Raw genomic sequence first — 115,343 nt, 5'->3', positions numbered from 1 at the left:
TGGTCGGCGGTGGTATCCACCATGCTGACGATTTCTTCCAGCGCCGTGCCGGACAGGGTGACAAAGGTCGTGGCTTCTTCAATGGACCTTGTGGAAGCATCCACAGAATTGACGCTCTGCCCGGCGCTGCTCTGGATGGCGGCAATGGCCCTGGCGACCTCGGTGGTAGAGGACATGGTTTTTTCGGCCAGCTTGCGCACCTCGTCAGCCACCACGGCAAAGCCGCGCCCTGCGTCACCCGCCCGTGCGGCCTCAATGGCGGCATTGAGGGCCAGCAGGTTGGTCTGGTCTGCGATGTCGGATATGACGCCCATGATCTGGCTGATGTCGGCCGCGTTTCTGTTCAGGGTGTTCATGTCGTTTTTAAGCTGCAAGGACTGGCTTTGCACCGTCTGGATGCAGTTGACGGATTTTCTTACGATTTCCGCGCCTTCCTGCGCTTTTTCCCGTGTACCCATGGCCATATTGGCCGCCTGCTCGGCATTGCGTGCCACCTCAAGCACGGTGGAATTCATTTCTTCCATAGCGCTGGCGGTTTCGCCCACGCGCATGGCCTGCCGTTCCGCACCCTGATCCGACAGGGCTATGATGTGCGCCAGTTCGTGGGATGCTGCGGACAGCTTCGTGCCCACTTCTTCCACCTCGCGGGCCACCTCCATCACCTGTCGCTGGGCCTGCAGCATCTGGGTCTGGTCTGTCATGAGCGCCAGTACGGCGTCGGAACCGTAGGGCAGGGCCGTATAGAACATGTCGATGGCCGTGCCGTCGGAAGGATGTGACACGGTGCTTGTGGTTTCCTTGCGGCTGCTGGCAAAGCACTGGTCCGCAGCGCAGCCTCCGGCGCAGGCATCGGCCCTGAAATGGCCTGAGCAGGCCGTTCCGGTCATGCTGTCGGGTGTTTTGCCGCCAAACATCGCGGCTTCATTCAGGAACCGTATCTTTCTCTGCGCATCGCGGATCATGATGGGAGAAGGTATCTTGTCGATAACTGCCAGCATGCTGCCCGCCAGGCCATTGATGGATTCGACGATTTTTTTAAAGTCGCCCCTGAATTCCGTTTCGTTGATGCTGCTGCGCAGATAGCCGTCGGCCACGCTGCCAACGGTAGCCGTTACCTGGGTTCGCATGTTCTTGCAGGTATCTGTTATGCGGGAAAGGCCGGTGTGCAGCTGCAAAAGCTCGGCGGAAAATCTTTTTGCCGACGGCAGGCAGTCAAGGTCACCGTTGGATATGGACGTGGTGCACTGCACCATCTGATGAAGAGGTTTGCGTATGCTCTGCACAATCCACAGGGCCAGCAGAAGCAGAACCGCGGTAATGGCCGCCCCGGCGAGCAGTACCTGCTTGAGGGCCGCGTTCATGTCCGCACTGACTTCACTTTCATTCATAAGGGCGATCATGCGCCAGCCCTGAAAGCCCTTGTACACGACAATACGTTTTTCAACACCGTCCAGCGCAAGCGTGCCTGTTCCCCCGGCGGCAAGCAGGTCCTGCAGGGCGGGCACCCCGCACTCGCTGATATTGCGGTTGACCCAGGCCTTGTACTGGGGGGCGGCCAGAACCATGCCGCTGTCTTCGAGCAGTATGATGGAACCTGTCTGGCCGATTTTTATGCCTTCCACCATTACGACAAGGGCGGAAAGGGTGATGTCGATATCAATGACGCCCAGGGGCCTGCCGTCCGCGCCGGAAACCTTTGCCGTAACGGCGCAGGCAGCGACGCCCTGCGCCGTTGTATAGGCCGAACTGATGTTGGTGGCGCGGGAGCTTTCCATCTGCTGGCGGTACCATTTTTTTGTTCTCGGGTCATGCCCTGCGGGCCAGGATGCCAGCGGATATTCGAGAAAACCGCCGTTTTCAGCGCCAAAGGTAACACTACTGTAGTTGGCGTGGCTGTCTTTGACGAGCTGGAATATTTCGTCCACCGTCCGGGCCTGCGGTGTCATGGCCGGCCTGGCAACCTGCTGCGGTTCGCTGTTGTCTGTGAAAAGAGGAAGGTGGCCGAAAGCTTCGCGTATGGCTGGCGTGGAAGCCAGCATGGTTGCGCTTTCCTGGGCCTGCTTGAAGAAGAGAGCGATATAGTTATTGGTGCTTGAGAGCGCGTGCTCCATATACGCTTGTGTGCTGCGCTCATTCATGGTGTCCATTTTCCCGGTGACAATCAGCAGGGTGCTGCCGATGCCCAGAATAATGGCAGCAAAAAAGGTCAGCAAAAATTTTGCACGAATAGTCATGGCAACGTCCTGTCGTTGTGCGTGGCTCGGGGCGTTCGCAAGAAGCCTCAGAGCTGTGCAGCGTTTTCCATACCGAAAGAGCCTGACAACAGAGGCCAGGCTGACTGGAAAGCCGTTGAACGCCAAACTGGACCGGGCAGGGTGTGTGCGCGTTACTTACAAGTAAGAATCGGAATGCCGAATGTGAACTTTAGAGCAATGTGCATGAAAATATACCGCAACTCAAGGGTTTATGCCTGTCCTGAAGCAGAATTACAGGGTTCAGACATGCTGTGTATACAGTAAAGTACATTCAATGGGCTGATTTTGTTTGTTAATAGAAAAGCAGAAGAAAAACGGGCGATGATCGGCGGTGGTGCAGGTATGTTGCGGGCGTGATGCGTTTTTGTTGCCGGGCGCCTGCTGTTCCGGCCAGATATTCCGGCCAGGCATATCGGCAACCTTGGCCGGGCCAGTCGGTTGCCCGCGGGCAAAGACAGAACAGGCAGCAGGATGTAAATAATCCCCACGCCGGTCTGCTCCTGCCTGTTTGCAGGGGCGGTCCGGCGCGGGGATATGGCAAGGTCATGCCGCAACGGCGCTGCGGGCGCGGCAGGCAGCCGCCCCCGGGCCTGCGGCTCCATTGGGGTCAGGCGAAGCTGTAGCCTGCCTCCAGCGCTTTTTCGTTGACGGGAATAAGCTTGGCATAATGGGCGCTGATCACGCGGCGTAGCGCGTCCTGCACCACGGCAGGCGGCAGCGCGCCCGTGGCCTTGAGCCACGCGCCCAGCGCCACCATATTGGCCAGCTTGACGTTGCCCAGTTCATGGGCCATGTCGTTGGCCGGAATATATACCGTGCGCAGCGTGGTATCCACAAGCTCCCTGTTTACCAGGGATGCGTTGACCACCTGCACACCGTCCCTGTGCAGGCGCGGCTGGAATTTTGCCAGCGAAGGCTCGTTGAGGATGATGGTGGACAGCGGCTCGCGCACCAACGGGGAACCGATGGCGTGCTCATCCAGCACTACCGTGCAGTTGGCCGTGCCGCCGCGCATTTCCGCCCCGTATACGGGGATAAAGCTCACCTCAAGCCCGTGCTCCATCCCGGCCTGGGCCAGCAGGTTGCCTATGAGCATGACTCCCTGGCCGCCGAACCCGGCGATAATGACATCCTGATACTTACTCACGGCCGGCCTCCTGGCTGTCCTGCCCCGCGTTTTCCGCTGTTGCGTCGGCACTGGACACATCCTTGTACACGCCAAGGGGAAAGACGGGAATCATAGCTTCGGCGATGCGCCTGTTGGCGGCGATGGGGTCCAGATGCCAGTTGGTGGGGCAGCCGGAGAGCAACTCCACAAAACCGAAGCCAAGCCCCTGCAATTGCGCGTCAAAGGCCTTGCGCACGGCTTTTTTGGCGGCGCGCACATGCTTGACGGAATCAAGGGCGCAGCGGGCGGCATAGGCCACGCCGTCCAGTTGGGCCATTATTTCTGCCATGCGTATGGGGCCGCCTTCGTTGCCGACACTACGTCCCTGGCGGCTGGTGGTGGTTTTTTGCCCCACAAGCGTGGTGGGGGCCATTTGCCCACCTGTCATGCCGTATACGGTATTGTTGATGAAGATGGTGGTGATCTTTTCACCCCGGTTGGCGGCGTGCAGGGATTCGGCCATGCCGATGGCCGCCATGTCGCCGTCACCCTGGTAGGTAAAGACCACAGATTCTGGCCGCGCGCGGCGCACCCCGGTGGCCACGGCGCAGGCGCGGCCGTGGGGGGCTTCAAGGCCGTCCACGTTAAAATAGTCATAGGTAAAGGTGGCGCAACCCACCGCGGCCACCAGGATGGTGCGGTCCGCCACCCCAAGCTCGTGCAGCACTTCGCTCACCAGCCTGTGGGCAATACCGTGATGGCAGCCGGGGCAATAGTGGGTGTGGCGTTCGTTGAGCACGGGATTTACATCAAAAACAAGCCGTTCACCTTCCCGGGGAGTTGTGCAGCCCGGCCGCAGGATTTCTGTTTGCTGTGCTGACATGGCTATTTCTCCTTGAGGGCCTGCAACATGGGTTCACGCAGGGCGTCGGCCCCGATGAACAGGCCGGGCATGATGCCGTGCCAGAGCACGGAGGACGCGCTTATGCCTGGCTGGGCAAAAAGCGCCAGTCGCACGTCTTCCACCATCTGGCCCGTGTTCTGCTCCATAACGAGAAAGCGTCTGCCCGGTGCAAGCGCCCGCAGGGCTTCTTCCGGAAAGGGAAAAAGCGTAATGGGGCGGAACAGGCCGATCTTGTGGCCTTCAGCACGCAGACGGCGTATGGCGCTGCGGGCGATACGCCCGATGGAGCCGAAAGCCACCACCACAAGCTCGGCATCGTCCACATCCACGCATTCCCATGCACATTCGGCCTTCATGTCGTCATATTTTTTCATGAGCAGGCGATTGCGTTCGGCAAGTGCGCCCTCGGCAAGATAGACAGACTTGAGCAGCCGGGGCTGCGCGCCGGTGCCGCGCTTGCCGTAGCCTTCAAGCCGCCAGTCTTTTGTCATGGCGGCAAGGGCTTCAGGCGAAACGGCGTCGGCCGGAGGTATGCGCCGCACAGGCTCCTTTATCTGGCCTACGATGGCGTCGCCGAGAACCATGACCGGGTTGGCGTACCTGAAGGCCAGGGCAAAGGCACGGAACATGAAGTCATAGCATTCCTGGGCAGTGGCCGGGGCCAGTACCAGGTTGCGGTGGTCGCCGTGGCCGCCGCCCTTGACGGCCTGGAAGTAGTCGCCCTGCGAGGGGCCGATGTCGCCAAGGCCCGGCCCGCCGCGCTGCATGTTGACCATAACCCCGGGTATATGGCTGCCCGCCATGTAGGAGATGCCCTCCTGCATGAGGGAGATGCCGCAGCTGGAGGAAGACGTGAGCGCCGGAATGCCGCAGGCCGCAGCGCCCAGCAGCATGTTGACCGCGGCGACCTCGCTTTCCGCCTGTACAAACTGCCCACCGTGTTCGGGCAGCAGCGAGGAAAGCACTTCGGGAATTTCGTTCTGCGGTGTGATGGGGTAGCCGAAATAGCAGCGGCAGCCTGCATCAACAGCGCCGAAGGCCACGGCCTCATTGCCCTTGATGAGTATACGTTCAGAGGAATTCTGGCTCATGCCTCGCCCCCTTTCTTTACAGCGCTTTTGAAGACACGGATGGCCACATCCGGGCACATGACGGCACAGGAAGCGCATCCCGTGCACTGCCCGTCCATCTCCATGACCTCATACCCCTGGCGGTTAAACCGGCCCGATGGCCGCAGAATATGTACAGGACAGGCTTCCACACACAGGCGGCAGCCCTTGCAGCGTTCTTCCAGAAACACGATTCGTGACATGTGTACTCCTTGGGAGCCTTGCCCGCCTGGGGGAGGGAAACAGGCCCCTTGCGAGCGGCCTGTTCCGCGGGACCCTGCCTTCAGGACCCCTTCCGTGCCCCGGCATGCCTTGCAGGACCATCCCGCAAGGGTGTGCCGGCCGTGAGCCGCCCGCAGGTTGCGCATGCCCGGAAGCGGCGTGCGGAGTACGGACGGCGCGGGCAGGGGCGTCAGCGGATCAGCATGGCATCCCCGTATGAAAAGAATCTGTAGTTGTTGGCAATGGCCTCGGCATAGGCGTCGAGCACACGCTTGCGCCCGGCAAAGGCCGAGACCAGCATGAGCAGGGAGGATTCCGGCAGGTGAAAATTGGTCACAAGCCCGTCCGCCACGCGGAAGGGCCTGCCGGGATACAGGAAAATATCCGTCCAGCCGGTATAGGGCTGCACGCGGCCGCAAAGCTCCGCCACACCTTCAAGGGTTCGCAGGCTTGTGGTACCCACGGCAATGACCGGCCTTTTTTCTTCCCTGGCCCTGGCGATTGCCAGGGCCGTGGCTTCGGGCACTTCTATATATTCGCGGTGCATGCGGTGGCTGCGTATGTCGCTGCTGCGCACAGGGCTGAACGTGCCGTAGCCCACGTACAGCGTTACTTCCGCCCATTCAAAGCCTTTTGCCGCCAGACGCTCGCGCAGGGGCGGCGTAAAGTGCAGCCCGGCCGTGGGCGCGGCCACAGAACCGGTCTTGTCCTGGCGGGAATAGACGGTCTGGTAGCGGCTCAGGTCGTCTTCAGCATCGGGGCGCTTGATGTAGGGCGGCAGGGGTATATGGCCCGTGGCCGCAAAGGCCGCCGCAAGGTCGCCCGTCCAGCTCAGGCGCACGCGCCGCTGCCCGAAGGGGCCGGATTCCAGCACGGTTACGCCTATGCCCGCGCCAAAGCCGAAACTTTCGCCTTCGCGGATGCTGCCGCCGGAGCGTACAAGGCCCTCGGCCTCGGCATACAGGCCGCCGTTTTTATCGGCTCTGGCCCGTTCGATCACAAGAGGCAGGGGAGTGAGCAGTAAAAATTCCACCTTGCCGCCTGTGGAGCGTGTACCAAGAAGACGCGCCTGCAATACTCGGGAATTGTTGGCAATCAGCAACGCTCCCTCGGGCAGGCAGTCCGGCAGGTCACAAAAATTTTCATGGCGCAGGGTCAGCTCGCCGTTGCGCGGCATGACCAGAAGCCGCGAGCCGCCCCGTTCTTCAGGTGGAAACTGGGCGACCTGCTCCTGCGGCAGGTCGAAACGATAGCTTTGCAGTAAGAAATCAGCTTCCTCAATGTGCATGGCGTACAGGTCCCGGTTATGATGTTCCCGCCCCTTACGTGCCTGCCGCTCTTGTCAGGGCAGGGCGTTGAGGCTAGGGTGACGTGATTGCTCCCCTTGCTATGCCGAGCGGGAGGGAAGGAGTATAGCCATGCGGCGGCCTCTTGTCATCCTTGTGTTACTGGCAGTTCTCGCAACAATTCAGGGTTGCGCCTCCATTGGGCTGGAAAATCCTTTTTCCAATGACCCTCTGACCGGCGGAACCGATGCATCCACAAGCCAGCTGCTCGGCGTACCTGTGCCTGCGGGCATGCAGCGGTATGCCTCTCACGGTTTTCAGGACTTCGGCCCCGGCGGCGGGCGGCAGGGGCTTGAGGTGCTGCGCGGCCAGGTCAATACGGCCTTTGCGGCCCAGATCATGTATTCCGGCCTGCAGTCCCAGGGCTGGCAGCTCCGTCTGGCCCTGCGCAAGGGCGCGCGGGCGGTCTATGTATATGACCGTGGAGCGGCCATGGCTGTGCTGACCTTTGAAAGCCAGGCTGTACTGACCATCATGAATATCTGGACAGGCGACCGCCTGCCTGATGGCGCGCCCCTGCCCATGCAGGATGCGGCTGATGCGGCCCCTGCGCCCCCTGCCGGTGATTCCGGCGGGTTCGGCGATTCCGGCGGCATGAATACCGCTCCCCAGGGGGGGCATGGCGGGGGCAGCTATGGAGCCGGGGGCGGCCTGCAGGAGCGTAACCTATGAGTGACCAGAAACGCGGATTTAAAACGCCCTTTGACCACAGCACGCGCTTTGCGCAAAAGCGCCTGCATCTTGGCGTGTGCGGTTCCGTGGCCTGCTACCGGGCTGCGGATCTTTTGCGGGCATGGCGCGGCATGGGTATGCATGTTTCGGCCACGCTCACGCCCGGCGCGCGCCGTTTTGTGACGCCCATGCTCTTTGAGTCGCTGGGCGCGGCCCCTGTTTATGAAGATATGTTCAGCCAGGGGCAGGAAATTTTCGCCCACCTTGAGCCGGGCCAGCACGCTCATGCCATGGTGGTGGCCCCGGCCTCGGCCGATGCGCTTTTTCGCCTGGCCCACGGGGCTGCCGGCGACATGCTGGCCGCCCAGGAGCTTGCCTTTGACGGCCCCCTTGTCATTGCCCCGGCCATGAATCCGCGCATGTGGGCTCATGCGGCCACCAGAGCCAATGTGGCACTTTTGCGCGAGCGCGGGGCGCATATTGTGGCCCCGGCCTGCGGTGGTACGGCCTGCGGCGATGAAGGCGAGGGCAGGCTGGCTCCCCTGCATGATATTTTTCTGGCGGCGCTCAAGGCGCTCAGTCCGCAGGATATGGCGGGCAGGCGGGTGATGGTCACCCTTGGTCCTACCCGTGAAGGATGGGACGGCGTGCGCTTCTGGTCCAATCCTTCCAGCGGGCTTATGGGGGCGGCCCTGGCCGTCTGCGCATGGCTGCGCGGCGCGGAGGTGACGGCGGTGTGCGGGCCGGGGGTGCGCGCGCGCATGCCCCAGGGCATTGCCCGGCGTGATGTGGTCAGCGCACGGGATATGTTTGCTGTGGCCGCGGCCCTGTGGCCGCAGATGGACGTGGGCATGTTCACCGCTGCTGTGGCGGATTTTTCACCCAGGCCCCTGGGCGGGCGCAAATTTAAAAAAGCCGAAGCCCCGCAGGGCTTCAGCCTGGATTTTTTGCCAAATCCAGATATTTTACAAAGTCTTGCGGAGCAGCGCGCCCCGGGTCAGAAAATTCTGGCCTTTGCCGCTGAAACCGCGCCGGATATGAATGCCCTGCTGCCCTTGGCTCACGCCAAGATCACGCGAAAAAAGGCCGATCTTCTGGCAGCCAACAGGGTGAACAGCGCAGACAGCGGCTTTGCCTCGCCCACCAACAGCATGGTTGTGGTGGATGCCAACGGCCGTGAAGAAATCTGGCCCACCCAGAGCAAGGCCGATGTGGCCTGGGAGTTGTGTTCGTGGCTTTTGCGCATGTAAATCCGCTCACTGCCTTGTGGCAGCGCCGCGGGCTTTCCTGCCTGCTCATGCACGAAGGCTTTGACGCCTTTGCGCCGCGCAGTGTCGAAAGTGCGGCGATACCGCCTGTGCGCAGCAGGGAAGAGCAGCCTCGTTACGGCAGTGCGGCCCGTCAGCCAGTTCATGCCCGGCAGGGTATGCAGGGCGGGGCAAAAGCCCCCGGTAGTGTGGATGGGCAAACCGGCCCGGGCAGGCAGGGCGGACATGAAGGTCAGGGCAGTTCCTTCCGGCAAGCCACCGCGCCTTCCCGTGGGCAGGCCGCGCCGCCGTCACCGGTGCAGGAGCAGGGCAGCGGCCATCGCTCCGCGCCCGTCCCGGCAGAAGGCGGCCAGAGCGCACAACCTTCCGGCAGCCGCCTGTGGAAACCCCTGGCTCCCGACCTCTGGCCCACGCCCTGGCGCAGGCAGCTTGAAAAGGCGCGCCCCGGCCTTGTGCTGTGGACCTACTGGAACCTCGGGCTTGACCTGTGCAATGCTCAGGCCGAGGGACAGATGGAGCGCCGGGGCTTTTTGCAGAAACTGCTTCAGGATCTGGCCCACCCGGCCGGTACGCATACGTTCTGGCCCGCCAGCCTGCCGGATGAAGGCGGTACGGAACCTGCCGCACCGCCAGCCGTGCCCCCTGCCCGTGAGGATGGCCTTGTGCCCCATGCCGACGCCTTCTGGTCCGGAGCTTCGCGCCTGGGCGCGCGGGGCGTTGTGGTTATGGGTTCTGCGGCGGTAAAGGCCCTTGGTCTGCCCTCGGGGCTGCGCCCCCTGCAACAGGCGCGCTACAGGGGGCATATGGTGTGGGTGCTGTGGGACGTGGATTACATGCAGCGCGAGGACCAGCGTTATGCCTCCATGCTGGCCTTTCTGCGACAGGCATTGCGGCAGGTGACACGCTAAGCCGTGTACCATTGAAAAAAGGCTCCAGATGCAGGAACGTTGCCGTTTGAAATGCTTTTATCGCCTTCATTGAGGGCGTCTGCCTGTGCGGTGGACGGCAGCGGTCGGTCTTTTCAGGGTGTACCCTTCGGAATCCTCTCTGCATTCCCCCGGCCCCTTCTTCAGGTACCCGGTTGCCTGGCAATTACGGGAGCTGCGCGGCTGCTGTGGGAACCTGTCCGCTCTGCCGGCAGTTTTTCTCCGCGCTGCGCAATGACATCAATGGGCAAACTTTGACTGGTTGGGGTGCTTGGTGATGGACAGTAGGAATTTGTTGCCAGCACGTTGTTTCGTAAGGGCTTCGGGCATGAAGCAGGGGCTGTTTCAAGCGTTGTCTGCTCAGGCCCCGCTGGTGCAGGGGGCCTGATCTGTCGCCGGGCCGGGGCGACGTTTTGGGGTCTGTGGTGTGGGGTGTGAGCGGCTTTTCGGAGGTTTCGTGTTCATCGCCATCGGTTTGATGTTCCTGGGCATGCTGGCCGGTTTTCTGCTGCGCGGCAGGCGGCTGGCCTCGGTGCTTTCACGCTGTGTGACACCCGCCATTGTGTTGCTGCTTTTTGCCCTGGGCATTTCTGTGGGCGGCAACAGCACCCTGATGGGCGCGCTGCCGGAATTGGGCAGCGCAGCAATGCTGCTGACCCTGTGCGGCGTGGGCGGGTCCCTTGTATGTGTTCTGTGTATACGCCGTTTTTTCCGGCAACCTCCGGAACCCGACGCGCTGAAAAGATTTTGCGCAAGCGACGGCACGGAAAAATCCTGTACCGCGCATTTCAGCGCCCCTGCCTCTTCTGCCGGTACCGGGCAGGATGACTCGCGCGCATGAACGGCAGCCTGCTGATCCTGTTCTTTTTCGGCGCCGGAGTCTTGCTGGCCCGACTGGGCCTTGTTCCCGACTATTTCATTGAGCATGACATGACGCTCTATGTGCTGTGGGCGCTCATGTTGCTGGTAGGCGTATCAATGGGGGCGGACAGGCGGTTCGGCGAAATGCTGCGCACACTGCGCCCCCGTGTGCTGCTGCTGCCCCTTGCCACCACAGTGGGAACATTCGCAGGCACAGCCCTTGCCAGCTTTTTTCTGGTGTACAGCGCGGCGGAATGTATGGCTGTGGGGGCGGGTTTTGCCTATTACTCGCTTTCGTCCATCTTCATCACCCAGTACAAGGGACCGGAACTGGGAACCATCGCCCTTATCAGCAATATCGCCCGTGAACTGATCACTCTGCTTTTTACGCCGCTGCTGGTGCGCTTGATGGGGCCGACGGCAGCCATAAGTTGCGGCGGAGCCTCCACGCTGGACACCACACTGCCCGTCATTACCCGCTATGCGGGCAATCAGTGGATATTCATATCCATCGTGCATGCGCTGGTGCTGGATTTCAGCGTGCCTTTCTGGGTGACATTTTTTTGCAGCATCTAGAGTATGTTACACTTGAAATGCTTTACAAGGATTTGTCTCCAAACCCTTGTCCCAAATGACTGCAGGGCGGCCTTGCCGGCTGTTAAGCAATCATTTGAGCGTTAATTGCTTCTGGGGAGTGCCGGTTCCGTGCCGCAGGCCGTGCAAAAAACGGTTTGGGTGCGCCGCCTTGCCAGAACCGTAAAAAACTATAACTATATACACGGAGCCGGAATACAGCCCCTGGAGGATATGTCATGGCCCGTATGCGCTCAGCCAAACAAAAATTGAAGGAATGTATCAACAGCCCCCAATGGCGCGACCATCTGGATGAGATCGCCCAGGGCGGCCTTGAAAACGTCGGTCCGCTTTTTTCTTTTCTGCTGCTCGGCCCGCAGACCATGCACCGTGCCGCCGTGGCTCTGGGGCAGGTAACGGCCCGGCTGGCCGAAAAGCAGCCCGAAGCCGCAAAAAACATCATTCGCCGCCTCATGTGGCATCTGAATGAAGAATCCGGCAATATCGGATGGGGCATCCCCGATGCCTTTGGCGAAATTCTCGCCGCCAGCCCCTCGCTTGCCAAGGATTTTCACCGTATTCTCATTTCCTACATCATTGATCTCGGCTACGACGACAACTTTTGCGATCACGACATCCTGCGGCGCTCCTGCTACTGGAGCATAGGACGTCTGGCACTGGCGCGGCCCGAGCTGTGCCTTGGCGCGCGCAAATGGCTGCTCAAGGGGCTGGAGGATCAGGACATCATCTGCCGGGGCATGGCGGCCTGGGCCTTGAGCCAGCTGCCCCCGGACCTGATGGATGCCCCGGCCCTGCGGCGCCTTGCCGATGCCGGGCATGATGAGATGTGTGAGCTTTTTGACGGCAACGACGTGTACGAAAAAAGCGTCAGCCAGATAGCCGGAGAAGCGCTGGACAGGCTTTCTGCCTGAGCCTGGCGCCAGCAGGTGGCTGGGGTCGCACCGGCAGTCCGGGGCGCTCCCCTGCTTTTTTGGGGCTGCAGGATATGCCCGGGGCGGACGTGCCGGAACCGCGCGGCAGAGACGCCGCACTGACGGTCCGCGGGCAGGTTGCCGACACAAAATCAGAGGCGCGAGCGCAGTTTGCCTGCGCGACGCCATACCGGAACAGACGGCATATGCCCGTTGAGAGCGCCTGTTCTCAACGGGCATATGCTTTTTTACGTTCAGCTTTCACTTTTTCTGCATATGACGCCCTGCTCTTCAAGCTGGCGCATGACAGAAGCACAGCGGAAAATATCCGCGCCCACGGTTTCCGCTTCTTCCAGCAGGCTCATGCTGCCGTCGGCATAGGCCAGCAGGTCCATCATGAGGTCTACCTGCTCGGTACAGGAATACCGGGTGCTCAGTGTGGGGTAAAGCCCGCGCCTACCCAGTTGCGGCTCGCACAGCACCCGGCACTGGTATGTGACATCTTCTTCCAGTGTTTCAAGTATCTTGCGCATGATTTCAAAGCCGCCCTGAAGGCCTTTTTCCGTTACCAGAGAGCAGTCGTCCAGTGAGGTATGGTACTCGGGAAAGGCGTGATATTTTGTGCGCATGACGCTGCACAGGGGCAGGTCAATGCCGGGTGAGCAGTACTGGCGCTCATCGCTGCCTCTGTCATGAAAGGTGTAGCGCACAAAATCCGGGGCAAAGTGCCGCAATACGTGCAGTGCCGCCCTGTCGGCCAGGGTGTTTCCCTTGCGGCTGGGTACATAGGAATAGGCGCGGTCGTCGCCCAGGCAGGTAAGGTTGAAGCCTGCCGCCACACGTTGGCGCAGCATCTGGTGATTTTTGCTCAGGTAGGTGATCGCCCCGATGGTTTCAGGCACAAAAACAATGCGGTAGGTATAGCGTCGTGGCGCACTTTGCAGCCAGCGAGCCAGGGCGGTAGCCACCACCGGGCCTGAAAGCTCGTTATTTGCCATGGATGGATGGCAGACATAGGTGGACAGAAATATTTCTTTTTCGCTTTGCCCCGGCAACACAAACTCTCCATAGGAAAGATGCCCCGGTTCCAGAGAAGCCCGTATGACCGCATGATATGTGCCGGGCTTGAGCTTCTGGCGTATGCTGTGCTTGAGGCAGAAGCCCCAGCGCCTGGCGTAGTAGGACGTTACGTAGGGTATGGCTTCCGGCAGGTCAGGCCGGGAATGGAGGTGCTCCTGCAGATCGTCCAGCGACAGGTGGATGTCTACAGGTTCGGAATAACCGACCACGTGCAGGTTGCAGTGGGCAAAGTCTGCAATGACTTCGCCATCCGGACCGGTCAACCGTGCCTCGGTGATGTTCCATTCGTCCGGTACGGTCCAGTCGAAAACCGGTGTGCCGGAAGGCACTTCATGCAGTTGCAGGGCGGGCAGCTCTTCCTTGAGTATGGAAAGGGTCTGCCGGACGCCATTGCCCGTAATGCTGCGGCATATGGGAAAAAGCCGCTGTAGGAAACTGTGAAGATTTGGCATGGGAAAGCCCCTGTGTGCCTCTTGCCCGCCCGGACCGGGCGGACGTGAAAGATACGGAAAGAAGAACAGCCTTTACGGCCGGCACATATTGGCATGGCGCTAACGGCATCTTCCCTCCTGCACAGGTGGCGGCTCATTTGCCGCCCTGGCGCGGCGTTGGCCCCCGTCCGGAACCTTTCTCCCGCGCTTTTCCCCATAGTTGTCTCCCCAAGGGCATGCCCTGCCACAGCAGGCATTACGGCCCGCTCCGGCAGATCATGACCCGGAGATCCGGCGGACGGGAACAGGTGTTCCCGCACTCGCGTATCCTCCCGTCATACAGGACTATACGGGGCATACGGAAGCAAAAAGGGCGCCTCTTGTCCAGCACTGTTTGCAGCCGTACCCTGCCCCGGGCAAAATTTTTTTATAACAATCTTTTTATATTGATATTTTTTATTTTTCAGAGGCTGAAGCCTGTTGGCGGCGCGAGACCGCAGGCGTGAACAAAAAAGCGGCGGGAATACCCCGCCGCCGGAAAGCTCGTGAAAGAGCAGATTTTTACATTTTTGTTGCAGTCAGCCCGGCCATGTCCGGGAGGTGCAGGGCGTGTATACGCCGGGCGCATTTGCCTTTGGGAGTGGCCTCCGGCAAGAGCGGCAGTCTGCGTCAGCAGCGCGCGTCAGCTTTTGGCGGTGGCGTTTTGCTGCTCCCAGGCTACGGTAATGAGTTCGTACAGCTTTTTGGAGAGCGCCTTGAGGTCCGGCTTGGTGTACTGGGCGTCCGCCCCCACCAGCGCGCATTTTCTGGCAAGGCTGTCATTGATCATGGATGAAAAGATGGCTACCGGCAGCTTTTTGAGCACCGGGTCTTCCTTGATACGTTTGCACAGGGCAAGGCCATCCATGGCGGGCATTTCGATGTCGGTGATAATGCCCTGCAAGAAGTCCGAAACGGGTCTGTTTTCGGCTTCGCAGCGGTTGCGTACGCTTTGCAGGTAGTCCCAGGCTTCCTGCCCGTTGACGCGCTGTTCCACTTTGAAGCGGCCCTCTTTGTTGAGCAGGTCGAGCAACAGGCTGCGTATGCTGCTGGAGTCGTCCACATGCAGTATCTTGTACGTCTTGCCGTCGGGCGCGGCCATATCCGAAGCGTCAAAGCGCAGGGCCATGGCCGGGTGCAGCTCCGCCACAATGGCTTCCAGGTCCAGCAGAAAAATCACGCGCTCTTCCAGCCGTACCACACCGGTTACGGAACTGCGGCTCATGTTCTGCAAAAACTGGCCGGGAGCCTCCACATCTGTCCAGCTCAGCCGGTAGATGCGGTTAACGCCGGAAACCAGAAAGCCTGTGCACACCCCGTTGAATTCCGTTACGATAACCTTGGCGTCTTCATTGGTGATGGGGGCATTACCCAGAAAACAGGCCATGTCGATAAGCGGAACAATGCGGCCGTTGCGGTGCAGAAATGCTCCCAGCAGGGCTTTGTGGCGCATTTCAGGCATAGCTGTGACCGGCTGGCGCCGGCCTATTTCAACCACCTTGGCCACGTTAAGCCCGTAATGTGCCTCGTAGCCGTCCTGATTGACATAGAACTCAACTATTTCAAGCTCATTGGTGCCGGTTTCAAGCAATATGTTGGTCTGCGCCATGAAAGATACTCCATTGGGCGGGCGGGCCGCCGTGAGATGCCGCATGCCGGGGCCTGGGCCGAAACTTTCTCCGCTCTGCACTGCTTATCGGCCGGGATAAAAAAAGTATTTAGGGCAAAGCGGTATTCCTGCTGCTTATGCAGAAGGAATGCCCTGACAGTAGAATGCTGCAGCTTTTTCAGAAAATAAAAACACCATGTTGCGGTACGCGCCAGGTATGGCACAGTGCAAAAAACTGCTGCCGTATACCGTGTAAAAACAGGCAGGCATCCGTGCTCCTGCTGTGCAGCCCCCCTGCCTCGCAGGAAAATGCCGACCGCACTGCGGTCCGGTTTCGGGGCGGCTTTTCAGCCGTAAAGCCCCGCAAGCGGTCTGCGGGGCCTGGCAGTGCGGCTCAGGCCTGGGCCATGTCGGTAAACAGTCTGGTGGACATGTACCGCTCGCCCGTATCGCAGGCGAAAGTAACGATGTTTTTGCCCGCCATTTCCTGGCGTGCCGCCACCTGCAGGGCGGCGCGCACATTGGCTCCGGTGGATATGCCCGCCACAATGCCCTGGCGCATGAGCAGGCGAGCCGTATCCAGGGCTTCTTCGCCGTCGGCCAGCAGGATCTCGTCCAGCAGGGAACGGTCGAGGATGGCGGGAATAAAGCCCGCGCCAATGCCCTGAATGAGGTGCGGCGATGCCGCGCCTCCCGAGATTACCGGAGAGGCCGCGGGTTCAACGGCAATGACCCTGAAGCCGGGTATGCGTTCTTTAAGAAAGCGCCCTACGCCCGTGATGGATGAGCCGGAACCGACGCCGGCCACCAGAACGTCCATTTTGCCCACGCTGTCGCTGTAAATTTCCGGCCCGGTGGTCTTGTAATGGGCCTGCACCGCCTCGGGATTGGTGAACTGTCCGGGGATGAATCCCCCCTGTTCTTCAGCGATGCGGCGAGCTTCTTCCACTGCTCCGGTCATGCCCCTGGCAGCGGGGGTAAGCACCAGTTCCGCACCAAGGCCCCTGAGCAGGTTGCGTCTTTCAAGGCTCATGGATTCGGGCATGGCGAGCACGCAGCGCAGGCCGCGCACGGCTGAAACCAGGGCGATGCCGATGCCCATGTTGCCGCTGGTGGCTTCAACCACCAGGCCGCCCGGCTCAAGTTCGCCCCACTGAAGGGCGTTTTCAATGAGGTGAAATGCCACACGGTCTTTGATGGAGCCGCCGGGGTTGCGGTTTTCAAGTTTGAGCCAGACCGTACCGGGCATGTCTTTTGAAAGGTCAAGACGCAGCATGGGCGTATTGCCGATGGCCTGAAGAATGTTGGTGAGCATGGCGCGAACACCTCGTAATGTGGTGGAGAAATTCCCGAAAGTCCTGAGGGCGGCAGGGGAAGCTTTACAATGACCGCATTTTGCTTAACAGTTAGAAGAAGAGAATAGAGGAAAGCGCGTCAGTTGGCAAATTGACTGCCGGAAGCACGGTGGAAAATCTGCAACGGCGCACCGGATTGCCGCCGCACTGACGGCCCAGCATAACGACGGAGGACCCCAATGAAACTTCTGAAAGCGGCTTCGCTTATCTGCGCTCTGGTCTTTTGCCTTTCCGCCGGTACGGCCCAGGCCAAGGCCGACAGCGTGGCCCTGTATACCGAAGCGGTCATGACCGGAGACATCCCGGCCCTTGAGACCCTGCTGGCTCCCAATTACTGGAATATTGCCGCCAATGGGCATATCGAGGACAAGGAACACTTTATCCAGTCCATAAAAAACAAGGAACTGGTGGTCGACCGACTGACCATCCTCAATGCGCGTACTGCTCTCATCGGCGGCGCACAGCTTGTGACGGGCAACGGTTATTTCAAGGGCACGTCCGTGCCTCCCCAGCCCGAGGGGCTTATGCGCTTTACCCTGGTGCTGGTGAAAAATCAGGGCCGCGAGCAGGTGGTGCTGTTCCAGGCGACCCCCGTGGTTCCCAGCACGGACTGCAAGGACGGCAACTGCAAGATCCAGTAGGCTGCGGAACCGCTGCTTTTTGAATCAACGCCCCGGCCCCGGCCTGCCGTGCTGACGCGGCAGGCCGGGGCCGGGGCAACAAGATAACCATCCGGCTTTTCCTGCAACAGGCAGGAAAAGCCGGATGGTTTTTGTGATCACTAGAGCAATTACCGCTTCAAATGATTGCTGAACGGTCGGCAAAGCCGCCCTACGATCATTTGGCTGCAAGGATCTGGAAACAAATCCTTGTAGAGCATTGTAGAGCATTTCAGGTGTGAAATGCTCCAGAAGGGTTATGGCCGTGCGGCCTTGTGGCAAAGTTCGTAAAACCCTTCGGCCAGGGTGGGATGGGCGTGAATGGTGTGCGCCACATCGTCAACCTTGGCTCCCATGCGGATTGCCAGCCCGGCCTCGGCGACAAGGTCCGTGGCGTGCGGCCCGCAGAGGTGCGCGCCAAGAATGGTATTGTTTTCAGCATGGGCCACAAGCTTGAATACCCCGGCGATTTCTCCCATTGCGTGGGCCTTGCCGAGTTCCCTTACCTGCAAAAGCGTGCAGCGGACAGGCAGACCGGCGGCCAGGGCCTGTTCTTCAGAAAGACCCACGCAGCCGATTTCAGGCGTGGTGAAAATGGCCGAAGGCACAACGCTGTAGTCGCAGGGGGCGGGAGAATCAAGGTGGGCCACCACATGCTCGGCTTCGGCAGAGGCCATGTGGGCCAGCATGATTTTTTCCGGGCCGAGAACGTCGCCAATGGCAAACACACCGGGAACAGAGGTTTGCAGGCAGTCGTCCACCTCAATCCAGCCGCGCGGCGTCACGGCAATGCCCGCTTCGGCAAGGCCGAGGCCTTCAGTGTTGGGCACCCGGCCCACGGTGACAAAAACCGACTCCACATCCAGCATGGCCGCTTCAGCCGGGGCATCGCCCCTGGGCCGCGAGGGGCTTACGGCAAGTTTTGCCACGCCCTGTTCCACAGTGGCGGCACTGACAGTTTTGCCAAGCTCCACACGTATGCCCGCCTTTTTCATCTCGCGCAGCAGCAGCTTGCTCATTTCGGCATCCACCGAAGGGATGGGCAGCAGGCGGTCCTGTCCTTCAATGACAGTGACCTGTGCGCCGAAGGAGCGGAAAATGCAGGCCATTTCGCAACCGATAACGCCGCCGCCCACAATGGCGATGCTGGCAGGCACATGCTCCAGGGCAAGAGCGTCGTCGCTGTTGAGGATGTGTTTGTGATCGGCAGGCAGGGAGGGCAGGTCGAGCGGGCGTGAGCCGGTAGCGATGATGACGTTGTCGCTTTCTACAAGCACAGTGCCTTCCTGCGTGCTTACGGCCACTTCCCTGGCGCTGACAACCCTGCCGCGCCCGCGCACGATGGTGATCTTGAGGCTGGCGCAGGTTTTTTCAAGGCCGGTGGTCAGAAGACCGATGACGTTTTTTTTGCGCGCCAGCAGGTCGGGCATGGATATGGAGGCATCAGCATTGCCGGTGATGGCGTAGTTGCCCATATGGCGTATTTTTTCAAGGGCATCGGCAGAGCTTTTGAAGGTCTTGGTGGGGATGCAGCCCGTGTGCAGGCATGTGCCGCCCACGGCCGCGCTTTCCACAAGGGTGACGCTGTGCCCGGCGCGGGCCGCCGCAAAGGCCGCCATGTGGCCGCCGGGGCCGCTCCCGATGATGGTCAGTTTTTTCATATCGTTACCTCGTGCTGGCTTGCGCAGGTTTTATGATCCAGGGCTTTTTGCCCGGGGAGTGCATCACGATGGGGCGTTGTTTTCAGTGGCATACCATAAGGACGTGTGCCTGTCGTCAGGTGCCGTATTCCCTTGTTCGTGGCGCAAAATGACCTGTTTGTAAACAGCCTCAGGCCTGTGACTTCAGGTGGGTCCGGTATTCTTCGGCGGAAAGCAGCGGCACGGCATTGTCGCCTTCCCTGCGCAGGCGCAGGATCCAGCCCTGGCCGTAACAGTCGCTGTTGACGAGGTCCGGCTTGTTTTCAAGGTCGGTGTTGACCGCTTCTACCACGCCGGAAACAGGCGAGAACAGCGCGCTGACGGATTTCATTGATTCCACGGAGCCGAATTCTTTTCCCGCCTCAACGGCGCTGCCCACGGCGGGCATGTCCACGTAGACCACTTCTTCAAGCTGGGCCTGGGCAAAGTCTGAAATGCCCACGGTAAGGCCCTGAGCGTCTTCGCGCAGCCAGATATGCTCATCAGTATAGGAACGGTCTTCGGGCAGTGTGTAGCTGGACATGGGTTCTCCTCATTATCGGGTGTGAAAAGCCGCCGCGCCTCCCGTAGTGTGGGGCGCGGCGGCGGTCCTGACAGGGCGGGGTGTGTCAACCTGGCATGCGTTGCGGCGGCAGGGGCGTGATCTGCCTGCCTGACGGGAACTTGCGTGGTCGTGGCATAGCCGTCCTTTCAGGGTAGTGGTGCTTGCACTGCGGGCTATTGCGGGGCAGCCTCTCCATCCTGCAGGGGATAGTTGTAACGCTGTCCGTTGAGTACGAAGCTGTAGTTTATCTTGCTGCTGGCCTTGAGCATGTTGGCTACAGAGCAGTATTTTACAGCGCCAAGCTCAAAGGCGCGCACGAACCTCTCAAGACTGATTCCGGTGCCTTCAACAGTGTATTCCACATTGATCTCGGTAAAGATCTGCGGGATTTCTTCACGGCGCACGGCATCGGCCGTGATGGTGAAGCTCGTGTATTCCAGGCGCATCTTGTTCATGGCATGGCCCACTTCAATGCCGGTGCAGCCAGCCAGGGAAATGAGCAGCATTTCCATGGGGCGCACACCCTGATTGCTGCCCCCGTAGATGGCCGAGGCATCCATAACCAGGCTGTGGCCGTCGGAGTCCCTGCCTTCAAAAACCATGTTTCCTTTCCATTCCACGTTAATCTTTGCCATGGTGCAAAATCCTTATATCATAGATGGTTGTTGGCGTTCAGTGCTGAAGATAAGGGCCACCCAGGCACAGAGCACAACGAGGAAGGCTGTCATACCCCAAAGGCCTGTCTGGTAGAACCACGTACCGGCCGCCATAAGGGCGATAGCCAGCACGAGAGCAAGGCCAATGGAGGCATTGCGCAGCGCCCTGAGCCCGCCAGCGGGGCTTATGAAATACCAGCCCTTTTCGGCCAGCGAGACCACGGTCATGCCGATGATGTTGGCGGCCATGGCCACCCATACAGGATGAATCTTGAGGTAAAAGCTGCCCACTGCCCAGCCGCCGAGCCAGTTCCAGATGAGGCCCGCGCCGCAGCCCGCGATGAGGGCCGTCAGTGAGCCGCGCGGTGTGGCCACGCTCCAGAACAGGGCTGCCACCATGGGGGCAAAGGTCGCGCCGTTACGGGCGGTCCAGGCAAAGATGTTCCACCAGGCGGCCTGTTCGGAGCGCAGGTAGCCAAAAAGAATCATAAGGCAGGTGAGGGCCAGCAGCGAAAGGCGGGTAAGCTTGACAAGTTTGGCATCGCTGGCGTCAGGCCAGATGGCCGAGCCCACGTCGCGGCCAAGGCTGGTCGCGCCGGAGAACTGGCAGGGGGCGCCCCAGCCAAGAGCGCAGGCCCAGATGCCCAGGGTGAACAGGCCTACCATAGGGGCAGGCAGGGTTTCCATCAGGTAGATGGGCACGGCCACAAGGCCGCGCGCGTTACCGGGGGTGACAATGGCCGCCGCAGCGCCCACAAGCACGCCCATGGCGATGAAGATGACGTTGAAGCCGCCGGCGATCAGCAAGCCCTTGCGGCCTTCGTCAGCAGTCTTGCACGAAAGGGCCATCTGAAAGGCGGCCTGGGCCAGAAGCACGTTGATCAGAAATGTGCCGAACCACGCCAGAATGGTCTGCAGGCCCACGCTGGTGAGGCTGCCGTACTTGGCGTCTGTGGTCAGCAGGGTGGTTACGGCGTCAAAACCGGGATTGATGGCGATGGCGTAGATGGCCACCGCAAACATGATCATGAAAACAAAGAAGTTGGCGGTCTGCGTCATGGCTACGGACCACATGCCGCCCGCACTCAGGAAGACATACATGAGCGCCGCAGTGATCACCACGGCAAGCAGCATGTCCATACCGGTGATGGCGTTGATGCACGAGGCGAAAGCCAGGGCCGTGGCCACGGACCACATCGGAAAGGTAATGGCCGTGATGCCGCCGGCAATGCCCTTGGCAGCCCTGCCGTACTTGTCGCCGATAAGGCCGGATACAGTAACCATCATGCGCTTGCGGAAGGGACCGATAAGCACCAGCGCAATGATAAGCACGTGGGTCAGTTCCGCCACGCCGTACCACAGGGCGGAAATACCCGTGAGGTAGGACAGCTCAAGAATGGCGATATAGGTGGAGCCAGAAAACAGGCCGGTAATGCAGAAGGCGACGGTCCAGCGGCTGAACTTGCGCCCCCCCACAAAGAAATCTTCACCAGCCTGGGCCTTTTTTTTGGCGATCTGGCTCATGACAATGAGCAGAAGCGTATAGGCCAGGGCCAGGCCGAACATCCAAATGGCCGAAGAAGTCATAGATTACTCCTCATGCTTCCTTAAATTTCGCGCCGCCACAGGCGGGCGCGCCCCCAATACGTTGACAGAACGGCCGTTTTTTTCCAGGTGTCCGTACGGCCTGACGGTGTGCCGACATGTCGGCCTGCCGACCTGGCATCCTCTCTCGATCCCAGTTCCTCCGCCGCCGGCGGCAGGGGAACGTAGTGCTTTGCATATTCGGGTGTGTCGAAGGACACAGCCCCTATAGCAAACATTGTTCCAAAAAGTTTTTATAATAAAAATATATAGATATGAACATTATGAAGGGGCAGGCAAGGGGGAGGACCTGAAAAGGCCGTGCTTGTGCTCTTATGTAACATTCTGTAATATCAGGAGATCATGTTTTTAAGGGCAATGGCGCTGCCGAGTGGGTGTGGTTCGTTATCGAACCATGTGGTTCATTTGTGAACCACATGCTCTTTTTCACAACCTGCGGGCGTTCAGAAGCAGATATGGCACAGAAGGGGGGTATACGGACGGGAGTTTGCCTTTCAGAGTGGTTTAATTTTGAACCACCAGGTCATGTTCCCGCATCTTGCGCAAGAGGGTTGCGTGCGAGATGCCCAGCGCCCGGGCTGCGGCCCGTATGCTCACCGTGTTGCGCAGGGCGTTTTCAACACATTGTTTTTCAAAATGGCGCATCTGCTCCCGCATGGGGGCGTTGACGGGCGGCGCTACGGAACCATTGGGCCGAACGATGCTTTCCCACACCGGGGCGCGGTTGCCTGACGACAGGCTGGCGATGGTCAGCCGTTCCATAAAGTTGGCAAGTTCGCGCACGTTGCCGGGCCAGGAATAGGCTTGCAGCATTTCTTCTTCCGCCGGGCTGAGGCTGCAGGCGCAGGAATATTTTTTGCTGAAGCAGGAAAGAAAATGCTGGGCCAGGGGCAGGATATCCTCGCATCGTTCGCGCAGGGGCGGCACGGCCAGGGGGATGACGTTGAGGCGGTAATAAAGGTCCTCGCGAAAGGTGTTTTCGCGCACCATTTTGAGCAGGTCCCTGTTGGTCATGGCAATGATGCGCACATCCAGCCTGACGGGCTTGCGCCCGCCAATGCGGTAAATGACGCCCTCCTGAAGGGCGCGCAGCAGTTTGACCTGCAGGGTAAGATCCATTTCGCCCACTTCGTCCAGCATGAGCGTGCCTTCGTGGGCCACCTCCAGCATGCCCGCACGGGTGGCATTGGCCCCGGTGAAGCTGCCTTTTTCGTAGCCGAACAGCTCCGCTTCCTGCAGGTGCTGGGGGATGGTGCCGCAGTTTATCTGCACCAGCGGGCCGTTGCGCCGCTTGCTGTGGTTGTGGATGTGCATGGCCACAACCTCTTTGCCCGCCCCTGTTTCGCCGGTGATGAGCACGGTGGAGTCCACGCTTCCAAGGCGGGCGGCCTCATCCAGCAAGCGCAGCATGGCAGGGTTGTGGGCGATGGTTCTGGTTCCTTTGAGGCTGGCTTCCTGAAAGGCCGCCAGCTTGCGGCGGCTGTTTTCGGCTTCTTCCTGAAGGCGGGTAACTTCCGTCATATCCTGGGCAGACAATACGCAGCGGAAGAGGCGCTGGTCTGCGTCAAAGATGGGTGTGGTTGAAAAAATCACCTGCTTGCCGTTGCAGTCCTCCAGCAGGGTGCTGGCGCTTTTGCGTGAGTGCAGGGTTTTTTTGAGCAGTTCGGCTACAGCCTTCATGGCCGGGCTGGCCGGCTGGTTGATGGTGTCGCAATCCGGCAGGAGAAAGCGAATTTTATCGTTGGTATACAGGGCGTTGCCGTTGGTGTCGAAAATGATGATGCCGTCCGTGGCGCAGTTGATGACCGCGCTCAGCTCCCGGTTATGGCAGTCGGCGCTGCAGAATGCCTTGTAAATTTTATGGATGAGTTCTTTTTTGGTCAGCACGCCCACGAGCCTGTCGTCGTGGTCGAGCACCAGCATTCTGTCGATGGGCATACTGCAGGCCATGCCGAACGTGGCGTCGTTGCGTATGCTCACAAGGTCCACATCCATAACTTCACTGATGGGTGTTTCAAAAGATTTGCCCGAGCGTATGGCCTGCACAAGGCGGAATATGGTCAGAATGCCGCGCACTTTTTTGTTTTCGTCCAGAATGGGTACGCAATTGACCCCGTGGCGCTCGTAAACGGGCAGTGCGTCCTTGAGCAGGTGCCCGGGCGTCAGGGTTTCGGGATTGTCGTGCATGACTTGTTCAACAAGCATACTTTCTTCGGGCAGTGCGGGCATGGAATGTCTCGGGGTTTTGATGACCGGCGCGGTTTCTTCAACGACGCTGTGCCGGCATTGCCGGGCGTGTGGAACAGTTGGGCCGGATTTGATGCGGAGTCTGTTTTTACGCAGTATCCGGCAGTGGGCAGGCTGTCTGCCGCAGGGAGCGATTCCGGCCCTGCATGTCCGGCAAAGGAATCGCAACGGCGTACCGCGGCTATGAAAGGCGGCAGCCGGCAGTATCTAGTTAGGTACTGCCGGGCTGTTGGCAATAGCCTGCCCGGGGCAGCCCCGTATTTTTTTACGGCAGAGAGCAGGCGCGGAAAAACCTTGTCGGCCGCGCCTGCCCAAGGCAGACGCGACCGACAGGAAACGCGACACTGCGCGGCAGAGCTTTTTTGTTGCGCGGCGCTGCATGGCAACGGCCGGGCGGAGCAGAAAAGCTGAACCGGCTCTACAGGCCTTTTTCGGCCATGAGGCAGGCAAGGTCGCACACGCGGCAGGAGTAGCCCCACTCGTTGTCGTACCATGCCACCAGCTTGACCATCTTGCCGTCCTGCACCGTAGTATAGGAAGCCTCAAGAATGGACGAGGCCGGATTGCCCTTGAAGTCCATTGAAACCAGTGCTTTGTCATTATATTCAAGAATGCCCTTGAGATAGGTTTCAGAGGCTTCCTTGAGTTTGCCCAGCAGGGTTTCCGTGTCGGTTTCCTTTTCCAGAATGCCGGTAAAGTCCACCACGGATACCGTGGGCGTGGGCACACGCAGCGAATAACCGCTGAATTTGCCCTTCAGTTCGGGAATGACCTTGGCAACGGCCTGGGCGGCTCCCGTGGACGTGGGAATGATATTGCAGGCGGCGGCGCGGGCGCGGCGCGGGTCCTTGTGGGCCATGTCCAGGATGCGCTGGTCGTTGGTGTAGGAGTGGATGGTGGTCATGTTGCCGATCTGGATGCCGAATTCCTTTTGCAGCACCAGGGCCACGGGGGCCAGGCAGTTGGTGGTGCAGGAGGCGTTGGACACGATATGGTGTTTGGCAGGATCGTATTCCTGATGGTTCACGCCCATGACGATGGTGATGTCTTCTTCCTTGGAGGGGGCGGTGATGATGACTTTTTTCGCGCCGTTTTCAATATGCACCGAGCACTGCGAAGCCTTGCGGAAAATACCCGTGCTTTCCACAACGATGTCCACGCCGTACTGGCCCCAGGCAAGCTGTTTGGGGTCACGTTCGGCAAAGCAGTGTATCTTCCAGTCGCCCACGGTCACTTCCGCGCCGTCTATTTTGGCGTCCAGGTGCGCGCGCCCGTAAACCGAGTCGTATTCCAGCAGGTGAAAGTTGGTTTCGGCGTCAAAAAGGTCGTTGATGGCTACCACTTCCACACGGTCGCGGTAGTGCTGGTGCAGGGCGCGGAAAACCTGCCTGCCGATGCGGCCGAAGCCGTTGATGCCTATTCTGATCTTGCTCATATGCGCAATCCTCATGCTGTTGAGGGAAATGTCGTATGCTGCCGTGCGCCTTTCCAGCCGGAGCAGGTCTGCTGACGGCCAATGGGGCGGTTCTTGAGGCGCAGGGCGTAGCCCCTATGGACCGGGCAGAGGAACCGCGCGGCCGCGCGGAATAGCCCGTTTATGCCCGTGTACTAGTCTTCGTATACCGAGTAGGCGTGCTTGCTCATCAGTTCGTAATTGTTGCGCAGCGCCTCATGCAGGCGGGCGTTTTCAATGGCAAGCGCAGAAATGGCGGCCACGGCTTCCATAAAGGTCTGTTCGTCGGGCGTAAATTCGCGTTCTTCGGCGGAATACACGCGAATGAGGCCGATGGCCTTGCCGTCCACCATGAGGGGAGCCGAAAGAACGGAAACCAGTCCTTCGGTCTTGGCTGATTCAGGATACTGAAAGCGGCCGTCGGCGGCGGCATCCTTGAGGTGGATGGTTTTGCCGGCCAGGACTTCACCGTCCATGCCGCTGCGTTTTACTTCTACCGGGCCTTTGCGCAGGTAGGTGGCTGAAAGGCCGTGGGCGGCGCTGGGCAGCAGAAAGCGGCCCGTGGTGTCCAGCAGGCGGATGGTGCTGGCCTTGCAGCCCATGGTGGACGCGGTCTGTTCCGTGATTTTGTGCAGGACGTCCTTGGGTTCAAGGCTGGAGTTGATGACCAGCGCCACATCTCTGAGTGCGCGGAAATAATCTTGTGCCATGTGTGCCTCCTTGAAGAAAGCGGTGCAAAAGAATCCGGCTGAGGCGGCATGACTGCCACAGCCCTGTAACCGTATCGGTGTTGAAATATTCTCGATTCAGAGTATGCGCTATTTTTCTCATTGGGGCAATGCGCCCCGGCGGCATGCGAACAGGCCTTTCCCGCGCCGCAGCAGAAAGTACTGGCTACGCTTTTACCTTGCCGCAGCCCTGCATGCTTACCTGCCCCTCAATGATGCCGCCTTCTTCGGTCAGAAGCACAGGGGTCTGCACCTGGCCTTCCAGAACGCCGGAGCCGTAGACCACTACACGACGGCGGGCCGTAACCTCGCCGGTAAAGCGGCCGGAAAGCAGCAGTTCACCCACGTCGAGGCTGCCGGTGACCAGGGCGTCTTTGCCCACATTGAGTGTGCCTTCGCTGACAATTTCACCGCTGAACTTGCCTTCAATGCGCACAGTGCCCTTGAAATGCAGTTTTCCTTCGTAAACCGTATCGGAACCGAGATAGGCTATTTCGTCCTTGGCCACAGCGAACTCCCCGTTGGATTGACAATTATCCCTTGAACATGAAGCGCCGCATGGACACGTTGAGCACAATGCCCAGCAGCGTGAAATTAACTACGGTGGCGCTGCCGCCATAGCTGATGAAGGGCAGTGGAATGCCCACCACCGGCATGATGCCTATGACCATACCCATATTGATGAGTATCTGCCAGAAAAAGTAAAAAAATACCCCTACTACCAGCATGCTGCCAAAACGGTCTTTGGCCTGCGCGGCGGTGGAAAAAATGGACAGCAAAAACAGGCAGAACAGGGTTACCAGGGCCACGCAGCCCACAAAACCCCATTCTTCCCCGAAAACTGCCACGGCAAAGTCGGAATGCCGCTCGGGCAGAAAGCGCAGCTGGCTTTGCGTACCCTCCTTGAAGCCTTTGCCCCAGAGTTCGCCCGAGCCGATGGCAATGCGCGACTGGATGATGTGGTAGCCCGTGCCGCGCGGGTCTGTGGTGGGGTCAAGAAAGGTCAGGATGCGCTGGCGCTGGTAGTCGTGCATGCCCACAAGCCACATGAAGGCTCCGAAGCAGGGCACGGCAAGCAGGCAGGTTTTGAGCACATAGCCCTTGAGACCGTGAAACAGGATCATGCCTGCCAGAATAAGCAGGATCAGCATGGTTGTGCCGAGGTCGGGCTGGACGACGATGAGCGCGCAGGGCAGCAGGCAGATAAAGGCTATGGAGATAAAATCTTTCCAGCCCAGCGGGCGGCCGTCGCGCGCAAGCAGGCGCGCGGCCAGCACCAGCACGGAAAGTTTGGCCAGCTCAGAAGGCTGCACACTCATGAAACCCAGCGAAAGCCAGCGTTTGGCCCCGTAAACGGTCTTGCCCGCAATGGGAACAAGCAGCAGAAGCAGCATGGTCAGAAAAAAGAACGGCCATGCCAGGTTGCGCAATTGCCGGTAGTCAAAGGTCATTGCAAGCAACATGCAGGCCAGGCCGCACAGGCCCCAGATAATCTGCCGCTGGTAAAAACTGTTGAAAGCCAGACCGGTTTCCACCCGCGTGCCGCTGGCCGAATACAGGTTGCCCACACCCACAAGATAGAGCAGCAGCATGCAGGCCAGCAGGCCCCAGTTGATATAGCTGAACAGACTTTTGTCCATACGGTCTTACCTGGTCAAAAAAACGTACACTTGCGTGGTCTATGGCTGTTGGATCGCCGTACTTCCTGCGTTTTGCGCCGCCGGATGCGCCGCCACGGCGCTGGAAGCTCTGCCTTTTCCGGGCGTACGATCCGGGGAGCTGCCAGAAAAATGGCCCGGAAACGCACGTACAATAGGGCGCGGCCGCTGTTGAAAACATGTTCCGCGGGCGCTTTTCTGCGTCCAGCCAAGGCATCGGTGTGCCTGCCGTTTCTCTTGTGCCCGCGCGCGGGAACGTTCAGCGATGCAAAGATGGTACGTGCCCAGTTACGGTGTTTTCGCACTGTCCGTGCGGGGCAGTCCGGCCGCAACGGTTATGCCGTACAATGCCTAGTCTGTCCGTTCGCCGGGGCTGGCCGGCGCTGGCACAGGCGCGGGCGCCGTAGGCGATCCGGGGTCAGGGCCAAAGAGGTGCTCGTATACCTTTTTGGCTACCGGGCCTGCAACGCTGGAGCCGCCGCCGCCGTGCTCCACCATAACTACCACCACGTAAGCCTTGCCGTCCTTGACGCCCCAGGTCGTTATCCAGGCGTGGTCGCGCTGGGCGTATTCCATTTCATGTGTGCGCAGGCGGCGGTCTCCGGCGGCCATCTTGAGCTTGACCACCTGGGCCGTGCCGGTTTTGCCGCCCATGTCGGCGTCCTTGCGGTTCACGACCCTTGCGGTGCCGCCTGTGGCCGTCTTGCGCATGGCCTCAACCACAAAATTGAGGGTTGCTGCCTTGGCGGGAATATTGCCCTTGATCTCACGCTGGGCATCGTCCAGCAACTGCGGCTTGAGCAGGTTGCCGCCGTTGAGCAGGGCCGACACAAAAACAGCCATCTGCACAGGGGTGACAAGAGTGTAGCCCTGGCCGATGGATACGTTGTACGTTTCACCGCGCACCCAGGGCCGTCCGAAGCGGCGCTTTTTCCATTCCTTGGAAGGCACGAGACCGGATTTTTCGTGCGGCAGGTCAATGCCGGTGGGGCGTCCGAAGCCGCTAGCCTTGGCAAATTCCTCTATCTTGTCAATGCCCATGCGTTCGCCCATCTGGTAAAAATACACGTCGCATGAATTGACCAGCGCGCTCTGCATGTCTTGCGAGCCGTGCCCGCCGCGCTTCCAGCAGCGGAATATCTGGTTGCCCAGCTTGACCTGCCCCGGACAGAACACGCTTTCGCGCGGGTTGACGCCGCGTTCGAGCAGCATGGCCGCTATGACCAGCTTCCAGACGGAACCGGGCGGGTACACGCTTTGAATGACGCGGTTTTGCAGGGGAAAGCGGCTGTTGGTGCGCAGGGCGTCCCAGTCGCGCTGTGAAATGCCCGCCGCGAACAGGTTGTTGTCGTAGGCCGGGGAGGTGACCAACGCACGCAGCTTGCCGGTATCCGGTTCCATCACCACCACACAGCCCGCTTCACCACCCAGGGCGTTCCAGGCGGCCTCCTGGAGGTCCCTGTCCAGTGAAAGGCGTATTTCCTTGCCGCCGCGCGGCTCTTCGCGCAAAAATTTGCCCAGTACGCGGGAATGGGCGTCCACTTCCACGTCGTACAGGCCCTTGCGCCCGCGCAGCTGTTTTTCCAGTTCCAGCTCCAGTCCCTGCTTGCCCACAAGGTCGCCCATGGCCAGGGCACTGTCTGCGGCCATCTCCTGCTCGTTGGCTTCGGCCACATAGCCGAGCACGTGCGCGAACAGGTCTTTTTCGGGATAGCTGCGCTTGGTGCGCACAACGATTTCCAGGCCGGGCCAGGCGTGGATTTCGGACTCGATGCGGGCCACAAGATCAAAGTCAATGTCAGTGATCATGAGCAGGGGTTCAAATGATTTGACCTTGAACCTGTCCTGCCGGAATTTTTCCCATATCTGGGGCAGGGGAATGCCCGACCATGCGCTGATCTGGGCCAGGGTGGCCGGTATGTCGGGGCAGTCTTCGCGTACGAGGGAAAGGCCGTAGGCCGTGCGGTTGTCGGCCAGCACCTTGCCCTGATCGTCCATGATGCGCCCGCGCGGGGCGAAGATGCGCTCGATGCGCAGGCGGTTGTTCTGCGCCTGCTGGGCAAATTCCGCGCCGCGGTGCATCTGCAGGTACCAGAAGCGCACCACGAGCACGAAGAACAGCAGGCCTACCAGAATCTGAAGCAGGATGATCCCGCCCCGAGGAGGCTGGTAGCGCTCGCCCTCTACCTGGATTTTGAGCCAGGAGCGTATGCCTTTGCGGGCGTTTTTATCTTTCGCGCCCAGCAGACTGTTCTTTTTAATTTTCCGCAGCATGGGCCTTTCCGTGTCGGGTAGCCACCAGAAGTTTCCAGGCAAAAGGAATAAATATGGCCTGGATAAGACTTTTGTCCAGTGTGTCCTGAAAGTTGAAGGGCAGGTCCTGCAGGGGAGCCATGAGCCAGGCCACGCCAAAGTAGGCCGCGCCCAGACAGGCCGAAAGCAGAAAGATGAACAGGAAATTTTCTGCCTCAAACAGCCAGCGCCCCATGCGGAACAGCACAATAACGGCTATATACCATACGATGACGCCGCCGAAGACCCTGGTTCCCATTCCTTCTTGCAGCAGAATGAAGAGGGGCAGCAGCCAGAGCATGTTTTTGTAGTCGCGTTCCTGCAAAAGTATGATGAGCCCCACGGTCATGACATCCAGCCCCGGTACGAAGGCCTGAATGCCCACAGCCGCGGCCAGAAAGCACAGCCACCAGATGACGTCGCGCAGGGTGCTCATGGGGCGGGGCGTCCGGGCGTGGGCGGCCCGTGAACTTCTTTGGGCGGCGCGCCCAGGTCCGGGGGTGGGGCCACTCCGGTGGGTTCAAGCAGCAGCACTTCTTCAAGATGGTGCAGATCCACCAGAGGTTCGGCCTTGATAGCCATGAACTGGGTATAGTCCGACGGCGCCACGCTGAGCACCCGGGCAACAGGTATACCCTTGGGATATTTGCCGTCCAGGCCAGAAGTAATGAGGATTTCGCCCTCGTTTACCCTGGTTGCGCGCTGTACGAAATTGACTTCAAGGGGCTGCCCGGTTCCCTGTCCGGCCAGGATGCCGGGGGCGCGGCTTTCTTGCGAAAATACGGCAATGCGGCTGCCGGGATCTGTGAGCAGCAGGGCGATGGCGCTGTGGGCGCTGGCCTTGAGTACGCGGCCCACAAGGCCAAGGTGGGTCACAAGGGGGGTACCGGGCCTGCCGCCTGTGCTGTAGCCCCGGCTGATGGTCACACTGTCGAGAACGGCATTGGGGCCCATGCGGCCGGAAAGCACACGCGCCCCCAGGGGCCGCCAGCTCTGGTCCACCGGAAGCTGTATGAGGGCGCGCAGACGCTTGAGCTCGGCCATGTCTTCGCCGTTGGCCAGCAGCCGGGCTTCCATTTCATCAACGCGCTGCCGGAGTATTTCGTTTTCTTCGCGCACGGCCACAAGGTCGAAGTAGCGGTCCCACATGTCCTGGGCCGAGTCCTGGACGGCGCGCAGGGGTTTGAGCACGGCTCCGGCCAGCTCCAGCCCCACTTCAGCGGCCAGGTTGTCCAGCGCGCGCGTGCGCTGGTTCCATGAGTACATGGCCAGAAAGAGGATGAGCAGTATGCCCGCAAGAATAATAATGCGCCGCAGGGTCACAAGCAGAAACTCCAGTAGGGCCGCCTCAAACGGAGCCGGTCGCAGCCCGGCAGGGGGATGCGTGCCGCTGGCGGCGTGGACCGGGGAAAATACGTTTTTGCCCGGTGGTCATCACGCCCGTTGCGAAAGCCGGGCATGACAGGTCAATGGCCTCAGCACAGCTATATTTTATCAACAGCCGGCGGCTGCGCGCGCAGGCCTCAGCCACGGGGGGCTAAGCACCACCTGCCGGCGCGCTGAACCGGCGAAGCGAGCGTTGTACATTCTGAGAATGCTGTTCTCAAAACCAGCGTTCCCTCGCAGGTAAAACGCAAGCAACGCCGCGCCGGAGTTGTGTTTTCCAGCGCGGCGCCGTTGCTAAGTCCGGTACTGTCGAATTGAGATACGCGCACGTGCCGCACAGATCAGTCGATACACACTTCTTTGAGAATATGCAGGTTGTCCATGGCCTTGCCGGTACCCACAACCACGGTGGACAGGGGATCATCCACCACCGTGATGGGCAGTGATGTTTCCTCGCGCAAGAGCTGGTCCAGCCCCTTGAGCAGCGCGCCGCCGCCTGTAAGTACAATGCCCCGGTCCACAATGTCCGCCGCCAGTTCGGGCGGGGTCTGCTCCAGGGCGATGCGCACGGCCTGCACAATGCTGTCCACCTGTTCGGAAATGGCCTTGCGCACTTCCTCGGAGGTGATGATGATATTCTGGGGAATGCCCGTCACAAGGTCGCGGCCCTTGACTTCTATCTGCTGTTCGGGGTCAAGCGGGTAGGCCGAGGCGATCTTGATCTTGATTTCTTCCGCCGAAGATTCGCCGATGAGCATGTTGTACTTGCGTTTGACGTGGGTCATGATGGCTTCGTCCATCTTGTCGCCGCCTACTCGCACCGAGCGGGAGTACACGATGCCCGAAAGTGAAATGACCGCCACTTCGGTGGTTCCGCCGCCGATGTCCACCACCATGTTGGAGGTAGGCTCCTGGATGGGCAGGTCCGCGCCGATGGCTGCGGCCATGGGTTCTTCGATCAGGTACACCTCACGCGCCCCGGCGGACTGGGCCGATTCTTTCACGGCGCGCTTTTCCACCTGGGTGATGCCCGTGGGCACGCAGATCATGATGCGCGGGCGCACCAGACGGCGTGAATTGTGTACCTTGGCGATAAAGTGGCGCAGCATGGCCTCGGTCACCTCAAAGTCGGCGATGACGCCGTCTTTCATGGGACGTATGGCCCAGATATTGCCGGGCGTTCTACCGAGCATGCGCTTGGCGTCCTGCCCCACGGCCAAAACCACGTTGTTGCCGCGCGGGTCCTTTTTAACGGCCACCACCGAAGGCTCGCGCAGTACAATACCGTGTCCCTTGACGTAGACGCAGGTATTGGCCGTACCGAGGTCGATGGCCAGGTCGTTGGAAAACATGCCTAATGCGAAATCCAGAATCTTGGACATTACTCTAACTTGCCTCACTGTGCTGGTCTGCGTATCTTCGCTGCGAATGGATTTATCACGTCAAGTTCAAGGGCAACGCCCCGCGCCGATGTGCGGAGAAGGCGGGGGGCGGCAAAAAATCGGTAACGTCAGGCTGAAAACTGTTCTGCTAAATCGGGCGTGAAGTCAAGATGGCTGGGGCGAGGTTCAAAATCTTTGTCCCGCCGGTTCTTGCCTTTTTCTGCCTTTAGGGCTTGTAAACATGCTGCGTTGGCATACTCTGGCCGTGTATTTTCGTCGTAAATACGGTACACGGGTGCAAAAAATTCCACTTGACGCGGGGGCGTCCTGCCCCAACCGGGACGGTTCGCTTTCACACCGGGGCTGCACGTTCTGCAATGCCTCCGGTTCAGGCTCCGGCTTGGGCGTACGCGGCTTTTCGCTTGAGGAACAGTGGCGGGCATGGCTTGAAAAGTATCGTGCCACTGACGCCGACAGGGCCTTTATGGCCTACCTTCAGTCCTATTCCAATACCTATGGTCCCCCGGAACGCCTGCAACTTCTGCTCCAACAGGTGGCGGCCCTGCCGGGCTGCCTCGGCGTTGCCGTCGGCACGCGGCCCGACTGTCTCGGCCCGCACAAGCTGGATATGCTTGCCGCCTGCCGGATAAATGCCAGTGGAAACGGCCCGGATGGTGTGCACCACTATACGCGAAATGCTCATGGAGACAATGGGTACAAAAAGGGCGCCGGCGGCATGGAAAACGGCGGCCTTTCCGAGGTCTGGCTGGAGCTTGGGCTGCAAAGCGCTCACAATGCCACGCTCAGGCGCATCAACAGGGGGCATGATACCGCCTGCTCTGAAACCGCAGTGCGGCAGGCCGCCGAGCGCGGGCTTGCCGTGTGCGGTCACCTCATGGCCGGACTGCCCGGCGAAGATGAGGCTGCCTTTCTGGAAAGCCTGGACTGGGCCCTTTCGCTGCCGCTCAGCGGCCTCAAGCTGCACAACGTGTACGTGCCGCGCGGCACGTCTCTGGCCCGCCTGTACGAAGAGGGCGGGTATCACCCTCTGGCCCGCGACGAATATGTGGACCTGCTGTGTACGGCGCTGCCGCGCATACCTTCGGCCATGGTCATGCACCGGGTGCAGAGTGATCCTGCCCCGGGTGAACTTCTGGCGCCGGCCTGGGCGGCGGAAAAGCGCGGCGTCATTACCGACCTGCGGCGCGCCCTGACCGCCCGTGACCTCTGGCAGGGCAAGGCGGCAGATGTGCCGGACATGCGCCCGGAATGGTACGGTGGTTGAGGGCGGCTTAAAAACGGCCCTCTAGGCCCGCTTCATGTCCTGGATAAGCTCCGCAAGTTTTTGCGCCTGCGCCGCAAGGCCGGTCACGGCACTGGCGGCCTCGCCCATGGCTATGGCGGTGTGGCGTGACATGTCGTTTACTTCCACAATGCTTCTGTTGATCTCTTCGCTGGCGGCGGACTGCTCTTCGCTGGCGGCGGCGATGGCGTTAATCTGGTCTGTGGTTTCCTCGATAGTGGTCACAATTCCCTCGAGGGCCGCGCCGGACTGCCCGGCCAGGCCCGTGGCCTCACCGATGGCGTTGACGGCGTTTTCCACCCCGGTCATGCTTTGCCGCGTGCTTTCCTGAATGGCGCGTATGGCTTCCGCCACGTCGCTGGTGGACGTCATGGTTTTTTCGGCCAGCTTGCGCACCTCGTCGGCCACCACGGCGAAGCCGCGTCCGGCGTCACCGGCGCGGGCAGCCTCGATGGCGGCGTTGAGGGCCAGCAGGTTGGTCTGGTCCGCGATGTCTGAAATGACGTTCATGATTCTGCTGATAGCCAGGGCATGCTCGTTGAGCCGGGCCATATCGTCCTTGAGCGCCAGGGAGTGTTCCTGCACACGGGCGATGCTGCTCATGGCGTCATGCACGATGCGCGCGCCCGTCAGGGCCTTGTCGCGGGTATCCATGGATGCTCCGGAAGCCATGCCGGCGTTTTGGGCTACTTCCTGCACGGTGGCGTTCATTTCGTTCATGGCGGTGGCTGCCTCCGCAAGGCGCTGCGACGATTCTGCCGCGCCCTTGTCAGACTGCTCAATCTGTGCCGAAAGCTCGGTAGATGCCGAAGAGAGCACCCCGGCAATACCTTCAAGCTGTCCGGCAGCGGCCAGCATGCCGTCCCTGCGCGCGGTTTCAGCCTGCGCCTGCGCCTTTTCGGCCCGATCCTGCGCGGTTTTGGCCTGCTCCAGCGCTTCTGCGGCCTCAAGGGTTTTTTGCGCTGCCTCCTGCACACGGCTGTGCAGGTTTGTTATCATGATTTTGAGCGAAGCGTGCAGGGCGCGGATTTCCAGAGGGCTTGAAGGCTTTATGGTTGTGAGGTGATCCAGGCGCCCGGCGGCCACCTCTTCGGCCTCGGCGGTAAGCTGGAGCAGCGGAGGACAGATGCGGCGGGTCACGCCCCAGGCAATACACAGGATCAGCGCAAGAATGCCCGCGCCAAGCGCGGCCTGCACCCGGCTGTAGTGATTCTGGCTTTCAGTGACCAGGCTGGTTATGCGGCTGCGTTCCTTGTCAACGCCGTCAATGTATACGCCCGTGCCGATAATGACATCCGTACCCGGAACAAGCTGCGCGTAGCTCAGCTTGGGCTGTACGCCCGCTCCCGCTTTTTCAAAATGGTAAAGGACAAAACCGCCGCCTTTCCGGGCAGCATCAATAAGATCGCGGATAAAGGGAACCCCGTTGGGATCTTTCAGGTCAATAAAGTTTTTTCCGTTCTGGGATTTGTTGATCGGCACGTTTATGCGCGTTCCGTCTGTCTTGTAGGTAAACAGGTAGCCTTCTTCATCGGGGAAAAAACGCTGAAAGTCTGTAAGTTCTCCGATGAGGGCGTATTTTTCTTCCGGGCTGGCCGCATCTTCAAGACTGCGGGCAAGGGTCTGCGCGGCAAGTTCCACCGTATGCTTGAGTCCATATTCGTATTTTGCTTTCAGCGCCGCGGATATCTGCGGCAGGGTTATATCGTCGAGCACCAGCTTTGAGATGTACATGTTGCTGAAAAACAGTATTCCCATACCCAGGGTGAAAGCCAGACAAAGTGTAACAAGCCACGCTTTTACGTTCATGTTGATGCCTCGACGTGTGATGTGTGACAATATGTCGCGGGTAAAAAAAGCAGCGGGCCGCAGAAATGGCGGTGCGGCCGGATGCTGCAGGAAATCTGTATGGCTGCGGGCGTAGGGGGGCTGTGGATTACATGCCGGTACATCGGAGATGTAGCCGGACAGCCGACAGTATTCCGGTTTCTGTATTTCAGAAAAACAATACAGTTAAATATATATAAGGTCAAAGGTATAATTATATAAACCCGTGCCATACCGCTATTCATAACGCTGTGGGCTGGCTGCAGCCGCAAGCTGCTTTTACATGAAAGGCGTTGCCCGGGAACAAGAAAAAAGAGGGCGCATCTATGCCCGGAAGCAACGGTTTTTCCGGTCCGGCCTGTTGCTGTGCCGGCCTGCCGGTCGTGTAGCGGGGGATGCGTGTTTCAGGGGGCAGACCAGGGCCGTGCGTGCACCCGGCGATATGAGGGCAATTTTATACTGAAGCTGTTCCGGGCTGTGTGAACGCCGTCCGCCACGAAGGCGTCCACACAGCCCGGAGGGGTTGCGGATGGAGCCGTGCCGTTCGCTGCCAGGCGCCGCAGTGAGCGCCGTAGCCCTTTAAGAAGGCAGATTATCAAAGGTAAAATATTTCAGGACGCGGCAGCGTGTGGACACTGCCGCGCCGGAATATATCGGGCAGGTTTGGGAACAGCCGTTAGTCCAGATTGAGGATGACAGAAAAAGATTTGAAAAGCACAGTGGCTTTCTGTCCGGCCTTCAGCCCGCAGGCGGGGTTCTGCCCGCCGCTCTGGATGGCGCATACCAGGCTGCCTTCCGGCAGGGCCACCAGCACCTCGGCCACCATCTGGTCTTCACGCACGCGTTCCACCACGCCCACAAAGCAGTTTTCCGCCGGAGGAGCCGTGTTTTTTGGCATTTCCCCCGGCGCGACCAGCACCCAGGGGGCCTTTACGCTGGCATTGACCAGCTTGCCTTCGGCCAGAGCCAGCGTGCGACAGCTTTCATCCGTAATAAGCGATACAATTCGCAGGCCGCCCGCCGTGCGCATGGCTACTTCCACCATAATGCCGGTCTGGCGCAGCGACGTGATGCGACCTTGAAAAACGTTTCTGGCGCTGGTTTTCATCGGCCGCTCCCTTTGCAGTTGTTCTCGCAGAAGGCGTCTCGCCTCCTGCAGGTCGCAGCGTACAATGCCGCTCTGTCCCGGCGCGGCGCGGCGCCCCAGAAAAATATCCACCACGGGCAGGGGCAGGCCCTGCCGCCCCAGTTCCAGAGCGCGGCTGTGGCGCAGGGCACGCGCGCTCAGCAGGCCTTTGGGCAGTCCGCAGGCGGCTCCGCACTGCTGCAGGCAGCGACGCACATAGCTTGCATCGCAGCGCAGAAGATCGTGGCTTTCAGGAAAAAGAGCGGGATCTTCCAGCACGCGCCGCAGGCGGCGGCTCACGGTAAGGGGCAGGGGAACCTCACGGCCCGGGCTGCCGTTATTGTCAGGCAGGCGGATGATGCCTTCCTGCAGATCCATATGGCCCGGCTTGAGGCTGAAAATTTCCACCAGCCGCAGGGCGGCATAGCGCAAGAGCATGAAGATGAGCCACATGCGCAGTCTTGGGCGCTTTTCGCGCGGGCCGCGCGCTGCCGCGGCCCGTTCCCACAGCCATGATTCCACTGCCAGCAGTTCTCTGGGACTGATGCGGCCGGTATCCTGCAACAGGGCGGCGGAGTCGCGGCGCATAAGCCGCTGGCGCAGCCACGCCCGGTCCGCGGAAGAGAGCGTACGCAAAAGCGCGGCCATTTCCTCACGGTTTTTGTTTTTTTCCATGCCGTATCCTGTCATTTTTTAGGTCTTATACATAAAAATATGCCGGGTTGTATAGTGTTCACGCTTTTTATGTAAATCGTGACCTCCTTGCCCGGACAAGGGGCTCCTGTATGAGTTAGTCAAAACTATCGCGTTATAACGCGAGGGAGGAGCCTATGAAAAAATCGTTCTTTTCCCGCATTTTTCTTACCCTGGCCTGTGTGGGACTTTTGAGCCTGCCCGCGCATGCCGCCGAAATGACGGTTTCGGGGGCGGCCAGCCTTACCAATGCCTTTACCGAACTGAAAGACATGTTCGAGAAACAGCATCCCGGCCTGAAGGTCAATGTGAACTTTGCCGCCTCCAATCCTCTGCTCAAGCAGATTCAGGAAGGTGCACCCGTTGACGTGTTTGCTTCAGCCGACCAGGCCACCATGGACAAGGCTGCGGCTGCAAAGGTCGTGGACCCCGCCACCCGCAAGAATTTTGCCGAAAATGACCTGGTGCTTATCGTTCCTGCAGGCAGCAAAAAGCCCGCCGCCCTTGCTGATCTGAAAAAATTCAAAAAGGTCGCCATCGGCAACCCTGATTCCGTACCCGTGGGGCGCTACACCAAGGCCGCTCTTACCGATGCCAAGCTGTGGGACGCCATGCAGCCCGCGCTGATCCAGGGCAACAGCGTACGTCAGGTACTGGATTACGTGGCACGCGGTGAAGTTGACGCCGGTTTTGTTTACGCCACCGATGCCAGGCAGATGGCGGACAAAGTGGATGTAGTTATGGTAGTGGGCGGACATGAGCCGGTCACCTATCCCATTGCCGTGGCCCTTACCGGAACCAACCCCAAGATGGGGCAGGAGTTTCTGAACTTCGTGCTTTCTCCCGAAGGCCTGGCTGTTCTGGCAAAATACGGTTTTTCCAAGCCGTAGACCGTGCCGTGCCTCTGTATCAGGCGTGACGGCGTCGTAACAGGGGATATTTTGCAGCATACAGGCCGCTGCCGCAGGGCGGCGGCCTGTATATCCGGCTTCCGCCACGGCAGAGGCGGGCGTCCACGGCGGTATTGTATGCCGGAGGCGGAGCATGGCAACGCTTTTCGCGGAGGAGTGGTTTTTTGATGGATCTTGACGGCATCTCCATCTGGAGCCCGCTGGAGCTTTCGCTCCGGGTGGCCGGTACGGCTACCCTGGTTTCCTTTGTGGCGGCCACCCTCATGGCCTGGCTGCTGGCCCGTAAAAAGGGTCCCATGCCGGCGCTGCTGGACGCCCTGTGTACGCTGCCTCTGGTTTTGCCGCCCACTGTGCTTGGCTACTATCTTATTCTTCTGGTGGGGCGGCGCGGCCTGCTGGGGCACTGGCTGGCCGAGATGGGCATCAATCTTATCTTTTCGTGGAAGGGAGCCGTGGTTGCGGCCACGGTGGTGGTGTTCCCGCTCATCTACAAGTCTGCCAGGGCCGCCCTGGAGCAGGTCGACTCGCATCTGGAAAATGCCGCCCGCACGCTTGGGGCCTCGGAATGGCGCGTATTTGTCAGCGTATCGCTGCCGTTGGCCTGGAAGGGGATTTTTGCGGGGCTGATGCTGGCCTTCGCGCGGGGCATGGGTGAGTTTGGCGCCACGCTTATGATTGCGGGCAATATTCCCGGTAAAACGCAAACTCTGGCCCTTGCCATTTATGACGCGTTTCAGGCGGGCAATGATGTGCAGGCCACCTGGCTTGTCATTGTGACCTCTCTGGCCTGCGTGAGCATGCTTATGGCGGCGGAACTGCTGCTCAAGCTGAAAAGGCGGCGGCGATGATTTCCTTGCGCTTGTATAAAAGCTTCAAAAACGCGGCCGTGCCTTTCAGCCTGGATGTGGATTACGAAATCGGCGACGAACACAAAAACGTGGTGCTCTTCGGGCCTTCCGGTTCCGGCAAGAGTCTGACCATGCAGTGTCTCGCCGGGCTTGTACGGCCGGATTCCGGGCATATCCGTCTTGGTGGCCGCACCCTGTATGACGGGCAGGCCAATGTTTTTGTTCCGGCGCAGCGCCGCCGTATCGGCTACATGTTTCAGGACTATGCGCTTTTTCCTCACCTGACCCTGTTGCAGAATGTGGCCTACAGTGGCACGGGGCTTTGGCCCTGGCGCGTCTGCCCGGCCCAGCAGGAGCGGGCGCAGGCTGTGCTGGAGCGCTTCGGCATAGGCCATTTGGCCCGCAATCTGCCTTCGCAGCTTTCCGGCGGGCAGCGGCAGCGGGCGGCACTGGCCCGCGCGCTTAATGCCGGGCCGGAGCTGCTGCTGCTGGACGAGCCGTTTTCGGCGCTGGACCCGCTGTTGCGGGAACGTCTGCGCGAAGAGCTGCTGGAACTTATTGCCGGGCTTACTATTCCTGCTGTCATCATCACCCACGATCCGGGCGATGTGGATGCTTTTGCGGGCAGCCTGATTCTGTATGATCACGGCCACGCCAGGCTGGTTCCCGACTATACGGAGCTGCGGCGGGGATTCGGCAGCCCGGGGCACTGCCTGCGCCATCTGCAGGAGCAGGCAGCTGCGGCGGGCTGCCCTGCGGAGCAGGCCTTTTGATTTTGCGCCGTCGGCAAACAGCGTGCCCGTAAGGGCGCGGCAGCACACGGCCATCGCGACTCCGGCCGTGTGCTGCCGCCAGCCGGGCCTGCCCCGGCCTGCTGCCACAGTCCGGGGATCCTGCTTTTTCCTGCCGTGCGCGAGCCGTTAACAATCTGAAGAATCCCGACTGCCTTTATCCTGCCTTCTGGCCTTGTGCGCGTCAAAGCGGGCGCCTGCCCGGGGTGGACACCACAGCAACCTGCTTCTGATCCGGGTTATCTGCATTTCTGTTTTTGCTTCAGGGCGGCTGACGGGTCGCGATTTTGCTGCAATCTCCCCCGTAGTGCCGACGGCATCTGGGCTGATAAACAAAAAAATTGTCATCATGATGGGCGAAAATGCTCTCTTTGGAAAAAGTGTTGTGTTTATAGCTAATTGAATGGTGGCGCAAATTTACAAAAGTTTGTAAGTTCTACCGAAAGAGCGGTTGTCGCATACTGGTTGAACGCTCGACCTGTGAACGGCTGTAATCAGCATATGGAGCGGTTTTTTCGAGCTCAGAAGTGGTTTTTTTCAGGGAAAAAAGAGGCCGGTAAAATCAGGCAGCACGACTTTTTGGGCCGACATGCTTTATCGTGACTGAAAAATTTTGCGCTAACATACTATTAAGAATGAAAGTTAAAAAAGTAACAAATCAAGCGTGGCGGCGAGTACACAAAATTTTTTGTAAGCATGGACACAGCCATATTCACATGGTATCAACTGCTCATAGTCTAACGGCCTGATCTATGACGGCAGCATTGTGAAACGTATGTACTTTTACAGAGATGGTTCCGGTAGCCAGTTCTTTTTGCCGTCAGATTGAAAAAATGTTTTTATGTATTTTAATAATTTTTTCTATATTTTTTAAAATGTCACTAAAAGCACATACCGATTTTTGTATTCTATTTTGATGTTTCTGACGGTCTTGCACGGGCAAAAAGCCCGTATGCCGGGGCGGTTGCAGTGAGCCTGCCCGGCACAGGAGGAAACGTGGTCAGTTTTGACAGGCCCGTGTGGGCAGAAATAGATCTTTCGGCCTTTCGCCATAATATGCGGCAGATCAAGTCGCTTCTTCAGCCAGGCACAATCTTTTGCCCCATTATCAAGGCTGACGGCTACGGCCACGGAGCCGTGCCTCTGGCGCATGAGGCAGTAGCCATGGGGGCGGGCTACCTCGGCGTGGCTATTCTGGACGAGGCCGCGGCCCTGCGCGCGGTGGGCATAACCCTGCCCATTCTCATTCTCGGCTATACGCCGCCCCAGGCTGCTGCCTTTGTGGTCAGTAACCACATTACCCAGACCATTTTCAGCAAGGAACAGGCCGATGCCCTGTCTGCCGCGGCCAGTAACCTGGGCATCACCGTCAAGGTTCACGTCAAGGTGGATACCGGCATGACCAGAATCGGCGTGCGGCCCGAAGAGGCTGCGGCGTTCTGCTCATATGTGGCCGGACTTGAAAACGTGCATCTTGAAGGCATGTTCACGCACTTTGCCAGTTCCGACAGCGCCGACCATGCGTACTGTCTTGAGCAGTTCGGGCGGTTTACGGCGGCCATTGCCGCTGTGGAGGCCTCGGGCATTCGACTAGGCATCCGGCACTGTGCCAACAGCGCCGCCATATTGTCCCTGCCTGAAGGTCATCTTGATATGGTCCGGGCAGGGATAATTCTTTATGGCCTCAAGCCGTCCGACGAATGCCCCATGCCCATTGATCTGCGTCCCGTCATGCGCCTCAAGGCGCGGCTGGCCATGGTCAAGCAGGTTCCGCCCGGCGTGGGCGTGAGCTACGGCAGCATCTATCACACGCAGAAAGAAAGCAGCCTTGCCACCATCCCCATTGGCTATGCTGACGGATACACGCGCATGCTGAGCCGCAAGGCGCAGGTGCTGCTGCGTGGGCAGCGTGCCCCGGTGGTGGGCCGTATATGTATGGACCAGTGCATGGTGGATGTGAGCCATGTGCCGCAGGCCGCCGTGGGCGACGAGGTGCTTCTTTTCGGCGGGCCTGATCTGCCCGCAGATGAAATTGCCGCCCATCTGGGTACTATCAACTATGAAGTTGTCTGCATGGTGGGCAAACGTGTGCCAAGGGTATACGTGGAGTAACGCTTTTCCCCCTTTTTGTTGATGCCGCTTGCAACATCTTGCCCGAGGAGAATGCCGCTGCTTGTCGCGGTCATGAAACTTACGGTCATATGCGGATGACCGTGCCTCGTGCCGCAATCCACATACACAACATGCCAAAGAGGAAAAAGGAGGTCCCCCCCACTCACAAACCCTCGTTGTCAAAGGATTCGCATTCAAATTCGTTCAAGGTTTTGCAAGGAGACCATATGTCGAGCGAAAATAAAGGTGTAACTGGTGAAAATCTAACCCGAGGGCTGGAATCGAGACATATCCAGCTTATTGCCATTGGCGGCGCCATTGGCGTGGGGCTGTTTCTGGGGTCGAGCACGGCCATCAGAACTGCCGGTCCTGGCTTGTTGCTGTCCTATCTTATCGGCGGCATCATCATCTTCTTTGTCATGCGTGCGCTTGGCGAAGTGGCGGTGGCCTATCCCGTGTCAGGCTCGTTCAGCGCCTATGCCAATATGTTTATGGGGCCGCGCATGGGCTACATAACAGGCTGGACCTACTGGTTCGTGTGGATCGTGACCGGCATGGCGGAAATTACGGCGGTCGGCGTGTACTGCACCTTCTGGTGGCCGGACTTGCCACAATGGATACCAGCGTTGCTGGCGCTGGTATGTATGACCACAGTCAACCTCATCTCGGTCAAGCTGTTCGGCGAGTTCGAGTTCTGGTTTGCTCTCATCAAGGTTGTGGTCATCATCGCCATGATTGCCATCGGTCTTGGTATCATTCTGTTCGGTATCGGCCACGGTGGCGTACCCACGGGCATCAGCAACCTGTACGCCCTTGAAGGCGGCTTTCTGCCCAACGGCATGACCGGCGTATTCATGGCGCTTTCAATGGTCATGTTCGCCTTTGTGGGCATTGAGCTTATCGGCGTTACAGCCGGTGAAGCCTGCAACCCCGAAAAGTCCATCCCCTCGGCCATCAACAAGGTGCTGTGGCGTATTCTGCTGTTCTATATCGGTGCTCTTTTCGTTATCATGAGTATCTTTCCCTGGAACGAAATCGGCGTACACGGCAGCCCCTTTGTGCTGACCTTCAAGAACATCGGCATCGCCGCCGCTGCGGGCATCATCAACTTTGTGGTGGCCACGGCGGCCCTGTCTTCGTGCAACAGCGGCATCTACAGTAACGGCCGCATGCTGTACAACCTTGCTCTGCAAAAGCGCGCCCCCCAGTATTTTGCACAGACCAGCAGGGCGAACGTGCCCGCGCGCGGCATCTTGGTGTCTTCGTGCATCATGCTGATCGGCGTGTTTCTGAACTATATCGTTCCCGAAGAAGTCTTCCTTATCGTAACCAGCGTGGCTACCTTCGCGGTTGTGTGGATTTGGGCAACCATCATCATAGTGCAGATGAAGTCCCGTCAGAGCAAAAGCCCTGAAGAGGCGGCTGCCGTCAAATACAAGATGCCCTGGTATCCCTACTCCAACTACTTCGCGCTGGCCGGGCTGGTTTGCGTTTACGTGATTCTCAGCCTCGGTGAGTCCACCCGCATCGCCATGATAGTGGGTCCCATATGGATTATCGGCATTAACGTGGTCTACAACCTGCTCGGCTGGAACAAAAAAGACGCGCAGCCGGGCCTTGGTGCCGAAAGCTAGGGCGCACACAGCAATGCTGCGGCGCGAAATTCGAGTGTGCGTTTCGCATTGCCGGTTTTTTGCAGAGGATCGACTCCGCATGAAAATAACGGACGCAGCATGTTCAGATGCTTTGAAATGTTTGGGGCGAGAGCGTACAGGACGCTGGATGCCCGTATATGATGCAACAGGTTTATACAATTACCTTCAAGGAGCCTTATAATGAAGTTTCAGGGTATGACTATCGGTGTGCCGAAGGAAATCATGCACGGCGAACGCCGCGTGTCCGCGACTCCCGACACCGTCAAGAAGATGGTTGCCGACGGCGCCACGGTTCTTGTTGAAAAGGGTGCCGGCGACGGCGCGTTCTTTGCTGACAGCGCCTATGTTGAAGCCGGGGGCAAGATCATCGAGGACGTTCAGGAAATCTTTGCCAAGGCTGACGTTATCCTGAAGGTGAAAGAGCCTCTGTTCAACGACAAGGTGAACAAGCACGAAGCGGAAATGGTGCGTGACGGGCAGTATCTGATCACGTTCCTGCACCCCGCGGCTCCCGTGAACCACGAAATGATGAAAAAGCTGGCCGCCACGGGCGTGATCAGCATTACACTGGATGGTATTCCGCGCATTTCGCGTGCTCAGGGCATGGACGCTTTGACCTCCATGAGCACGGTTGCCGGGTACAAGGGCGTGCTTATGGCGGCCAACCGGCTTGCCAAGTTCATGCCTATGGTTGGTACGGCCGTGGGGGTCATCAAGCCTGCCAACGTGCTGGTGATCGGCACGGGCGTGGCCGGGCTTCAGGCCGTGGCCACTGCCAAGCGCCTGGGCGCTGTTGTCACGGCTGTGGACATCCGGCCCGACGCGCGCGAGCAGTCCATGAGCCTTGGCGCCAAGCCCTTTGATGTGGGCGTGCCCGCCGAGGTGGCCATTGGCGAGGGCGGCTACGCCCAGCGCCTGAGCGACGAATGGCTGAACAAGGAACGCGAGGCCCTGAAGCCCCTGGTGAAGGACGCCGACATCATCATCCTTTCGGCCCTGATCCCCGGCAAGCTGGCCCCGATCCTGATCACCAAGGAAATGGTGGCTTCTATGGCTCCCGGTTCCAGCATCGTGGACATTTCCATTGACCAGGGCGGCAACTGCGAGCTGACCGAAGCCGGTGAAGTGGTGGTCAAGCACGGCGTGACCATCGACGGCACCAAGAACATCCCCGGCATGATGCCCACAAGCTCCACCTGGATGTTTGCCAACAACGTGTACCAGTTGCTTGCCTTCCTTGCTCAGGACGGCAAGATCGTTCTGGACAGGACCGACCCCATCATCGAATCCACGCTGAGCACCATCGACAAGCAGATTGTCCACCGTGGCGCTCGTGAAGCCATGGGCCTTTAGTCGTTAAAGAACGCCGGGCGCGGCCTGTTCCGCGTCCGGCGTTCCGGCATACAGGCCGGGAAAAATATTATCCGAGGAAGACATATGACCCCATTTACCCTGCTGGCGGTGTTTGTAGTGGCAACACTGCTTGGCTACAAGATCATCAGCCATGTGCCGAGCCTTTTGCATACCCCCCTGATGTCGGCCATGAACGCCCTTTCGGGCGTAATCATTCTTGGTGCGGTAACCGCGACCTATCTTGCCGGTTCGACCTTTTTCACGCTTTTGGGGGCTGTTGCCGTGGCCATGGCCATTGTCAACGTTTTCGGCGGTTTTGACATTACCCACAAAATGCTGCGCATGGTCGCCGGAAAAAAGAAGTAGCCCTTCTCTGGCCTCTGCATCAACCATAAACCGGAAGAAAGGGTTGCTGTGAAATGAATGCAATAACCTACAACATCATAGCCGGCATTCTTGTGGCTGCCGTCCTGTTCGGCCTTCGCCTCATGAACAAGGTTCCCACTGCGGTCCGGGGCAACCTCTTTTGCGCCTCTGCCATGGGCCTGGCCATTCTTGTCACCATGTTCAAGGACGGCTCGCTGGCCTCGCCCGCACTGTGGCTTGCCATTGCTGTAGGCATGACCCTGGGTCTTACCTTGTCCAACAAGGTCAAGATGATCCAGATGCCGCAGATGGTGGCCTTTTTGCATGGCATCGGCGGCGGCGCGGCGGCCATCGTGAGCTTTCTTGTGCTCACCGACACGGGCGCGCCCTCGGCCTTTGAGCGCGGCAGCGCCTGCCTGGCGCTTGCCATGGGCATGACTACCATAGCCGGTTCCTTTGTGGCTGCGGGCAAACTGCACCAGATTCTGCCGCAAAAGCCCGTTATTCTGCCCGATCACACCAAAATCATCATGGCGATTCTTGCGGTTATGGGTTTTTCCGTGCTTATGGGCACGGCCTTTCCGCAGTTTCTGTTCGGTTTCTTCATCTTTTTGATGTTTGTCACCGGCACGGCCTTCGGCATCGGCTTTACCCTCCGCGTGGGCGGGGCCGACATGCCCATCACCATCTCGCTGCTGAACTCAATGGGCGGCGTGTGTGCGGCCATTGCCGGTTTTGCAGTCAATGACCCCCTGCTTGTGGCCATCGGCGGTATTATCGGCTCGTCCGGCTATCTGCTGACGCGCATCATGTGCCGTGCCATGAACAGGAAACTGCTGTCTATCCTGCTTGGCGAATCTTCTGTGGTGGCCCCGTCGGCCCCGGCCAAAAAGGCTGCTCCTGCCGCCCGGGCTGCTGCCCCGGCCAGGTCCGTTGAAAGCGAAGCCGCAAAGCTTGTACAGAACGCCAGAAATGTGGTTATCGTGCCCGGTTACGGCATGGCCCTGGCCCAGGCCCAGTACAAGGTCAAACAGCTTGCCGACCTGCTGGAAAGCAGGGGCGCCAGGGTAAGTTACGGCATCCACCCCGTTGCCGGGCGCATGCCCGGGCATATGAACGTGCTGCTTGCCGAAGCCAACGTGGACTATGAGCACCTGCTCGAAATGGACACGGTGAACCCCATGTTCGCAGAGTCCGACCTTGTGATCGTGGTGGGCGCCAACGACGTTGTGAACCCGGCAGCCAACACTGCCGAAGGCACACCCATCTACGGCATGCCCATCCTCAAGGCCGACGAAGCCAAAAACATCATCATCGCCAACTATGACGACAAACCCGGCTACGCGGGCGTGCCCAACCCCCTGTACGGACGTGACGGCGTGATCCTCATGACCGGCGACGCCGGCAAGACCTTTGACAGGCTGCTGGCCTATGCCCAGGGCAACGGCCCTGCGGACGAGGCCGCTCCCGCCGCCGGTGCGGACAGCAGGGAAGCCGAAGCCGCAAAGCTTGTACAGAACGCCAGAAATGTGGTTATCGTGCCCGGTTATGGCATGGCCCTGGCCCAGGCCCAGCACAAGGTCAAGCTGCTTGCCGATGCGCTGGAAAGCAGGGGCGTCAAGGTGAGCTACGGCATCCACCCCGTTGCCGGGCGCATGCCCGGGCATATGAACGTGCTGCTTGCCGAAGCCAACGTGGACTATGAAAATCTGCTCGAAATGGACACGGTGAACCCCATGTTCGCAGAGTCCGACCTTGTGGTGATCATCGGGGCCAACGACGTTGTGAACCCGGCAGCCAACACTGCCGAAGGCACGCCCATCTACGGCATGCCCATCCTCAAGGCCGATGAATGCAGGAATATCATCGTCTGCAACTATGACGACAAGCCCGGCTACGCGGGCGTACCCAACCCCTTGTACGAGCGTGACGGCGTGATCCTCATGACCGGCGATGCGGCGAAAACCGTGGACCGGCTGGTGAGCTTCGCCCAGGGCGAAAGCCCGGCCGCTCCCGCCGCGGGTACGGACAGCAGGGAAGCCGACGCGGCAAAGCTTGTGCAGAACGCCAGAAATGTGGTTATCGTGCCCGGTTACGGCATGGCCCTGGCCCAGGCCCAGTACAAGGTCAAACAGCTTGCCGACCTGCTGGAAAGCAGGGGCGCCAGGGTAAGTTACGGCATCCATCCCGTTGCCGGGCGTATGCCCGGGCATATGAACGTGCTGCTTGCCGAAGCCAACGTGGACTATGAGCACCTGCTCGAAATGGACACGGTGAACCCCATGTTCGCAGAGTCCGACCTTGTGATCGTGGTGGGGGCCAACGACGTGGTGAACCCGGCAGCCAACACTGCCGAAGGCACGCCCATCTATGGCATGCCCATCCTCAAGGTTGAGGACTGCAGCAACATCATCATCGCCAACTATGACGACAAGCCCGGCTATGCGGGGGTACCCAATCCCCTGTACGAGCGCGAGGGCGTGATCCTCATGACCGGCGACGCCGGCAAGACCTTTGACAGGTTGCTGGCCTATGCCCAGGGCGAAAGCCCCGCCGCGCCTGCCGCCGCACCTGCCGTTTCCGGTGGTGCGGATCAGGTTGACATGGTGCTCAAGGAAGCAAAAAACGTCATTATCGTACCTGGTTACGGCATGGCTCTGGCTCAGGCCCAACACAAGGTCAAGCAGCTTGCCGACCTGCTGGAAAGCAGGGGCGCCAAGATAAGCTACGGCATCCATCCCGTTGCCGGGCGCATGCCGGGCCACATGAACGTGCTGCTTGCCGAAGCCAATGTGGACTACGAAAACCTGCTTGAAATGGACGTGGTGAACCCCATGTTCGCAGAGGCCGATCTTGTGATAGTGATCGGAGCCAACGACGTGGTGAACCCGGCGGCCAACACTGCCGAAGGTACACCCATCTACGGCATGCCCATCCTCAAGGCCGACGAAGCCAAAAACATCATCATCTGCAACTATGATGACAAGCCCGGTTATGCGGGGGTGGACAATACCCTGTATGGCAGGCCCGGCGTTATCATGATGCTTGGCGATGCTTCGGCGACTATGGACAAGCTCATAGCCATGGTTCAAAAATAGGGCAGCTTTGCATTAACCTGCTCTGAATAAACAGATACGCTGTCTGGGGGCGCTCTCTTCTTCTGGAGGGGGGCGTCCCCTCGGCGTTGTGGGGCATTGAAGCGCGGCGGCAATGGGCGTATGCATTGCCGGACGGGCCACAGGGAGGCCCGAATGCAGGAAAAGCGGCCCGGCCAGCCTTTTTGCCCGGTCCGAGAAGGATGGATATATGATGACGCTGATAGTGCTTTTTGCCGTGGGCCTGGCGGGCGGCCTGGTGTTCGACTATTTTGATCTGCCCGGCGGCCCCATGACAGGAGCCATGCTGGCCGTGGTTATTTTCAAGACCTTCGGTTCCGTGAGTACACCCGAAATACCGCACTGGATACGCTATGTGATCTATGGCTGCGTGGGAGTGATTGTGGGCAATATGTACAGCCCTGACATGCTGGCTGTGATCCGTTCCACCTGGCCCATAATGCTGCTGTCTACCGTCATCATACTGCTGGCGGGCCTGTTCTGCGCCTGGGTGAGCATGCGCTTTGGCGGCATGAGCGCCGGGGGGGCCTATCTTGCCACCAGCCCGGGCGGCTTCAATGCCATTGTGGCTCTGGCAGGAGATGCGGGCAATGAAGCCCCTGTGGTGATGGTGTATCACCTGGTGCGTATTTACGCCATTGTGCTGCTGTCCCCTCTGGTCGCCAAGTTGCTGACAGCCCTTATAAAGTAGGTCAGCAAACGGAAAACCGTGCCCACGCTTGCGGAATATCCTTCTGCCAGCATGCTGCCCGTAAATTTCCGGCTGGAGGCATTGTCATACCTGCCTCCAGCCGGTGTTGTCATGTTTGCGCGCTTACAGTTCTGCCCGCACACGCAAGGCGGCGGCAATCATGTTTTCCAGCGCAGGCCATGCTTCATCCCACTGGCGGGTCTTGAGACCGCAGTCCGGATTGACCCATAGCCGATCCTTGTCGATATGCTTCAGAGCCAGGTGCAGCAGGCGCGCCATTTCATGGGCTGTGGGGATGCGCGGGCTGTGAATATCATATACGCCGGGGCCTACCTGCCCGTCATAGTGAAAACGGGTAAAGGCATCCAGCAGTTCCATGCCGCTGCGGCTGGATTCGATGCTGATGACGTCCGCATCCATGCGCGCAATGGCCGGCAGAATGGCATTGAACTCACTGTAACACATGTGGGTATGTATCTGCGTGCGGTCTTCCACGCCGGTGGAAGCCAGAAGAAAAGCATCCACGGCCCATTGCAGATATTTTTCAGCTTCGCCGGCGGTCAGCGGCATGCCTTCCCGCAGGGCGGCCTCGTCAATCTGGATAACGCCGATTCCAGCCTTTTCAAGATCCTGCACCTCATCGCGGATAGCCAGTGCAATCTGGCGGCATACCTCGCTACGTGGCAGGTCATCGCGCACAAAACTCCAGCAGAGGATGGTCACCGGGCCGGTAAGCATGCCTTTGACGGGTTTTTGTGTCAGTGATTGTGCATAGCGCGCCCAGCGTACCGTCATGGCTTCCTTACGGTACACATCGCCGTAAATGACAGGCGGCTTGACGCAGCGGCTGCCATAGCTCTGCACCCATCCGTTGCGGGTAAAGCAGAACCCGCCCAGCTGCTGGCCAAAGTATTCCACCATGTCGTTGCGCTCGGCTTCGCCGTGAACCAGCACATCCAGTCCCAGTACCTCCTGCTTTTTGATGCAGGCGGCTATTTCTTCCTGAATGGCCGCTTCATAGGCATGGCTGTCCATCTGGCCCTGCCTGAAAGCCTGTCGCGTTTTGCGGATGTGCGCAGTTTGCGGAAAAGAGCCTATGGTTGTTGTGGGCAGAAGGGGCAGACCCAGCCAGTTCTGAGCCGCGCGTCGCGCGCTGCGGCAAGAGCGGCGGGTCAGCATGGCCGGGGTAACGGCTGCCGTGCGTTGGCGCACAGCAGGCAGTACGGTGCCTTCGTACTGCCGGGCACTTTCCATTTGCCCGGCATTGGCAGTGAGCAGGTCAGAGCCGTTGCCGCAGGCAATGGTTGCAAGGTCGGCCAGTTCCGAACATTTTTGCACGGCAAAGGCCATACGGTTTCTGACAGCAGGGGGCAGTTCCGTTTCCTCTGCAAGATCCACAGGGCAATGCAGAAGGGAGCAGGAAGAGCCAAGCAGGATGCGATGGCTGCCAAGCTTTTTTGCAGCGCGCTGCGCAAGCTGCGTTGCCTGCGCGTAGCTGGCTTTCCAGATGTTGCGGCCGTCCACAAGCCCTAGGGACAGGGCCGTGCCATCGGGCAGGGCCGACAGAACATCGTCAAGCTGCCCGGGAGCGCGCACAAGATCGATGTGCAGGGCTGCGCAACCGCTGTTTACAGCCAGGGGCAGGTGCCGCGTCAGCGGGCCAAAATAGGTTGTGAGCATGAGTCCGCATGATGCCGTGCCGGCCGCTGTATTGAGTGCCCCATAGGCCGCAGTAAAGCGTTGGGCAGCAGCATCGGGCAAAAGATCTGTGCCGAGCACAGGTTCTTCAATCTGTATCAGGGTACAGAGGGGAGCCAGCCGTCTGATGAGGGCGGCATAGGCAGCCAGAACCTCGTCCAGGCGCGCCCAGGGATCCGCCTTTGCCTGACCTTTGGCCAGCGCCAGCCAGGTAAAAGGCCCGATGACGGCAGGTTTGGGACTGAAACCCAAAGCGGCTGCCCGCATTGTGGCTTCAAGCACGGGATGTTCACCGGGAGTCCATACGGCATCGGGTTCGATTTCCGGCACAAGGTAGTGATAGTTGGTATCAAACCACTTGGTCATTTCCAGGGCAGGGATGTTGCGCGAGGCATCGCCGCGTGCCATGGCAAAGTAGCGGGCAGACTCATCCTTGCCGCCCCGGTCGCAGGGCGCAAAACGCGACGGGATGGCCCCGAGCATGATGCTTGTGTCCAGCATGCGGTCATACAGGGAAAAATCACCAGTGGCGACATGGGTCAGTCCGGCCTGCTGCTGAATGTTCCAGTGCTGGTGCTGAAGGTTGTGGGCGGTTTCCTTGAGGGTCTGGGCGCACGTGTCACCTCGCCAGAAGGATTCGAGAGCCAGTTTGAGCTCCCGGTGCCTGCCGATGGAAGGAAAGCCGAGGATGTGGGTCTGCATGGTTGCTCCTTTCATATGGTGTTGAAAGGGCAGTCTTTTCACGCGGAGAGCGTTTATACCTGAAGAGGGAGGAGGCTCCCGGTTCCTCTTCACGGCAGGTACGAAAACCTGCCGGCATGCGCATCACGGATGCACATGACCTGGCCGGCTAAAAAGCCGGGCCTGGCGCTTGCCTGAACGCGAGACAGTACTGCCGTGCCGCCGGGTGGCGGCCGTGACGAGGCGTCTCCTGGCTTCCGGCCCCTGCGCGTATGTAGCGCGTGGCCGCGTCTTCCCGTTCAGCAGAACAGTGGCGCGGCGCGGGGTGTGTGCCGGTTACAGTGGCGCGTCCGCAACGGATTTTCACCGTTTTCCGTTTCTCATCACTATATTGAGATAACCTGATATTATAAGCGGTCATTCGTGTCAAGACTGGTGCAGCCCCTCCGGAAGATTTCTGTCTGTTACGGCCGGGCGGGTTGCGGATGCAGGCCGATGCTGCGCAGTCTACGCCTCTGGCAGGGAGAGGACGGTAGCAACCTGAAGGGACGTTATGGATGGAAGCAGCAGAACTGCTTCAGCCGTTGCTGTAGATGTGGGAACGCGAGGCAAAAAGAAGCCTGCCGCGTGGCAAGCGCTGACGCAGCCGGAGCAGCCATTGCGGTCATGGCCATGGGGCCGGCGGCCTAGTCCTGGCGTGTCAGGTGGTAGATGGCGGGAACCATATACATGAGGCTGACCGTCTGTTGCGCGGGGTTGTAGCGCGTGGCCACGATGACCGTACCGAGATTCCAGATGTGTCCGTCGTCCCCTTCTCCGGCGGATGGCGGCCCGAAGCGCTCACTGACCATGCGCATGATGCTCTGGGCGGTGTCCTTGTGGGGGGCGGCATATTCCAGTTCTACAAAGCCCAGAGGCGCGGGCCTGCCCGGGCCGTAGCAAAGAGCCATTTGCCGTGCGCCGGGTACAAGGGCGCCGGGGATATACAGGTCGCAGATATAGGCATCGTCCTGCCGGGACGGCTGCATGCCGGCCCTGGAAAGCGTGTCGCGCATGGCCGTGCGGTTGGCCGTATCCAGCCGTTGCCCGAAAAGCACGGCTCCGTGGCGTACTCCGGAGGCTTCGGCCATGGCCTCCAGCTCTTTCATGGCATGAACAGAGCCGCGCATGGCTGCCGCATAGAGTAAAAGCGTGGCTCGTGCCGCATTCTTTTCCACACCCTCTCCGGCGCGATAGAGATGGCCCAGCCGGGCGAGCGCGTCTATCTGCTGCTGGGCTGCTGCGCGGCTGTACCATGCGGCGGCGGCCTTGTAGTCGCGGGATACGCCGTGACCGCTTTCATACATAAGCCCCAGATTGTACTGGGCTTCGGGCTGGCCCTGTCGGGCCGCGAGGTCAAACCAGCGGGCAGCCTCGTGGGGGTTGGCTTCAATGCCACGTCCCTGTTCCAGCATGCGGCCGTAATTGCTCATGCCTGAGGGATGCCCCGCTGCCGCAGACTGGGCAAACCAGTGCAGGGCGCGCCCTTCGTCAGGCTCTACCCCCAGACCGAGATCATAAAGCACGCCCAGATTGTTCATGGACTGCCCGTCGCCGCCATCCGCAAGGTGCTGCCAGATGGCCCGCGCCTGGGCAAAATCACCTTTCTGGTAGGCCTCATTGGCCTGTGCTTCGGGGCTGCCGGGTGTAAAGGGGCTTTCCGCTTTTGGGGTTTCCGGCACATCCGGGGGCGTGTTTTCTTCCTTTGCGGCCGGGGGCGGTACGGAAGTCGGCGTACCGGCATGGTCTGCCGCCGGGCGGGAGGCCTCCGGACCGGCAGTTTCCGTAGCCTTGGCGGGCCGGGAACTGCAACGTGCCTTTTCCTGCCGCTGACGTTCCCTTTCTGCATTTTGCTGCTTCTGGCGCAATTGCGCTTCAGGCGACTGTGGCTGCATTTCGGCCACGGCCCGGGCCGGAACACGATTGCCGGGTGTGGCCGGAACCGGGGCAGGGGCCACAGGGGCCACGGGAGCCGGTGGCGCTACAGGAGCCGGCGGCGGCACGGCAATCGGGCCTGGAGGCATGGGAGCGCCATTGGGACCTGTGCTGTTCAGGCTGCCGCTGCGTATGGACGTTGAGGGATGGCTTGCAGTGTCCTGCGGGGCAGCCGTTGCGTTATCTGAAGCCGTGCCTGTGTTGCCGCCAAAGAGAAAGCCCATAATTTCGCGGGTGGGGGAGACTTGCCGGCCATCATTTCCGGCGTCCTGCAGGCTTGCGGCTTGCCCGGCATTGTCGCTCCGCCCGCTCGATCCGCTCCATCCGGGCCTTTGCTGCCCGCCGGAGGGCTGGAGCTGCGGAGCCTGAACCACCGGAGCCTGAACTGTCGGTACAGTGACCGTGGGAACGGGTACAACAGGTTCATGCACTCTAGGCTCGGCAGGTGTGGGCGTGGGGATGGAGGCGGCCGCCGCCAGGGCCGGGCGTGGTCCCCATACGTATGCGGCGGCAAGGTGCGTACCCGGGGCGCCCGGTGGCAGGGCGCACAGGATCAGGGCGCACAGGGGCAGGACATGCAGGCAACGCGCGCGCAAGGCAAAAAGACGGGTTTTGAAAGTGCGCAGGGCTGCGGAAAGAAATCCATCAGGGGCAAGCCCCCACAATACGGGCATGGTGACCTTGCGGGGACTGTTTTTGCACCTTGCAGAGCCTGTGGGTGCCGTTATGTCGTGGAGTTTGTCCCGGCGCATATTGCTTTCCGTTTGCGTCCTGTCGGTTCTTGTGCCTTTGGCCGGATCACGATCACACCTGTAGTGTAAACTCGTTGTGCAGTCGCCCGGAAGGCGCGTATGGCGCACTATGCCCCTTACGCCGGATGCCGGCGCAGCCTGCGGATAGCGCTGTGCATGTTTTTGACCCAATGCGGGGCCGGTTTACACCTGCCCTTGCGTCCGGAGGTTTTTCCACAGGCTGCTAAAGGCCGTACCTGTTCACGGCAGCCGTTTACGCGGCAAGTGCGCAACATGTGTGCTGCCGCAGTGTTTTTTATCGCATTGTACCTTTGCGAGTGGGCATTTCAAAGGTAAGGAGCTTTCGTTCCGGCGCGTAACAGAGCAAATGCATTGTAGTTGCGCCTTTACACGGCGGGTGCAGCTTCGCGCAGCCGCCAGAGCATTTTCACCTTGACACTCTACATCTAGGGCTTGCGCTTGGGGCAGTTAAAGTTGTTGAAGTCCGTTTCTGTCCTGTCGGTCACGCGCTCGTCAAAAACCAGGGCGTGACCGCGCCAGTCGCGGATGACTGCATTGATTTTTTCCATATTCACGTAGGTCAGCAGGGCGGGCCAGCGGTCGGCCATGTCACGCAGCATACGGGCATAGGTTACTTCGCCGCCGTGAAAGCCGTCAATAAATTCACAGTCGCCGGAGCCGAAGGTGCGTGGATCGGTAAAATCGACCACCTCTATGCCACGCGCCATCAGGGCCTCTTTGAGATGGAAGAGGTGGGGATAGTCCGCCTCACGCTGGCGTATGGAGTCCAGCACTTTGACCGACAGGGGCGAAATAAAGACAAAAGTGGCGATGCCCCGCGATTTGAGACGGCAGTAAATTTCAGCAAAGGCGTCCACATGGGCGGAGCTTATGCCGCCAGGGTCACGGCTGCCCTCAAGGGGCCGGGCATGGAAAAAGGCCTTGATGCCGTGCCGCACCTGGGTGAGGGTGTCTTCAAACTGGTAGTCAAAGGGGCGTTTTTGTCCTGTGGTTTCGGCAGTGTAGTACCACGATCCGTCAGGGCCGAAACCGTCATCGGTCTGTTGCGCCATGATGCCGTAACGTCCGGCGCGAAAGCCCCCGGCGGATTCCAGCAATACCGGGGCAATGAAATCGTGAATGGAAACCTTGCCTTCCAGCAGCCAGCCCCAGGGTTTTTTCAGGCTTTCAAGCCCGTAGTTGTAGGAGCCACTGGTGGGCGGTTCGTCCTTGAACGGATCGGGATGCCACTGGGGCATGAACCACCAGAAATCCAGGCCGATGATGAGGGCCTCGGGCCTGTGCTCGGCCAGCATGGCGTCAATGGTGGATCGTAACACGGAAAGATTGCCCGCCGTGCCGCCCACGTTGAGGGAAGACTTGCGGAAATAGGCCGAGCGGAACTGCATGACACGCGAAGAGCCGACCGCCGCGATTTCAGGTTTAACCCTGGAATATAGTTGAAGCTTGTAGTCCACAAAGTCCTGTGAAACGCCAGAGCCGAAAATGACAAAGCGCCCGGCCGCCTGATCTTCCACGGCGCGTTCCACTGCCACGTCGCCACTTTTGTAGAGCCACCACACGGTATAGGGCAGCACCAGCAGGCAGGCCGCCACGGCAAGAAGCAGCAGCACACGGAAGTAGCGGTGGAGGTAGGCGGCTTCGGTGAGAATTTTGCTCATGATGTGTCCGCCCCTCTAGAATTGAAAGTACAGGAAGGTCGCCTTGCGCGACACCAGAACAAGGGTCACGAACGCCAGACAGGCCAGGCCCGTTGCCCATGCCGCTGATGGCCGCCAGCTCAGCAGCGGGCGCGTGCCGTCGCGCTTGCCGTGCAGCAGTTCGTGGCTGTTGGGGAAGGCCCATACAAGCACAAGGCTTATGCCAAGCAGGGCAAAGGGCATCCAGCCCTGAAAATAGTTGTTGGGCAGCCAGCGGGCGGCCAGTGCACCCATTGCCGAAAGCCCGGTGTGGTCCGCAGCAAGGCCGGCGGCTTCAGCCGTGAAAGGCCCGGCAAACATGGCCCCGTACATGGTCACCGCACCGTCAAGGCTTACGGTGCGAAAGACCACCCAACACAGGTTGATGCACATGAACGTGAAAAAAATGAAGAAGATGCGCAAGGGCAGGGCAGCCAGAACCCGCTCCGTCAGGCTGCCCTTGATGCAGGCGCGGAAAAAGTGATTGATACTCAGCATGGCCCCGTGCAGCGCGCCCCATATGATGAATGTCCAGCCAGCGCCGTGCCAGGCCCCACCTATGAGCATGGTCAGAAAGAGGTTGCGGTACTGCATGAGCCGCCCTTTTCGGTTACCGCCCAGGGGGATGTACAGAAAGTCCCGCAGCCAGGAACTCAGGGTGATGTGCCAGCGCCGCCAGAAGTCAACAATGCCCGTTGCCTTGTAGGGCGAATCAAAGTTTTCCGGCAGCCGCAGCCCCAGCATGAGGCCAAGGCCGATGGCCATATCGGTATAGCCGGAAAAATCGAAGTACAGCTGAAAAGTATAGCAGAAAGAACCCAGCCAGGCCTCGGCCCCGCTGACGGGAAAGGCTTTTTCCGCCGCATTGAACACGGCGTTGGCGTACACGGCCAGGCCGTCGGCCAGCAGCACTTTTTTGGCAAGTCCTATGGTGAACAGGGTGAATCCCTGGGCCAGCCCTTCGGAGGTGGAGCCGGAAAGCTCGTCAAGCTGCGGACCCATCTGCTCATAACGCACGATGGGACCGGAAATCACGTAGGGAAAACAGGCCGAAAAAAGCGCGTGTCGTGAAAATCCCTGGGGGGTCACCTGCCGCCGGTAGACGCTGACGAGCCAGGCGATCTGTATAAAGGTGTAAAAAGAAATGCCGAGCGGCAGACCCGGCGGGGTGAAATTCCACTCCGCGCCCATAAGCAGGGCCAGGTTCTGGGCGAAAAACCATGAATACTTGAACCAGAGCAGAGGCAGCAGGTTCAGGATCAGGGCCAGGGTCAGCAGTCCCTTGCGGCTGCATGCCCAGCAGCCCAGGCGTTTAAGCCCGCCGTTACTGAAAAGTTGTCGGCGGTTGCGCGGGCTGCCGGTTGTTTGCCCGTCCGTCCCGTCTTCGGCATAGGGGGGCGCTGCATGAGCTGCGCCGTCAGTGCCGGTGGCAGCCGCGGCTGCGTTTTCCGGCGCGGACAGTGCCAGGGCAAAGGCGTAGTTCATGATAAGTATGCCCGCCAGAAGCAGCAGAAAGGGAAGGCCCCAGAGGGCATAAAATACGGTGGAAAAGAGCAGCAGAACCAGACTCAGCCGTGCGGGGCCGAAACCCGCCGCCAGCCGCCAGCACAGCAGCAGAAGAGGCAAAAACAGAAAAAGAAAGGAATAGGAATTGAACAGCATACGCAGCCTCCCCCCGGAACGCGGACTCCGGAAGCCCCCGGCGAAAAAAGGCCGGAGCTCCACAGCAGCACAAGCCCGCTACGGCAGACGCTGGGCACAAAAAAGCACTGGGCAAAATGCTGCCCGTGCAACGGCTGGCCGGTAAAAGAAACGCAAGAGCCTTCGCTGCGGAGCCCAGCGGATGTCCGCCGTGAAGGCGCAGGCGTTGCGGCGCGGCTAGGGATTCAGTTCTGAGCGAAACTTCCGCGACAGACGAAAGACCATAACTTTGCGCGGGGGCAGGGTAATGGTCTCATCAGTCTTGGGGTTACGCCCTTTGCGTGAGGCCTTGTCATAGCATTCAAACTTGCCGAAACCGCTGATCAGCAGGGCACGGTCCTTTTTAATGGCCGTTTTCATGATTTCCAGCAGTTTTTCAACCACGTTTTTCACGTCAACGCGGTTTTTGTCGGTTTCTTCGTAGATGGCCTCCACGATGTCCGCTTTGGTCAGAGTTTTCTTCATTGTGAGTTCTCCGGCGCGTATTGTGGCGCTGGTATGTCTGTCACAAACATGGTCCTGACAGGTATGGCCAAATGGTAAACAAAGGCTCGCTTCACATGAAGGGCACTTTTGTGTAAAATACACGCAACTAACGGGCAGAGCAAGATTTTTCTTAAAAATTGCCTTCTTGCCGAAAGAATGGCCGTAGTGCGCGCCGCGTATGGCTTCACAGGCATCGAGTATATATGAAAACGGTATCTGCCCGAATTTTTTCTTTAACCCTGCCCTGGGTTCTGCCTGCGGCGCAGGCTTGTGCGCTCGTGCCGGTATTTCTTCCTTTCAGGGGTTGCCCGGTGCGTTGCGTCTTTTGTGCGCAGGATGTGCAGACAGGTTCCGTCTCTGCGGCGTGCCCGGCAGAGGCAGTGTCCGGCACTGCTTTTGCGCCGCGGACGGGCACGGCCCCGGCCGCTGCTGCGGGGCGCGCCTCCCTGCCGTCGCCCCTGCCTCCGCTTCCGGTCCAGCCGCTTGATGTCCTGCTGCATGAGACGCGGGGCAATCTTGAGCGCCGCCATACCCTCGGCCTGCCCCCCGCGGAACTGGCTTTTTACGGTGGTACATTTACTGCCATGCCTGATGGCGATCAGGCTGCCTGCCTTGATCTGGCGGGCCTGGCGCTTGAGCGGGGCTGGATACGTTCCTTCCGCTGCTCCACCCGGCCGGATTGCGTGACCGCGCCGGTACTTGAACGCCTGCGCGCGGCGGGTTGCCGTTGTGTGGAGCTGGGGGTGCAGAGTTTTTCCGATGCGGCGCTGGCCGCATCGTCGCGTGGGTATGACGGAGCTACGGCCCTGCGCGCCTGTGCCCATGTGAAGGATGCGGGGCTGGCGCTGGGGGTTCAGCTTTTGCCGGGCATGCCGGGGCATGCCCCTGCCGATTTTCTGGCTGACGTGCCACAGGCCCTGCGCGCCGGAGCGGACATGCTGCGCTTCTACCCCTGTCTGGTGCTCGAAGGTACGGCCCTTGCTCGTATGTGGCGGCAGGGGACATACAGCCCGTGGCCGCTTGAGGCGACGCTGGACCTGCTGGCGCAGGGCTGGCTGATGGCTCAGGCTGCCCATGTGCCTGTGATACGTATGGGACTCGCCCCTGAAGCCGCTCTGGACGGAGCTGTGCTGGCCGGGCCTGTTGACCGGTCTTTGGGCAGCCGCGTTATGGGGCGCGCCCTGCTGCTCGCCGTACGCCGTGCCGTGGAAGCGGCGGGTGAAACTTCCGGGGCGTCCTGCGTTCCCGTTCTTTCGGAGCTGCGTCTGCCGGGAGCCTGCCAGGGATACATCTGGGGAACGCGGGGCGAGTTGCGCCCTGCCTGGGCCGGCCTGGGGCTTGAGCCGAAAAATGCGCGTTTTGATGCCGTCTGCGGGCAGACCCTCTTTTTGACCCTCACCTGTTCCTGATTACAAGTTGCTCCGGGCGGTTCCGGCCCTTTCGGCTTCCGGCCAGATACGGTCGGCGCCTCTTTTTTGCATTTCTATGCCGGTTCTCTTGCTGCCCCTTTTTGACGCCTTGCCGGGGCAGCTAGCATATCGCTATTGTTTTTATATATTTTTTTATATTTTGTATTTCCTTGTTTTGCCGGTCCCAGCAATAGTATCCAGCTTTTTTTAAAGAAGATGTCTCCAAGGCATAATAAGTTTTGCAATAAAAACCGAAAAGCTATATAGGTGCAGTTAGGCTGGTATCAGTTTTTTGATTCCTCCTGTTTTTCCCTCCGGGTCTCTTCCTGTCCACTCCTCTGCCACTGACCTCTCACAGGCCTGAACAGGCTGTGTTTTTGGCTGTTAATCCACAAGACTTACGAGTTCAAAGGGGCTGTATATGAAAATGGGAATCATGAGCAAAATGATGCTCAACATTTTGGTTCCGTCCATGCTGGGGCTGACCGCGGTTTGCGTTTTCAGCTATTGGCGGGCGGAGACATCACTGACACAGCAGATAGCGCATGAGCTGAATACGGTTATCGACAAGCAGGTGCATGGCCTTGCCACTGTGCAGCAAATGACGCGCGGTCTCATGAAGACCAGCGCCGAGTCCAATCACGTTAAAAATGCCTTGCTCCGCCGCGGTTCTTCACAGTCCGTTCTTGAGGTTGTCTACGACGGCGAGCCGGCATCTTATGGATCAGAAGACGTGCAGAACGTCCTTGATGACCTTACGGAGCACTTCGGCATAGTGGATGGAGCCGGCCTGCTTGACCTTGACGGCAGGGTCATCGCCCACACCAGCCGGGATCTTGTTGGGCGGGGTATGGGTGATCGCAGGTCTGTGAACGTGGCCCTTCAGGGCAGCATGGGCATCGAGAACCTGCCCAACCATACAGGAGAACTCGCCACCATAGTTACGACTCCGGTCATGAAGGACGGCAAAACCCAAGGTGTGCTCTATGCCTATATGAGCCTGCCCCGCCTGAGCGCCGGGACCACGGATACCATAAAGATCGGAAAAGACGGTTTTTGCGCGGTTTATGACAGCGAGGGCAGGGTGCTCATGCACCCCGACAAGAGCCTGATCGGCACTGACGGCAGCAATCAGCCTCATGTCAGGGCGGCTCTGGGCAACGGCAACGGCCGGGTGGTTTACGATCATAACGATACCGAAATGGTGGCCTATTATCGGCACATGCCGGAAAGCAACTGGCACGTGGTGCTGGTGGGCGACAGAGACGAACTGCTGGAACCCGCCAAAAATCTTCTGAAAGAAAATATGCTTATGGGCGGTGTCGCTATTCTCGTGGTCGGCTGCATCATCATCGTTGTGGCCCGGGGTATTGCGCGTTCCATCAAGGCCGGTGAAAACTATGTGCAGGCCGTTGCCGGGGGGAACTTCAATCCTTCACCGCAGGAAGAAACGGAGCTGGCACAGGCAGCCAGACGCGGTGACGAGATAGGCGGCCTTTCGCAGGGCATTCAGGGTATGGTAGGCAAGCTGCGCAGTCTGTTTAGCGAAAGCGAGGAAAAGAATCACCAGGCTGAGATTGCCAAAACAGAAGCCGAAGAAGCCATGGGAGAGGCCCAGGAGGCGCGTAAACAGGCGGAAAACGCCCGGCAGGAGGGCATGCTGGCCGCCGCCGGGCAACTGGAAGCCGTGGCGGGGATTATTTCTTCCGCGTCTACACAGCTTTCTGCCCAGATTGAACAGTCCGACCGCAGTGCCGCCGAATCATCCCAGCGTCTTTCCGAGGCGGCTACGGCCATGAACCAGATGAATGCCACAGTTCAGGAAGTGGCGCATAATGCGGCGGCTGCTTCGTCGGCATCAAGAGAAACCAAGGAAAAGGCCCATGCCGGCGCCCAGATTGTAGAACAGGCCGTACGCAGTATAGAGGCGGTACGGCATGTGTCGGAAGAGCTGAAAAGCGATATGGCCGAGCTTGGCGATCATGCTCAGAGCATTACGCGCATCATGAATGTCATTTCAGATATCGCAGACCAGACCAATCTGCTGGCGCTCAACGCGGCCATTGAAGCCGCCCGCGCCGGTGATGCCGGAAGGGGTTTTGCGGTGGTGGCCGATGAAGTACGCAAGCTGGCTGAAAAAACTATGGCTTCCACCCATGATGTCAGTGCGGCTATCCAGGCCATACAGAACAGTACGGCAAAAAGTATGAGTTCGGCAGACAATGCCGTAAACCAGATCGCGCAGGCCACAAATTACGCCAGCGAGTCTGGCCAGGCCTTGCGGGAAATCGTGGCTACTGTGGAAGGCACGTCGGATCAGGTCAATGCTATAGCCACCGCCAGTGAAGAGCAGTCAGCCGCCAGTGATGAAATCAATCAGAGCATTGTGCAGGTGAACGAGATGTCGCGGCAAAGTGCTGTGGCTATGGCCGAGGCCACGCAGGCTGTGGCCGAACTGGCGGCTCAGGCGCACACGCTCAAGAATCTCATCGCACAGATGAAGCTCGGTTAGCGCCCGGGCATGGCCCGGTACGCCGTTGGGCAGGGCATTGCAAGAGCATAGCTAAAAGCCCCCGCGTTCAGGCGCGGGGGCTTTTTTTGCCATAAAAAACGTAATGGTCGCTGGCAAGCCGGCCACATCAGGCAAGCCGGCCTGAAGCCGCCAGGCAGGCTGGCGCGGAGCCGGGCAAAATATTTTCCAGGGCGGCGTGGATGCGTATGGCGCGTGAGCATTGCCCGTACGGAGAGCAAGCCCCTGGCCTTCATGCGCGGATTTCGGGACAGGTTTCAGGGGCAGGCTGTGCGCCCGGGCCAGGGTGTTTTTCAGGCTTCACGTAATGTTACCTTGAAACTGCTCTGACGGGTGCGTGAGTCGTTTATCTGCACTGGCAGGCGCCGTGACGGGCGTGTCTTGACCTTTGAGGAGCGATATTCTCAAAGGTAATATGCTCCATAAAGAGAGGCGGCCGCCGGGGGCAACCGGCGGCCGAGAGAGGGAGGATGTTCCGATGGTTAGAGGTTTTGTTCAAAGGAGGAGGTTTTCGGGGGGGGGATCCGGATGTCCTCAATGGGGGCGGAGGGCATGCGGAAAGTTTGCTGGTTTTTCCATATATCGTTACCGCCCGTCGGCGGGTTGGCTGGGTTGGCGACGCATTGCCGTTTTGTGCGGCTTTGCTGCTTCCCGCCCGGCTTTTCCAGAGCGGAAACTCTTGCGGGTTTACCCCGCCACAGGGCGTTTTCTTGTGGCCTGGACTCAACAGTTTCTTTATGTCTGCCGTTCCGTGGCGGCGTCGCGCACAGCCGAAATCTTGTTTATACAGCCTTGGCGCTTTTCTGCCGCTTCGCCTATGCACTTTCCGGTGTATGCCTGTACTGGCAGGCCGGAGTTGGAAGCCGATTTGTGCGCTACTGGAACCATATTAAATTTTTATAATGTGAATACGGTCTTGTTTGAAACATTATTTGTTTTTGTATGTCTCTATTCCATTTCCGTAGTCTTGTATAAAGATTAGCAATTGGTGTGCCAAAAGAGAGTTGTGCGATGTTTTTCAGTTAATATATTGAATTAAAAGTATTTATTTTTTTCTGGTTTTGGGCACAGCGCCTACGGCGCCTGTATTTTTTTTATACAGGTGTATTCAGGCTATGTATAAAATTTAATCAGAAGTATGATTTTTATGCGCTGATTGCGTCGTGCAACTGAAGCTAGCGGAATGCTCCAAAGGCAGCCGGAGACGTGAGGCAGGGAGAGGACAGGCGAATGGGGGAGGATGAGGTGAAGAGAGCGGCAGGCATAAGGCTGAAGACGCTATTGGACTCCTTCTATGGTGTCTTTTGAGGTGAACTCCATGCTGCATCCCCTGCTGGCAAGGGTCCCCAGGGGAATACCCACTTCACGTCGCATGCGCTGGTCCGCGTGAATGAGCAGGGCCTGCAATTCGTCGCGCAGCACCTGCAGTTCGCGGCCAAGGCGGGGCAGGGTGTCAGGCGATGTGTTGCGGTTATAGCTGAGTTCTTCCAGTTCGCTTTTTTTGGAGAAAATACGCTGCCGCAAGTCCCGCACCTTGGGGCGGTACTCTTCCATAATGAGCTGGGCCTTCATGCGCTGGCTTGGCGGCAGGTAATCCAGCCACACGTCCTGCGTGCTCATGGCCGTGCGCATTGCAGGAGGGGGAAGTGCCTCGCCCTGCTGGTTTTGCGCGGGAGAATGCGCGGGCAGCAGCATGCCGCACAGAAAGGTCAGTAAGAAAGAAGTCTTTCGCATGGCACAATGGTTCCTGATCTTGCATCTGTGGCGTCGGCAACGTCAGACGCCGTATATTCAGGCCGGAAACGGCAGAAGCGTTGCCGTGACAACGCACGTTCTGCATCTTATGCATTTGCAAAAATCATGCAACTTTTTTTATGGCCTCCGCCCGGTGCATGATGACACTGCGCGCGCATGACGCTATAAGCACAGGCATGACCTCGGCACACAACAACCCGGACGGCGAAAGCCGGAAAGAGCCGCCCCAGGGTTGGGGAGGACTTGAGCTTTACGCATCCATGAAGGGGATGCGGGGCGTTTCACGTACGCCCCTCGGCTTGCTTATGGGCGGCGCGGCCCTTGTGCTGGCTCTCATGATCAGTCTGCTGGCCTATATATCCATCGAGCGCAGCGAGGCTGCCATGGCCCGATTGCTCGCGGAAAAAGGCTCTTCCCTCATTATTGCCTTTGAAAGCATTTTGCGCTCCGGCATGCGCAGCGAGGCGGGCGTGCGCCTGCAGGTGCTGCTGGAAGAAATGGCGGCAAGCCCAGGCATTGTTTTTGTTTCCGTAACCATGCCTGACGGCATTATTGTGGCGCACAGCAACCGTGTGCGCCTTGGAGAAATACTGAAAGTTGAAGACAGGGAGATGGACGAGACCCGTATGCGTGACCTGAACCCGGGCATGCTGGCCCAATGGGGCATCATGCAAATGGAGGGGCAGCGCGTTTTTGTGGTGTACCGCCAGTTTTCCCCCGGCATGGCCGACATGCCCAGAGGCTATCCTGTGCCGATCATTTTTCTCGGGCTGGAGATTTCGCCTTTTGAAATCACGCGCAGCCAGAACCGGGACTATGTGGCCATGCTTTCGTCCGTGACCCTTCTGGTGGGTCTGGCCTGTCTGTTGGCGCTGTATTATGCCGAACGGGCGCGCGAATCGCGCCAGCAGCAACGCAAGGCCGAAGTCGAGGTGCGCCGTCTTGAAGCCGAGGTGCGCCGCAAGGAAAAGCTGGCTGCTGTGGGCAATCTGGCCGCCGGGGTGGCTCACGAGATCCGCAATCCCTTGAGTTCCATTAAGGGTTATGCCACCTATTTCGGCCAGCGCTTTCCTGAGGGCAGCGAAGACCGCGCCGCGGCCAATGTGATGGTTAGCGAGGTCGACAGGCTCAACCGCGTCATTATGGATCTTATCGGCCTTTCACGGCCGAGCGATGTCTGCCCCCGGCCCGGGCGTCTTGCCGATGTGGTGGAACACGTTATGCGCCTTATCCGGCAGGATGCAGAAAAGCGCGGTGTTGAGGTGGAATGCCGGGTGGCCCCGGGCGTACCGCTGGCTATGGTCGATCCGGAACGTATGGGGCAGGCCCTGCTGAATCTTTGCCTCAACGCGCTGGACGCCATGCCGGAGGGCGGACGGCTCACCTTTGCCGTGACGTGGCATAAAAAAGGCGTATGTCTTATGGTGCGGGATACGGGCGTGGGGATTGTTCCCCGGCAGTTGCCGCATGTCTTTGACCCCTACTTCACGACCAAGGGGCAAGGAACCGGTCTTGGGCTGGCCATGGTCCACAAGATCGTGGAGGCGCATAACGGCGAGATCAGCGTTACTTCCCGTCAGGCGCAGTCCGGCGCGGCGGGCGAAACCATCTTTCGAATCTGGCTGCCGGAGGCGCCTCCGGCAACACCGCCTTTTGTGGAACGCAGAAAGAGAAAGCGTCTGTGATTCACCGGGCTGCGCGCGGCAAATGGCTGCGACCCGGCTGGTCAGGAGGATTATCAGGGTGAAGAACAGCATTCTTGTAGTGGACGATGACGACGCGCACCGCGGTATGCTGCGAACCATGCTTCGTTCCTGGGACTATGTGGTGGAGGAGGCTGCCGACGGCGATGAGGCGGTGGCTCTTGTACGGGAAAAGGCCTTTGACGCCGTGCTGACCGACGTGCGCATGGCGCGCATGAACGGCATACACGCGCTCAAGGGGATTCTTGCATATAATCCCGCGCTGCCTGTCATTCTCATGACGGCGTATTCCTCGGTGGAAACAGCCGTGGAGGCTTTGCGCCTGGGGGCGTATGACTATCTGGTCAAGCCTCTGGACTTTGAAAGCCTGAAGCATTCCTTGCAGCAAGGCATTGAGCGTTCGCGCCTGAGTGTCGAAAATCGCGAACTGCGCCGTCAGTTGAGTCACGCGGCGGCCATGCCCGGCATTATCGGCCGCAGTCCGGCCATTCGCGCCATGCAGGAAATCATGGATACCGTGGCCCCCACCGAAGCCACGGTGCTCATTACCGGCGAGTCGGGAACCGGCAAGGAGCTGGTGGCCCGCGCCCTGCACGGCAAAAGCCTGCGCGCCGATAAACCCCTTGTTACCGTCAACTGTGCGGCTCTGGCGGAAAACCTGCTGGAATCAGAATTGTTCGGGCATGAAAAAGGCTCGTTCACCGGTGCGGAGCGCCGTCGCGAGGGGCGCTTTGCCCAGGCGCACGGCGGCACGCTCTTTCTGGACGAAGTGGGTGAGATGCCCCTTTCGCTTCAGGCCAAGCTGCTGCGTGCCCTGCAGCAGGGTGAGGTGCAGCGCGTAGGCTCTGACACGCAGCTCACTGTGGATGTGCGCGTACTGGCCGCCACCAACCGTGACCTGCGGCATGAGGTGGCGCACAGGCGTTTTCGCGAAGACCTGTTTTTCCGCCTGAATGTCATCAGTGTTGAAGTGCCGCCCCTGCGTGAAAGGGCAGAAGACATTCCTGTGCTGGCGGCATATTTTCTGGAAAATTTTGCCAGTCGTAACCGCAAGGCCGTGCGCGGGTTTTCCGCGCAGGCGCTTGACATCATGCTGCGGCATTCCTGGCCGGGCAATGTGCGCGAACTGGAAAATGCCGTGGAGCGGGCTGTTATTCTCTGCACCGGCGACCTTATCACCGCGCGCGAACTGCCCTCTGTGCTGTCTGAAACCGTTGCGGCGGCAGAAGCTCCGGCGGAAGCTCCGGCAGAAGCGGATCTTTCTCTGGCGGGTCTGCCCCTGGATGAGGTGGAGCGCCGGGTCATTGAGGAAACCCTGCGCCAGACCGGCGATAACAAGAGTGAGGCCGCGCGCCGCCTGGGCATTACCCGCGCCACCCTGCACAACAAGCTGCGCAAGTACGAGCTTGAATAACGCGGTGTTGCCGTGAACCAGCGCTGACGCCGTCCTTGTTGCTGCCCGCACTGCGCTGATCCGGCCTTTGCGAGAGCTTTTTTCGCATTGGTGCTGCGGTGTGCCGGGCGGCCACATATTTTCAGCAGGCCCTGGGACAGCGTATTTGTGCCGCCTGGGCCGTCAACCCCATACCGGAAGCAGCATGAGCAATACACACGCTAAAAATATGAACAGCAAGGATATGCCGGACGATACGCCGGATCAGAAAAGGCTGGAACGCCTGGCAGATTTTTTTAATGAAGTGGGAATGCTGCGCCATACTCCGCGCACGGGATACGCCTTCCTCGGTTCCGGTAAAGAAAACGTGGCCGAGCATTCTTACCGGGTCAGCGTTATGGGCTATGCATTGGCCCGCATGAGTGGCGTTGATCCGGCAAAAGTGACGTTCCTTTGCCTTTTTCACGATCTGCATGAGGCGCGCACCGGCGACCTCAATTATGTGAATCACCGTTATGCGCAATGCCAGCCCCGCCGCGCTCTGGAAGACTGTGTTGCAGGCACGGGCCTTGAGGACGACGTGCTGCCCCTCTGGGATGAGCTGGCAGAGAACACAAGCCCTGAAGCCATGCTGGCCCACGATGCTGACCAGCTTGACCTTATATGCAATCTTAAAGTGGAGCTGGACAAGGGCAACGCTTTTGCCGGGCAATGGCTTGAAAGTACCGTCAAGCGGCTGCGCAGTCCCGCTGCCCGTGAACTGGCGGAAGTTGTGTTGCGCACGGACCATAACCGTTGGTGGTACGGCCGGGTAGAGAAGGACTGGTGGATTCGCCGCGGCCGGGAATGATACTGATACGCGTTTCGACAACCCATAGAAATCACTTTACAAAATATTCAAATATACGCTAGTTTCGTTCTGTCCAGAATTGTAGGAAAATGCCGTTGTGGCGTCTTCTCGCCGGGCCGTAGAAAGGGGGAGGCATGCATTTTCTGGGGGATGGAACGGAAGACCGCGCCGGGGGGTACATGCGGCTTTCCGGCGACTGGGGCGTGGAGTCCTTTTTTCCCGAACTGGACCTCAAAAGTCGGGAAAGCTGCCGGATACGGCGCCTGCTGGGTTGTATGGAGCAGTATGACCGCACCACATGGCTTTTGCAGTTTGAATCTTTTTTGCAAGAAGCCCTGCGGGTTGTGCGTTCAGATCTGACGGGACGGCGATTTGCTGTTCTGCATGCGGATATGCAGGGTTTTCAGGTGCTCAACCGTCTTTACGGCGAGCAGGCGGGCAACAGCATGTTGCGCGCCTTTGCCGCATTTTTGCGGCACCTGGATTGCTATGTGTGCGCCAGCCGCATTTTTGCGGACCAGTTTACCATGCTTTTTACGGTTCCCGAGGGAACGAGCCTTGAAGTCGCAGCCGGAAAGATTGTGGCCAAGGGCGAACTGTTTCTTGCAAAAAAGCGCAATCTGCACCCACGCAGCCATCTGGCCTTTGTGGGAGGGGTCTGCCCTGTAGAAGGTACGCCCGCCAGCCTGCACCCGCACGTAAGCCGGGCGGACCAGGCGCGGCGCGCGCTCAAGCCCACCCTGCGCTCCCGCGGGGGAATTTTTACCGATGCGATGGAAGTGCGCCGCCTGCAGCGGCAGAGCCTGTATGAAGACGTGATCAAGTCGCTGGAATGCGGCGGCGTTTTCTTTCTGCTGCAACCGCAAATAGATATTGCCACCGGCGCAGTGGTGGGGGCCGAGGCCCTGGCAAGAATGCGCACTCCTGACGGCAGGGATATCATGCCCGCCAGTTTTGTGCCTCTGCTTGAAGAGTCGGGCGACATCATCAGCCTGGATTTTCTCGTTTACGAGCAGGTTTGCCGCTACCTGCGGCAATGTCTTGATACGGGCAGACCGTTTGTTCCCGTAACCGTCAATATTTCCCGCGAAAATTTTAAAAATCCTGCCTTTGCCGAAGAATTTCATGCCCTGGTCTGCGCGCACGGTCTTGAACCGCGGCATGTGGGACTGGAGATAACTGAAAGCGTTTTTATCAAAAACCTTACAGAAATACGCGACAGCGTGCGCCAGTTCAAGCAGTATGGGTATTCCATCTGGCTTGACGATTTCGGCGCGGGCTATTCAAGCCTCAATGTGCTCAAGGAAGTGCCTTTCGATGTCATAAAGATTGACAGAAGTCTGCTTGGTTCCGGTGAAATAGCGTCGGTCAACAAAAGCATCATCAGCAGTATCATCAGTCTTTCCGGTGACCTGCATATGGAAGTGTTGTGCGAAGGGGTGGAAAACGCCACGCAGCGCAATTTTCTTCTCGGTTTTGGCGGCATCCAGGCGCAGGGATTTTTTTATGCCCGCCCCATGTCGTGTCAGGACTTTGAAGCACTCATGGAAGGCGGGGCCACGCTCAATCCTCCGCAGGGCGGCGTACGCTGAGGGCGCAGCCGCGGGCAGGCCATGCAAAAGAATATCCGCGCCGCAAGCGGCGCGGATGGCAAAAGACCGCCCAAGGGCTTCTGTTTCAGGCGTGCCGCGCCAGGCGCGGCACGGATCAGCCGATGACCACGGTTCCCAGGGGGGCGTCATCCAGCAGATAGCGGCGCAGGCTTGAAGGCGCCCGCCCGTCCAGGATGAGCGCGCGGCGGCAGCCCGAGTCCAGGGCGTGCAGGCAGGATTCCACCTTGGGGATCATGCCGCCCGTGATAACGCCTTCAGCGCACAGTTTTTCTATCTCTTTGCGCGTCAGGGCGGGGATGAGCCTGCCCTCGGCATCCAGTACGCCCGGCACGTCGGAAATAAGCACGAAGTAGTCTGCGGCCAGCGCCCCGGCCAGCGCTCCGGCGGCAGTGTCGGCATTGATGTTCAGTGCCTGCCCGTCTGCACCTCCGGCCACCGGGGCGACTACGGGTACAAAGCCCGCTTCAAGCAGGCAACGGGGCAGGGCCGGGTCCACAGCTTCCACTTCGCCTACAAGGCCCAGTGCGGGGTTTTTTATGGCGGCGCGCAAAAGGTTGCCGTCCCGGCCGGAAATTCCGGCGCTGCGCACGCCGTGCGCGGCCAGAGAGGCCACCACGGCCTTGTTTACCTGGCCGCATAGCACCATTTCTACTGCTTTCATAGTGGGTTGGTCGGTAACGCGCAGGCCGTTTTCAAAGCGGCTTTCAATACTCAGGCGTTGCAGCAGGGCGGAAATCTGCGGTCCGCCGCCGTGTACGACGACAAAGCCCATATTCTGGGCCGAAAGCTGGGCGAGGTCTGTAGCAAAAGCTGTGCACAGGTCGGGCTTGTCCATGGCGTGTCCGCCATATTTGATGACAACCGTGGCGTTGTTCATGCGTATTCCTTGTTTGCGGCCGCGTGAGGCATCGCTCTATAATGTGTCTGATGACTGCCAAAATTACCATTCCGCCATGCGGCACGCAAGCGCGCCGGGTGGCAAATGCGCGACAAAATCAATGCGGTTTTGTCTTCATGCCGGCATGTTGCGCAACACAGGCTGGAGACATCCGGCCTTTACAGAACGGCATTGTCTTGCGGGCATAAAAGCGCTAGCCTGCACGCCAGCTCTGGAGGCAGTATATTGTTAGAGGCGCGGCGAATTTTTGACGAAGAACTTTCCTGGGGACGCGAGGCGATGGCGGCGGCCAGTGTTGGGCTGTGGGCCATTTCATATGACACGCGCACGGAAAGGACCGCCATGTTCACCAATGAGGGCATGCGCCGTTTGTTGGGTGTGCCTGAGGGGCTGGACCCCGAAGCGTGTGCGGCGTTCTGGCTTCGTCATGTGGACAGCCGCGACCTGCCCCTCATCCGGGACAGCCTGGCGGCGTTTAAAGATGATGCCTCCATGCGTGAAATCCGCTACGCCTACTGCCATCCCGGCATGGGGGCAATGCACGTGCGCTGCGGGGGCCGGCGCGTGTCTTCTGCCGATGATCCGGTATTGCGTATTACCGGTTTCCATCAGGATATCAGCGAGCTGCACGCGGCGCATAATGCCCTGCGCGAGAGCCTTTCACGACTTTCGCTGGCGTGCCGCCTGGGTTGGCTCGGCGTGTTCGAACTGGGCCGTAAAAACGGCAGGCCGGAATTTTCGTGCAACGAGGTTTTTTACGAGCAGTTTGGCCTGCGTGAAAGCGCGGACGCCGCGGAACGGCTCGTGGCCGTGGAAAAATGCATCCTGCCCGAAGACCGCCACCGCTGGCGCAATCTCTGCCGGGCCGAAGGCTGGACCCTGGGCTTCCAGGAGCATTTGGAACTGCGCGTGAGCCACCCTTGGCGCGGCCTGTGCTGGTTTGTGGTGGCCTACGAAGTGGTGGGCACGCAGGATGAACCCCGCATCACCGGGTATGTGCACGATGTGACGAAGCAGCGCCAGCATGAATGCATGCTGCGCGAGGCCAAGGAAAGCGCCGAGGCGGCCAATGCGGCCAAAAGCATCTTTCTTGCCAACATGAGCCACGAAATACGTACGCCCATGAACGGTATTATGGGCATGGCCCATCTGGTGCTCAATACAGATCTCAGTCCGCAGCAGCGGGACTATGTGGAAAAGATCCATTCCACCTGCGAATCCTTGCTGGATATTATCAATGATCTCCTGGATTTTTCCAAGATAGAAGCCAATCATATGGATCTGGAGGCCCTGCCGTTTCAGCCTGTCAATGAGATGGAGGCGGTGCTTGCCCTGTTGCGCCCGCGCACCCAGCACAAGAACTGTGTTCTTGAAAGTCATATCGATCCCGATATTCCCCAGACGCTGGTGGGCGACGCTCTGCGCCTGCGGCAGATACTGCTGAATCTGGGTGGCAATGCCATCAAGTTTTCAGAGCGCGGCTTGGTGCGCGTGGATCTGCAGCTTTTGCACCGCGAGGGCAATAGCGTTACCCTCGCATGCCTGGTGAGCGATGAAGGCATCGGCATGAGCGAGGAAGAGCAGGAACGCATTTTTACGCCGTTTTCCCAGGCAGACACGTCCATCACGCGCCGCTTCGGCGGCACCGGCCTTGGTCTTGCCCTGTGCCGTCGTCTGGTAGAGCTGATGGGCGGCCGGATACATGTGCAAAGCGCACCGGGCAAAGGCAGCGTATTCCGGGTGGAGCTGCCTTTCGGCGTGGGCCGCGATGATATTTTTGCTCCTGACATGGCAGGGGCGGGACCGGAAGAGCAGCCCGGCTGCCTGCGGGGGCTGCGGGTGCTCATGGCTGAAGACGGTGATATAAACCGCGAGATTATGGAAGTGCTGTTAAGCGGCATGGGCGTGCAGTGCACGGCCGTGAGCAATGGGCAGGAAGCGCTTGAGGCGTGGCGGGCGCACGCCGGGGATATAGACCTTATCCTTATGGACGTGCAGATGCCCGTAATGGACGGCTACACCGCCACGCGCGAGATCAGGGCCGACAGCCGGCCCGAAGCGTCTACGGTTCCCATTGTTGCCATGACAGCCTATGCCATGCGGGGAGATGCGGAGCGCAGCCTTCAGGCTGGCATGAACGCCCACCTGACCAAGCCGGTCGATGTGCGCGAACTCACGCTCACGCTCAAGCGCCTTGCCTGCCCCTGCGAGGTGAGGCTCGGGTGATGTCTGTGCGGCGCCTGCCGCCCCTGCGCCGCTGTGTGTCTGCCGTTGTAGCCGGACGGCATGTACCTGGCCTGCACGCGCCCGCCCTGTATGCGCCAGTATTTCCGGCGCGCCCCGGCAGCGAGTGCAAAGCCGCACAGGCTCAGGCAGCCCGCGCGACGCAGCGTCGGAACCGGCACGGCAAAAAAATTTCTTTCGTAGAAAGTTAAAACCAATCTGCTCCAAGGATGACAACATGACGCAAGTGGTTACACGATTCGCCCCAAGCCCCACGGGACACCTGCATATAGGCGGTGCGCGCACGGCCATTTTCTGCTGGCTTCTGGCCCGTCACTTCAACGGCCGCTTTCATCTGCGCATAGAAGACACCGATCTTTTGCGCTCAAAGCAGGAGTATACCGACTCCATCCTAGCTTCCATGCGCTGGCTCGGGCTGGACTGGGACGGTGAGCTGACCTATCAGACGCAGCGTACCGACATCTACAACGCCTATGTGGATAAACTGCTGGAAAACGGCCACGCCTACTGGTGCTCCTGCACCCCCGAGACAGTGGAGGCCATGCGTGAAGAAGCCCGCGCGAAGGGACTCAAGCCGCGCTATAACGGCTGTTGCCGCAACCGCGACCTGGGACCGGGCGAAGGGCATTGCGTGCGCCTCAAGGCGCCGCTGTCGGGCAAGGTTGTTTTTGACGACCTGGTCAAGGGCAAGATTGCCGTGGATGTGGGCGAACTGGACGACATGGTCATCCGCCGCGCTGACGGCATGCCCACGTATAATATGGCCGTGGTGGTGGACGATCATGACATGGGCATAACCCACGTCATCCGTGGCGATGATCATGTATCCAATACGCCGCGCCAGATTCTTATTTATGAGGCTCTGGGCCTGTCCGTGCCGCGCTTCGGCCATGTACCGATGATTCTTGGTCCTGACCGCCAGAAGCTTTCAAAGCGCCACGGCGCGCGCGCTGTTATCGAATACCAGCAGGATGGCCTGCTGCCGCAGGCCCTTGTGAACTACCTTGTGCGTCTGGGCTGGTCCCACGGCAATCAGGAGCTGTTCACCCCGGAAGAACTGGTGGAATACTTCGACGGCACCAACCTCAATCCTGCGGCCGCAGCCTTTGACCCGACCAAGCTCGAATGGTGCAATGCCCACTTTATGCGCGAAATGCCCCTGGCGGAGCTGGCCGCGCTTACTGCGCCCTTTGTGGAGCAGGCGGGCCTTGGCAACCTGCCGCAGGAACGCCTGGAACCGTTGTGCGCCATGTTCCGTGAACGCGCCAACAACCTCAAGGCCCTGGCCGAAAGCTTCCGCCCCCTGCTTGTTCCTGCGGCGGAGCTTGAATACGCCGAAAAGGACGCCGCCAAACACCTGGCGGAAGCAGGCAAGGCTCATCTGACTGCCCTGGCTGCCGTATTTGCCGCCTGTGCCCCCTTTACGGCCGAAAACCTTGAGGCTGCCCTTAACGCCTATGTGGCGGACAACGGCCTCAAGTTCAAGGAGGTGGCCCCGCCTTTGCGTACTGCCCTTATGGGCTTTATGGGCGGCTCGCACCTGAACGAGATCATGGCCTTTCTGGGCAGGGATGAAACCCTGGCCCGCCTGGAGAAAGCTGCGGGGTAGGCATCCATTCAGACTGTATTGCGCCGGAGCAAGAGAGGACGTCCACATCAGGGCGTCCTTTTTTTAGAGCAATTTAACTTTTACATTGCTCTGACGCTTCGGACCAGCACTGTTTTGAGAATGCCTTGAACCGGCGTGAACAGCCCCCATGCGGTGCGGAGCAGTCGGGGCCAATCTTTGAGGCTGCATGGCGCGCAGGTCCCAGACGTCGGCGCATCGGGGAGCAGGGCATGCCGATCCCGTCCGGGTGATGCCAATCCTACTGATACAGTGTGCTCATGGAGCGCAGCAGGTTGGTGAACAGACCGTCCAGCCCCAGAATGAATGTTTCCACATGGTCGGCCATGATGACGAGCAGCAGGCCCACAAAGAAAAATCCTACGCCGATCTTGGCCGGAAAGCCGAACTCCATAATATGTATCTGGGGTGATGTGCGGGCCACAAGGCCCAGCGCCACCTCAACCATAAAAAGCGCCACCATGACGGGAGCCGCAATTTGCAGGGCCAGCACAAACATCTGTGCGGCCAGATGCAGTATCTGCCACAGGATGTTGGACCCTATGAACAGCGCCCCCGGCGGCACGATCTTGAACGATGCCGCAAAGCCCTTGATCATGTACAGATGCCCGTCCAGGGAAAGAAAGGTCAGCAGCGACACCATCCAGAGAAAAAACGCCGTGATGCCGGTCTGGTTTCCGGTAAGCGGGTCTGCAAAGTTGATCATGGTAAAGCCCATCTGAAAGCCCAGCAGTTCTCCCCCGGCCTGAATGCCCATGAACAGAAAATTGACGGCCATGCCCAGCACAAGGCCCAGCACGGCTTCGCCCAGAACCATGAGCACCAGATCAAAGGGGTGCGCGGGCATGTAGCTGCCCGGCAGGGCCAGATGCGGCCATACACCCAGTGTGAATACAAGGGTGACGGCGGCTTTGACTTGAATGGGGATGTTGTTTGTGGAAAAAACAGGCAGCATGAACATGACGATACTTACCCGCATCATGGTCAATATGAGGCTTAAAACCTCGGCCTGATTATATCCGAACACGTCCATACCGGGAAACTTGCAAAATGGTTGCCAAAAAGAACAGCCTGTTATGTATCGGGCGCGTCAGAAGCGTGACATGTGGCGAAACGCCGGGGCTGGTATCAGCCCCGGCGTTGCTCTTCACCGCGATAGCGCCGCAGACTGCTGAAAACCCACAGAGCCAGCAGGCAGACCAGCAGTGCCGCTGACAGCAGCACCGTACTGTGCGCGGCGGTAAAAGCCGCCTGCCCTGCCTCGACAATGGCCTGTCCCTTTTCGCCGCCGGTAAGCTCCGCTGCCACCATTGTGTCGCTGATGGAGTCCAGGGCGCTGCGCGGCAGATGCTGGCGCAGGTTTTCGGGCAGCCGCAAGGCAGCGCTGTAATTGGCCGCCAGTAATACGCCAAAGGCTGTGATGCCCAATCCCGCGCCCAGATCGTAGCCCAGAGCTTCGATGGACCCGGCCGCGCCACCTTTTTCCGGCGGCACGCTGCCCATGATGGCTATGGAGGATGCAGTCAGGCCGATGCTGAGCGACAGGCCCAGCACTACCATATAGGCTGCCACAAGCCAGCCCGCATCATGAAAGCTGGCAAGGCCCAGCCCGGCAAGGCTGCCTCCGGCCGCCAGCAGGGATACCGTGAACACGTTTCGCAGGCCAGCCATGACGACCAGCCTGCCTGCCAGAGGCCCGCCCACGGCAGAGGCGGCCATGATGGGCAGCATGAATATGCCCGCCTGTAGCGGCGTGCGGCCGAGAACGAACTGCAATTCCTGGGCAATGGTCAGTTCCACGCCTGCAAGAGCGCCAGAAACCACAAGAGCGGCCACCAGGCCCACGCGAATGGCGGGCAGCCTGAACAGGTCGAGATCCAGCATGGGGGTGCGCGCTGTCATCTGTTTTCGGATGAAGAGCGCCATCAGACCAATGCCGCACAGCAGCGCAATACCGCAAAGCAGAAGGGAACTGTCCTGCCTGAAGATCGTTTTGACCGCGTATACCGTGGACATAAGGCCCGCAGCCAGTGTCAGGGCCTGCCCGATGGGCCACGGCTTTCGGGGGCCGGGCCGGGGCCTGGGCAGGATCGCGGCGGCCAGGGGCAGAATGATCAGGATAAGCGGCACATTGATAAGAAAGACTGAACCCCACCAGAAATGTTCAAGCAGCAGGCCGCCCACCAGAGGCCCCATGGCCGCGCTCACGGTACTTACAGTGCCCCAGATGCCCAGGGCCATTGCCCGTTCCTTCCAGTCGTCAAAGGTGATCCGTATGATGGCGAGCACGCTGGGTACGATCATTGACGCACCCAGGGCCAGACAGGCTCTGGCTGCGATGAGTGCTCTGGCCGTGGGCGCGAAAGCCGCTGCCAGCGATGCGGCCATAAAGATGACCAGCCCGGCCAGCAGGAGCTTGCGTGGCCCGACGCTGTCGCTCCGTGTACCCATAGGAACCAGCAGGCTGGCCACGATCAGGGGGTAAATGTCTATGATCCAGAGTATCTCCGTTCCCGTGGCCTTCAGGGCGAGGGTCAGGGAGGGGACGGCGATGTGAAGGATGGTCATGTCCGTGGCTATGGGCAGCCATGCCACCATAACGGCCAGCAGTATGCGCCGGCGGGCAGCCCTGGACGGGCCGGGCTTGCCGGAAGTATCCGTGGGCTGCCCGTTGCCTGTATTGAGATTGTCCTTGTTCATAAAATAATTGAAAATCTTTGTTGCGCCAATGTTGCCGAATGTTGTCCGCTGTCGCAATTTCAGCGGTATTCTTTCATGTTTTGCTGCCCATCTATTCTTTGCGCAGCATTTTGACAACGAGCACAAAGAAGAGTGGCGTGAGGTATATGCCCAGCATTGTTGCCGTCAGCATACCTGCCATCACTACGGTTCCCAGGGCGTTTCGCGCTCCGGAGCCGGCCCCGCTGCTCAGGGCCAGGGGAATGACACCAAGAATAAAACACAGGGAGGTCATGATATGATGGGTCTCAGCCTCAACCGGGCGGCCTCTGTGGCCGCGGCCATCAGGTTTTTCCCGGCCTGATGCTGCGCGCGGGCGAATTCCACAATAAGAATGGAATTCTTGGCTGACAGGCCCACAATAGTCAAGACCGCGATCTGAAAATAGATGTCATTGTTAACCCCACGCAACCACATCAAGAAAGCTGAAAATGGGCATCATTTCGCCTACGTTGTTACGCACGTGGTAGCGGTGAAAACCTGTCGAGCTGGCGCGAAATTCTTTGCCTGCAGGTAGATTTTTGGGGTACGGCCCCTGTTCACGAAATCATTGATGTATCCACATGCTCAAACCGCTATGGCGGGCATAAGTACATCTTTCTGCGGCCCGGCTTTATAACGCGGATTATTTCTTTTGCGGCGTCTCGCGTGAAACAGGGGCGGAGAGCCTGCGCCTGCGTCCGGCGGGGCTTTATGCCCGACTGTATCACAGGGGCAATTTTGAAAGTCACGAGACCGCCTACAGAAAAATGATGGACGCCGTGGCCCGGCAGGGATGGGGCATCAGCGGCATCTGTACGGGTATGACATGGCTAGCTACATCGTGTGTGCTACTGCCGATGAGTATATAACGAGGTACTGTGTGCAGGTGAGTACGGACGGTGTGCGGAGCGGCCTGTAGACACTTCATGGCGACGGGCTGTGCTCGTTGGCTTGTCCGGCGTAGTGTCGTGAAAAGAATACGGCCGCGATGTCTACAGCAGAGCTGCCGGACCTACACGGACCTGCCTGTGGGTTGCTGCTTCTGGCTGCAGCGCTTCCTGCACCGGTGTGCAGGCTTATTTGTTCAGCTTTTCGGCAATAAGCTCGCGTATGATCTTGCTCAGACCGGGCAGGTCTGGTTTGGACACCTGCTTGTCGGCCCCGACCTTGACCCCTTTGGCGTACAGGGCATCAGTGATGAGCGAGGAAAAAAGGATCACCGGCAAGGTACTGAGGCCGGGGGTATCGCGTATCTGGGCCGTCAGCATGTGGCCGTCCATTTCGGGCATTTCAATATCCGAAATGACCAGATGGACCATGTCGGTAAGTTCCTTGCCCTGTGCCTGTGCCTCGTTGCGGGCTGTCTGCAGGTATTCCCATGCCTCGCGCCCGCTGGCTACGGCCGTGACGCGAAAACCGGACTTTTGCAGTGAGGATTTGATGATGTGCCGCAACGAGTTGGAGTCGTCGGCCACAAGCAGGTGAAACTGGCCCGCACCTTCCACGGGTGTGGTGTCTACCTTGATCTGTGACATGTCCAGGGTGCTGTCCAGGCTGGCAAGGATTTTTTCCATATCCAGGATAAAGAGCACACGGCCCTGAATGCGCAGCACCCCGGTAATGCTGTCACGCGAGTAGTTCTGCACGTACTGGTTCGGCGGCTCGATGCGGTCCCAGGTCATGCGGTGAATGCTCGTTACGGCCGAAACCAGAAAGGCTGCCTGCACGCCGCTGAATTCGGTTACAATGACCTTGGCGTTGTTTTCGGTGACCATTTCCTTGCCGAGCCATGTGGCAAGGTTGAGAATGGGCAGCACCTTGCCTCGCAGGTTGAATGTGCCGAGCACCGAGGGGTCGCACTTGCTGGGGACGCTGGTGATGTTGGGCAGGCGGATGATCTCGAGCACCTTGGCTACGTTGATGCCATAATGCCCGCTGTAGGCGCTGCCGTCCGGCTGCTTTTCGTCTATAAGAAATTCAATGATTTCGAGTTCATTGTTGTTGACGTTGAGCATGCTGTTCTGCGACATGGCTACCATCCTGTCTGCCTGCGCATGACGCACGGCAGGGCTTGTGTGCTGGCGTGAAGCGCCGCCCGGCTGGGGACGCAGGGGCACTGTTGTCCTCATCGGCCGGAATGATTTTTTTCTTAGAGCAGCAGCGGGGCGGCGGTGCGATTTTTCACTGTTTTTTCTGTGCGCACTGCCGGAGCATCTTTGCTGCCGTGTATCTTTGAGGCGATGGCCGTGTTGCGGGCCGCTGCCTGCAACTCACTGCATCCGGCGCATGCAGGTCGCGGTACCGCTTGCGGCAGGCCTGCGGGCTAGGCCGGCGGAACCTTGCGTCGGGCCGGGCGCGGTGTTTTGGGCGGCTCCAGCCTGGGGCAGAAGATCGCCATTTCGCACTGGCCGCACAGGGGCTTGCGCGCTTCGCATACCTCACGCCCGAACCAGACCATGCGGTGGTTCACATCACCCCATTCTTCACGGGGGAAAAGGGCCATAAGGTCGCGCTCGATAACAACGGGGTCCGTTGATTCGGTCAGCCCGAGCCTGTAGCTGATGCGCTTGACGTGTGTGTCTACCGCGAGACCCTCATTGATGCCGAAAGCGCCGAACAGTACCACATTGGCCGTCTTGCGGGCCACACCGGGCAGGGTGATGAGTTCTTCAAGGCTGTTGGGGATCCGCCCGTCGTATACCTCGCATACGCGGGCTGCGGCCCCCAGCAGGTTTTTGGCCTTGCTGCGGTAAAAACCCGTGGAGCGTATGACCGCCTCCAGTTCCTCAACCGGAACCCCCATGAGGTCGGCGGGGCCGGGCCAGCGGCGGAACAGTTCCGGAGTGACGGTGTTGACCCGGGCGTCCGTACACTGGGCCGCCAGCACCGTAGCCACCAGCAGCTGCCACGCCGTTTCGGCGTCCAGATGGGTATGGGGGGCGGGGTAGCGGGTGCGCAGGGCTGCCAGAACTTTTTGCGCCCGTGCCGGGCGGGAATTTTTTGCGCTCATGTCCGTCCTATGCCACAGGCGTCGGCAGCCTGCAAGCCGTGGCGGGCGCGGTTCGCGGCCTCTTTGTTTTTTGCGGGTTTGGGTATAAGCTGCCTCGCAACGACATGCTGTAGGGGAGAAATCATGTCCTATCTGGTTTATGTCACCGCGCCCGATGAAGAGCTTGCCCTTGATCTTGCCCGCATGCTGGTAGAGCAAAGCCTTGCCGCCGGGGTGAACATCGTGCCTGGCGCGCGTTCCATTTATCGCTGGCGCGGCCAGGTGCATGATGCCGCGGAATGCCTGCTGCTGGCCCAGGTAAACCATGAGGCGCTGCCCGCCTTTGAGGCCGCCGTGAAAAGCATGCACAGCTACGAGGTTCCCTGTATCGTGGCCCTGCCCATAGAGGCCGGGCATGAGCCGTATCTGCGCTGGATCAGGGAAAACAGCCGTCCGCCCTCGGCCTGACATTGCCGCGCCGTGGAGATTCCGGCATGATTATCTGCCCTTGCGGCGTCCGGTGCGAACCGAAAATGCGCGGGCCTGCGCCGGGGCGCAGCGGCAATTACATCCGTCCACCCCATAACGAGAGGAACTCATGTCCATCTATGTTTCCGGTTCTCTGGCTTTTGACCGCATCATGACCTTTCCCGGCAATTTTCAGGACCATATCCTTATGGACAAGCTGCACATGATCAATGTGAGCTTTATGGTGGACGGCATGGATGAGCGCCGGGGAGGCTGCGCGGGCAATATCGCCTATTCTCTCGCCCTGCTTGAGGAAAAACCAGTGATCGTCGCCGCCGCCGGGCGCGATTTTGATTCCTACGCGCAGACCCTTGCGGCCCACGGGCTGCCGCTTGACGGCATACGCCGCGCTGACGAGGTGTTCACGGCCCTGTGCTATATTACCACAGACCTGAACAGCAACCAGATTACGGGTTTTTACCCCGGGGCCATGACCCTGCCTTCGCTGTATGATTTTCCCGCTCTTGACCCGGCAAAGGATATAGCCATCGTATCGCCCGGCAACCTGGACGATATGCGCCGTCTGCCCCGGTTTTATCGTGAAAAGGGCGTGCCCTACATCTTTGACCCCGGCCAGCAGTTGCCCGTGCTGACCGCTGAAGAACTGCTTGACGCCATTGAGGGGTCCCTGGCCTGCATCACCAACGACTACGAGCTGAACATGATCTGCAAGGCCACGGGCAGAAGCGAGGATGAAATTGCCGCCGGCACACGCTGGCTTGTGACCACCCTTGGTGCAGAGGGCGCGCAGGTGCGCGGCAACCGGGGCGAAAACGTCCGCATTGCGCCCGTACCCGTTGAAAAGGTGCTGGACCCCACCGGCGCGGGCGACGCCCACCGTGCGGGCCTTATCAAGGGGCTGGTCAGCGGTCTTGCCATGCCCGAAGCCGCCAGGCTCGGTTCGGTGAGCGCCAGCTTTGCCCTTGAAAAGTTGGGAACACAGGAACATGCCATCACTCCGGCGCTGTTCCGTCAGCGCTACGAGGCTGTCTTCGGGCCGTTGCCCCAGGGTATTTTTGCCGCGTAGGCAATCCCCCACGGTTGTGCAGGCTGAGGCCGCCGCCAAGCCTTCGCGCAACAGTTGCTGTAACCAATACCGGGCAGGCCGGATGTCAGCCCTGATGCCCGGCCTGCCCGACAGATACCTGCCGGAGGCCGTCATGACGCATAATCTGCCCGAGGGCATCAAGGTGCTCTTTGTTTCAGGCTTTGGTCCTGTGGTGCGCAGGCAGGAGGCAAGCGAACGCCTGTACAGGGACACGCTGGGGCTGCCGCTTGAACCCACAGAAGGGTACGAGGGCTACTGGCACACGCAGGCCGTGGACGGCGTAAAACACTTTGCGCTCTGGCCTTTGGACAAGGCGGCGCTTTCCTGCTTCGGCAGTGCCCAGTGGCCCGATGATATACCCGTGCCGCAGGCCTGGCTTGAGATGGATGTGGAGGATATTGAAAGCGCCACCCGTCTGCTGGAAGAAAGCGGCTGCACGCTGCTCACGCGGCTCAGGCAGGAACCCTGGGGCCAGACTGTCACACGTTTTCTCAGCCCGGAAGGGCTGCTGGTGGCCATCGCCCACACGCCGTTTTTGCGCGAGGCCGGTCAAGGCTGTTCCTGAAGGATCCTTTTGCGTTCTGCCGCCGTTGCGGCAGCATTGTCCGACAATCATGCCTGCCCGCCAATATGGTTTCAGGGCAAGGAACCGTTCCCGGCAGGAAACAGGGGCACTCGAATGTCAACTGCCCCGGAGTTTTTCCGTATTCACTGTATCCATCGGGTGAAAGGCTCCGGCAGGGCAAAACAAGGTGCAGCAGATCCCGTAGATGTGGCGCGGCAGCAGTCCTGTTTCCGTTGTGCCGGCCCGTAAGGGCGGCCGCCGGAGTGTCCGTGTGCCGGGCGCATCTGTTGCGGGATTTTGCCGGAGGAAAGTATGCTGTATATAGCGCTTATGGTCTTTGGCGGATGCCTGGTGGCCCTGCAGTCGCCGGTTAATGCCGCCTTGAGCCGCACAGTGGGGATCTTGGAAAGCAGCTTTGTTTCGTTTGCCGGCGGCACGTTGTTTCTCGGGCTGGCTGTGCTTTTTTTCGGGCGCGGGCAACTTATGCGCCTGCCGGAAGCGCCTTCGTGGCAATGGATCGGTGGCGTTTTCGGGGCTATCATGGTGCTCAATACCATCATTGCCGTGCCGCGCATTGGCGTGCTGACTACGGCCATGGCCATGATTTTCGGCAATCTGCTTATGGCGGCCATCATAGACAACTATGGCTGGTTCGGTTTGCCGGTGACGCCTTTCGGCTGGCGGCGGCTGCTGGGCTTTGTGCTGGTGCTGGCCGGACTGGCGCTGGTGTTTCGCCGGTAGAGCCGTTTTACCCGGAAACTGTTCCGGCAGGGCGCGGGCAGGCTTGCCGGACGGCGCTTTTCAGTTTGCCCGGCGGGCTGTTTTTGAAATTTGTGGAGAAATAAAGGAAAGATCATGCGGATAGACGCAGTAAAGGCCGTGCTGGCAAGCCACGGTCTGGCTGAGGGATATATGGAATTTGAGGTGTCGAGCGCCACCGTGGACCTCGCGGCGGCAGCCGTGGGCTGCGAGCCGGGGCGCATTGCCAAGAGCCTTTCCGTCATGGGACCCGAGGGGCCGGTGGTGCTGGTGGTTATGGGCACAGTCCGGCTGGACAACCGCAAGTTCAAGGACACCTTCCGGTGCAAGCCGCGTTTTATCAAGCCCGAAGACCTGCAGGAACAGGTGGGACACCCCATGGGCGGAGTCTGCCCTTTTGCCTTGCATGACAATGTGCGCGTGTACCTGGACGCCAGCCTGAAGCATTTTGACCCGGTGTATCCCGCAGCCGGAGCGCCCAACAATGCCGTAAAAATTTCTCTGGCCGAGCTTGAGCGTGTTACCGGGGGAACCTGGGTGGATGTCTGCAAGGAAGAAGAAAGGGCCTGAGGCCGCTACGGGCCGGCAGCCCGTTGCCCGGGATCGTGGGCAACGCAGGCGACAAGGCAGGGCCGTCCGGCTACCGGTTCCGGCCCCGGCGGCAGCCGCCCCCGCCGCACTGCGCGCCATCGCCGTTGCACAGCCTGTATTCTCCGCCTTCAATGTGCAGCATTTTGCCGTTGACCAGTGCATCCGCCAGCTTTTTACGCGCCTCGGCATAAATGCTCTGCACGGTGGTGCGGGCAATGTGCATGTTCTCGGCGCAGGCCTCCTGGGTCATGCCTTCAAGGTCAATGAGGCGCAGAGTTTCATACTGGTCCACGGTCATGATAACGGCATTCTCAGCGGTTCCGCGCGGGCCGTGCATATCATGCCCTCTGTGGCGGCCTCCCCGGCCCTGGCCGCGTCCCGGTTCCGGCCCGCAGGTAAATGCTGTATCAGAACCCTGGGCATTGGCCGCAGGGCCGCCGCACCCGCCCTGGGACGGGGAATGTCCGGGCAGGGGGCCAAAGCAGGTATTTCGAGGCATAGAGCAGACTTTACGCCATTTTTTTGGTCTTGGCATGGTTATATCACCGCATATCAAGGCCGCCCCTGAGGGAGCGGCCTGTCTGAAGGGTTGGGCTGGTTTTTCAGGCCAGCATATCTCTACAGTCTTGGTAAGGAATGCCCGTTCTGGCACTTGACAGCGCAAATACATTGCGTTTGCGCTGTCACGGCGGGCGCCTGCCCGCGCAGTCGCCAGAGTATTTTCAAAGTGAAAATGCCCTAGCTTTCTGTGGCGTCATCAGCAGCGCAGGCGGGCGTGTTCATGCGGCGCATGCCCCTGCCGCGGCACATGCCGCGTCCCTGGCCCCTTCCGTATTCCTGAGCAACATCCATGCCGGGCATGTTCTGACCGCGGCAGGCTCCATGACGCATGCCGCGCCCCATGCCGCCGCCCTGTTTCATATTCCGTTCTACAGCGTTTCCGCTGCACATGCCGCGTCCGGTGCGGGGACCGGCTCCTTCAGGACCTGTAGTATCATTGCAAGGCATATGAACCTCCTTTTGTTCTGACTGCACCCTGCGCCGGGTGCTTTGTTATTGACATATGTCGTAAACAAAGTATGGCCTTTATCTGACATATGTCAATAACATTTTTTTGCGCAAAATATCTGCATGAAATAGAATGTATTATGACTATGGTGAGTGCAGTGCCGCAGCCGTAAAAGGGCATGCTGAAAGGCGCGGCAGGCATGTGTTGTAATGCCTGTTGTGCGGCAGAGGGGGCTGCCCGTGCGTGAAGCCTGAGCGGAGGCGCGGAGCAGGCGGTTTCAGCCTGGTCTTGTTGTGAGGCAGGCGCACGGGCATCCGCCAATAAAGACGCCGCAGCCAGTCCGCACGGTGTATCTGTACCGTGTTTTGGGGCAATGTTTCTATGGGTTTTTTCTGTGGAATTGTGCTGCACAGAAGTGTCGCGCAGGCACATGACGTGAGCAGGCGTTGCCGTGAGCGCCGCAAAAAATTTACGGATGCATGCTCAAGGCAATACGACCAGAAAGAAGGGCGGAAGCCTTGCGGCTCCGCCCCTGGGGGTAACGCCTTTGCCGTCTCGGCCGCCGGTCTTGCGGCGGCTTGTGCACGCCTGCGCGGTATCGTCGGCAGGGGCAGGGCGTTGGCTATGGCAACCGTACAGCGCCTTATCTGGTGAACAGGATAAGGGCGACCATCTCCAGATCTTCCGTACCGGTATTGAGAATGCCGTGGACTTCGCCGTCATTACAGACGGTCACATCACCGGCTTTGACAAGCACTTCTGTGCCGTTGTCATTATAGGCTCCCTGCCCTTTGAGCACGTGATAAATTTCAAGCTCTCCGCTGTGCTTGTGGCTGCCGATGGCGCAGCCGGGCTTGAGATTCACCAGATTGAACAGACGGCCTTTTCCGGCCAGCCCTTCTTCATTAACGATTTTGGTGAACTTGGTGGTTCCGGGGCCACCGAACATTTCCTTTTCAAACCCTTCCAGTGCATCGGCGCGATAGATCATGTGTTCTCCTTGTGCCTTTGTTTGGTTGCGGCCTGTGCGCTGCCCCGCGCGCTTGCGGCTATGCGTCCGCTGTCAGGCGCGGGCAGCTGCCCAAGGCCTATGCGTCATTGTCGTCCGTATTGTCGGGATGGGGCGTGCCTGCCGTATTTTCTGCCACCTTTCTGCTGCTGGCCGCCTCAAGCCTGCGCCGGGGGCGCCGGGTAAGCCTGCGTGCAGCGCGCAGTTCGGAAGGTGGCGGAGTGTTTTTTACGCGAGGCGGCATTTCCTTGATATGGATATCCAGTTGAGGAAAAGCCACTTCAATACGTTGATTGCGAAACTCTTTTTCTATTTCAAGGCGAATGGCAGAGGTTGTGGAGGCTCCCACGTCATAGTCCCGCACCCAGAAAAGCAGGTTGAAATCAAGGGTGCTGGCGCCGAAGTCCGCAAAGATCACATTGGGCGGCGGGTATTTGAGCACGTTGCTGTTGGCGTTGGCCGTGGCCAGCAGAATGCGCATGACTGCGGCCGTATCGCTGCCATAGGCCACGCCTACCTTGATCTCCTTGCGCACGGTGCGGCTGTTGCGCGTCCAGTTGATGAGGCGGCTTGCCACAAATTCCGAGTTGGGCACGATGATCAGGGCGTTGTCGAATGTTTCCACCATGGTGGCGCGCACGCTGATCTTGCGCACACGGCCCTGGGTTCCGCCCACTTCCACCACGTCTCCGGCCTGCAGCGTGCGGCTGAAAATAAGAATGAGGCCGGACAGGAAGTTATTGACAATGGTTTGCATGCCGAAACCGATACCCACGGAAAGACCACCAGCTACCATCGCAAGATTGCTCAGTTCCATGCCCAGGGCCTTGAGCACGAAAAGGCCGAAAAAGCACCACAGGGCATAAGAAAAGGCGGTCTGTATGGGCGGAATGAGCGTGGCGTCTATCTGCAGGCCCTGCTTGGGCAGACGCCCCAGAAATCGCGACCCCATAGCCACGGCCGTGCGCGTGATGTAAAAGGCGCTGACAATCATGAGCAGATGCAGCACATTGAACTGAGTGGCCCCCACATTGACGCCGCGCAGAATGTAATATTGCAGCAGGGGCAGGCCGCCGGGCAGGGTTCCCACCCACTGGGTCACGCCCACAAAGGCCACCACCAGCACTACGGGCGCTGCCAGGGCTATGGCCGTATGCGCCAGCGCCGCCCGTATGCCTTCCTTGGGCAGCTTTTCGCTGACCGTGGTGACAAAGCTCATGCCGCCGAGCGAAAGCTGCAGGGCCAGAGAGCAGGAAACAAAGCAGAGATACAGCACCATGCTGTAAAGATGCAGGCCGAATATGGTCATGATGAGGCACAGCCACAGCACCACGGGTTCGGCTTCAAGCACCGAGCTTTCCAGATGCAGGGGGCCGAGGTCCTGCTCCTTGCGGCGGCGCTGCCGCATGATGTCTGTGATGAGCAGCCCCATCCAGATGACCAGCACCAGCGGCCGGAGCAGCGGCAGGTACAGGAGGACGTAAGCGCACAGCGTCAGCGGAATGAGATGCCAGAAGGGTGAGCGGTCTATCTGTACTTCCGGGTATTTGAGCCGTCGCAGGTCCCAGGCCAGATTGATCTGCGCCACGATGAGGCTCAGGTTACCCAGGGCCAGGAACAGGCGAAAAAACTCGCCTGTGGCTGAAATGGAACTGCCCAGCAGGGCCAGCCCCACGCAGAACCAGGGCAGGCTCACATGAAAGATGTGACGCACTGTGGGCGTTGATGTTTCATTAAGCCAGCGGCGTGACAGCAGCACGGTAATAACACCCGCAAAAAGCAGGCACATGAAAAAGCGCAGTACAGCCGTGCCCCAGTTTTCGGGGGTTACGGGTACTTCAACGGGAATGCGCAGCAGCAGTCCCTGATAGGAATAGGTCATCTGCTTGGGGAAATCGGCCCAGGCCGCCGGGCTGAGCCAGGGGACGGGCTTTTGCAGGTAATAGTCCTTCCACAGGGCGGGCAGTTGCGAACTGATTTCTTCGCGTGTTTTTTCCAGCCGGTTGAGCAGGGCCAGCGAGGGCGCAAGCGCTGTATCATACTGGGCCAGCACTGCCGTGAGGCGCAGGCGTGTCATGGCCAGAGCCTGTATGTATTCCTGCATTTCGGAGCTGAGGCGCTCGTCGTGCAGGTCTTCGGGCAGGCTGTCAGCCAGATAGCTGATGCGCTCAAGCAGGCCCTGGGCCTCGCTGCGGGCGTCCATCATGGGCGACAGTATCTTGCGCACCTCGGTGATGGTCACGGTAAGGCGGCGGCTGACGGCCTCCATGGCGTTGGGCATGTTCTTGTAGGTATTGCTCAGCACCAGAAGGCGGCGTGCCTCGTCAACAAAAGGCTGCACCTTTTCACTCACGTTGAGGGCGCGGTCGGCAAAGGTGTCGCTCATGGCCAGGGCTTTGCCGTTGACCTCTTCAAGCATGCTGTGCTGGCTGCTCCAGACCATTTCCCAGGGGTCATGCAGTACGCCGGATTTTTCTTCTTCCTGTGCTGTAGCGTTTTCTTCTTCCTGTGCAGCCGGAGCGTCCTTTTTGTCGGCAGCGGCAGGCCTGGCTTCTTTTTTATCCGCCTTGGGCGCGGCATTTTCTTTCTTTTCCGTTTTCGGCTTCGGGCTGGCTTTTTTTTCGGCTTTGGCCTTTGCCGGCTCCTTTTTTTCGGACGTTCCCGGGCGTGGGGCCGGGGCGGCAGATTCGTCGCCATTGGCGGCGGGAGCAGCGGGCGCTGCCTGCGGTTGTACCGGAAGAGGCGCGGCCGCGGGCGAGGTTTCCTGGGCAGACGGCGTACCCTGCGGGGCTTGCCCCGCTGCGGGAGCCGGGTTGCCGGTAGTAGCGCTATCGGCGCTACCGGCGGGCAGAACGGCTGACGCCGCACCGGGGGCAGCGTCCGAAGGTTTTACGGCGTCGCGGCTGGCGGCAGCGGGATTTTCCGGTGTCGCGGTGTCAGTGTCGGCGGCCGGGGTATGGCCTGCGGCAAGAACACAGCACAGGATCAGCAAAAAAAGGCTTGAAAAGCGCAGGAAATATCGCATGTATGGCCTCAGGGACTGGTGGTCTGTATAGTAATCTGAAAAGGATGGTTTTTCTGTTGCCGGCATGAATAAGGGCGTGGTAACCCCGGTTGGCAAGGTCCACTACGCCCTTCTGAATGCATACGCCAAGAGCTGGCGTTTGAAAAGGGCAGGCCCCGGGCAAGGCGGGCAAAACTCCGTGCCGGGGCTGGACAAGGCAGACGCCCGGCGGCATATTCGCCTCATGGAAAACCAATCTTTCTCTGCCGGGGCAATGCCCGTGGCTCTGGACCGCTGCGAAGGCTATGACCGCCAGTCGCTTGACCGCCTGACAGGCGATGTGCTGGATGCCGCGCGTATAGCACAGTTTCATTCCCTCAAACCGGGAACCAGGGTGCTCGTGAAGCCCAACCTGCTTATGGGCAAGCCGCTGGCCTGTACCTCACCCGGGGTTGTGGCCGCGGCCTGCCGCTGGCTCCGTGACCACGGGGCACAGATGGCCGTAGCCGATTCGCCGGGTTTCGGGCGTGCCGTGGCCGTGGCCCGCGCCATTGGCCTTGAAAGTTCCCTGCGGCCTCTGGGACTTGCCGTGCGCGAACTGGACAGGCCTGTGCCTGTGCGGCTGGATACGGATCTGCCGGCAGGCCTGCAGGGCGGCAGGGGCGGTCGCAAAAGGCCGTCTTTTCAGGTATCAAGTGCTGTGCAGGAATGCGATTTCATCCTTTCCCTGCCAAGGGTCAAGGCGCACGGGCAGATGCTGCTCACCCTGGCGGTGAAAAACTGTTTCGGCTGCGTAAGCGGCCTGCACAAGGCCGTGGCCCATGCCCGCGAGGGGCGCGACCCTGTATATTTTGCCGACTGTCTGGCCGCGCTTTGGGCCGCCCTGCCGCCGGTGGCCGCCCTGGCTGATGGCGGCGTGGCCATGCACAGGACGGGACCGTCCAAGGGGGAAGCCTTTGTGCTGAAACTGATGGGAGCCAGCCCCTCGGCCGTGGCGCTGGATGAGGCGCTGTATGCGGTTTTTGGCCTTGGCCCGCAGGATGTCCCTCTGGGCGCGGCGCTTGCGCGGCGCAAGGCTCCGGGCAGCGCGGCGGCGGGTACTGAAATGGCCTTTCCGCTTTTGCGCCCCGAAGATTTCGACGCCCGCGGTTTTGAGCTGCCGCAGCGTCTGTCCCACACGTCTTTTCATCCCGCGCGTTTTGTACAGAGTTGCCTGCGCCGCGCCATCGCGGCCATAAAAAAATAAGGAAGCAGCAAATGCCAAGAATTCTTCCCGGTGAAACAGATATTTATGCCATTACTGATTCCCGCCTGTCGCTGGGGCGCTCCCTTGAAGAGGTGGCTTCAGCCCTGCTGGGGGCGGGCGTGCGTCTTTTGCAGTACCGCGAAAAAAATTTCAAAGGCGGTGAAATGCTTGAAGAATGCCGCCTGCTGCGCCGCCTGACCCGTGAGGCGGGGGCCTGCTTTATTGTTAACGATCATGTGGATATTGCCATGCTTGTGGATGCTGACGGCGTGCATGTGGGGCAGGAGGACCTGCCTGTGCCTGAAGTGCGCAGGCTTGTGGGACCGGACATGATCATCGGCCTTTCCACCCACGAGCCGGATCAGGCGCTGGCCGCGCGGGCGCTGGGGGCGGACTACCTGGGTGTTGGCCCCATTTTCGCCACGCAGACCAAGGAAGATGTGGTGGCCCCCGTGGGTTTTGGTTATCTGGATTGGGTTGCCACCAACATTGATATGCCTTTTGTAGCCATAGGCGGCATCAAGGCCCACAATATCGCTGAAGTGGCCCGCCACGGCGCGCGCTGTTGCAGCCTGGTTTCCGAACTGGTGGGCGCACCGGACATTGCCGCGCGTGTGGATGCCGTGCGGCGGGCCATGCGCGGCTAGAGCGTTTTGAGTTCTTGCTGCTCTGACGGCGGCGCAGGCGCTTGCTGCTGCGGCATAAAAGCATGCTTGCCCGCCCGGTCCCGGTTCACTGGGCGGGCCGATACGCGCCATCATGCCCCGGCCCGGAATTTTCAGCGAGCGTGACTCATTTTTGCAAAGGAATGTCTGTATTTTTTTCCGGGGCAATGGATTTGCCCGGGACCTCCGGCGTGCTATGCAGGCACTGGCGCAGGGCCGTCATGTTGGCGGAAAGCATGCCCTTGCGCCAGATCAGTTCCGTGGTGGCGTGGCACAGAGGATGCCCCAGCCGGTGTACGGAAAGGATGCCGTCAGATCGGCACAGGTGCAGCACCGAATCCGGCACGGCACCCACGCCCATGCCCGCTATAACACCCCCCCACAATGGCATGGTACGAGGCCAGCTCGGCTATACGCTCCGGTTCCCGTCCGTGGGCGCGAAACCAGTTGACCAGTCGGTTCTGGTAGGCGCAGCCGCCCTGAAAGGCCAGCAGGGTCTTGCGCCCGATGTCGTCAGGGCAACGGATGGGGCTGTGTCCTTCAGGGGCGATGACCACCAGTTCCTCCGCAAAGGCGTTCATGCGTTCCAGCCGGTCATCTTCAGGCATGTCCACCACAAAAACAGCGTCCAGCCTGTTCTCGAGAACATCCTTGTATAAAGAGCGGCTGGTACCCACGACCAGTTCCAGCGCTATTTGCGGATATCCGGCGTGCAGTCGCGCCAGCACTTCGGGCAGCCGCGCCGCCGCCGCGCTTTCCAGCGCGCCGATGCGGAATTTTCCGCCGGGAGCCATGCCCCGGACGCGGTTTTCCGCCTCTTCGGCCAGAGCCAGTATCCTGAGCGCGTATTGATACAGGCTTTGCGCCTTGTCAGTCGGGTAAAGGCGCTTTTTTTCGCGCAAAAAAAGCTGTACGCCCAGGTTTTCTTCCAGTTGAAGGATGCGCATGGTCACGCCCGAAGGAACCCGGTTCAGCGCTTTGGCCGCAGCCGTGATACTGCCTGTTTCCATCACGCTTACAAGGGTACGCAGGTCCGTCATTTCCATTTATTCACCAAAATTGAATATCCTTGTTATTTTTATTCAGTTGTCATGAACATCTTTACCATTATATAGTCCCCTGCAAATGGCAAGCACCGAAATTGTTCGCGCGGCGGCCCAAATGTGGTGGTAGCGGTAATGAAAGAGACATGGAAGTTTTTGTGGCAGATGGCCTTTCTTATGGCCCTCTTTTTGGCGTCAAACTGGCTGGTGGGCGTTACTGGTCTGCCCATGCCGGGAAACGTACTTGGCATTATTGTGCTTTTTCTTCTTTTGCTCACAGGTGTTGTTAAAGAAGACCACATCAGCACGGCAGCCAATTTTTTGCTCAAGCATATGGTTTTTTTCTTTGTGCCTGTGGCTGTGGGCCTGATGCAGTGGGGCGGCGTTTTTTATGATTACGGCTGGATTTTGCTGGCAGCCATTGTTGTGGGGGCCATTTTACCCCTGCTGACAGTGGGGCTTCTGGGCAGGGCTTTGCGCCGTCGCACGCGCCGGAAGGAGGAAGAATCATGCAGTCCTATGTAAGCATAAGCACGGTTCTTTGCATTCTGGGCACGTTGCTGGCCTACATGGCGGTGCGCGCCCTGTACATGCGCTACAGGCATCCGTTGATCAATATTGTGGCTCTTGGGGCGGCGATTATCATCACTGTGCTGGTGGTCTGTGATCTTCCCTATGCCGTGTATGAACCGGCAGCGAAAATCATGACGGTATTCATCGGCCCTGCCACCGTGGCGCTGGCCTTGCCCCTGTATCGCTACAGGCAGGTGCTTTTACGCTATGTGCTCGCCATTACGGGCAGCGTATGCGCAGGGGCCTTTGTGGCCATGTTTTCTGCGGGTCTTATCGCCAGACTTGGCGGGCTGCCCCAGGAAGTGGTTATTTCCATTATGCCCAAGAGTGTTTCCATACCTTTTGCCATTGAAGTCGCCGGGCTTTACGGGGGTATACCCTCGCTGGCGGCGGCTTTTGTGGTAGCCACGGGAACCCTTGGCTCGCTCATCGGCGGCTGGACACTTAATCTCGCGGGCGTGGCTGATCCGTTTGCGCGTGGACTGTCGCTCGGCACGGTGTCCCACGCGCAGGGTACGGCGGCGGCTTTGCAGGAAGGGGAAGAGCAGGGCGCCATGGCGGGGCTGGCACTTATTCTGGCTGGTATTATTACTGCCGCCATCGCTCCTGTCGTGGTCTGGCTGGTGCTGTGTTTTCCCGGCATAGCGTAGACCGCTTTTGGCTGAAGGCTGATTTGACGGTGTGTGTGCGGATGTCCACCTCAGGGATGTGAGTAAAATTTACTCGTCTGAATGAGCCTGTGGGTAAAATTGCCACAGGTTTTTGAAGTGGAGCCGGAACGTTGATTTAAAAATAAGCAATAAAAAAATGTAGTTATGCTGATTGCAACGTCTGGCACGGCTCTTGCCATTAGTAATATGCTCCCACTAATGGCGTAGCCGGCCAGCCTTCCAGGCAGGGGCTGACCGCGGATTGGATTGTCCACACCCTCCTCCTGTGACAACCCCCGGGTGTCAGGCGGGCGCACCCAGAAAGCCCGCCTGACACCAATGCTTCGCCAATGCTTGCCCGATTGTGAAAAGCCAAAGACCCGCCCGGCGATGCCGGACGGGTCTTTGGCTTTTCAGCAGGGCAGGCCTGCTGCGCGGCTAGCCGCGCAGGGCGTCAGGCCAGCTTCATGAGCATGGCCCCGCACGCGACCAGAATTACCGCAATTCCCCGCCATGCCGTAAATTTTTCATGCAGCAGAATCACGGCCAGCAGCATGCCGAAAATAACCGAGGTTTCACGCAGCGCGGCCACCATGGCTATGGGCGCGATTGTCATGGCCCATATGGCGATGCCGTATGAACCAAGCCCCGCCAGCCCCCCGAAAAGGCCGATGGCGGCCCTTTTGCGCACATAGCGCAGGTAGGTCGTGCCGTGCCGCTGCAGAATAAAAACATGCAGCGGCACGATGTTGATCACGAAAATCCAGCAGGCGTAGCTTACGGCGCTGCCACTGTGCTGCGCTCCCAGGCCGTCCGCCAGGGTGTAGCCCATGATGACAAAAGACGTGCGCAGCGAGATGAAAATGGCATTTCTGTTCGCGCCGCGCCGTGCATTGTCCTTTGCGAGACAGAAAACGCCGCAACACAGCGTAAGCACGCCACACCATGCGCCGAGGCTTAGTGATTCCCCGAAGAAAAGCATGGCCAGCGATGTCAGCAGCGGAGCGCTGCCGCGCATGATGGTGTAGCCGAAAGTGAGGTCCACCTTCTTGTACGCTTCTGCAATGCAGATGTAGTAGGTGAAGTGGCAAATGCACGACATGCCGAGGTAGGGCAGGCAAGCCGGATCAAGAGGCGGCAGAAAGGGCACAATGCATGCTGCGCCAAGCCCGGCACCAAGAGCGTTAAGGCCGGTCTCAAAGAGTTTGTTTTCTCCGCCTTTGACGATGATGTTCCACAGGGCGTGCAGCAGGGCGGCAAACAGGACGGTAAGAACAATGTAGGCTGGCATGAAAATTTTCACTACGCCCATTGCCGGTCTTTGGCAAACGCAAGGCCGTGGATCGTCCGCAGGGGCTTGCAGCATGTGTTCAACGTCCTGCGGAGTAAATCATTTTCGGTTCATCTTGAGATATTTTTCTCAAAACGATGCTGTAGTGCATCCCCCAGAAGCCGAACTGCGCGGAAAATCGAAATAAATTTTTTTCAATATACTGAAATAAAAGGAACTGCCTGAGCAGGGCGTCTTGGCATATGTCTTGCTTTTTCTTGTGGCAGCGGCCTGCCCAGTGCTGGTCTGATTCTGTCGATCAAATTTTTTTTCGTGGAACACCATTAACCTTCAAGGAGCCTTATAATGAAGTTTCAGGGTATGACTATCGGTGTGCCGAAGGAAATCATGCACGGCGAACGCCGCGTGTCCGCGACTCCTGACACCGTCAAGAAGATGGTTGCCGACGGCGCCACGGTTCTTGTTGAAAAGGGTGCCGGCGACGGCGCGTTCTTTGCTGACAGCGCCTATGTTGAAGCCGGGGGCAAGATCATCGAGGACGTTCAGGAAATCTTTGCCAAGGCTGACGTTATCCTGAAGGTGAAAGAGCCTCTGTTCAACGACAAGGTGAACAAGCACGAAGCGGAAATGGTGCGTGACGGGCAGTATCTGATCACGTTCCTGCACCCCGCGGCTCCCGTGAACCACGAAATGATGAAAAAGCTGGCCGCCACGGGCGTGATCAGCATTACACTGGATGGTATTCCGCGCATTTCGCGTGCTCAGGGCATGGACGCTTTGACCTCCATGAGCACGGTTGCCGGGTACAAGGGCGTGCTTATGGCGGCCAACCGGCTTGCCAAGTTCATGCCTATGGTTGGTACGGCCGTGGGGGTCATCAAGCCTGCCAACGTGCTGGTGATCGGCACGGGCGTGGCCGGGCTTCAGGCCGTGGCCACTGCCAAGCGCCTGGGCGCTGTTGTCACGGCTGTGGACATCCGGCCCGACGCGCGCGAGCAGTCCATGAGCCTTGGCGCCAAGCCCTTTGATGTGGGCGTGCCCGCCGAGGTGGCCATTGGCGAGGGCGGCTACGCCCAGCGCCTGAGCGACGAATGGCTGAACAAGGAACGCGAGGCCCTGAAGCCCCTGGTGAAGGACGCCGACATCATCATCCTTTCGGCCTTGATCCCCGGCAAGCTGGCCCCGATCCTGATCACCAAGGAAATGGTGGCTTCTATGGCTCCCGGTTCCAGCATCGTGGACATTTCCATTGACCAGGGCGGCAACTGCGAGCTGACCGAAGCCGGCGAAGTGGTGGTCAAGCACGGCGTGACCATCGACGGCACCAAGAACATCCCCGGCATGATGCCCACAAGCTCCACCTGGATGTTTGCCAACAACGTGTACCAGCTGCTTGCCTTCCTTGCTCAGGACGGCAAGATCGTTCTGGACAGGACCGACCCCATCATCGAATCCACGCTGAGCACCATCGACAAGCAGATTGTCCACCGTGGCGCTCGTGAAGCCATGGGCCTTTAGTCGTTAAAGAACGCCGGGCGCGGCCTGTTCCGCGTCCGGCGTTCCGGCATACAGGCCGGGAAAAATATTATCCGAGGAAGACATATGACCCCATTTACCCTGCTGGCGGTGTTTGTAGTGGCAACACTGCTTGGCTACAAGATCATCAGCCATGTGCCGAGCCTTTTGCATACCCCCCTGATGTCGGCCATGAACGCCCTTTCGGGCGTCATCATTCTTGGTGCGGTAACCGCGACCTATCTTGCCGGTTCGACCTTTTTCACGCTTTTGGGGGCTGTTGCCGTGGCCATGGCCATTGTCAACGTTTTCGGCGGTTTTGACATTACCCACAAAATGCTGCGCATGGTCGCCGGAAAAAAGAAGTAGCCCTTCTCTGGCCTCTGCATCAACCATAAACCGGAAGAAAGGGTTGCTGTGAAATGAATGCAATAACCTACAACATCATAGCCGGCATTCTTGTGGCTGCCGTCCTGTTCGGCCTTCGCCTCATGAACAAGGTTCCCACTGCGGTCCGGGGCAACCTCTTTTGCGCCTCTGCCATGGGCCTGGCCATTCTTGTCACCATGTTCAAGGACGGCTCGCTGGCCTCGCCCGCACTGTGGCTTGCCATTGCTGTAGGCATGACCCTGGGTCTTACCTTGTCCAACAAGGTCAAGATGATCCAGATGCCGCAGATGGTGGCCTTTTTGCACGGCATCGGCGGCGGCGCGGCGGCCATCGTGAGCTTTCTTGTGCTCACCGACACGGGCGCGCCCTCGGCCTTTGAGCGCGGCAGCGCCTGCCTGGCGCTTGCCATGGGCATGACTACCATAGCCGGTTCCTTTGTGGCTGCGGGCAAACTGCACCAGATTCTGCCGCAAAAGCCCGTTATTCTGCCCGATCACACCAAAATCATCATGGCGATTCTTGCGGTTATGGGTTTTTCCGTGCTTATGGGCACGGCCTTTCCGCAGTTTCTGTTCGGTTTCTTCATCTTTTTGATGTTTGTCACCGGCACGGCCTTCGGCATCGGCTTTACCCTCCGCGTGGGCGGGGCCGACATGCCCATCACCATCTCGCTGCTGAACTCAATGGGCGGCGTGTGTGCGGCCATTGCCGGTTTTGCGGTCAATGACCCCCTGCTTGTGGCCATCGGCGGTATTATCGGCTCGTCCGGCTATCTGCTGACGCGCATCATGTGCCGTGCCATGAACAGGAAACTGCTGTCTATCCTGCTTGGCGAATCTTCTGTGGTGACCCCGTCGGCCCCGGCCAAAAAGGCTGCTCCTGCCGCCCGGGCTGCTGCCCCGGCCAGGTCCGTCGAAAGCGAAGCCGCAAAGCTTGTACAGAACGCCAGAAATGTGGTTATCGTGCCCGGTTACGGCATGGCCCTGGCCCAGGCCCAGTACAAGGTCAAACAGCTTGCCGACCTGCTGGAAAGCAGGGGCGCCAGGGTAAGTTACGGCATCCACCCCGTTGCCGGGCGCATGCCCGGGCATATGAACGTGCTGCTTGCCGAAGCCAACGTGGACTATGAGCACCTGCTCGAAATGGACACGGTGAACCCCATGTTCGCAGAGTCCGACCTTGTGATCGTGGTGGGCGCCAACGACGTTGTGAACCCGGCAGCCAACACTGCCGAAGGCACACCCATCTACGGCATGCCCATCCTCAAGGCCGACGAAGCCAAAAACATCATCATCGCCAACTATGACGACAAACCCGGCTACGCGGGCGTGCCCAACCCCCTGTACGGACGTGACGGCGTGATCCTCATGACCGGCGACGCCGGCAAGACCTTTGACAGGCTGCTGGCCTATGCCCAGGGCAACGGCCCTGCGGACGAGGCCGCTCCCGCCGCCGGTGCGGACAGCAGGGAAGCCGAAGCCGCAAAGCTTGTACAGAACGCCAGAAATGTGGTTATCGTGCCCGGTTATGGCATGGCCCTGGCCCAGGCCCAGCACAAGGTCAAGCTGCTTGCCGATGCGCTGGAAAGCAGGGGCGTCAAGGTGAGCTACGGCATCCACCCCGTTGCCGGGCGCATGCCCGGGCATATGAACGTGCTGCTTGCCGAAGCCAACGTGGACTATGAAAATCTGCTCGAAATGGACACGGTGAACCCCATGTTCGCAGAGTCCGACCTTGTGGTGATCATTGGGGCCAACGACGTTGTGAACCCGGCAGCCAACACTGCCGAAGGCACGCCCATCTACGGCATGCCCATCCTCAAGGCCGATGAATGCAGGAATATCATCGTCTGCAACTATGACGACAAGCCCGGCTACGCGGGCGTACCCAACCCCTTGTACGAGCGTGACGGCGTGATCCTCATGACCGGCGATGCGGCGAAAACCGTGGACCGGCTGGTGAGCTTCGCCCAGGGCGAAAGCCCGGCCGCTCCCGCCGCGGGTACGGACAGCAGGGAAGCCGACGCGGCAAAGCTTGTGCAGAACGCCAGAAATGTGGTTATCGTGCCCGGTTACGGCATGGCCCTGGCCCAGGCCCAGTACAAGGTCAAACAGCTTGCCGACCTGCTGGAAAGCAGGGGCGCCAGGGTAAGTTACGGCATCCATCCCGTTGCCGGGCGTATGCCCGGGCATATGAACGTGCTGCTTGCCGAAGCCAACGTGGACTATGAGCACCTGCTCGAAATGGACACGGTGAACCCCATGTTCGCAGAGTCCGACCTTGTGATCGTGGTGGGGGCCAACGACGTGGTGAACCCGGCAGCCAACTCTGCCGAAGGCACGCCCATCTACGGCATGCCCATCCTCAAGGTTGAGGACTGCAGCAACATCATCATCGCCAACTATGACGACAAGCCCGGCTATGCGGGGGTACCCAATCCCCTGTACGAGCGCGAGGGCGTGATCCTCATGACCGGCGACGCCGGCAAGACCTTTGACAGGCTGCTGGCCTATGCCCAGGGAGGGCAGGCCTAGACCCGATGTATTTGCCGTCTGGCATAAAGCAAAATGCTCTGCGCGGTCTCCGGAAAAACGCATGTCTCTGGATGTCCTTGAGGCCCACCCCACTCTGGCCCCGGCACGCAGCTGAGACACAGCCCGCAATCGCGTTTTTCATGCGCAGCAGCTCCGGGCGCTCTTTCCTGACAGGGAGAGGGTGCCCGGTTTTACATTTTTTTCATTTTCCCACGCGACATATGACTCTTTCTTTTATGACTCGCACAGAGATGCAAGTCTCTTTTGCATTGCCTGGGGGGGTCTCTGTGAAAATATTCTTTAATTCGGCGCTGTTGCCGGCATGGCATGCTTATTGCCTTTTATTAAGGCAACAAGCCGGGCAGGGCTTGCAATGCGCGCGGTCTGATCAAGCAAGTGGCAGCCGCCAGCAAGGAGGGTGTGGAGCATGTCTGCCGACAGAACTGCGAAGCTTTTTTGTCGTCAGGCCGGCCCTTGCCGGATGCGCGGAATGTTTTGTTGAACTATGGGATTTTGATTTCAGAGCTGTTTATGGCCGCAGTCCAACATTTTTAAGGAGTGAACTTCCATGTCAGCAAAGAACACAAATGAATATGTCAACGGGGATATAAAAAACGTATGGCACCATCTGATGCTGCATCAGGGCAATGCCCCCATGATTGCGGTAGAGGGCAAGGGCCTGTACCTCAAGGATCTTAACGGCAAGGAATATCTGGATGCCACCTCCGGCGGCGTCTGGTGCGTCAATGTGGGTTACGGCCGTGACCGTATCGCCAATGCCGCCGCCGAGCAGATGAAAAAACTGCCTTTTTATGCGGCCAGTTGCGGCTCCCAGCCTGCCATTGATTTTTCTGAAAAGCTGCTTTCGCACATGCCGGGGCTTTCCCGCGTGTATATTTCCAGCAGTGGCTCCGAGGCCAACGAAAAGGCCTTCAAGATGGTGCGCCAGATTTCCCAGCTCAAGCACGGCGGCAAAAAATATAAAATCATTTACCGTGACCGCGATTACCACGGCACCACCATCAGCACCCTGAGCGCTTGCGGCCAGGAAGAGCGCCGTGAGCAGTATGGTCCCTTTACCCCCGGTTTTGTGGAGTTTCCCGCTTGTCTGGCCTATCGTTCACCCTATCCTGAAGGCACGAAAAACCTGGGCGAAAAGTTTGCCCGCGAGCTGGAAGCCGTGGTTCTGAAGGAAGGTCCCGACACCGTGGGCGCTGTTATTCTGGAGCCGATCACGGCTGGCGGCGGCATCATTGTGCCTCCGGAAGGCTACTATGAGACCATTTCCGAGATATGCAAGAAATACGGCATCCTGATCATTATGGATGAAGTGGTCTGCGGTCTTGGCAGAACGGGCAAATGGTTCGGCTACCAGCACTTCAACATCCAGCCCGACATTGTGACCATGGCCAAGGGTGTTGCCAGCGCCTACATGCCCATTTCCTGCACCGTGACCACCGAAGAAGTGTTTGCGGCCCTGCAGGATACCACCGACAAACTCTCGTATTTCCGCGATATCAGTACCTTCGGTGGCTGCCTTGCCGCCCCGGCTGCGGCTCTTGAAAACATCAAGATCATTGAAGAAGAAAGCCTGCTGGACAATGTTGTAGCCATGGGCGACTACCTGCAGCAGGGGCTTCAGGAGCTGCTTTCGCACAGCAATGTGGGCGATGTACGCGGCAAAGGTCTTTTGCAGGGCATTGAATTTGTTGCTGACAAGGCTTCGAAAAAGCCCCTTGAAGAAGAAAAGGTCATCGCCGTCTGCGGAGCCATGGCCAAGCGCGGCGTGCTTGTGGGCAGAACAAACCGCAGCTTTGTGGGCCGAAACAATATCGTCAATGTGGCTCCGGCCTATATTGTGACCAAGGATCAGATTGATATCATTCTCAAGGCGCTGCGCGAGTCCATAACCGAAGTTCTGGGCTAGCAGCCGGCTTGCCGGGCTGATTCACATCGGCAGCCTGTCTGCCCTCCGGCAATAGTGAGCCTTGCCGGTCGGTACTGGGCAACCCGAAGAGGACGGCCGGGCAAACCATCAGGGACCGCTTCAGACAAGATTCTGGGCGGTCCCTGTATTTTGTGGGGTCAGTTTCTTTTTTTCTCTGTGACGGGAATGCGCAGCTGCTTGGCCTTGCGGACCACTGTGGACTGGCTGATGCCAAGCCTGGCAGCCGCCTTGTAGGTGCTGCCCGTAGCCGCCAGGGCTTCGCTGATGAGGGAGCGTTCCAGATTTTCAACGGCTTCCCTGAAAGAAAGGTTTGAATCGGCCTGCCCGGGCAGGGACTCATCCTCTTCGTCTTCGCAGATGCCGGGCAGATCACCGAGCAGGTAGGCGGGCAGGTCGCGCATGGATATGACGCTGCTTTCGGTCATGGCGGCCAGAAAGTCCACCGCTGCGCGCAGCTCGCGCACATTGCCCGGCCAGGAGTGCTTGCTGAAGCAGTCAATAACGCTGGGTGAAAATGTTTTTATGGTGTTGTAGCGGGTGCAGGCTTTGTCCAGAAAAACCATCATGAGGGCCGGTATGTCTTCGGGGTGTTCCCGCAGGGGCGGCATGTTTATACTCAGCACACGCAGGCGGTAATACAGGTCAGCCCTGAACAGGCCGCTGTTTACAAGCTGGTCCAGCGGCCTGTTGGTGGCCGCGATGATGCGCACATCCACGCGCAGTTCCTTTTCGCCGCCGATCTTGCGAAACCCCTGCCCGTCAAGCACGTGCAGGATTTTTGCCTGCATGCTCAGGGGCAGTTCGCCTATTTCGTCCAACAGCAGGGTGCCCTTGTCGGCCAGCCCGAAATAGCCCTTTTTGCCCGAACGGCTGGCCCCGGTAAAGGCCCCTTTTTCATAGCCGAACAGTTCCGATTCAATAAGCGTCGGGGGGATGGCCGCGCAGTTGACAGAAATGAAAGGGCCGTCGGCCCGTGGGCTTTTCTGGTGTATGTAGGAAGCGGCATAGGTTTTTCCTGTGCCGGTTTCGCCAAGAATGAGAATGCCGGAGGGCGCACGGGCCGCTTTTTCAAGCTCAGACACGCAGCGGCGCATAACCTTGCCCGTAGCAACGAGTTTTTTTTCATTGCTGTGTTGCACGGCTGCCGCTTCGGCCTGACGCAAAAAAGCGGTGCGCTCGGCATCTGCCAGCCGCCGTTGCAGGGTTTCAAGCTCGGTGAGATCGCGGATACAGGCTACCACGCGCCAGATATTGCCCTGCTTGTCAAAGATGGGTGTGCTTGTATTGAGACAGCGGATTCCATTGGGGTAGTCGTCGAATCTGGTGACGATCTTTCTTTGTTCAAGGGCTTCCAGTGTTACCGCTGCAGAAAATTTGCCTTCCAGCACCGGAATGGTGACAGATTTGCCGATCATCTCTTCAGGTTCAATATTGGCGATGCGCTTCATGGCCTTGTTGACGTGCAGGGTGGTGCCGTTGCTGTCAATAATCCACATGCCGTCATACATGGAGTCCATGATGGCGTGCAGTTCCTGATACAGGAGGTGCACGTCGGGCTGGTTGTCCGCCGCGTGGTTTTCATGCAGCAGAACGAACCTGCGCCTGTTTTTTCCGGGGCGGGAATCTTCGCTGTTCAGCCATTTCCAGCAGAGCGTCCATTTGCCGCAGGGCAGGCTGATGTCCGTGGGAACATCCGGTTTGCTTGCTTGCACCTTTTTGGACAATTCGTGGCTGCAATATAGCTCAAGTGTTCTTAAAAAAGAATGATTATTATCTTGTGTGGAGGGATCGATTTCTTTATTGCCTGATAAGCTATTGTTGATTTTCTGCGTAAGTAAATGAAACGAATGACTACATGCCTCAATATTCCATTGTTCATCACTGCAAACAAGAGCACAGCTGCTGGAAGGTATCAGATTAAGCAGATATATTATGTCATATATGCGTTTGTTCATATGCGCCCTTTCCATTTTTCCGCAGATGATGCGATGCTGCATCACGTCAGGATGGTGGTATGCTTAATAAGGCGATATTGCATTACCATTATGCCGGGGGCATGGTGATAATGTCAATGTTTAAAATATGTTAACCATATCGGCACTCTGGAACACTTCTTGTATTACTCAGATACAAGCTTAGGCGGTGCACAGGCAGCCCCACGTTACAGGCAGTTTTTGGCAAATCCCATATGGTTTTGCAATCCACGGGCCACAAGCCCGTAAAACATGACAAGACGCCGGATACGCGGGCAGCGGTAACGAAACCTATCATGCATTGTATCGGAGGATAACATGCCCAAGATGACGCCCAGTGAAGCCATGACAGAAGTTCTGGTGCAGGAAGGAGTAAACCATGTAAGCGGCATTCTCGGTTCCGCATTCATGGATATGCTGGATTTGTTCCCCGCTGCGGGGATTGATTTTGTCTCGGTGCGCCATGAGCAGACCGCCGGGCATATGGAAGACGCCTACAGCCGCCTTACCGGCAGGGCGGGTGTGGTTATCGGGCAGAACGGGCCTGGAATCACCAACTATGTGACGGCCGTGGCCACTGCCAATATGGCACATTCTCCCATGGTGGTCATCTCTCCCAGCGCAGGCAGCATCTCTGTGGGCTGGGACGGCTTTCAGGAATGCGACACATGGAATCTGTTCAAACCCATCACCAAAGCCTCGCTGCGCGTGCCGCATCCCAAGCGCGCCGCCGACATCCTGCGTACGGCCTTCCGTATTGCCTACGCCGAGCGCGGCCCCGTGCTCGTGGATATTCCCCGCGACTATTTCTACGGTGAACTGGATGAAGATATCCTGCATCCCTCCCAGTACCGCGTAGCCCCCGGCGGCATCGGCAATCCCGAACACTTTGCCGCCGCCGTGGAAGTGCTGAAAAATGCCAAAAACCCGGTCATCATTTCGGGCCGCGGCGTGGTGGATTCCGGCTGCATGGAAACCCTCAAAGCCATGGCAGAATATCTGGGCGCACCCGTGGCCACCACCTACCTGCACAACGATGCCTTCCCCTGCGATCATCCGCTGTGGACCGGCCCCATCGGCTATATGGGTTCCAAGGCCGCCATGCGCATCCTGCAGAAGGCCGACGTTATCCTGGCTGTGGGTACCAGGTTGTCCTATTTCGGCACACTGCCGCAGTATGACATCAACTACTTCCCCAAGACCGCCAAGATCGTGCAGATTGACATCAACCCCCGTCATATCGCCAAGACGCACCCCGTTGCTGTGGGGCTGTGTGCCGATGCCAAGGACGCCTCGGAAGAGCTGTTCGCGCGTCTGCGTGAAGCCGTGCCTGCCAAGAAGGACCTCACCCCGGTGCACAACCTGGTGAAGGACGAACTGGAAAACTGGTACAAGGAAATTGCGCTGATCGCCGACGAACCTGTGGAAGCCGGACGCATGCACCCGCGCAAGGCTCTGGAAGTGGTGGGCAAGTTCATTACGGATCACGATGCCATTGCCACTACCGACATCGGCAATACGTCTTCCACTGCCAACAGCTACCTGCGTTTCAAGAAGACCAAGCGCCATGTGGCCACCCTGACCTTCGGCAACACGGGCTTTGCCTATCAGGCCGCCCTGGGCGCGCAGCTGGCCTGCCCCGAAGACCTGACGGTGGCCATTGTGGGCGACGGCGCGTGGGGCATGAGCCTTTTTGAAGTGCCTACCGCCTGCCAGTACAACCTGCCGGTTATTGCCACCGTGTACAACAACGGTGCCTGGTGCGCTGAAAAGAAAAACCAGGTGGACTTTTACAATAACCGTTTTGTGGGCGCGGACATCTGGTCCAAATCCTACGCCAAGATAGGCGAAGCCATGGGGGCTGACGGCTATACCGTCAATACGCAGAAGGATCTGGCCGAGGCTCTGGACACGGCCAGAAAGAACCGGCGCCCCGCGGTTATCGAAATCATGACCGATGGTACGCGCCTTGCGCCTCCCTTCCGTAGGGACGCCCTGGCCTTGCCGACCAGGTTCCTGCCCAAGTACGAGCATCTCGACAAGGCGCACTTCAACAAATAGTCAAAAAGGGCGCGTCCGGGTAACACCCGGGCGCGCCCTTCCGCTTATTGAGGCAAATTTATTCATATTTCAGATACGGCGATTTTTTTGCGCTCCACAACTTTTTATGCCAGCAATTTTATTGCCTGAAGCGCCACGGAAGGTGCCAAAACCGAGGAGAACTGTTGTATGTCACAAGTTCATGAATCCCGACCGGTCTTGGAAAAAAATATGTCCCCGTTGTCCATATGGGCGTTAGCATTCGGCGCGATTATCGGATGGGGAGCCTTCATTATGCCCGGCTTGCGGTTTTTGCCGGGATCTGGGCCGATCGGTGCCTGCATAGGTTTTGTATGCGGGGGCCTGTTGCTCATGTTTATAGCGGTGAGTTACGGTAAAGTTGTGGGGCTTTACCCTGTGGCTGGAGGTGTTTTTGCTTTTGCCTACGCGGCATTCGGGCCGGGGCTGGCCTTTGTCGGCGGGTGGGCGCTGCTTTTGGGCTACCTATGCATAATCGCCCTCAACGGCACTGCCATCGTGCTGTTGACGCGTTTTCTCATCCCCGGTGTTCTGGAACTGGGGTATATGTACAGCATTGCTGAATGGAAAATATATTTCGGTGAGCTATTATTTCTGGAAGCCGTGTTGGCGCTGTTCTGGTATCTCAATTACAGGGGCGCGGATGTCGTAAGTAAAGTGCAGGTTGTGCTTGCGGTGATACTGGCTATCGGCGTACTTGCTCTTCTTGTGGGGGCTATCGTGTCGCCGACAAGCCAGTGGCAGAATATCGAGCCGTGGTTTGCGCAGGACAAGTCGGTCATTGCCTCCATAGCAGCGGTCACGGCTATTGCCCCCTGGCTTTTTGTGGGCTTTGACACTATCCCGCAGGCTGCGGAGGAATTTAATTTTTCCGCAAAAACGGGCGTGCGGCTCATGCTTTTGTCCATTGTCTGCGGTATCGTCACTTACAGCATCATCACCCTGGCCGTAGCCGCTGTTATTCCCTACCAGGAACTGCTGGCGCTCAATCCTGTCTGGCACACGGGGTATACCGTCAGTCTTTCACTGGGCAAGGTCGGCAGTATAGTGCTTGCGCTTGCAGTGCTTTCAGCCATTCTGACCGGTATTAACGGCTTTTTCATCGCCAGTTCAAGGCTTATGTTCAGCATGGGGCGCGCTCACATTTTGCCGGTGTGGTTCTCCTCGCTGCACAAAACGCACAAGACCCCGCACAACGCGCTCAACTTTACCCTTGTTGTCGTGGCGATTGCGCCCTTCTTCGGCCGTGAAGTTTTGTCCTGGGTTGTGGATATGTCTTCAATCGGCACTATCGTGGCCTACTTTTTTGCTTCGGCGTCCGCTTTTGTGATCATGCGCAAGCATGAAGATAATTGTAATATAAGCGGCATACTTGGCTGCATGGCTTCTTTGGTCTGCCTGGGGCTGCTGACGCTGCCCATGTCTCCTGCCTGCATCGGGCCGGAGTCGTGGCACGTGCTGGTTGCCTGGTTTATCCTGGGCGTTTTTTTCTACATCGTGCGGTACAAGGCTGTACACGCCATTTCTGAAGAAGAGCGTACGTATATGATCCTGGGCGAATCTGACCTGAAGGAGCATATAGCCCAGCGGGCAGCCTCAAAGCCTGATCAGCTTGCGGCGTAGTATGGAAAGAGTACTTTTCTGGCAGGAGATGCAATAGCTTTGTTAGCCTTGCTGTCTACACGCCAATGTTTCCCATGACCATGCGCATGGGGAATCCCGCCAGCAAGTTTACATGTGCTTGCACAGCCCCGTAAGCTGATGGCGTATCTCCTCCAGCGGCCGGTTCCCCTTTTCACGCGAGGGGGGCCGGCCAACTTTTTGTGCAGCGTAAGTTGTAATGGCAGCGGGGCGTGGCAGCGTTTGGATGGGATACTGGAGCATGCTGCTTTTAAGAATCTACAGGTCCAGTATTTTTTCGACGATCGTCCGGCGTGTTTCTGCGGCAGCCTTCTGTCCGGCTGGAACCACTGCTGGCGGGGCTGTGCTCTCAGGTAAGGTGGATGCGGTTCATAAGACATCGGTGATGCTGTGATCAGAATTTGCAGCGTCTAGAACAAGCTAGCTTTCAAACTGCTCTGGCGACTGCATGAGCAGGCAGTCGCTACGGAGGCGTAAGCGCAGTTTAGCTGCGCGGTTAAACGCCGAAGTAGGCGTGTCTTAACCTTTGAGAATGTACATTCTCAAAGGTGATCTGCTCTAAGGCCGCTGCCGCGTCACCTGCCTCACCTCTGCGCGTTTATGCATTCTCGATGGCAATGCGGGCTTGAAACAGGAGGGCCTGCGGCAGGTCATATGTTCTTTTCGGTAATTATTTTAGCACGTTAATTATGTCTCAAGTGTGAAATATGCTCACAAAAAAAGGCTTATGACGTTTAGTCATAAGCCTTTGATTTTCTTGGTGGGTCGTGCGGGGTTCGAACCTGCGACTCTCTGCTTAAAAGGCAGATACTCTACCTGCTGAGTTAACGACCCGTTGAGACGCGCAATATATATACAGATGTTGCGGCTGTCAAGCATGAAATTTATGTCCGGTCTGTCTGGCCTGAAAAGCCGGCCGGATCGGACACAACTATGTTTTTCCAATACTGTTTTCGGCAATAGCCACATGTCGCCGGGCCATGTATGCCCCGGCTGGTTGTTGCCGTGGGGCCACAGCCGGGCTGCGGACCTTATCCTTTTTTCTCAAGTTTGGCCCAGGTGTCGCGCAGGGTTGCTGTGCGGTTAAAGACCGGGCGCTCTGCGGTGCTGTCTTTATCCTTGCAAAAGTAGCCAAGGCGCTCGAATTGCACTTTCCGGCCCACGGCAAGCTCTGCAAGGGCCGGCTCAAGCAGGCCCTCAACAACCGTAAGCGACTGGGGATTGATATAGTCCAGAAAGGACTGACCTTCAGGAGCCGCATTGGGGTTTTCTACGCTGAAGAGCTGCTCGTACAGGCGTACCTCTGCCGGAAGCGCATGCGCGCCCGACACCCAGTGGATGGTTCCCTTGACCTTGCGGCCATCCGGACTTTGGCCGCCACGGCTTTCAGGGTCGTACACGCAGCGCAGCTCCGTTACATTGCCGTTTTCATCCAACACGGCTTCGCGGCAAGTGATAAAGTATGCGTAGCGCAGGCGTACTTCCACGCCAGGGGCCAGGCGGTGGTATTTTTTCGGCGGGTCCAGGCGGAAGTCGTCACGCTCGACATATATTTCGCGCGAGAAGGGAACCTTGCGGCTGCCATAGCTTTCGTCCTCCGGATGGAAGGGCATGTCGAATTCTTCCACCTGCCCTTCGGGGTAATTTTCTATCACTACCTTGATCGGATCCAGCACAGCCATAACGCGTGCGGCATGGGCGTTCAGATGCTCACGTACGCAGAATTCCAGCATGGAGTATTCCACGGTGGAGTCGGCTCGCGCCAGGCCGATGCGGGAGCAGAATTCGCGCAGGGCTTCAGGCGGCACACCCCGGCGGCGCAGCCCGCTGAGTGTGGGCATGCGCGGGTCGTCCCAGCCCTGTACGTACCCTTCTTTGACAAGCTGGATGAGCTTGCGCTTGGAGAGCACGGTATAGGTGAGGTTGAGGCGGGCGAATTCAATCTGCTGGGGGTGGTAGACCCCGAGGGTCTCGAGCACCCAGTCGTACAGTTCGCGGTTGTTCACGAACTCCAGTGTGCAGAGTGAATGGGTAATGCCTTCAATGGAGTCCGACAGGCAGTGGGTAAAGTCATACATGGGGTAGATGCACCAGTCGTTGCCCGTGCGGTGGTGCTCGGCATGCCGGATGCGGTAGATTGTCGGATCCCGCATGACAAGATTGGGCGAAGCCATGTTGATCTTGGCGCGCAGTACCCGTTCGCCATCGGCAAATTCTCCGGCACGCATGCGGCGGAAGAGGTCGAGGTTTTCTTCCACGCTGCGGTTGCGCCAGGGGCTTTCGCGGCCGGGTTCGGTAAGAGTGCCGCGATGTTCACGGATTTCTTCAGCCGAAAGGTCGTCCACATAGGCTTTACCCATTTTGATAAGCTGTTCGGCATATTCGTACAGCTGCTCAAAATAGTTGGAAGCGTAAAACTCTCTATCCTGCCAGTCGCCGCCAAGCCAGTGGACGTCTTCGCGGATGGAGTCGACGTATTCCTGTTCTTCCTTGGTGGGATTGGTGTCGTCAAAGCGCAGGTTGCACAATCCATTGAATTCATTGGCAACGCCGAAATTCAGGCAGATGGATTTGGCATGGCCCAGATGCAGATATCCGTTGGGCTCAGGAGGAAAGCGCGTATGAACCTTGCCGCCGTAACGGCCGGTGGCGTTGTCTTCCATAATGCGCGCCCGGATAAAGTCCACTCCGGGCTTGTTTGCAGACTCCGCCGCAGTGGCGTTGGAAGAAGGACTGGGGGAACCTGCTGCGGGCGCTGCGGGGGAGGGGACTGTGGATTTTGTTTCGGGGGCCATAATGCGCTCCATTGCTCCTGGCGGTAATGTAAACTCTCAAATTACGCCAAGCAGCGGCAGGGGTCAACGTGCGACTGCCCGGCAGAGAAATACGCCATGTGCGGCTTGGCCGTGTATCGTTTCGGCCAGACGTTACTGTAGCAGAAAGGGGGAGGCGGCCATGGCAGTTGGGCGTACGGCTAGAACGGGTTGCTGCGTATTGTGCTGTATTTGTTGATGATTACCGTGTGTGAAAGTACGTCTGAATGTGCGGCCCGTACAGCGGCAGGGCGGCAGTGGAGTTGCTTGAATACGGAACAAAAATGTTCATTCTCTTGACAGGTATGCCGTACTGAGCTAGATTGCGCTTCTGCATTCTGGGCGCTGCTGCGCCTGTTGCACGCGGAGAGGTGTCCGAGTCGGCCGAAGGAGCTCGCCTGCTAAGCGAGTATACGGGCTTAAACCTGTATCGAGAGTTCAAATCTCTCCCTCTCCGCCATATAGCCAATGAGAACGGCGAGTTACTGAATAAGTAGCTCGCCGTTTTTTGCGTCTGAAAAGGGGGGCTTTTAGCGAGTACAAGGCAGAAAACATACCGCTGTACATACTTTTGTTAAAACTCTGTAAAAATGTGCTGGGTTTTATGATGGCTTTGCTGAGTTGTACATCTACATCACAGGCGGGGATGCTCAGCGCCACGCCACGAGCGGCGTTACGGACAGCATCCGTCCGTTGCGGACACGGCCTTTGATCTGCCTGTTTATCTTGTTCGTTTTATATGTTTTTTTGTAGTCCATGCCAAATATACATAGCCCGAAACCTGCTTCGCGTGCAGGATTCGGGTTATGTCATGCTCGTGGGAAGTCCTGTGCACAGGCTGGCCTGCGATTTGCAACATCTGCGGCATGATTGCAGGTTGTCTGCCAGAGGGCCATTTGCGGTCGGAGCAGGCAGTTTTTTCGGGTCTGGGCGGCGTTGAAACTACTTGGAACAGATAATAAAACATGTAATGCGAACTATAGTCTCTTGACAGAAAACAAGAAAAGCTACACAGTACGTTTGCCAGAAACAAGAATGGGTTTTATTACCGCTCCGGTCGCTTACAGCGCCGGGCATCTCTACTCTTGTATCTGTAGCGGAAGTCGCCCCGTGGGCTTCCTCATGATGCCTCCACTTATATATCGGGCAACTATCGTTTTAGTTGTTTGCTATTGCTGAAAATATTCTCTTGAATCGCTGGTTGGTGCATTCAGGAGAAATATTTTTCTGCGCTGAAAGATTCTCTTTCAGTCTTTTATCCTATACTGGTACCTTTTTTGCAATGTTTTGGATTGCGCCCGCATGCTGTATGCGGGGAATCCCTTTTATTTTTGTACGTATTTTTTAATCAGATATTCTATATCAGATGTCTGTAAGCAAAGGGTGCATTATTATGGCAGACGTTAAGCTTTCTCGCCCGGCCTCCGGACAGCAGTTTGTTATCCCCAGCGCTCCTGATGCCCGTCTGGTTCTGGACTTTCCGGCAGATCAGGTAAGCATTGACCGGCCCGAAGGTTCCAGCAGCCTGTTCTTTCACTTTGATGATGGTGCGTCCATAGAGCTGCAAAATTTTTACGGGGCGTATAATAAAGAAGCCCTGCCGGCATTTGAGATTGACGGTCAGCTTATTGCTGGAACAGATTTTTTTGAGGCTTTCGGGCCTGACCTTGTGCCTGCTGCAGGCCCCGCATCTGCCGAGCGCGGCGCGAGGTATAACGAATACTCCGATATGGGGCTTGCCGAAGGCGTCTGGCATCTTAATGAGCTTGATTACCGTCTGGCTTTTGACACTCCGCAAACTGACGATGAGTGGGCGTACGGCGTTATTGACAATCTCGCCCCCACGCTCAGCACCGGTGGTGCGCCCATCACTCTCGGGCTTACAGAAACCGGCTGGGACGGTGTGAGCACCGCCAGCCCGGCTCCGGTCCGCACCACGGGCAGCTTTACCGTGCGCGATCCCGATGGCGACAGCCTCACAGCCACGGTAACCATTGGCGGCAAAACTGTGGCGGTGAGCCTTGCCGGTCCCACCACGGTTGAAAGCGACTATGGTACGCTGGTCATCACGCCCAGCGGCCGTGGTTCCGATGTCACCTTTGACTTCGAGTATACCCTCAAGGAAGACCCGTACAGCAAGGCAGACCAGCTGGCACAAGGCGAGCAGGTTACCGACGGCATCGTCATATCGGTCAATGACGGCATGGGGCATACGGTCAACCAGCCCGTCAACGTGGTTATCACAGGCAGCAACGATGCGCCGGATATCACGGGCGTGGTGAGCGACATCGGTGGCGCTGACGGCCATACCGTCAAGGATGACGGCGTCTTCGGCAGGCAGGGCGATCAGAAAACAGGAACCATCGGCACGGACGAAAATGCAGCCATCCATACCCCCGGCACAGAAGACGGGCAGATGCGGCTCTCCGTCAGCGGCAAGATTCTTGCCCAGGATCCGGACAGCGACGCGGAACTGACCTTCGGCTTTGTAGACAAAAGCGGTAGCGCCCTTGCTACGGGTTCCGAACTGGGCATGCTGCCCGATGGCACGACCCCCATCACTGTCACGGACGTGAGCGAATCTGATGGCATTCTTGTTATCGAAACCGACTACGGCACGCTGACCCTGGTCACCACGGGTGCGGACGCCGGCAGCTATACCTTTACGCTGCACAAAGATGCCGACGCCACCAACAGGCTGGCGGAAAACGAAGAAATTACCCTCACCCTGCGCCCCACGGTTACCGACAACCACGGCGCAACAGACGGCAATGCCGGAGTTACCCGTCCGGATGCCGACGGCGCGTCCTCTGCCGTCAACGACCTTGTGATCACCATCAAGGGCAGCAATGACCTGCCCACAGTGGAAGGCAGTTCCTGGACAAAAACAGCGCCGGGCAGCGTCACCGAAGATGCCTCTGTCAACACGATTACAGGCACCATCACAGCTACGGATGTGGACGCCGATGAAGGCGCGACCCTGCGTTACGGCTTTAACCACAACGGCACCATGGTGGAAACGCTGTATGTGGTTCCCGCGGGCGAAGCTGACGGAAAACTGACGTATGCTCTTGCAACCGAAGCCCCGGCCGACGGCAACTACTACGGCACGCTGACCATTACGGGCAGCGGCGCTTCAGCCGACTATGCCTTTGCGCTGAACAATGGCGCGCCCTGCACCCAGGCGCTGGACGACAGCAGCTCCAAAACCGGTAGCGGCCCGGACTGGTCTTCTCTTGACGTCACGGTTCCTGTGGTGGTTATGGACGCGGTTGGCGGCTATGCCCAGGAAAATATCCATCTGATCATCAATGGCGTCAACGATGCGCCCGTGTTTACCAGCGCTGACGCCTCCCACAGCGTCAAAGAAAGCGGCGTATACGCCGAAGGCAAGCGCGATGGCGTGTTGCACAGCGCGGAAAACGCGGCAACCACGGACGACAGCTTTACCACGGGCGGCAGTGTTGCGGCCAGGGATGTGGACGGTCACGGCGCAAGTGATACGCTGACCTACGGCCTTGTGGATGAACACGGCAGGCAGTTCGGCGGCACGAGCGGCGAGGGCGAGGCCGCCATTTATGTGACCGCCGAATACAAAGACGACGCATGGACGCCTTCCTACAGCAGCGATCCCGCCACTGCCGATGCCCCGGGCTATCTCGGCAAGCTGGTCATGGGCAAGGACGGCAACTATACATTTACGCTGAAAAATGATGGCATTGCCGATTCCATTGCCGAGGGCGACAAGGTCGACCTTGCCTTTACGCCTGCCGTGCATGACGGCACGGAGTACAACAAGGCGGGCGAAGCGCCGACCATTGCAATTACTGTTAATGGCAGCAATGACGCGCCCACCATCACGTCGCACGACAGCAGCCTCAGCGTTACAGAAGGCGCATTTGGCGGCGCAGCCGGTGTGGCTTCGGCCAGCGGCACGGTTCACGGTGCGGATGTGGATAAGGGCGATACCCTCAGCTATCACCTGACCCTTGGCGGAGATACAGGTACACTTGACGGCGCGGTCCTGCACAGCACCCTGTATGTGGTGAGCGATGGCCAGGGTGGCGTCACGCTTTCCGCCGATCCAGTCAGCGGTGAAACCTACGGCAAGCTGGTCATGGGCAAGGACGGCACGTATACATTTACGCTGGATAATGACAGCCCCGTGGTGCAGAAAATGACCACGGACGATAAGCAAACGCTGGATTTCACCGTGGCTGTGGTGGACGACAAGGGCGCGTATGCCCACGAATCTGTCACGCTGACCATCAATGGCGCCAATGATGCGCCCTATATGCTCAGCCAGAAGGGTGTTGGCACTGTCAAGGACGACGGCGTGTACAGCGCAGGTGGTGACTCCGGCCCGCTTAATCAGGACGAACTCAATCCGGTGACAAATACCGATGCTGCTGACCCTGCCGCAGGCACCTACAAGCAGAGCGTAAGCGGCGCGGTAAAGGCCGAGGACTACGAAGGCGATGAGCTTACCTACTCGCTGGACAATTCCGGTTCTTTCCCCGCTTCCGGCGTGCCGGACGGCTATACGGCCAGCAACTGCACAGCCATCACCAATGAGTATGGCACCCTCTATCTTAAGAGCGATGGTTCCTACACCTTTGTGCTTGATATGGACAGCCCCAAAGTCAACGCCCTGGGTGAAGGGAAGTCCGCATCGTTCAGCGTGCCGGTGAGCGCCAGTGATGGCAACAGCAGTACAACGTTCGCCAATGCCATTACCATTACGGTCAAGGGCACCAACGACGCGCCCGTGCTGGGCGAACCGCAGTGGACGAAGGGCAGTGAAATAACGCAGGATCTGAATGCTTCCGCCACAACGCGTATTTCCGGCACCGTCTCTGCCACTGATGTGGATTCCGGCGATCAGGCCAAGCTGACGTTTTACTTTGTTGGTGACGATGACAGCAGTGTGGCTACCAGGTTTTATGTGGGGCTTGATGGCAGCCTTACCGCCACCAAGCCTTCGGGTGACTACCTTGGCGAACTGAACATGAACAGCAGCGGCGGCAAGGGAACCTATACCTTTACGTTGAACAATGCCTCGCCCACTGTCCAGGCCATGGGCGAAACGGATACCAAAGACATATCCTTCAAGGTTGCGGTACGTGACCCGCAGGGTGCGTATGACAAGCAGGAAGGCAATGTCACGTTCACCATCAGGGGCGGTGATGATCCCACCTTTATCAATACGGGCGATCTGAATCAGGATCACAAGCTCATTGAGGCAGGGGTAATGCCCAAGAGCACGGTGACTGACGCCGAGGCTCGGGAATACAAGGACAGCAGCGTGGGCGTTCCCACGGCTACGGGCCGTATCCACGCTACCGATACCGATGCCAGGGATCAGGAAGAGCTGGATAAAGCCCCCAATACTGAAGGCACAAAGCTGCACTATATCATCAAGGTCGACAGTGGGAGCCATGACCTCAATGAGCGCATGGCTGCCGCTGAAGCTGATGGAAAGGACTCCTTTACCATTGAGACGCAGTTCGGTTCGCTGACCATCATGCGTGATGACGCGGGCGGCTTCAAGTACGAATACGCCGTGGACAACACAAATCCTGACGTGCAGAAAATGAACCTTGGCGACAAGGCGAGTGATGGTTTTACTGTGCTTGTCAAAGACACGGTTGCGAACAAGACGGTGTCCGAAGCCCCGGTAAAGGTCACCATCACGGGCGCCAACGACAGGCCTACCCTTGATGCCGACAGCCTCAAGGGCGGCACGATCGAAATTACCGAAAACACCGACGGCAAGAATCTGGTGGGCCGGGTTGAAGTTGCTGATGTTGAGCAGGGTATTGGCAACAAGGGCGGACACAGCGACTATGAAGCCGTGAACAAGGGCTTCACCTTTTCTCTGGTAACGGCCAAAGACGCCCTTACGGCAGATCAGATTGCCGGGCTCAAGACAGACGGCAACCTTGAAGATGAA

87 protein-coding genes, 2 tRNA genes and 1 riboswitch (2 of these 90 only partly in view) are annotated in these 115,343 nt (G+C 58.9%); of the genes, 42 read left to right on the top strand and 47 right to left on the bottom strand.

Annotated features, from left to right (window positions below; all coding sequences use genetic code 11):
- The 6 genes from ACZ495_RS10965 to queA form a co-directional block, all read right to left on the bottom strand.
- Positions 1-2,234, bottom strand: partial view of a methyl-accepting chemotaxis protein gene (locus tag ACZ495_RS10965; protein WP_464262268.1) — the 5' portion only. The gene continues 193 nt to the left of window position 1, outside the view; the window shows 2,234 of its 2,427 coding nt (coding positions 1-2,234); the start codon lies at positions 2,232-2,234; its stop codon lies beyond the left edge, outside the window.
- A 628-nt stretch (positions 2,235-2,862) separates the two neighbouring features.
- Positions 2,863-3,402: a 2-oxoacid:acceptor oxidoreductase family protein gene (locus ACZ495_RS10960; protein ID WP_296984152.1), complete on the bottom strand. Its 540-nt coding sequence runs from the start codon at positions 3,400-3,402 to the stop codon at positions 2,863-2,865.
- Positions 3,395-4,246, bottom strand: a complete 852-nt coding sequence (locus tag ACZ495_RS10955) for a thiamine pyrophosphate-dependent enzyme (protein WP_464262267.1) — start codon at positions 4,244-4,246, stop codon at positions 3,395-3,397. Before ACZ495_RS10955 ends, ACZ495_RS10960 begins: the two co-directional genes overlap by 8 nt.
- A 2-nt stretch (positions 4,247-4,248) precedes the next feature.
- The gene (locus ACZ495_RS10950; protein WP_296984155.1) at positions 4,249-5,358 is read right to left on the bottom strand and encodes a 3-methyl-2-oxobutanoate dehydrogenase subunit VorB; all 1,110 of its coding nucleotides are present in this window, start codon (positions 5,356-5,358) and stop codon (positions 4,249-4,251) included.
- Entirely contained in the window at positions 5,355-5,579 is a 225-nt protein-coding gene (locus tag ACZ495_RS10945; RefSeq protein WP_012623790.1) for an indolepyruvate ferredoxin oxidoreductase subunit alpha, read from the bottom strand. The genes ACZ495_RS10950 and ACZ495_RS10945 overlap by 4 nt, the downstream gene beginning before the upstream one ends.
- Positions 5,580-5,788: 209 nt before the next feature.
- Entirely contained in the window at positions 5,789-6,886 is a 1,098-nt protein-coding gene (queA, locus tag ACZ495_RS10940) for a tRNA preQ1(34) S-adenosylmethionine ribosyltransferase-isomerase QueA (protein ID WP_012623791.1), read from the bottom strand.
- Positions 6,887-7,016: 130 nt separating this feature from the next.
- Here queA and ACZ495_RS10935 point away from each other — a divergent pair, with 130 nt between their 5' ends.
- The 6 genes from ACZ495_RS10935 to ACZ495_RS10910 all read left to right on the top strand — a co-directional run bounded on the left by ACZ495_RS10935 (position 7,017) and on the right by ACZ495_RS10910 (position 12,176).
- Positions 7,017-7,616 carry a hypothetical protein gene (locus ACZ495_RS10935; RefSeq protein WP_012623792.1) on the top strand — a complete coding sequence of 200 codons (600 nt, stop codon included), beginning with the start codon at positions 7,017-7,019 and terminating at the stop codon, positions 7,614-7,616.
- Positions 7,613-8,866 carry a bifunctional phosphopantothenoylcysteine decarboxylase/phosphopantothenate--cysteine ligase CoaBC gene (gene coaBC / locus ACZ495_RS10930; protein WP_464262266.1) on the top strand — a complete coding sequence of 418 codons (1,254 nt, stop codon included), beginning with the start codon at positions 7,613-7,615 and terminating at the stop codon, positions 8,864-8,866. The genes ACZ495_RS10935 and coaBC overlap by 4 nt, the downstream gene beginning before the upstream one ends.
- Positions 8,848-9,792 carry a hypothetical protein gene (locus tag ACZ495_RS10925; protein WP_296984160.1) on the top strand — a complete coding sequence of 315 codons (945 nt, stop codon included), beginning with the start codon at positions 8,848-8,850 and terminating at the stop codon, positions 9,790-9,792. The genes coaBC and ACZ495_RS10925 overlap by 19 nt, the downstream gene beginning before the upstream one ends.
- A gap of 475 nt (positions 9,793-10,267) precedes the next feature.
- Positions 10,268-10,651 (top strand): LysO family transporter, encoded by a 384-nt coding sequence (locus ACZ495_RS10920; protein ID WP_464262265.1) that lies wholly within the window; start codon positions 10,268-10,270, stop codon positions 10,649-10,651.
- Positions 10,648-11,247, top strand: a complete 600-nt coding sequence (locus ACZ495_RS10915; RefSeq protein WP_012623796.1) for a LysO family transporter — start codon at positions 10,648-10,650, stop codon at positions 11,245-11,247. Before ACZ495_RS10920 ends, ACZ495_RS10915 begins: the two co-directional genes overlap by 4 nt.
- A 236-nt stretch (positions 11,248-11,483) precedes the next feature.
- On the top strand, positions 11,484-12,176 hold the full coding sequence (locus tag ACZ495_RS10910) for a DVU0298 family protein (protein ID WP_012623797.1): 693 nt from the start codon (positions 11,484-11,486) through the stop codon (positions 12,174-12,176).
- Between the two features lie 254 nt (positions 12,177-12,430).
- Here the strand turns inward: ACZ495_RS10910 and ACZ495_RS10905 are convergent, their stop codons facing one another.
- From ACZ495_RS10905 to cysK, 3 genes are all read right to left on the bottom strand, one after another.
- Complete coding sequence (locus ACZ495_RS10905; RefSeq protein ID WP_012623798.1) at positions 12,431-13,708, bottom strand: DUF4910 domain-containing protein; 1,278 nt, start codon at positions 13,706-13,708, stop codon at positions 12,431-12,433.
- A 661-nt stretch (positions 13,709-14,369) separates the two neighbouring features.
- Complete coding sequence (locus tag ACZ495_RS10900) at positions 14,370-15,335, bottom strand: chemotaxis protein (protein ID WP_012623799.1); 966 nt, start codon at positions 15,333-15,335, stop codon at positions 14,370-14,372.
- 394 nt (positions 15,336-15,729) lie between these two features.
- Positions 15,730-16,650, bottom strand: a complete 921-nt coding sequence (gene cysK, locus ACZ495_RS10895; RefSeq protein WP_464262264.1) for a cysteine synthase A — start codon at positions 16,648-16,650, stop codon at positions 15,730-15,732.
- 219 nt (positions 16,651-16,869) lie between these two features.
- Between cysK and ACZ495_RS10890 the strand changes: the two genes are divergently transcribed.
- Positions 16,870-17,331, top strand: coding sequence for a nuclear transport factor 2 family protein (locus ACZ495_RS10890; protein WP_012623802.1), 462 nt, complete (start codon positions 16,870-16,872; stop codon positions 17,329-17,331).
- Between the two features lie 275 nt (positions 17,332-17,606).
- On the opposite strand, the gene lpdA is transcribed toward ACZ495_RS10890, so the two are convergent.
- The 13 genes from lpdA to ACZ495_RS10825 all read right to left on the bottom strand — a co-directional run bounded on the left by lpdA (position 17,607) and on the right by ACZ495_RS10825 (position 33,000).
- Complete coding sequence (gene lpdA / locus ACZ495_RS10885) at positions 17,607-19,010, bottom strand: dihydrolipoyl dehydrogenase (protein WP_464262263.1); 1,404 nt, start codon at positions 19,008-19,010, stop codon at positions 17,607-17,609.
- A gap of 169 nt (positions 19,011-19,179) precedes the next feature.
- A complete protein-coding gene (gene gcvH / locus ACZ495_RS10880; protein WP_012623804.1) occupies positions 19,180-19,572 on the bottom strand; it encodes a glycine cleavage system protein GcvH in 393 nt (130 codons plus the stop codon).
- A gap of 194 nt (positions 19,573-19,766) precedes the next feature.
- On the bottom strand, positions 19,767-20,228 hold the full coding sequence (locus ACZ495_RS10875) for an OsmC family protein (RefSeq protein WP_296986193.1): 462 nt from the start codon (positions 20,226-20,228) through the stop codon (positions 19,767-19,769).
- 12 nt (positions 20,229-20,240) lie between these two features.
- Entirely contained in the window at positions 20,241-21,836 is a 1,596-nt protein-coding gene (locus tag ACZ495_RS10870) for a sodium:solute symporter family protein (RefSeq protein ID WP_012623806.1), read from the bottom strand.
- 522 nt (positions 21,837-22,358) lie between these two features.
- Entirely contained in the window at positions 22,359-24,059 is a 1,701-nt protein-coding gene (locus ACZ495_RS10865; RefSeq protein WP_041724559.1) for a sigma-54-dependent Fis family transcriptional regulator, read from the bottom strand.
- Positions 24,060-24,519: 460 nt separating this feature from the next.
- Complete coding sequence (gene gap, locus ACZ495_RS10860; protein WP_464262262.1) at positions 24,520-25,536, bottom strand: type I glyceraldehyde-3-phosphate dehydrogenase; 1,017 nt, start codon at positions 25,534-25,536, stop codon at positions 24,520-24,522.
- 173 nt (positions 25,537-25,709) lie between these two features.
- Entirely contained in the window at positions 25,710-26,264 is a 555-nt protein-coding gene (locus ACZ495_RS10855; protein ID WP_012623810.1) for a GAF domain-containing protein, read from the bottom strand.
- 184 nt (positions 26,265-26,448) lie between these two features.
- Positions 26,449-26,790, bottom strand: a complete 342-nt coding sequence (locus ACZ495_RS10850; protein WP_012623811.1) for a bactofilin family protein — start codon at positions 26,788-26,790, stop codon at positions 26,449-26,451.
- A gap of 25 nt (positions 26,791-26,815) precedes the next feature.
- Entirely contained in the window at positions 26,816-27,922 is a 1,107-nt protein-coding gene (gene rodA / locus ACZ495_RS10845; protein ID WP_012623812.1) for a rod shape-determining protein RodA, read from the bottom strand.
- A gap of 369 nt (positions 27,923-28,291) precedes the next feature.
- Positions 28,292-30,214, bottom strand: a complete 1,923-nt coding sequence (gene mrdA, locus ACZ495_RS10840) for a penicillin-binding protein 2 (RefSeq protein WP_464262261.1) — start codon at positions 30,212-30,214, stop codon at positions 28,292-28,294.
- Entirely contained in the window at positions 30,198-30,668 is a 471-nt protein-coding gene (locus ACZ495_RS10835) for a hypothetical protein (RefSeq protein WP_012623814.1), read from the bottom strand. The genes mrdA and ACZ495_RS10835 overlap by 17 nt, the downstream gene beginning before the upstream one ends.
- Positions 30,665-31,555, bottom strand: coding sequence for a rod shape-determining protein MreC (gene mreC, locus ACZ495_RS10830; RefSeq protein WP_464262260.1), 891 nt, complete (start codon positions 31,553-31,555; stop codon positions 30,665-30,667). The genes ACZ495_RS10835 and mreC overlap by 4 nt, the downstream gene beginning before the upstream one ends.
- Positions 31,556-31,959: 404 nt before the next feature.
- Positions 31,960-33,000, bottom strand: a complete 1,041-nt coding sequence (locus ACZ495_RS10825; protein WP_012623816.1) for a rod shape-determining protein — start codon at positions 32,998-33,000, stop codon at positions 31,960-31,962.
- A gap of 241 nt (positions 33,001-33,241) precedes the next feature.
- On the opposite strand from ACZ495_RS10825, the gene ACZ495_RS10820 reads away from it, so the two are divergent.
- Positions 33,242-34,285 carry a TIGR01212 family radical SAM protein gene (locus tag ACZ495_RS10820; protein WP_012623817.1) on the top strand — a complete coding sequence of 348 codons (1,044 nt, stop codon included), beginning with the start codon at positions 33,242-33,244 and terminating at the stop codon, positions 34,283-34,285.
- A gap of 21 nt (positions 34,286-34,306) precedes the next feature.
- Here ACZ495_RS10820 and ACZ495_RS10815 read toward each other — a convergent pair whose 3' ends face one another.
- Both ACZ495_RS10815 and ACZ495_RS10810 read right to left on the bottom strand, forming a co-directional pair.
- Entirely contained in the window at positions 34,307-36,112 is a 1,806-nt protein-coding gene (locus ACZ495_RS10815) for a methyl-accepting chemotaxis protein (RefSeq protein ID WP_464262259.1), read from the bottom strand.
- Between the two features lie 694 nt (positions 36,113-36,806).
- Positions 36,807-37,931, bottom strand: a complete 1,125-nt coding sequence (locus tag ACZ495_RS10810; RefSeq protein WP_012623819.1) for a TOBE domain-containing protein — start codon at positions 37,929-37,931, stop codon at positions 36,807-36,809.
- A 155-nt stretch (positions 37,932-38,086) separates the two neighbouring features.
- On the opposite strand from ACZ495_RS10810, the gene modA reads away from it, so the two are divergent.
- From modA to ACZ495_RS10765, 9 genes are all read left to right on the top strand, one after another.
- Entirely contained in the window at positions 38,087-38,839 is a 753-nt protein-coding gene (modA, locus tag ACZ495_RS10805; RefSeq protein WP_012623820.1) for a molybdate ABC transporter substrate-binding protein, read from the top strand.
- 188 nt (positions 38,840-39,027) lie between these two features.
- Entirely contained in the window at positions 39,028-39,708 is a 681-nt protein-coding gene (gene modB, locus ACZ495_RS10800; protein ID WP_012623821.1) for a molybdate ABC transporter permease subunit, read from the top strand.
- Entirely contained in the window at positions 39,705-40,481 is a 777-nt protein-coding gene (locus ACZ495_RS10795) for an ATP-binding cassette domain-containing protein (protein WP_072312569.1), read from the top strand. The genes modB and ACZ495_RS10795 overlap by 4 nt, the downstream gene beginning before the upstream one ends.
- A 1,014-nt stretch (positions 40,482-41,495) precedes the next feature.
- On the top strand, positions 41,496-42,611 hold the full coding sequence (gene alr, locus ACZ495_RS10790) for an alanine racemase (protein ID WP_464262258.1): 1,116 nt from the start codon (positions 41,496-41,498) through the stop codon (positions 42,609-42,611).
- A 227-nt stretch (positions 42,612-42,838) separates the two neighbouring features.
- Complete coding sequence (locus ACZ495_RS10785) at positions 42,839-44,245, top strand: amino acid permease (RefSeq protein WP_012623824.1); 1,407 nt, start codon at positions 42,839-42,841, stop codon at positions 44,243-44,245.
- A 201-nt stretch (positions 44,246-44,446) separates the two neighbouring features.
- Positions 44,447-45,619, top strand: coding sequence for an NAD(P) transhydrogenase subunit alpha (locus ACZ495_RS10780; RefSeq protein WP_012623825.1), 1,173 nt, complete (start codon positions 44,447-44,449; stop codon positions 45,617-45,619).
- Positions 45,620-45,703: 84 nt separating this feature from the next.
- The gene (locus ACZ495_RS10775; protein ID WP_012623826.1) at positions 45,704-45,985 is read left to right on the top strand and encodes an NAD(P) transhydrogenase subunit alpha part 2; all 282 of its coding nucleotides are present in this window, start codon (positions 45,704-45,706) and stop codon (positions 45,983-45,985) included.
- 53 nt (positions 45,986-46,038) lie between these two features.
- Positions 46,039-49,083 (top strand): NAD(P)(+) transhydrogenase (Re/Si-specific) subunit beta, encoded by a 3,045-nt coding sequence (locus ACZ495_RS10770; protein ID WP_464262257.1) that lies wholly within the window; start codon positions 46,039-46,041, stop codon positions 49,081-49,083.
- Between the two features lie 208 nt (positions 49,084-49,291).
- Positions 49,292-49,792 (top strand): AbrB family transcriptional regulator, encoded by a 501-nt coding sequence (locus tag ACZ495_RS10765; protein ID WP_072312436.1) that lies wholly within the window; start codon positions 49,292-49,294, stop codon positions 49,790-49,792.
- A 123-nt stretch (positions 49,793-49,915) separates the two neighbouring features.
- Here ACZ495_RS10765 and metE read toward each other — a convergent pair whose 3' ends face one another.
- The 5 genes from metE to ACZ495_RS10740 form a co-directional block, all read right to left on the bottom strand.
- Entirely contained in the window at positions 49,916-52,192 is a 2,277-nt protein-coding gene (metE, locus tag ACZ495_RS10760; RefSeq protein WP_394026698.1) for a 5-methyltetrahydropteroyltriglutamate--homocysteine S-methyltransferase, read from the bottom strand.
- A 204-nt stretch (positions 52,193-52,396) separates the two neighbouring features.
- Positions 52,397-52,591, bottom strand: a riboswitch (cobalamin riboswitch).
- 266 nt (positions 52,592-52,857) lie between these two features.
- A complete protein-coding gene (locus ACZ495_RS10755) occupies positions 52,858-54,897 on the bottom strand; it encodes a tetratricopeptide repeat protein (RefSeq protein WP_464262256.1) in 2,040 nt (679 codons plus the stop codon).
- Between the two features lie 446 nt (positions 54,898-55,343).
- Complete coding sequence (locus tag ACZ495_RS10750; RefSeq protein WP_464262255.1) at positions 55,344-56,579, bottom strand: hypothetical protein; 1,236 nt, start codon at positions 56,577-56,579, stop codon at positions 55,344-55,346.
- Positions 56,580-56,594: 15 nt separating this feature from the next.
- Positions 56,595-58,259 carry an MBOAT family O-acyltransferase gene (locus ACZ495_RS10745; protein ID WP_012623830.1) on the bottom strand — a complete coding sequence of 555 codons (1,665 nt, stop codon included), beginning with the start codon at positions 58,257-58,259 and terminating at the stop codon, positions 56,595-56,597.
- 216 nt (positions 58,260-58,475) lie between these two features.
- Complete coding sequence (locus tag ACZ495_RS10740; RefSeq protein ID WP_012623831.1) at positions 58,476-58,763, bottom strand: integration host factor subunit alpha; 288 nt, start codon at positions 58,761-58,763, stop codon at positions 58,476-58,478.
- Positions 58,764-58,987: 224 nt separating this feature from the next.
- Between ACZ495_RS10740 and ACZ495_RS10735 the strand changes: the two genes are divergently transcribed.
- Both ACZ495_RS10735 and ACZ495_RS10730 read left to right on the top strand, forming a co-directional pair.
- On the top strand, positions 58,988-60,193 hold the full coding sequence (locus ACZ495_RS10735) for a radical SAM protein (protein WP_012623832.1): 1,206 nt from the start codon (positions 58,988-58,990) through the stop codon (positions 60,191-60,193).
- A 421-nt stretch (positions 60,194-60,614) separates the two neighbouring features.
- Entirely contained in the window at positions 60,615-62,705 is a 2,091-nt protein-coding gene (locus tag ACZ495_RS10730; RefSeq protein WP_464262254.1) for a methyl-accepting chemotaxis protein, read from the top strand.
- 1,296 nt (positions 62,706-64,001) lie between these two features.
- On the opposite strand, the gene ACZ495_RS10725 is transcribed toward ACZ495_RS10730, so the two are convergent.
- Positions 64,002-64,457: a periplasmic heavy metal sensor gene (locus ACZ495_RS10725; RefSeq protein WP_012623835.1), complete on the bottom strand. Its 456-nt coding sequence runs from the start codon at positions 64,455-64,457 to the stop codon at positions 64,002-64,004.
- A 158-nt stretch (positions 64,458-64,615) separates the two neighbouring features.
- Here ACZ495_RS10725 and zraS point away from each other — a divergent pair, with 158 nt between their 5' ends.
- The 4 genes from zraS to ACZ495_RS10705 all read left to right on the top strand — a co-directional run bounded on the left by zraS (position 64,616) and on the right by ACZ495_RS10705 (position 70,016).
- Positions 64,616-66,163, top strand: a complete 1,548-nt coding sequence (gene zraS, locus ACZ495_RS10720; RefSeq protein WP_256233720.1) for a two-component system sensor histidine kinase ZraS — start codon at positions 64,616-64,618, stop codon at positions 66,161-66,163.
- Positions 66,164-66,221: 58 nt separating this feature from the next.
- Positions 66,222-67,595 (top strand): sigma-54-dependent transcriptional regulator, encoded by a 1,374-nt coding sequence (locus ACZ495_RS10715; protein WP_012623837.1) that lies wholly within the window; start codon positions 66,222-66,224, stop codon positions 67,593-67,595.
- 223 nt (positions 67,596-67,818) lie between these two features.
- Positions 67,819-68,424 carry an HD domain-containing protein gene (locus ACZ495_RS10710; RefSeq protein ID WP_012623838.1) on the top strand — a complete coding sequence of 202 codons (606 nt, stop codon included), beginning with the start codon at positions 67,819-67,821 and terminating at the stop codon, positions 68,422-68,424.
- A 134-nt stretch (positions 68,425-68,558) separates the two neighbouring features.
- The gene (locus ACZ495_RS10705) at positions 68,559-70,016 is read left to right on the top strand and encodes an EAL domain-containing protein (protein WP_012623839.1); all 1,458 of its coding nucleotides are present in this window, start codon (positions 68,559-68,561) and stop codon (positions 70,014-70,016) included.
- Between the two features lie 115 nt (positions 70,017-70,131).
- On the opposite strand, the gene argB is transcribed toward ACZ495_RS10705, so the two are convergent.
- Complete coding sequence (gene argB / locus ACZ495_RS10700) at positions 70,132-70,914, bottom strand: acetylglutamate kinase (protein ID WP_464262253.1); 783 nt, start codon at positions 70,912-70,914, stop codon at positions 70,132-70,134.
- Positions 70,915-71,160: 246 nt separating this feature from the next.
- Between argB and ACZ495_RS10695 the strand changes: the two genes are divergently transcribed.
- On the top strand, positions 71,161-73,161 hold the full coding sequence (locus ACZ495_RS10695; RefSeq protein WP_464262252.1) for a hybrid sensor histidine kinase/response regulator: 2,001 nt from the start codon (positions 71,161-71,163) through the stop codon (positions 73,159-73,161).
- 235 nt (positions 73,162-73,396) lie between these two features.
- Positions 73,397-74,788 (top strand): glutamate--tRNA ligase, encoded by a 1,392-nt coding sequence (gene gltX / locus ACZ495_RS10690; RefSeq protein WP_296985764.1) that lies wholly within the window; start codon positions 73,397-73,399, stop codon positions 74,786-74,788.
- Positions 74,789-75,047: 259 nt separating this feature from the next.
- Here the strand turns inward: gltX and fliR are convergent, their stop codons facing one another.
- From fliR to nth, 6 genes are all read right to left on the bottom strand, one after another.
- Positions 75,048-75,839, bottom strand: a complete 792-nt coding sequence (fliR, locus tag ACZ495_RS10685) for a flagellar biosynthetic protein FliR (RefSeq protein ID WP_464262251.1) — start codon at positions 75,837-75,839, stop codon at positions 75,048-75,050.
- A 95-nt stretch (positions 75,840-75,934) separates the two neighbouring features.
- Complete coding sequence (locus tag ACZ495_RS10680; protein WP_012623844.1) at positions 75,935-77,506, bottom strand: MFS transporter; 1,572 nt, start codon at positions 77,504-77,506, stop codon at positions 75,935-75,937.
- A 91-nt stretch (positions 77,507-77,597) separates the two neighbouring features.
- Entirely contained in the window at positions 77,598-77,780 is a 183-nt protein-coding gene (locus ACZ495_RS10675) for an efflux RND transporter permease subunit (protein WP_464262250.1), read from the bottom strand.
- A complete protein-coding gene (locus ACZ495_RS10670; RefSeq protein WP_041723797.1) occupies positions 77,777-77,962 on the bottom strand; it encodes an efflux RND transporter permease subunit in 186 nt (61 codons plus the stop codon). Before ACZ495_RS10670 ends, ACZ495_RS10675 begins: the two co-directional genes overlap by 4 nt.
- Positions 77,963-78,603: 641 nt before the next feature.
- The gene (locus ACZ495_RS10665; RefSeq protein WP_041724569.1) at positions 78,604-79,557 is read right to left on the bottom strand and encodes a chemotaxis protein; all 954 of its coding nucleotides are present in this window, start codon (positions 79,555-79,557) and stop codon (positions 78,604-78,606) included.
- A 293-nt stretch (positions 79,558-79,850) separates the two neighbouring features.
- Positions 79,851-80,537, bottom strand: coding sequence for an endonuclease III (gene nth / locus ACZ495_RS10660; protein ID WP_012623846.1), 687 nt, complete (start codon positions 80,535-80,537; stop codon positions 79,851-79,853).
- 123 nt (positions 80,538-80,660) lie between these two features.
- On the opposite strand from nth, the gene cutA reads away from it, so the two are divergent.
- From cutA to ACZ495_RS10635, 5 genes are all read left to right on the top strand, one after another.
- Positions 80,661-80,984: a divalent-cation tolerance protein CutA gene (gene cutA / locus ACZ495_RS10655; RefSeq protein WP_464262249.1), complete on the top strand. Its 324-nt coding sequence runs from the start codon at positions 80,661-80,663 to the stop codon at positions 80,982-80,984.
- A gap of 130 nt (positions 80,985-81,114) precedes the next feature.
- A complete protein-coding gene (locus ACZ495_RS10650) occupies positions 81,115-82,071 on the top strand; it encodes a carbohydrate kinase family protein (RefSeq protein ID WP_072312117.1) in 957 nt (318 codons plus the stop codon).
- An 82-nt stretch (positions 82,072-82,153) separates the two neighbouring features.
- Positions 82,154-82,657, top strand: coding sequence for a VOC family protein (locus ACZ495_RS10645; RefSeq protein ID WP_464262248.1), 504 nt, complete (start codon positions 82,154-82,156; stop codon positions 82,655-82,657).
- Between the two features lie 312 nt (positions 82,658-82,969).
- Entirely contained in the window at positions 82,970-83,398 is a 429-nt protein-coding gene (locus tag ACZ495_RS10640) for a DMT family transporter (RefSeq protein ID WP_012623850.1), read from the top strand.
- 114 nt (positions 83,399-83,512) lie between these two features.
- Positions 83,513-83,986 carry a YbaK/EbsC family protein gene (locus ACZ495_RS10635; RefSeq protein WP_464262247.1) on the top strand — a complete coding sequence of 158 codons (474 nt, stop codon included), beginning with the start codon at positions 83,513-83,515 and terminating at the stop codon, positions 83,984-83,986.
- 70 nt (positions 83,987-84,056) lie between these two features.
- On the opposite strand, the gene ACZ495_RS10630 is transcribed toward ACZ495_RS10635, so the two are convergent.
- The 4 genes from ACZ495_RS10630 to ACZ495_RS10615 all read right to left on the bottom strand — a co-directional run bounded on the left by ACZ495_RS10630 (position 84,057) and on the right by ACZ495_RS10615 (position 89,050).
- Positions 84,057-84,344, bottom strand: coding sequence for a DUF134 domain-containing protein (locus ACZ495_RS10630; protein WP_464262246.1), 288 nt, complete (start codon positions 84,342-84,344; stop codon positions 84,057-84,059).
- Positions 84,345-84,745: 401 nt separating this feature from the next.
- Entirely contained in the window at positions 84,746-85,015 is a 270-nt protein-coding gene (locus tag ACZ495_RS10625; RefSeq protein ID WP_464262245.1) for a hypothetical protein, read from the bottom strand.
- 644 nt (positions 85,016-85,659) lie between these two features.
- Positions 85,660-86,007, bottom strand: a complete 348-nt coding sequence (locus tag ACZ495_RS10620) for a cupin domain-containing protein (protein ID WP_464262244.1) — start codon at positions 86,005-86,007, stop codon at positions 85,660-85,662.
- A gap of 97 nt (positions 86,008-86,104) precedes the next feature.
- Entirely contained in the window at positions 86,105-89,050 is a 2,946-nt protein-coding gene (locus ACZ495_RS10615) for a mechanosensitive ion channel family protein (RefSeq protein WP_012623855.1), read from the bottom strand.
- Between the two features lie 76 nt (positions 89,051-89,126).
- Here ACZ495_RS10615 and ACZ495_RS10610 point away from each other — a divergent pair, with 76 nt between their 5' ends.
- Together ACZ495_RS10610 and thiE are read left to right on the top strand one after the other, a co-directional pair.
- The gene (locus tag ACZ495_RS10610; protein ID WP_394026668.1) at positions 89,127-90,275 is read left to right on the top strand and encodes a DUF362 domain-containing protein; all 1,149 of its coding nucleotides are present in this window, start codon (positions 89,127-89,129) and stop codon (positions 90,273-90,275) included.
- Between the two features lie 11 nt (positions 90,276-90,286).
- Positions 90,287-90,922 (top strand): thiamine phosphate synthase, encoded by a 636-nt coding sequence (gene thiE / locus ACZ495_RS10605; protein ID WP_464262243.1) that lies wholly within the window; start codon positions 90,287-90,289, stop codon positions 90,920-90,922.
- A gap of 145 nt (positions 90,923-91,067) precedes the next feature.
- On the opposite strand, the gene ACZ495_RS10600 is transcribed toward thiE, so the two are convergent.
- Both ACZ495_RS10600 and ACZ495_RS10595 read right to left on the bottom strand, forming a co-directional pair.
- Entirely contained in the window at positions 91,068-91,286 is a 219-nt protein-coding gene (locus ACZ495_RS10600; protein ID WP_464262242.1) for a hypothetical protein, read from the bottom strand.
- A complete protein-coding gene (locus tag ACZ495_RS10595) occupies positions 91,252-91,986 on the bottom strand; it encodes a LysR family transcriptional regulator (protein ID WP_464262241.1) in 735 nt (244 codons plus the stop codon). Before ACZ495_RS10595 ends, ACZ495_RS10600 begins: the two co-directional genes overlap by 35 nt.
- A gap of 132 nt (positions 91,987-92,118) precedes the next feature.
- Here ACZ495_RS10595 and ACZ495_RS10590 point away from each other — a divergent pair, with 132 nt between their 5' ends.
- Together ACZ495_RS10590 and ACZ495_RS10585 are read left to right on the top strand one after the other, a co-directional pair.
- Positions 92,119-92,508, top strand: a complete 390-nt coding sequence (locus tag ACZ495_RS10590) for a CidA/LrgA family protein (protein ID WP_012623859.1) — start codon at positions 92,119-92,121, stop codon at positions 92,506-92,508.
- A complete protein-coding gene (locus ACZ495_RS10585) occupies positions 92,493-93,206 on the top strand; it encodes an LrgB family protein (RefSeq protein ID WP_012623860.1) in 714 nt (237 codons plus the stop codon). Before ACZ495_RS10590 ends, ACZ495_RS10585 begins: the two co-directional genes overlap by 16 nt.
- 454 nt (positions 93,207-93,660) lie before the next feature.
- Here ACZ495_RS10585 and ACZ495_RS10580 read toward each other — a convergent pair whose 3' ends face one another.
- Complete coding sequence (locus tag ACZ495_RS10580) at positions 93,661-94,497, bottom strand: DMT family transporter (protein WP_072312016.1); 837 nt, start codon at positions 94,495-94,497, stop codon at positions 93,661-93,663.
- Between the two features lie 345 nt (positions 94,498-94,842).
- Between ACZ495_RS10580 and ACZ495_RS10575 the strand changes: the two genes are divergently transcribed.
- The 4 genes from ACZ495_RS10575 to ACZ495_RS10560 all read left to right on the top strand — a co-directional run bounded on the left by ACZ495_RS10575 (position 94,843) and on the right by ACZ495_RS10560 (position 100,863).
- The gene (locus tag ACZ495_RS10575) at positions 94,843-96,015 is read left to right on the top strand and encodes an NAD(P) transhydrogenase subunit alpha (protein WP_012623825.1); all 1,173 of its coding nucleotides are present in this window, start codon (positions 94,843-94,845) and stop codon (positions 96,013-96,015) included.
- Between the two features lie 84 nt (positions 96,016-96,099).
- Positions 96,100-96,381, top strand: a complete 282-nt coding sequence (locus ACZ495_RS10570; RefSeq protein WP_012623826.1) for an NAD(P) transhydrogenase subunit alpha part 2 — start codon at positions 96,100-96,102, stop codon at positions 96,379-96,381.
- A gap of 53 nt (positions 96,382-96,434) precedes the next feature.
- Entirely contained in the window at positions 96,435-98,936 is a 2,502-nt protein-coding gene (locus tag ACZ495_RS10565) for an NAD(P)(+) transhydrogenase (Re/Si-specific) subunit beta (protein WP_464262240.1), read from the top strand.
- Positions 98,937-99,504: 568 nt separating this feature from the next.
- Complete coding sequence (locus ACZ495_RS10560; RefSeq protein WP_012623863.1) at positions 99,505-100,863, top strand: aminotransferase family protein; 1,359 nt, start codon at positions 99,505-99,507, stop codon at positions 100,861-100,863.
- Positions 100,864-101,021: 158 nt separating this feature from the next.
- Here ACZ495_RS10560 and ACZ495_RS10555 read toward each other — a convergent pair whose 3' ends face one another.
- Positions 101,022-102,608, bottom strand: coding sequence for a sigma-54 interaction domain-containing protein (locus tag ACZ495_RS10555; RefSeq protein ID WP_177247215.1), 1,587 nt, complete (start codon positions 102,606-102,608; stop codon positions 101,022-101,024).
- Positions 102,609-103,175: 567 nt separating this feature from the next.
- On the opposite strand from ACZ495_RS10555, the gene xsc reads away from it, so the two are divergent.
- Positions 103,176-104,918 carry a sulfoacetaldehyde acetyltransferase gene (xsc, locus tag ACZ495_RS10550; protein ID WP_012623865.1) on the top strand — a complete coding sequence of 581 codons (1,743 nt, stop codon included), beginning with the start codon at positions 103,176-103,178 and terminating at the stop codon, positions 104,916-104,918.
- Between the two features lie 168 nt (positions 104,919-105,086).
- Entirely contained in the window at positions 105,087-106,559 is a 1,473-nt protein-coding gene (locus tag ACZ495_RS10545) for an APC family permease (protein WP_012623866.1), read from the top strand.
- 776 nt (positions 106,560-107,335) lie between these two features.
- On the opposite strand, the gene ACZ495_RS10540 is transcribed toward ACZ495_RS10545, so the two are convergent.
- Positions 107,336-107,411, bottom strand: a tRNA-Lys gene (locus tag ACZ495_RS10540).
- Between the two features lie 197 nt (positions 107,412-107,608).
- Positions 107,609-109,372, bottom strand: a complete 1,764-nt coding sequence (locus ACZ495_RS10535; protein ID WP_464262239.1) for a glutamine--tRNA ligase/YqeY domain fusion protein — start codon at positions 109,370-109,372, stop codon at positions 107,609-107,611.
- A 383-nt stretch (positions 109,373-109,755) separates the two neighbouring features.
- Here ACZ495_RS10535 and ACZ495_RS10530 point away from each other — a divergent pair.
- Together ACZ495_RS10530 and ACZ495_RS10525 are read left to right on the top strand one after the other, a co-directional pair.
- Positions 109,756-109,850 (top strand) — tRNA-Ser (locus ACZ495_RS10530).
- A gap of 933 nt (positions 109,851-110,783) precedes the next feature.
- A protein-coding gene (locus ACZ495_RS10525; protein WP_464262238.1) for a VCBS domain-containing protein crosses the window boundary here: on the top strand, positions 110,784-115,343 show its 5' portion. Its footprint extends 4,713 nt past the window's final position; only the first 4,560 of its 9,273 coding nucleotides appear in the window; its start codon is at positions 110,784-110,786; the stop codon falls past the right edge of the window.

This window comes from Desulfovibrio sp. GTC20076 (assembly GCF_055385905.1).
Note: the sequence above shows the minus strand (reverse complement) of the source record. Positions and strands in the feature narration are given on the sequence as shown.

What these genes read in the sequence shown, in the direction of transcription:
- ACZ495_RS10955 (WP_464262267.1), bottom strand. Translation starts at nt 4,246, where the DNA reads ATGTCAGCACAGCAAACAGAAATCCTGCGGCCGGGCTGCACAACTCCC.
- ACZ495_RS10950 (WP_296984155.1), bottom strand. Translation starts at nt 5,358, where the DNA reads ATGAGCCAGAATTCCTCTGAACGTATACTCATCAAGGGCAATGAGGCC.
- ACZ495_RS10945 (WP_012623790.1), bottom strand. Translation starts at nt 5,579, where the DNA reads ATGTCACGAATCGTGTTTCTGGAAGAACGCTGCAAGGGCTGCCGCCTG.
- queA (WP_012623791.1), bottom strand. Translation starts at nt 6,886, where the DNA reads ATGCACATTGAGGAAGCTGATTTCTTACTGCAAAGCTATCGTTTCGAC.
- ACZ495_RS10935 (WP_012623792.1), top strand. Translation starts at nt 7,017, where the DNA reads ATGCGGCGGCCTCTTGTCATCCTTGTGTTACTGGCAGTTCTCGCAACA.
- coaBC (WP_464262266.1), top strand. Translation starts at nt 7,613, where the DNA reads ATGAGTGACCAGAAACGCGGATTTAAAACGCCCTTTGACCACAGCACG.
- ACZ495_RS10915 (WP_012623796.1), top strand. Translation starts at nt 10,648, where the DNA reads ATGAACGGCAGCCTGCTGATCCTGTTCTTTTTCGGCGCCGGAGTCTTG.
- ACZ495_RS10910 (WP_012623797.1), top strand. Translation starts at nt 11,484, where the DNA reads ATGGCCCGTATGCGCTCAGCCAAACAAAAATTGAAGGAATGTATCAAC.
- ACZ495_RS10905 (WP_012623798.1), bottom strand. Translation starts at nt 13,708, where the DNA reads ATGCCAAATCTTCACAGTTTCCTACAGCGGCTTTTTCCCATATGCCGC.
- ACZ495_RS10900 (WP_012623799.1), bottom strand. Translation starts at nt 15,335, where the DNA reads ATGGCGCAGACCAACATATTGCTTGAAACCGGCACCAATGAGCTTGAA.
- cysK (WP_464262264.1), bottom strand. Translation starts at nt 16,650, where the DNA reads ATGCTCACCAACATTCTTCAGGCCATCGGCAATACGCCCATGCTGCGT.
- ACZ495_RS10890 (WP_012623802.1), top strand. Translation starts at nt 16,870, where the DNA reads ATGAAACTTCTGAAAGCGGCTTCGCTTATCTGCGCTCTGGTCTTTTGC.
- lpdA (WP_464262263.1), bottom strand. Translation starts at nt 19,010, where the DNA reads ATGAAAAAACTGACCATCATCGGGAGCGGCCCCGGCGGCCACATGGCG.
- gcvH (WP_012623804.1), bottom strand. Translation starts at nt 19,572, where the DNA reads ATGTCCAGCTACACACTGCCCGAAGACCGTTCCTATACTGATGAGCAT.
- ACZ495_RS10875 (WP_296986193.1), bottom strand. Translation starts at nt 20,228, where the DNA reads ATGGCAAAGATTAACGTGGAATGGAAAGGAAACATGGTTTTTGAAGGC.
- ACZ495_RS10870 (WP_012623806.1), bottom strand. Translation starts at nt 21,836, where the DNA reads ATGACTTCTTCGGCCATTTGGATGTTCGGCCTGGCCCTGGCCTATACG.
- ACZ495_RS10865 (WP_041724559.1), bottom strand. Translation starts at nt 24,059, where the DNA reads ATGCTTGTTGAACAAGTCATGCACGACAATCCCGAAACCCTGACGCCC.
- gap (WP_464262262.1), bottom strand. Translation starts at nt 25,536, where the DNA reads ATGAGCAAGATCAGAATAGGCATCAACGGCTTCGGCCGCATCGGCAGG.
- ACZ495_RS10855 (WP_012623810.1), bottom strand. Translation starts at nt 26,264, where the DNA reads ATGGCACAAGATTATTTCCGCGCACTCAGAGATGTGGCGCTGGTCATC.
- rodA (WP_012623812.1), bottom strand. Translation starts at nt 27,922, where the DNA reads ATGGACAAAAGTCTGTTCAGCTATATCAACTGGGGCCTGCTGGCCTGC.
- mrdA (WP_464262261.1), bottom strand. Translation starts at nt 30,214, where the DNA reads ATGCTGCGGAAAATTAAAAAGAACAGTCTGCTGGGCGCGAAAGATAAA.
- ACZ495_RS10835 (WP_012623814.1), bottom strand. Translation starts at nt 30,668, where the DNA reads ATGAGCACCCTGCGCGACGTCATCTGGTGGCTGTGCTTTCTGGCCGCG.
- ACZ495_RS10825 (WP_012623816.1), bottom strand. Translation starts at nt 33,000, where the DNA reads ATGTCCAAGATTCTGGATTTCGCATTAGGCATGTTTTCCAACGACCTG.
- ACZ495_RS10820 (WP_012623817.1), top strand. Translation starts at nt 33,242, where the DNA reads ATGCTGCGTTGGCATACTCTGGCCGTGTATTTTCGTCGTAAATACGGT.
- ACZ495_RS10815 (WP_464262259.1), bottom strand. Translation starts at nt 36,112, where the DNA reads ATGAACGTAAAAGCGTGGCTTGTTACACTTTGTCTGGCTTTCACCCTG.
- ACZ495_RS10810 (WP_012623819.1), bottom strand. Translation starts at nt 37,931, where the DNA reads ATGGAAAAAAACAAAAACCGTGAGGAAATGGCCGCGCTTTTGCGTACG.
- modA (WP_012623820.1), top strand. Translation starts at nt 38,087, where the DNA reads ATGAAAAAATCGTTCTTTTCCCGCATTTTTCTTACCCTGGCCTGTGTG.
- modB (WP_012623821.1), top strand. Translation starts at nt 39,028, where the DNA reads ATGGATCTTGACGGCATCTCCATCTGGAGCCCGCTGGAGCTTTCGCTC.
- ACZ495_RS10795 (WP_072312569.1), top strand. Translation starts at nt 39,705, where the DNA reads ATGATTTCCTTGCGCTTGTATAAAAGCTTCAAAAACGCGGCCGTGCCT.
- ACZ495_RS10785 (WP_012623824.1), top strand. Translation starts at nt 42,839, where the DNA reads ATGTCGAGCGAAAATAAAGGTGTAACTGGTGAAAATCTAACCCGAGGG.
- ACZ495_RS10780 (WP_012623825.1), top strand. Translation starts at nt 44,447, where the DNA reads ATGAAGTTTCAGGGTATGACTATCGGTGTGCCGAAGGAAATCATGCAC.
- ACZ495_RS10775 (WP_012623826.1), top strand. Translation starts at nt 45,704, where the DNA reads ATGACCCCATTTACCCTGCTGGCGGTGTTTGTAGTGGCAACACTGCTT.
- ACZ495_RS10770 (WP_464262257.1), top strand. Translation starts at nt 46,039, where the DNA reads ATGAATGCAATAACCTACAACATCATAGCCGGCATTCTTGTGGCTGCC.
- ACZ495_RS10765 (WP_072312436.1), top strand. Translation starts at nt 49,292, where the DNA reads ATGATGACGCTGATAGTGCTTTTTGCCGTGGGCCTGGCGGGCGGCCTG.
- metE (WP_394026698.1), bottom strand. Translation starts at nt 52,192, where the DNA reads ATGCAGACCCACATCCTCGGCTTTCCTTCCATCGGCAGGCACCGGGAG.
- ACZ495_RS10755 (WP_464262256.1), bottom strand. Translation starts at nt 54,897, where the DNA reads ATGCGCCGGGACAAACTCCACGACATAACGGCACCCACAGGCTCTGCA.
- ACZ495_RS10750 (WP_464262255.1), bottom strand. Translation starts at nt 56,579, where the DNA reads ATGAGCAAAATTCTCACCGAAGCCGCCTACCTCCACCGCTACTTCCGT.
- ACZ495_RS10745 (WP_012623830.1), bottom strand. Translation starts at nt 58,259, where the DNA reads ATGCTGTTCAATTCCTATTCCTTTCTTTTTCTGTTTTTGCCTCTTCTG.
- ACZ495_RS10740 (WP_012623831.1), bottom strand. Translation starts at nt 58,763, where the DNA reads ATGAAGAAAACTCTGACCAAAGCGGACATCGTGGAGGCCATCTACGAA.
- ACZ495_RS10735 (WP_012623832.1), top strand. Translation starts at nt 58,988, where the DNA reads ATGAAAACGGTATCTGCCCGAATTTTTTCTTTAACCCTGCCCTGGGTT.
- ACZ495_RS10730 (WP_464262254.1), top strand. Translation starts at nt 60,615, where the DNA reads ATGAAAATGGGAATCATGAGCAAAATGATGCTCAACATTTTGGTTCCG.
- ACZ495_RS10725 (WP_012623835.1), bottom strand. Translation starts at nt 64,457, where the DNA reads ATGCGAAAGACTTCTTTCTTACTGACCTTTCTGTGCGGCATGCTGCTG.
- zraS (WP_256233720.1), top strand. Translation starts at nt 64,616, where the DNA reads ATGATGACACTGCGCGCGCATGACGCTATAAGCACAGGCATGACCTCG.
- ACZ495_RS10710 (WP_012623838.1), top strand. Translation starts at nt 67,819, where the DNA reads ATGCCGGACGATACGCCGGATCAGAAAAGGCTGGAACGCCTGGCAGAT.
- ACZ495_RS10705 (WP_012623839.1), top strand. Translation starts at nt 68,559, where the DNA reads ATGCATTTTCTGGGGGATGGAACGGAAGACCGCGCCGGGGGGTACATG.
- argB (WP_464262253.1), bottom strand. Translation starts at nt 70,914, where the DNA reads ATGAACAACGCCACGGTTGTCATCAAATATGGCGGACACGCCATGGAC.
- gltX (WP_296985764.1), top strand. Translation starts at nt 73,397, where the DNA reads ATGACGCAAGTGGTTACACGATTCGCCCCAAGCCCCACGGGACACCTG.
- fliR (WP_464262251.1), bottom strand. Translation starts at nt 75,839, where the DNA reads ATGGACGTGTTCGGATATAATCAGGCCGAGGTTTTAAGCCTCATATTG.
- ACZ495_RS10680 (WP_012623844.1), bottom strand. Translation starts at nt 77,506, where the DNA reads ATGAACAAGGACAATCTCAATACAGGCAACGGGCAGCCCACGGATACT.
- ACZ495_RS10675 (WP_464262250.1), bottom strand. Translation starts at nt 77,780, where the DNA reads ATGACCTCCCTGTGTTTTATTCTTGGTGTCATTCCCCTGGCCCTGAGC.
- ACZ495_RS10670 (WP_041723797.1), bottom strand. Translation starts at nt 77,962, where the DNA reads ATGTGGTTGCGTGGGGTTAACAATGACATCTATTTTCAGATCGCGGTC.
- ACZ495_RS10665 (WP_041724569.1), bottom strand. Translation starts at nt 79,557, where the DNA reads ATGTCGCAGAACAGCATGCTCAACGTCAACAACAATGAACTCGAAATC.
- nth (WP_012623846.1), bottom strand. Translation starts at nt 80,537, where the DNA reads ATGAGCGCAAAAAATTCCCGCCCGGCACGGGCGCAAAAAGTTCTGGCA.
- cutA (WP_464262249.1), top strand. Translation starts at nt 80,661, where the DNA reads ATGTCCTATCTGGTTTATGTCACCGCGCCCGATGAAGAGCTTGCCCTT.
- ACZ495_RS10650 (WP_072312117.1), top strand. Translation starts at nt 81,115, where the DNA reads ATGTCCATCTATGTTTCCGGTTCTCTGGCTTTTGACCGCATCATGACC.
- ACZ495_RS10645 (WP_464262248.1), top strand. Translation starts at nt 82,154, where the DNA reads ATGTCAGCCCTGATGCCCGGCCTGCCCGACAGATACCTGCCGGAGGCC.
- ACZ495_RS10640 (WP_012623850.1), top strand. Translation starts at nt 82,970, where the DNA reads ATGCTGTATATAGCGCTTATGGTCTTTGGCGGATGCCTGGTGGCCCTG.
- ACZ495_RS10635 (WP_464262247.1), top strand. Translation starts at nt 83,513, where the DNA reads ATGCGGATAGACGCAGTAAAGGCCGTGCTGGCAAGCCACGGTCTGGCT.
- ACZ495_RS10630 (WP_464262246.1), bottom strand. Translation starts at nt 84,344, where the DNA reads ATGCACGGCCCGCGCGGAACCGCTGAGAATGCCGTTATCATGACCGTG.
- ACZ495_RS10625 (WP_464262245.1), bottom strand. Translation starts at nt 85,015, where the DNA reads ATGCCTTGCAATGATACTACAGGTCCTGAAGGAGCCGGTCCCCGCACC.
- ACZ495_RS10620 (WP_464262244.1), bottom strand. Translation starts at nt 86,007, where the DNA reads ATGATCTATCGCGCCGATGCACTGGAAGGGTTTGAAAAGGAAATGTTC.
- ACZ495_RS10615 (WP_012623855.1), bottom strand. Translation starts at nt 89,050, where the DNA reads ATGCGATATTTCCTGCGCTTTTCAAGCCTTTTTTTGCTGATCCTGTGC.
- thiE (WP_464262243.1), top strand. Translation starts at nt 90,287, where the DNA reads ATGCCAAGAATTCTTCCCGGTGAAACAGATATTTATGCCATTACTGAT.
- ACZ495_RS10595 (WP_464262241.1), bottom strand. Translation starts at nt 91,986, where the DNA reads ATGGAAATGACGGACCTGCGTACCCTTGTAAGCGTGATGGAAACAGGC.
- ACZ495_RS10590 (WP_012623859.1), top strand. Translation starts at nt 92,119, where the DNA reads ATGAAAGAGACATGGAAGTTTTTGTGGCAGATGGCCTTTCTTATGGCC.
- ACZ495_RS10585 (WP_012623860.1), top strand. Translation starts at nt 92,493, where the DNA reads ATGCAGTCCTATGTAAGCATAAGCACGGTTCTTTGCATTCTGGGCACG.
- ACZ495_RS10580 (WP_072312016.1), bottom strand. Translation starts at nt 94,497, where the DNA reads ATGCCAGCCTACATTGTTCTTACCGTCCTGTTTGCCGCCCTGCTGCAC.
- ACZ495_RS10575 (WP_012623825.1), top strand. Translation starts at nt 94,843, where the DNA reads ATGAAGTTTCAGGGTATGACTATCGGTGTGCCGAAGGAAATCATGCAC.
- ACZ495_RS10570 (WP_012623826.1), top strand. Translation starts at nt 96,100, where the DNA reads ATGACCCCATTTACCCTGCTGGCGGTGTTTGTAGTGGCAACACTGCTT.
- ACZ495_RS10565 (WP_464262240.1), top strand. Translation starts at nt 96,435, where the DNA reads ATGAATGCAATAACCTACAACATCATAGCCGGCATTCTTGTGGCTGCC.
- ACZ495_RS10560 (WP_012623863.1), top strand. Translation starts at nt 99,505, where the DNA reads ATGTCAGCAAAGAACACAAATGAATATGTCAACGGGGATATAAAAAAC.
- xsc (WP_012623865.1), top strand. Translation starts at nt 103,176, where the DNA reads ATGCCCAAGATGACGCCCAGTGAAGCCATGACAGAAGTTCTGGTGCAG.
- ACZ495_RS10545 (WP_012623866.1), top strand. Translation starts at nt 105,087, where the DNA reads ATGTCACAAGTTCATGAATCCCGACCGGTCTTGGAAAAAAATATGTCC.
- ACZ495_RS10535 (WP_464262239.1), bottom strand. Translation starts at nt 109,372, where the DNA reads ATGGCCCCCGAAACAAAATCCACAGTCCCCTCCCCCGCAGCGCCCGCA.